Source organism: Sungkyunkwania multivorans, assembly GCF_042675645.1.
In the GTDB taxonomy this organism is placed as follows: domain Bacteria; phylum Bacteroidota; class Bacteroidia; order Flavobacteriales; family Flavobacteriaceae; genus Sungkyunkwania; species Sungkyunkwania multivorans.
Genome location: NZ_JBHTJH010000017.1, coordinates 115,344 through 230,686, shown reverse-complemented (window position 1 = coordinate 230,686; position 115,343 = coordinate 115,344). Strand labels below are relative to the sequence as shown.

Sequence of the window (115,343 nt, the reverse complement as noted above, 5' to 3'; positions counted from 1 at the left end):
CCTGCGCAGACAGGAAGCTATTTTTAATTAATAATTTTCACTGATCGATCAACTGATGATGCTGAATTACTCTTTTGGAGGGCCAGCATCTTCATTATTCCATTCAACGGAGGAATGGTCATATTTCGCCACTTGCACCAACACATTTTCGATAGTTGGTTTGTTTGCAACAATATACCTTTTGGTATGTTTTTTTATTTCATCGGCGGTCGTGTTTCCAATGCAGAATGCAATACTTTCACCCAACTGATTTTTCTCGTGAAAGCTCTCAACTCCACTCGGACTGAAAAATAGGATGCCATCAAATCTTCCTTCGATAATTCTTGAATCGATTACGGTATGATACACGATCTTTTCCTTAAAATTTATCCCATTCCTTTTCAAGGCATTGGGCAGCTCCGCTCTCCTAAGATTTCCACAAAAGAAACAAAATGACTCATTTTTATAGTTTTTAACGATAATATTCGCCAAATCAGCGGCATTTTGCGCCTTTCCTTCAATCTTTAGGTCATTTTCTAGCAAAAGTGCCTCCGTTTTATCGCCCACACAAAAAACCTTCTCGCCCAGGCTCGAAATAAGACTTTTATTTGTTAAAACTGCTTTTACTGCATTCTGACTAGTAAAGATCGGATGTCGGCCTTCACAAGCTTCGGTATCTTCAATTATGACATCCTTAATCTTTATCGCATCATATTCCACAAAGGCGATTCCTGCATTGAGCAGTAGCTCTTTCTGAGCCAGTGTCAGCTTTTTTGTAGAGAGGATGCGTTTGCTCCCTCTCCCTTGGGAGAGGGTTGGGATGAGAGGCTTTTGTGCATCTTCTTTTTCAACGCTATGCTTGTTTCTTTTTCGACTTTCCAACGATCTCAATCGCTGTTCTCTATATTCCTTTTGTTCGTCAACCGCATTTCTGATCTCATTATAAATAAGATCGATATTATCAAAGACATTATTATTTCTGAAACGAAGGATTTTATACCCTAGATTCCTTAATAAAGAATCTCGTGCGTGATCTTTTTGTTCCTGCTCTTTGGTTTCATGATATTTTCCATCAAGCTCTATAACGATACCATATTCTTCGCAGAAGAAATCAACGACATACTCTTTGATCGGATGCTGTCTTCTAAATTTCAAACCTTCAAACTTCCGATCGCGAAGTAGTCCCCAAAGGCCTTTTTCCGCCTTGGTTTGCTGTTGTCTAAGCAATCTTGCTATTTGAGTTTTGAATTTCATAGCGCTCTCCCTGACCCTCTCCCACGGGAGAGGGAACTTTCATGTGTTTATTTCGGCTTTTATCCTCTTCATCAATTCACTACCGCCATCATTCAAGACCTCTTCGGCACAGACGCCTCCAAAGCGTTCAGCTTTTGACAATGAAATTGTTTTTTCTATCGCTATGCGTTCTTTCCCGTCCAAGGAAAATAGCACCCCTCTAAAATGAACTTGGCCATTTTCGATCTGGGCCAAGGCACCGATCGGAGCAGTACAACCACCTTCGAGCTTCCTTAAAAAATCACGCTCTATTTTGGTACAAAGCTCGGTTTCGCTATGGTTCAACTTTGAAAGGGCCTCTCTGCAGAAATGATCATTCTCCATGGCGACGACCAGCATGGCTCCTTGGGCGGGTGCTGGTATCATCCAGTCGAGAACGCTATGATCTTTAGGCTTAAGACCAATACGTTCCAAGCCAGCATTTGCAAAGATCGCACCATTCCATTCGCTATCCTCGAGTTTTTTCAACCTCGTATTTACGTTGCCACGTAAATCGACCACCTTGTGTTCGGGATAGCGGTGAAGCCATTGTGCTTTTCGTCGCAGGCTTCCTGTGGCGATGGTCCCTTTGCTAGTCAAGAATTTCAAATCCCCTTTGTGAACCAGGATATCTTGTACATCGGCTCGTTCTAAAATTGCCGCCTGCACCATTCCTTTTGGCAGGGCCGTTGGCACATCTTTCATACTGTGAACGGCAATGTCAATGTCACCATTGATCATGGCGATATCTAATGTCTTTGTAAAAATTCCTGTGATACCCAATTCGTAAAGCGGCTTGTCCAATACCAGATCGCCCGTAGATTTCACTGGCATCAACTCGGTTTTGAAGCCAAGCGATCTTAGCTTATGACTCACAGTATTTGCCTGCCAGAGTGCCAATTCACTATCGCGCGTGCCAATACGAATTACCTTACTCATTTAGTCGTTGATTTCTAGGTGGAAAACCTTTTTGATAAGTGCCAAACTATCGTCCGAAGCTGTCTTGTCCGTCTTGAGATGGTTGGCGAATTGTGTAGTGATCTTTTGGATGATACGATTGCTAATGATCTCAGCATGTTCGTCATTAAAATCTTCTAGCTTTTTACGTTGGAAGCTAAGCTCGGCATCTTTGATAGAGCGAAGTTTTTGCTTGAGTGCTTTGATAGTAGGAGCAAATTTTCTCGTCTCAAGCCAGTCGGTGAAATCCTTCTGCACTTCTTGGATGATCACTTCGGCGCTAGGGACAAAGGTCTTTCTCCTTTCCAATGTCTCATCGGTAATTTGAGAAAGATGGTCCAAATGCAACAATTGAACATTTTCTAAGTCGGTGACATTGTCATCCACATTCTTTGGAATCGACAGGTCAAGAATGAGCAGCGGTTTATTGTTGTGTATAAGCGCCTTGGTCACGGTAGGATGTAAGGCGCCCGTAGCAACGATCAGCACATCCGTCTTGCGGATCTCTGCTTGTAATTCGGCATAGTCCTTTACAACAAGATTGAATTTGCCTGCAACTTTTTCAGCCTTGTCCTTAGTACGATTGATAAGCGTAATATGTTCATTTTGGGTATGCTTGACCAGATTTTCACAGGTATTTCTGCCAATTTTACCAGTTCCAAAGAGCAAGATGTTCTTGTTTGATATGTCAGCTACATTTTTCAGGATATATTGAACGGAGGCAAAGGAAACTGAAGTAGCCCCAGACGACAATTCTGTTTCATTCTTTATGCGCTTGCTCGCTTGAATCACTGCATTGACCAATCGCTCTAAAAAAGGGTTGAGCAGTCCAATCTTTTTGGACTTGGCAAAGTCTTTTTTAAGCTGAGCGATGATCTCAAAATCACCCAAGATCTGACTATCCAGTCCCGTCCCAACTCTGAACATATGTCCTATGGCATCATAGTTCTTGTACACATAGCCCACTTTCTGAAACTCTTCGACCGTTCCTTGAGAGTTGCCGCAAAGCAATTGAATCAATTGAAAAGGATGTTGTGCAAAACCATAGATCTCTGTTCTGTTGCAAGTCGAGGTCACTGCGATACCATCGATACCCGAAGATTTGGCCTGCTCTAATAAATTCGCCTTGCCAGCTTCGTCCAAACTAAAACGACCTCGAATTTCAGCATCAGCCTTTAAATAGCTGATTCCTATGGTATAAAATGAATTATGTCTAGAAATGTGGTATTGCTCCATGTTTAGGATCATCCTAATTTGTGAACAAAAATAACTTGGGGTGTACGAAAAAAATAACGCTGGAAGAACTATAAATGTCGTCATAGGTAATATTGGACTTTTTTCGACACTTTTCCACATAAAACCTTTAAATTTGCATTAAACAGGGTATTCTTCACTTTTCTGTTTAGAATTATTCTAAATAAAAAATTGATATTTATCATGAATTTTACTGAAAAAAATATCGATAGCGGTTCAATCGATGAGATTCAAATTGAGGATGGCTTCTTTTTATTGAAGCTTAAAAATGATGGTCATGACCTGCAGCAATTTGAGCGTGAGATAGATAGTTCATTCATACAGTTTCACTTTTGTCTAAAAGGAGATTCTATTTTTATCTTCAACAACGGGAATTATACCCTTCCAGTGAAGGAGGAGACTTCATTATTGTTGTACAACCCTCAACAAAACCTACCCTTGAATCTGAAACTTTCACCCAAGACCTGGTTGCTTTCCGTGATCATCTCCATCAAAAAGTTTCATTCGCTTTTCTCAGACGATGCTAACCATATTCATTTTATCAGCGAGGAAAACAAAGATAAAAAGTACTATACCGATGGCCACATAACTCCGGCCATAGCGGTGGTTTTGAGTCAAATTCTAAGTAATAATCTTCACCCTTCCATAAAAAAGCTCTATCTAAAGGGGAAGTTGTATGAGTTGATAGGTCTCTACTTTAATATCAATGAAGATGCCGATATAGCGCAGTGCCCCTTCCTGGTCGATGAAGAAAACGTTCGTAAGATCCGAAAGGCAAAGGAAATCGTCTTAGAGCGAATGTCCGAACCTCCAAGCTTACAAGCACTTTCTGAAGAGATCGGCTTGAGTTTGAAAAAGTTAAAGGAAGGTTTTAAGCAGGTGTATGGAGATACTGTTTTTGGCTTTCTTTTAGATCATAAGATGGAAGTAGCGAGAAAGATGTTAGAGAGCGGGCAACACAATGTAAATGAAGTTGGGTTAAAAGTCGGCTATAGTACATCGAGTCACTTTATAGCGGCATTTAAAAAGAAATATGGGACAACCCCAAAGAAATATTTAATGTCGTTATCTTCGTAAAAAATTGCAAATAGGATCGTTAAGGTCTCAATCACCTTTGAAAAAGTAGCATACAAGATGAAAGGAGTTTTATTGGTTAATCTGGGTTCGCCAGATAGTACAGACTCGAAAGATGTAAAGCGGTATCTAGGCGAATTCTTGATGGACGAACGTGTGATCGACGCGCCATATTGGTTGCGAACATTTATTGTCAAGGGAATCATCTTAAATACACGTCCGAAGAAATCTGCAGCCGCCTACAAGAAAATATGGTGGGAAGAAGGGTCGCCATTGATCGTGCTGTCCGAAAGACTTCAAGCGAAAGTTCAGAAGCAAGTGGAAGTTCCCATTGCGCTGGCCATGCGATATGGAAAACCATCCATAAGATCGGGCATGCAGGAATTATACGACAAAGGAGTCAAAGATGTGTTGATCATCCCTCTGTATCCTCAATATGCGATGGCTACGACCGAGACGATTTTAGTACTGGCCGAAGAACTTCGTAAATCGTTCTTTCCAGATATGACCCTCACCAACGTACCGGCATTCTATAACCATAAAGATTATATACGAGTGCTCGCCAACTCGATCAAGCAATCGCTAGAAGGAAAGGACTATGAACATCTGTTGTTCTCCTACCATGGCGTTCCTGAACGTCATATTCGAAAATCTGATATCACCAAGTCACATTGCAAAATTGATGGAAGCTGTTGTAAAACGCCTTCTCCAGCTCACGAGTTTTGCTATCGTCATCAATGTTATGAGACGACCAGGCAAGTGGCCGAAGTCCTAAATTTCGAAGAAGGCACCTATTCTACGTCTTTTCAGTCGAGACTGGGTGTAGATCCTTGGTTACAACCTTATACCGACCGTACCATTGATAAGTTTGGTTTAGAAGGGATGAAAAAATTGGCCATCGTTACTCCTGCCTTCGTAAGTGATTGCTTAGAAACGCTAGAAGAGATCGCCATGGAAGGAGAAGAGATCTTTCATGAAGCTGGAGGAGAGGAATTTCATGTAGTTCCATGTATCAATGATCGTGATGACTGGGCCGAAGTTCTTGGCCGTTGGATCAATGAATGGGTGGCCAAAGAAAGCGTTATGGCGTAATGGCAAAGGTCTCTTCAGAAGCCTTGGGCAATGAAAGCATCGGAAGCTTATTGATAAAGCAGGCTGTGCCAGCATCGATTGGCATTTTGGTCATGTCCTTGAACATTCTCATCGATTCAATTTTTGTCGGAAATTGGATCGGACCTATTGCAATTGCTGCCATCAACGTAGTACTACCTGTTTCATTCTTCATCGCTGCTCTGGGAATGTCCATAGGTATTGGAGGTTCTTCGATCATTTCTAGAGCATTGGGCTCGAACAACAAGGAAAGAGCGCTCCGCACCTTTGGAAATCAGATCACATTGACCTTGCTATTCACCGTATCCCTCGTCGTTATAGGACTTTGGTTTGTAGATGATATTATACCTATGTTCGGTGGAAAGGGCGATATCTTCGAGCCTGCAAAAATTTATTATACGATCGTACTTTACGGAGTTCCGATTTTAGCTTATGCTATGATGGGAAATACAGTGATCAGGGCCGAAGGAAAGCCTATGTTCGCCATGATCGCTATGATCATTCCTACGGTAGGCAATCTTTTAATGGATTTCGTCTTTATTTACATCTTTGATTGGGGGATGTATGGCGCGGCTTGGGCCACCACAGGATCTTACTTTCTGTGTACGGCCTTTATCTTTTGGTTCTTTAGCTCAAAGAATTCTGAGCTCAAATTGAATCTCCGTCACTTATGGTTGAAGATGGATATCATTTCTGAGATCGGATCGCTTGGAGGTGTCACATTAGCAAGGCAAGCCGTGGTAAGCATCACCTATTTATTGATGAACAATATCCTCTTTGATCTTGGGGGTGAAGCGTTGGTCGCGGTTTATGCTATTATCGGAAGAATGCTCATGTTCGCCTTGTTCCCCGTTTTTGGTGTCACACAGGGCTTTTTGCCCATTGCAGGATATAATTACGGGGCAAAGAAATATCCCAGAGTGAGGGAAAGCATCAATACGGCGATCAAGTATGCTTCCTTGATCGCGACAATGGTCTTCATAGGGCTGATGATATTTCCGGCCGAAATTGCAGACCTATTCTTAAGCAATCGGGCGGATCTTCCAGATAAGGAGATCATGCTTAATGCTTTTGTATTGAATAAAACGCCCACTGCCATGCGCTGGGTCTTTTTGGCAACCCCTATCATTGCCATACAGCTGATAGGCGCGGCCTATTTTCAAGCGATAGGGAAAGCTGTCCCAGCATTGTTACTCACCTTGTCACGCCAGGGATTCTTCTTTATTCCGTTGATATTGATACTACCAAAGTTTTATGGGGAATTAGGGGTTTGGATCTCTTTTCCCATTGCAGATATTTTGGCGACGATCGTTACAGCTTTCTATCTAAATAGAGAAGTGGTGGCGACCCTTGTAAAACCCTTAGAAAAACAAACCTCCCCTTAAGTTCGATACGAACCATGGAGAGGTCTAAAATATAGATTAACCAAAAATCTATTAAAGTGTTACTGGACCGTGATATCAAAGGTAGCCGTGATATCGGTCTCCCCTCCAGCACCAGCAAGGGTACCGTCATTGGGCTTGTTAGGTTCGTGACGCAATACGATCTGTAACGTACCGCTACTTGCCGCTCCAGTGGTCAATGTAAAAGCAACGCCCACAGGATTGTTTCCTGTGTTTGGCGGATAGTCAGACTCCATATCTGCGTAGTCGATCGTTGCATTGAGAGCACCACTCGGCACAAAGATAAATTGGTGCTCTGCCGCTTCGGTCTTTACTTCTTCTGTGATATCGTCTACAGGATTTTCGGTCTCATTCAAAACCACCATTTCCCCATCATAGGTAGTGTTGGCGGCTAGATCACCGCTTACCGTCACAACAGGAGGATTGGGCCCGTCGCCATCGAGGTCCTGAGTTTGCAGGGTGATTCCGGTTAAACTTCCTTGAGGTGTAAGTGTGGCTCTCATTGTGGTGATTACCTCTTCCTCATTGACCTGGCCTGGGGTGTCATCATCAGAACAAGAGATAAACCCTAAAGAAGCGGCTAAGAATGCAGTTAAATAAAATCTTTTCAATTTCATGGTTAAAAATGTTTGTTGTTAATAATTGTATTTGATTCTTAATTGAAAGTTTCTACCCAATTCATCAGCAAAATAACGTTGACGATTCAGGTAATCACGGTAGTTAGTATTTAAGAGATTATTGATAGCGAACCCTACCGAAAGGTCCGCCTTATTGTGGATGCTGAAATCCATACCAGTGTCTAGATTCAGCACATGATAGGCACCTGGAGGGGTATTTATTTCAAGAAGAACATCGGTTTGTTGCTCGGGTGAAAAAACGATGATATCGTCTGGATGTTCGTTCTGCTCCGTCACAAAGATACTTTCGAGTGAAGCATTGAAATTGTGCCACTCTTTCTTAACGAAGGAAAGCTTATTTCTAAAGCGTGGTGCTGGCATGTTGATCAGTGCAATATCTTGAGAAATGTCCGTCCCTTTGACTAAAGAGAAATGGTGGTCCGTCCTCCAATTTTTACTCCAGTTGAAGTATGCCGAGGCATCGACACCCAATAATCGTGCATCCGTCTGTCTATATTCCCACACAGGAAAAGCGCCGCGGATAGTAAATTCCACACCAGTAGGTTCCAACAAAATAAAATCTGTGATGCTGTTGAGATATGGGGAGATGGCCCATCCTAAGTTCTCGGAGGATTGTTCTAGTGATAAGGATACTTTATGCGAAGTTTCCTGACCGATCCGAAGATCACCCAATTCGATCCGTGCGGCAGAATGGTGGAGACCATCGCTGAATAGTTCTGCCGGATTCGGAGCACGTTGCGCCAAGCTATAATTGAAACGAAGCTCTTTGCCATCGTTAAAGTTATATTGAAACCCTGTAGTTCCTGAAAGATTGTGATAATCAAAAACAGGATTCGTCAAGAGTTGTGAACCTCGATCATCGATGACCAGGTCGGCAAAATCGACATCATATCCGCGCTCTTCCCAACGCGAGGTACGGTAGAACTTTTGAGCATCGACCTTATTAAAATCGTAACGCACCCCTGCATCGAAGATCCAATTATCCTTGAAGTATTTTCCAGTAAGAAATAGCCCTGCATCGTTCTTTACATAATCCGGGATCAAACGGCGAACTCCCGTTTCGGGGTTGGCAAAATTATCTTGAAAGCGATACATCGCTCCAACTTCTATCTTATAGTTTTCTTGAGTGTCAAAGGCAAAATCGGCAGCGACCGTATGCGTCTGTAGCAACAGGTCGATCGCTGGCTTGTCTCTATCATCTCCTACTCGAACATCAAATTCGAATCGTTGGTTGCTTTGATAGTCATATTGAAAATTCAATTTTCCCCAATTCTCAAAACGCTTATAGTAATTACCGCGTACCAAATGGTGGGTCACTTCTTGTCGTGGGACGCCGATGTCATAGGTAAAGTCTCTAATGATCAGGGGTCGATCGCTATTGATGGCTCTGATCAAATCATCAACGTTTCCAATGTGCGAGGCAGCAAGCACACCGATGCTTGAGTCGAAATATGAGTAATCGATATCCCAACCCGAAAAGAAGCCTTTTTTCCCAATACTGAGTGAAGCCCCCAATTGTTCAAGGCCTGTATTAGAAAGGACATAATCGGGTGCTTGGTTATCGCCAAAACGTTTGTAGGATGCTTGTCCGGCAATAAACCATCCATTCTTGTAGGATTTCGTAAGAGAAGTTGACAAGCTTCCGCCACGGCCATTGGTCATCCCAACCAAGCTGGTGCTTCCAAAAAGGGAGTCTTTTCTGAGTATTTTCGCTGGTTCTATGATAATGGTACCTCCTATGGCGTCTCCGCCATACTTTAAAGCAGCAGCACCTTTAACAACGGTTACTTCTCCAGCGGAATTGATATCGATATTTGGTGCATGTTCGTCGCCCCACTCCATGTCTTGCATTCGTACTCCATGATTAAGGATCAATACCCGACTTCCTGTCAATCCTTGAATAGTTGGTTTTACAATATTGGCTCCAGTATTCAAGGACGTCACCCCCGGAATTTCCTTTAGTGCGTCTCCAAGGGTGGCAGCGCCATATTTTTCAATAACGGCACCACTCAAACTGGCCTCCTGCGCGGAAGAGGTCTTTTTTTCCGCCCGCCCTATCAAAGTGACCTCATGGAGTTCTTCCACATGATGCTCCAAGGTGATTCGCTTAAACGTGTTTCCCTCTACCTTCACACGAAGGGTTTTTGGATCACATTCAATATGGGACACTATAAACATGTAGTTGCCATCACATAGATTGGATGCTACGAACCGTCCTTGCTTGTCAGTAACATATTCACCTACATTTTCTATATAGACAATCGCACTTTCGAGAGGTGTCTTATCGTGAAAATCGATGACCTCTCCGCTTACGGTACTGGTACATTCTTGCGCAAATACGCTGTAATTGGTTGCTACCAAGAGCAACACTACAATAATTTTTTTCATTTTTAAATTAATAGGGGTGCTTGTAAAAGCATTAGAACCGAGGCCCAAAAAAGGCCACGATAGGACTAAACAGTATTATCCCTTAGATGGCGGGGGTCTGTTGTGAAGTGAATAGTGGATTTCCTTTTTGAGGAAGACCTTCTCAGCAATGAGAATGGGTTGCTGAAAGTAAATTTTCTGTACAATCTCGGAGGGGGCATTAGCGACTTCAACATCCGAGAACTCCGTTTGCATGTTGGTGATCGCATCTTCACACAATGAACACTCGATATGAGAATCTTCAGATAGCTCATGTGTATATACATGAAAAGCGGATACCTTCACACTAATTAGCGCAAAGAATAACAAAAATAACGAGATATGTCTCCAGTTTTGTTGCACGATCTACAAACGTAAATAAAAGATAATTCATAATTTGTTAAAACTGTCTTAATTTGATGATCTTCAATCTAGATTGTTGCTTTATCCGTATTTTTAAGACGGCTAATTCAAAACCATACATTACCATGTTTCATTCTACTTTTCGGACAAGCATAATAGTTGTTCTTTTTTTATGTCAATTTCAAGCTGAAGCACAGCGAAAAAATTCAACTTCAGACGCTGTTTTTCCAACGGAACTCTATTCTTCACTAGAGTATCGTTTAATCGGTCCTTTTCGTGGAGGAAGATCGGCAGCAGTCACAGGAGTTGCGGGGAAACCCAATCTGTTCTATTTTGGAGCCACAGGTGGAGGTGTTTGGAAAACGACCGATGGCGGACGTAGTTGGGAAAATATTTCAGATGGTTTTTTCGGGGGCAGTATCGGTTCGGTAAAGGTGGCTCCCAGTGATGAGAACGTGATCTATGCAGGTGGAGGAGAAAAGACCGTTAGGGGAAATGTGTCATCGGGTTATGGTGTTTGGAAAAGTGAAGATGCAGGAAAAACATGGAAAACGATGGGCCTCAATAATTCTCGACACATCCCTAGAATAGCAGTTCACCCAACAAACCACAATATTGTCTATGCCGCAGTGCTTGGTAATATTTATAAGCCTACGGCAGATCGCGGAATATACAAGAGCATCGATGGGGGGAAAACATGGAAGAAAACGCTCTTTGCGAATGACCAGGCGGGTGCTGTTGATCTGATCATTGACCCTACCAACCCAAGAATCCTCTATGCAGCCACTTGGCGAGTACAACGAACACCCTATAGTTTAAGCAGTGGTGGAGAAGGTTCTGCCCTTTGGAAAAGTACTGATAGTGGCGAAACCTGGACCGAGATCTCAACCAATGCAGGTTTTCCAGAAGGCACCTTGGGAATCATTGGTGTCACCGTTTCTCCAGTGAATGGTGACCGCGTTTGGGCCATCGTTGAGAACGAAAAGAATGGAGGGGTTTATCGCTCGGAAGATGGAGGAAAAACATGGAAACAAACCAATAGCGAACGTAGTCTTCGTCAACGAGCATGGTATTACACACGTATTTATGCGGACCCCAAAGATGAAGATGTTGTTTACGTGGTAAATGTTAACTATCATAAATCGAAGGATGGAGGAAAGACCTTTTCATCATTCAGAGCGCCTCATGGAGATCATCATGATCTATGGATCGCCCCAGAGAATCCCAAACGAATGATCATTGGTGATGACGGTGGGGCACAGATCACCTATGATGGAGGAGCAACTTGGAGTACCTATCACAATCAACCTACCTCACAGTTTTATCGGGTAACGACAGATAATCATTTTCCCTATAGGATCTATGCAGCACAGCAAGATAATTCAACAATCAGGATTTCACATAGAAGTGACGGTTCTAGAATTGGTGAGGATGATTGGGAGTCTACTGCTGGAGGAGAATCCGCGCACATTGCAGTGGATCCTAAGAATAATGATATCGTATATGGTGGTAGCTATGGCGGATTTCTCACTCGGGTCAATCATAAGACAGGAACCGTTCGCGCCATCAATGTGTGGCCAGACAATCCCATGGGGCATGGCGCCGAAGGCATGAAATATCGTTTTCAATGGAATTTTCCCATTATTTTTAGTAAGCATGATCCTAACAAACTGTACACCTTCTCACAACACGTACATGTGACAGATAATGAAGGCCAAAGCTGGAAGATCATCAGCCCAGACCTTACCAGAAACGATCCTGAACGTCAGCGTTCTTCCGGAGGCCCCATCACCCAAGACAATACCGGAGTCGAATACTATTGTACCATTTTTGCCGCTGCCGAGAGTCCTTTGCAAGAAGGTTTACTTTGGGTGGGCAGCGATGATGGGCTCGTACACCTTACCAAAGACGGTGGAAATAATTGGGAGAATGTAACTCCAAAGGGAGCACCAAAATGGTTGATGATCAACAGCATTGAACCCTCGCCTTTTGATGCAGGAACCTGCTACGTCGCTGGAACACTGTATAAAACGGGTGATTTTTCACCATATCTTTACAAAACGACGGACTATGGCAAGAGCTGGAAAAAAATAACGAACGGTATAGATAATGAGCATTTTACACGAGTACTGCGGGCCGACCCAAAACAGAAGGGCCTGCTGTATGCTGGGACGGAAACAGGTATGTATATTTCATTCAATGACGGAGTGACGTGGGAAAAATTCCAATTGAACCTTCCCACCGTCCCAATCACCGATCTTGCGCTGAAAGATGACAACCTCATCGTCGCCACTCAAGGGAGAAGCCTATGGATCATCGATGACCTTACCGTGTTACGCCAACTTTCGAGTGATATGAAAAATAAAGCTGCGGTACTTTTTAAACCGAAAGATAGTTATCGCACCAAAGGAAGCGGTGGAAGCGAATCTAAAACTGCTGGTACCAATCATCCCAACGGAGTGATCACTCATTTCTATCTCAAAGATCTTGATGAGAAAAAAGATACGATCTCTTTGAGCTATATGAAAGGTAATGATACGATCAAGACCTTTAGCAACCACTCTAAGGACCATAAGCTTACGAAGCTACAGAAAGGAGGAAATACCTTTGTTTGGGATATGCGTTACAAAGGCGCTGAACGCCTCAAAGGAATGATCCTATGGTGGGCAAGTCTCAGCGGAGCAAAAGCCGTTCCCGGAGACTATGCGGTGATCCTCAATGTAAATGGGGAGAGCCAGAGACAAAATTTCAAGATCTTAAAAGATGAACGTTCGGAATCTGATCTGGCAGGGATGCAACGGCAATTCGAATTCGTAAAAGGTGTCAATGAGACCATTGATAAGGCGCATAAAAGCATCAAGAAGATACGGAAGGTCAATGAGCAATTGGATGCCTTTAGCAAGCAATATAAAGATGACGATCGAGTGAAGCAGTTGGTAGAAAAGGCAAAAGAGATGAAAGTACAATTGACCGAGGTCGAGGAAGCACTTTACCAAACCAAGAATCGCAGTCGTCAAGACCCATTGAATTTTCCGATTCGTCTGACCAATAAACTTGGGCATTTGAACAGTCTGGTCACGCTCGATGATTTTCCACCTACAGCACAAGATATTGCAGTAAAGAACCAATTGACCAAAGAAATAGAGGCTGCGCTCACAAAATTTGACAAGGTCTTAACAGATGAGGTGGCAAAATTCAACCAAGAATTTAACAAGTTGCAATTGCAGTACTTGTTTGTAGAAAAATAATTAATTTTTGAAGACTGAACTACATTGGGAGAATATTATAACTATATAAAATCGTTACACCTCATCTTTGTGATCACCTGGTTTGCCGGCTTGTTCTATATCCCACGACTTTTTATGTATCATATTGAGGCCTCGCAAAAGCCATCTCCAGAAAAGGAGATCTTAACGAAGCAGCTTAAGTTGATGACCAAACGGCTATGGTTTATCATCACTTGGCCTTCGGCCATATTATCGACCCTCTTTGCCATATGGCTGCTTCTTATGATACCGGCGTGGCTTCAACAGGGATGGATGCATATCAAATTGGGCTTCGTTGTAGTGCTTTTTCTTTACCACTGGAGGACACATCAGATATTCAAGCAGCTTCAGAATGATGACGTTCGCTATTCGTCGAACTACATGCGAATCTATAACGAGGTCTCTACCATTATCCTTTTTGCTGTCGTGTTTTTAGTGATTCTTAAGAATTCGATCAATTGGATATTTGGTGTGGTCGGAATTGTCGTATTGGCCATATTATTAATGTTAGGTATCAAGCTCTATAAACGAATTCGAGATAAAAATCCTGAGGTTTAATTGAGGTTGAAACCATTACCAAAGCGATATGATAAGATGATACCATGTGTATTATTTATAGGAGCATTGCGTGTCGCGGAATTATAATGATAGACAAAGCGAAAGTTTTCCCAAAAATAAAAACCACCGAAAAAGTTAAAGGATGCATTGGTGCGATAACCACAGCCGAGATCGATCTTGTTCAAGTAGCTAATGCCCATATTTAGATCAGCTTGAAAAATACCGTTTTCGAACTTTGTCAAAAAGTTGGGTTTGAAGATCATCTCTTTGAAGCGATTCAAGTAAAACTTATAACCCATGTACCCATAGACTGGGGTAGTGATATTAAGCACCTTATCTGAGGCCAATGCATCGCCTAAAATATTTGGCACAGATAGGCCTACTGCAAATGGCCCGTGGTTAAATAAGAATCCGACCCCCAAAGATGGAATCATGATATTTATGTTTTCGGCAAAGTTTTGGTCGCCTTCGATATTTAAAGACAGAAGGTCCTCTTGATACGAAATAACACCAGCAGTGATTCCGAATGAAATTACATTGCGATCGTATATCTGCCAATTAGGGCGTCTGTTTTCCTCAAAGAAGATCTTATACGAATACGCAGCAAAAACATTGGCCACGGTGGTCACGCCAATTTTATCATGGATAATCCCTCCTCCCAGAGCCATTTTTTCGTTGTAAAGTGGAGCATTCAGCGTAAAGGAGCTGGTCTGCGGCGCTCCATCAAATGAGCCTAAAAGACCAATGCTGCTAAGATTGGCTTCTGCTTCGCTTTGTAAGCCCGCATAAGCGGAATTTATAATGAAGGGATTGTAATTATACTCGGCAAAAACAGGATTCTGTTGTGCGATCAATCGCAAGAATGCTCCGAAAATCAATGTTGTATAGAGGCAAATTTTCCGTACCATGCAAATTATCTTTTTAAAACAAGAAAACCTTGTGTTTTTTTATAGGGATGCGCACCTTCAAAGCTCAAATTGAAGAAATAGGTGCCCTCGGGTAATTGTTTTCCATCCGCAATGGCTCGATTGGCCTCCCCTCTAAAAGCTCTTGAGCTATTATTGTATCCTCTAACCTCAAAAACGAGGTCACCCCATCGGTTAAAAATAGAAACGATATTATCGGGATAGTTTTCAATCCCTACGATCTCCCAATATTCGTTGATCCCGTCACCATCGGGTGAGAAACCATACTTGGTCTCGTCCACAAAACTGGTATCAAAAAAAGTAGTGAAGCTTTCTTCGACACAGCCTATTGCATCTCCAATAAAATTATACGGTACGATATTCACGTAAATGATGCTGTTCTCAGGTAGATCTGCAGTCAAGTCATAGAATGTGGTATTGCCAACATCAAGATCATCTAGGATATTGTTTCCTCCTGAGAAAGTGCCCACTGTAAGTCGGTAACCCTCGGCATTTGCAATCTCATTCCAAATGAGGTCTACATCTAAGGCAACATCGACCGCTCCATTCGTAGGATTGATCAATGAGGTGCACTGAGGAATTACCGGAATGATTTCTGTGGTAAAGCTTTCTTCTATACAACTAACCGCGTCTCCAGCAGCGTTAAAAGGAATAATAGTTATAAAGATCCTCATGTTCTCTGGGAGGTCGGTTGGTGGGTCGTAGGTAGTTATATTTCCTACATTCTCATTGTCTAGGAGATCATTCCCTCCAGAAGAGGTTCCTATCGTTAAACGATAACCATCAGCATTCGCCGTTGCATTCCAGGATATATTGCTATCAATGGAAACATTTATAGCGCCATCAAGAGGATCAGTAAGCGAGGTGCATTCGGGTACGGTCTCTCCTGTCGTAAACTGATCATCACCACAAACGGTGCCATCTCCAAGAGCATTGATTGCCGTGATGGTAACGAATATTCGGGTGTTCGCCGGCAGGTCGTTCGGTGGGTCAAAAGTTGTTACGTTGCCTACGTCTGTTAGTGGTAAAAGGTCTTGTGCTCCGGTTGAGGTTCCAATACTAATAGTGTAGCTAACAGCATAGTTTGCCGCATTCCATGTGAGATTGGTGTTCACTGGAACATTCATAGCATCAAAAGCAGGAACGATAAGGTTGGAGCAACTCGCAGCTGGGGTTTCGGTGGTAAAAGATTCTTCCAAACAACCCGTGGCATCACCAATTGCATTGTACGGAATAATGGTCACAAAGATGGTTGAGCTAGCTGGAAGGTCTGTTGGTAAATCATAAGTTGTGACGTTACCCACATCAAAGCTATCAAGTATATCATTCCCGCCCGAAGTGGTACCTACGGTGACAAGATATCCTGTAGCATTGGCAACGGAATTCCAGCTCAAGTTAGCACCTAGTGCAACATCGGTCGCATTATTTGTTGGTGCAGCTAAGCTTGTACATTCGGGCGCTCTTGGTAATATTTCTGTGGTAAAAAGTGCCTCTGAACAACCCGTGGCATCGCCATCTGCATTATAAGGCACGATGGTCACATAGATGGTCGCATCTTCAGGCAGGTCGGTGGGTAGATCATAGGTAGAAACATTGCCCACGTCAAAATTATCAAGTATATCATTCCCACCAGAAGCAGTTCCGATAGTTATTCGATATCCGGTAGCTTCGGCAATGGGGGTCCAGCTCAGATTGGTAGCAACATCAACATCAGTTGCGCCATTTAAAGGTAAAGTTAGCGACGTACAAACAGGAGGGATCACTTCGGTGGTAAAGATTTCTTCAGCGCATCCCGTAGCATCGCCATTTATGTTGTATGGAATGATTGTAACATAGATCGTTGAGTTAGAAGGCAGGTCTGCGGGTAAGTTATAAAGAGTTACATTACCCACGTCCAAATTGTTAAGGATGTCATTTCCACCCGAGGTCGTACCTACGGTAAGTCTATACCCATCTGCATTGCTGATAGCATTCCAATTAAGATCTGCAGTAATTGCAATATCTGATGCGCCGTTAGCAGGAGCTGACAATGAGGTACACACTGGTGGGTCATCAGCGGTTGAATTACCCGTTCTGAAGCTTTCTTCATTACAGCCAATGGCATCGCCAACTTCATTATATGGAATTATGGTAACATAGTATGTTCTATTCTCTAAAAGGGCTGTCGAAAAGTCATAGAAGGTAACATTGCCTACATCTACATTGTTAATAATTTCAATACCTCCCGAGGTTGTACCCACGATAAGGAGGTAACCTGTAGCCCCATCAACGGCGCTCCAACTCAGATTGGTATCGATGTTTACATTCGTAGCTCCATCTAAAGGACTTGTCAATCCGGTACAAACTGGTGGCGTAGGAATGATTTCTGTAGTGAAAAGCTCTTCCGCGCAGCCAGTGGCGTTACCTTCACTATTATATGGAATGATGGTCACAAAGATCTGCGAGTCCTCTGGTAGGTCCACCGCTAAGTCGTATGTCGTTACGTTACCAACATCGAAGCTGTCCAAGATATCATTTGCGCCAGAAGCGGTTCCTAAGGTAATGCGATATCCGTCTGCATTAGCAATAGGGTTCCAACTTAAATCTGTAGAGATGGCTACATCTATAGCATCATTGATAGGGGAACTAAGACTTGTACAATCTGGCACTGTCGGGGTGCTGTTAGAGGTAATGGTAAAACTCTCTTGGGCACAGGCGGAGGCATCCCCTTCATTATTAAATGGAATAAGGGTTACATATACTGTCTCACCACCTAGAAAGTCTGTGGCGAATTGGTAAGAAGTGTCAAACACTTCTTCATTATCAACCAATAAAATATTCCCAGGGTCGACCCGAACCGTTAATCGGTAGCCTCTTGCATACAAGGTCTCTTCCCAAGTGAGATTGGTATTTACTGGGACATCGGTTGCTCCGTTTGTAGGGGATACTAATTGCGTGCACACAGGAATGGGACAATCCAAGATGTCACCAACAAAGCTCCATCCAAAATTATCTATCATTGATTGCCGTTCTTCCAAGGCATCGCAATAAGGTAGGGTAAGTGCGCCCATTGTGATTCCTGGAGTTAGTGTAAGGTCTGACCAGGCGATCAAAGTATTGTCATAATTTTCTCTGGAAAGCGAGGTGTTATCCAACATATTGGTCATGTTCGTCACCCTGCTTACATCCCAATCACCAAGATATTGGTCGAGTGTTGTCGCGTTGCTGAACATCGATCGCATGCTTACCAATCCGATATCCCAACGGTCCATAGCTTGATCGTAAGCAGTGGCATTCGAGAACATGCGGTTCATATTCTCCACTCCGGCTACTCGCCAGCTGTTGACGCTTTGATTGAAGGAAGCTGCCTCTCTGAACATGTCTTCCATAGTAATTACCCTGCGCACATTCCAACTATCAATGGTACCATTAAAGGCTCTAGCATTATAGAACATTTGCCTCATGGTCGTCACCGAAGCCACATTCCAAGAATCCATAGACTGGTTGTAGGAGAAAGCATCTTTGAACATTGCTTCCATAGTGGTAACAAAAGAGACGTCCCAGCTATCGAGGTTTTGGTTGAAGGTATTGGCCCCGTTGAACATTTCGGCCATGTTCAGGGCTTCACCAGTATCCCAAGTATTTAAAGGTTGATTAAAGGCTGCCGCCTCTTTGAACATCGCTTCGAACAGCGTTACGGAAGCCACGTCCCACGTTCCAATCGCTTGGTCAAAAGCACTTGCCCCTTCGAACATGGACCCCATCAAGGTCACAGAACTTACATCCCAATCGCTGAGCGGTTGGTTGAATACGGAAGCATTCTCAAACATGGAGATCATAGTTGCAACGGCACTTACATTCCAAGTATTTAAAGGCTGATCAAAGGCTCCTGCACCGCGAAACATATAAGACATATCTACCACAGAGTTCACATCCCAATTATTGAGGGGTTGGTTGAAGACGTCAGCAAAACTAAACATACCGCGCATGTTGGTCACGTTAGTTACGTTCCAACTATTAATATTCTGATCAAAACTGTCTGCATTGCTAAACATTTCAGACATGTTGGTCACATTGGAAACATTCCATTGATCCAATGGTTGATTGAATGACCTCGCACCCTCGAACATTTCCTGTGTCGTGTTGACGGCTCCAACATTCCAAGTATTTAAAGGCTGATCAAAGTTCACGCAGCGCCTGAACATTTCAGACATATCGGTCACACTAGACACATCCCAACTGTCTAGCGCTTGGTTGAACACCATATCTGTCACAAAACCACTGAACATTTCGGCCATGTTGGTCACGTTGCTCACATTCCAGTTGTTCAGAGGTTGATCAAAAGCTACAGCACGTTCGAACATATCTGCCATGTTCGTCACATTACTTACGTTCCAATTATTCAAAGGTTGGTTAAAGACCGTCGCCTGTTCGAACATTCGCGACATATTGGTCACATTGCTCACATTCCAATTACCAATGGGCTGGTCGAATTTCCTCGCGGCGAGAAACATCCCGCTCATATTGGTCACATTACTCACATTCCAATTATCCAATGGTTGGTTGAATTCAACGGCGCCAATAAACATTCGCGACATATTCGTAACGTTGCTCACGTCCCAAGAACTAATATCCGAGTTGAAAAGGACGGCGGAGCCAAACATATCGGACATATCCGTTACTTGCGATAAATCGGGGATATCAGTAGCATTGTAGACCATATTCTCGCAATAATAGAAGGTTCGCCTCATGCTGTCCCATTGTTGCGTTCCCCATTGGTCCATAGAGATCAATTTGTTATTGTCTCTATTTGAGGAACCATAGTAGTGTCCTGGATAGTCTCCGATGATTGCTATGGTATAGATTCCAGGATTAAGATAAGTATGTGTAATGTTATCTGTAACATTGTTATTATACTGATTATCACCCCAATCCACTGAAAAATCATACGAATAATTATTTGGAAACCCATTGTTGAGTTCAAGTCTCAATTGATTAGCTGGCGTAGAATTGCTATCTAAGATTCTCGTATCGATAGTAATAATAAAGGCATCCGGGCTATTTTGCCATGAAGCTACCACCGTAAAACTGATCTCTTCACAATCTGTAGCTGGACCTTCACCGTTGTAGGGTACCACTGTGGCATATACGACGTCACCGGGCAGGAGATCACTTGTAAAATCAATACCTACCACATTACCTTGATCTTCATTGTCTAAAATCGTAATGATGCTTCCACCTCTATCCACACGCACTGTAGCGCGATACCCTGTTGCATTGGGAGCCGGATTCCAGCGAAGATCAAAATTGGCCGGCACATTGGTCTCTCCGTCCATTGGTGAAATAAAGGAAGTACAGGTCACAAATGAACAATTGATAGAATCTCCGGTGATATTCCAGCCACTATTGTCTATGAGGTCTTGCCGTGCATTTCGACCGTCACAATAGGTCAAGTTATTTGCTCCTAGATTGATGTTGGGCTGAACGGTCTGGGCAGCCCAACCAATTAGGGTACTATCGTAGTTTTCTTGCGATAGTCCGGCACTATTCAGCATCTCAGTCATGTTGGTGACGTTGCCGATAGACCAGCCGCCTAGATCTTGATCAAAAGAGGTGGCGTTTGCAAACATCCCATTCATGTTGGTGACGAGACTCACATCCCAATTGTTAAGCGCTTGGTTGAACAGCGAGGCGTTTCTGAACATGTCCCTCATATTGGTAACCCCTGCAATATTCCATGTGTTAAGCTGTTGGTTGAATTGAGCACCTCTAAACATGGCCTCCATTGCGGTCACACCGCTCACATCCCAAGAATCCAAAGGTTGATCAAAAGAAGAGAATTGGAACATTCGAGACATATTGGTGACGTTGCTTATATTCCAACTTGTCAACGGCTGGTCAAAGGAAGTTCTGTTGAAGTTCGAAGAGCCTGAAAACATGCCGTTTATATCGATAACCGAAGATACATTCCAGTTGTTCAAAGGCTGGTTGAAAGGAACACAATCACGAAACATATTACTCATGTTGGTGACATTGCTTACATCCCAGCTATTTAATGGTTGATTGAAGATCATGGCGACAAAGAAACCATCGAACATTCCTCGCATATCGGTGACATTACTTACGTCCCACTGATCTAAGGGCTGGTTGAATCGTGTGGCTCTGAGAAACATTTGCGACATGTCGGTCACCGAAGAGACATTCCAATTGTTAATGTTTTGGTTGAAGTCGCTATATTGGGAGAACATACCAGACATATCGGTCACGTTGCTTACATCCCAATTATCGAGCGGAAGATCAAAGTCTGTGCCTTGGAACATATTTGACATATCCGTTACGTTACTCACATTCCAGTTGTTGAGCGGCTGGTTGAACCGGCTAGCACTACTGAACATACCTTCCATAGTGGTCACCTGACTCACATCCCAATTGTTTATATTTTGATTGAACGAATTTGCCGAGCTGAACATATAGCTCATATCGGTTACAGAAGCTGTATTCCAATTGTCAAGAGGTTCATTGAATCTGTTGGCACTCCTAAAGGTTTCGGCCATGGTCGTCACCGAAATGGTATTCCACCGGTCCAGAGGTCTATTGAACATGTCGGTATTAAAGAACATTCCTGAGATGTCGGTAATGCCACTAACATCCCAATCATTTACAATACCGTTAAAGGTGACACATTCCTTGAACATGTTGCGCAGACTGCTCACTTGGGAAAGGTCAGGACTTCCAATAGCATCAAAGTTGAGGTTCTCGCAACCATGAAAAGCATCTTCCATCGTTTCCCATTGGATATTTCCCCAGGATAAGATCTCTAAGATTTTCAGACGATCCCCGGTATCGTTGAAATAAATCGCGGGAAAATTTCCACTGATCGAAACAGTATAGGTGCCAGCTGTGGCATAGGTATGCGTGATGTCACCTGTAACACTAGTATCCGAATTACCATCTCCCCAATCTATCGAATAGCTGTATGTATATGAAGGATTTGTGGGAATTGTAATTTGATTGTTACCCGAGATTCCATCTTGGGTGGTATCCCATATGCTAGAAAACGAATCTTGCGCAAAACAAAACAACGAGAGACTTGAGAAAAGAAAAAAGAGCAATATTTTTTTTGACATGGGGACGAAACCTTTGTTTAGTGAAACACAATGATAACATCATTTTAACTAAAAAAGGTTTCAAACTATAACTTGAAACCTTTTTTAAGAAATCGTGTCTTAAAAACTCAAGGTATCTCGATATTCTGCTGGGGTCTTTTTCTCTAGTAACTTAAAAGCCCTGTAAAGTGAAGTTTTGCTCTTGAAACCTGCTTCATATCCGATGGCAACGATCTTGGTATTGCTATTCTTGGAATCTTTTATCAATCTTTTTACCTCCTCAACGCGGTAACGATTCACAAATGCATTGAAGTTCTCTTTAAAGTTTTGATTGAGCACTTCGGATAATTGATGCAAGGTCAGATCGAGCTCTTTTGCCAAATCAGACTGTTTAAGTTCAGGGTTAAGAAATGGCTTCTTCAGACGCATGAAGCTTTCAATCTGTTCGCTGATCACCGTTCTTTCTTGTTCAGCGATGCGTGGACCATTAGATGGTTTATGCTCTGATTTTAAATCAGGTTCATCCGCTGCTATGGACGGGTCCTGGTCAGCTTCTTCAATCTTTTTTCTCATGTTAATAACCTCACTGACTCCTTTTTTTCGATATTTTCTAACGAGAATGAAGACAAGGAGGGCGGCGGTCAAACCGCTCAGCAATAGAATGTAGGTGGTCTTTTTTTGATTTCTTTTGGCAAGTTTTACGAGCGAAATATTCTGATGAGACAAGAGCGCCTCCTTTTGCGCCAATTCTTGATCAAATTGAACTTTCTGGGCCCTGTTCATTTGTGAAGTTAATTCCTCCTTTAATTGGAGATAGTTTTTTTGATACCCTAAGGCTTCTTCATAGTTCTCAAGTCTCCTAAAAATCTCTGCCTTATATTGATTTATTAAAATCTCGGTCCTGAAGAGTTGATTTCCACGAGCGATCGATTGGGCACTATCCAAATTAGCCAGAGCTAGGTCATATGTTTCTAGTCCCATCAAAGCATAACTTTTTCTCAGATACCCCGACACATATTGCTGTGATGGCACCTGTTCCTTGGGTTTTTGGAGTGCCTCATCGGCATATTCGAGGGCTTTGTGATATTTTTCCTGCTCTGCATAAACTTCCGAAAGATTACAAAGGGCCACGTGTTCCTCGTACATCATGGCATTCTCACGAGATAGACTACGGACATATTCAAATTTCAAAATTGCATTCTCATATTCGTCATTGGCAAGATAGGCCATACCGTAACCGTTGACGATCGATAGTTTCATATTAATAGGGCCATTCGCGCTATCGACTATTGTCATGGCCTTTTCAAAACTAGCCAGTGACTTTTTATTTTCTTCAAGATTTAAATAAAGGTTGGCTAGATTGATATGAATGATCGCCTGATTCTTATAATCGTTGTTCAACGATTCACTTAGCGTATTCGCAGTAAGATAGTTTTTTAAGGACTTTTCATATTCACCCTTCTGCCGGTAGTAAATGCCCAAATTGGTGAGACCTTTAATTTTTGGAACGATCCAATTGTGCTTCTCTGCAATAGTTAAAATTTCTTCAGTATGAAATTTAAATGCCTCTAAGTCTCCTGCTTTAAACTCATTTGTGCTAAGGAGTATCAGGGAGTCCATTTTTCTCTGTGAACGAAGTGAGTCATTCAAGGTCTCATTGGAAAGTTGCGAATATGAGGCACCGATCAGACCATTAAAGAGTAATAAGCTGAGACCTGTATTTTTGATATTTTTTAATATCAATGCCATATTCATCAGCGCTTAAAGGTATTGCAAACTTCTTATAACTTGAAACTTTTGGTGTGATATTTGCTATATTTAGTGCACAAATTTTACCCAATGATATACAATCGGCTATCGCTGCGTTCTCGGATTTTCTTCTATATGATTCTATTGGTGGTGGTGGCCTCTATTCTAATTGCGGCGGTGACCATCTATCAGTACAGAGAGCAAAGCAAAGATTATCACAAGCAGCGGTTAGAGCGGAAAGAAAGTCAAGTGGTCGCGAGTGTGGAGAATGTGCTCGATCGAACTACCTATGAAGTAAAGACCGCTAACTTACCCCTCATTTTTAAGGATGAGATATATGCGATCTCAGCGATCCAAAAGGTAGATTTCAATATCTATGACCTTCAAGGAAATTTGATGAAAAGTTCGGAAACCAGCCTACAACCAGACGCTGTGGACTTGGCCTTGGATAGCGCCATTTTGAAGGCACTTTCCGACAGTACGGAAAAGCGCTATGTAATGCGAGAGAACATGGAGGAAGGACGCTACCGCTCCAGTTTTATCTATTTGACAGATCCAAAGAGCAAGCCTTTGGGAATTCTCAATATAAGATATCAAGAAGACGACTCTTTTAGTGAGATGGAACTTAGAGAATTTCTTGGACGACTCGGAATTGCCTACTTGATCATGTTTATGGTAGCCATCGCCTTTGCTTATTTCGTCTCTAAGTATATTACACGCTCGCTACAGCAGATCGGTGATAAGTTAGACCAAACTCGATTGAACCAACGTAACGAGAAGATCATCCTAGGAAAGGCAAGTGAAGAGATAGGAAGTTTGGTAGAAGCATACAATAGTATGGTCGACGAGCTTGAGAAAAGTGCGGCCAAATTGGCAAAAAGTGAACGCGAACAGGCTTGGCGAGAAATGGCGAAACAAGTGGCACACGAAATAAAGAACCCGTTGACGCCAATGCGGTTAAGTGTCCAGAGCTTTCAACGAAAGTTCGACCCTTTAGATCCTGAGGTGCATCAAAAAGTAGATGAGTATAGCAAGACACTGATTCAACAGATAGACACTATGAGCAATATTGCATCTGCTTTTTCAAACTTTGCCGAAATGCCTGCGCAACAAGACGAAGAATTGGATGTCGTAGAAGTGACAAAATTGGCCTTGGATATCTTCAACGAAGATTATATCGATTTCTCTTCAGAAAAAGCGGAGGTCATCGCCAGCTTTGATCGCACACAACTAATACGTGTAATTACCAATTTGGTGAAGAATGCCATCCAGTCAATTCCTGCTGATAAAAAGCCGAAAATCGAGGTGAAGGTGGTCGAAAATAATGGAACCGTTTCGATTTCGGTAGCGGATAACGGTGTCGGCATCACGGAAGAAAATATGGCAAAGATATATGAGCCAAAATTCACTACTAAATCCAGTGGGATGGGTCTTGGCTTAGGAATGGTAAAAAATATTGTAGAAACCTATAGCGGAAGTATTAACTTTACATCTCAGGAAAACGAGGGAACTACATTTATAGTTTCTTTCCCCAAAAAATAGCAAAAATGAACTACGAGAATATCCTTATTAGCATCGAGAATGGTATCGCTATCATCACCATCAATAGACCTAAAAAGTTAAATGCTCTTAACAAGGCGACCATCGAAGAATTACATGTGGCCTTAAAGACCTTAGAGGGTGATGCGGAAGTGAAGGTGATCATTATTACTGGGAGCGGTGAAAAGGCCTTTGTGGCTGGAGCAGATATTTCCGAGTTTGCCCATTTCTCTGAAGCAGAAGGAGGAAGATTGGCAGCAAAGGGTCAAGAATTGCTCTTTGATCTGGTTGAAAATCTCGGAACACCGGTGATCGCAGCCATTAATGGTTTCGCGCTTGGTGGAGGATTGGAATTGGCCATGGCATGTCATTTTAGAGTAGCTAGTGATAACGCGCGAATGGGATTGCCAGAAACTTCACTGGGAGTGATTCCTGGCTACGGTGGCACTCAGCGATTGGCACAACTGGTAGGTAAGGGTCGTGCGATGGAAATGATCATGACAGCTGGTATGATAGGCACCGAAAAGGCATTCGCCTTTGGACTCATCAACCACATGGTAGCGCAAGAGGAACTATTGCCCTTCTGTAAGAAAATAGCAACGAAGATCACCAACAACTCTCCTGTAGCTATTGCAAAGGCCATTCAGGCAGTCAATGCCGGATTTAAAGAAGGTATCGACGGCTATAAAACGGAGATTAAAGCTTTCGGTGAATGTTTTGGAACAGAAGATTTTAAAGAGGGCACTTCGGCGTTCTTAGAAAAAAGAAAGGCTTCTTTTCCGGGGAAATAAGCTGTTCCCGTTAAGAGCTCCTTACGTTTGCTATATCCATCCAGCGCCTAAAGCGATGGAAATGAGTATCAACATGATCGCAACGGTGATCTGCAAGAATTTTAAGGTTACCTTTTTCAATAATTTATTTCCAATATAGGCACCGGCGATAGCCGATAGCGTAGCGCAAATCACCAAAGTGAGATTGTCGGTGAGTCCAGAGCTGGCAAACCGCGAGGCATAAACACTTAATCGCGTGAAATCCACAAAGGTAGATACTACCACAGCCGTTCCTATGAACACTTCTTTCGAAAGCCCAGCTTTGATCAGAAAGGCAGTCCTCAACGCGCCTTGATTACCAGAAAGTCCACCAAAAAAACCGCTTAAAGCACCTCCCAATGGCAACTTATCCTCTCCAAACTGTAAGTCTCGGAAATAGGGTATGAGATCCATGCTTGCGAAAATGATCAAGAGAATAGAAATGATAAATTTTACTGGATACACTTCAAAAGTCCTATCAAAAATCATGTAAGAGAACAATGGCTTGGCATCGGGGATATGAAGTAGAACCCAAGCCCCGAAAAAGGCTGCGATGACCGCGGGGATTCCAAATTTCAATAACACCTTTCGATTGGCATTTCTACCTACGAGGATGATCTTAAATAGGTTATTCAAAAAATGAACGACTCCGGTCAAAGCGATCGCCAATTCGACAGGAAAGAAGATCATAAAAACGGGAGTAAGGATAGTGCCTAGCCCAAAACCAGAAAAGAAGGTAAGGATAGCTACGAGAAAGGCAACGAGGGAGATAATGACTATTTCCATAGGAGGAGGCTATCAGGTTGTTTCGTTAGTGGGAGATTTTCCATTATTGGTCTTAATTTGAAGTCCTTTAATATATTGTACATTTAGATACTTATTCTTCACTATTGACTATTTCACCTCCCAGCCGTCTCTATAGTCTCTTGTCACCCATTCGTTGGCCTTTTCGTAATTGGTCACCTTCATGTTTTTACCATCCCACAGTAGTTTGCGTCTTCCGGGGTAGTCGTAAGGCGCCCAGCTGGTCGGTGTTTTACCTTCCTTCAATACCTTATATTGGAATGCCTTGATCGCCAGATTGCCCATCAACACGGCCTCGGTCAAAGGGCCAGCGTAAGAAAAAGGAGAAGAGGTGGTTCCGTTGTTCAAACAGGCCTGGACAAATTCATTGGCATGTTTGTTATCGCCACCTTGCACCCTTTTGATCGATGGTTTGGGCGGTTGAAATAGGGTGTTCAATTCAGAGGGCAGCAATCTGGGATTTCTAGAATAGGTTCCGGTTACCATCATGCCACGGTCACCATAAAATAGGCTTCCCCCATTCCAATCTCCCAAAAGCTCATCGTCTTTCAATTCGTCTGGAAGATCTGGCATGATACCACCATCATACCAATTGAGTGCCACCTGCCCATGTTTTTTACTATCAAACTTCAAACGAACGATGGATGAGGGTGGACAAACTTTATCATAGTTTGCCTCGATAAAATCACCAGCCCAAACCGTGGTGCAACTCGCTTCCGCCTCTGTAGGATAGCCTAACTCTAACACGTTAAAAGGGGTTTCCATAATATGACATCCCATATCGCCTAAAGCTCCAGTACCAAAATCCCAAAAACCCCGCCACTTAAATGGCAGATAAGCACTATTGTATGGACGCATCGCGGCTGGTCCCAACCAAAGATCCCAGTCCAATGTTTTTGGAATTTTCTCTTTGTCCGTAATATTTTTAAGGCCTTGTGGCCATACCGGTCTATTGGTCCAAGAATCTACTCTGTATACTTTCCCTATGGCACCAGCTTCGATCCACTCTTTGGCTTGCCGAATGCCGTCTCCCGATGCGCCTTGATTTCCCATTTGAGTAGTAATGCCGTGTTCTTCGGCCACTTTGGTCATCAATCGGGCCTCGTAGATATTGTGAGTCAGCGGCTTTTCAACATAGGCATGTTTTTTTGCGCGCATAAAAGGAAGTGATATGATGGCATGCGTATGATCGGGCGTTGCCACTGTAAAGGCATCGATCTCTTTCACATGATTATCATATACTTTTCTATAGTCGGTGTACTTTTTAGCTTTAGGGTATTTTTCGAACGATTGTTTTGCACGACTATCGTCCACATCGCAGAGTGCCACGAACTTCACCTTACCGGTTTCAAAAAGCTCTCTTACGACACCTCCGCCTCGACCACCAACACCAATGGCGGCCATATAAAGGGTGTCACTGGGTGCGATGTGCCTTCCACCTAGCACAAAACTGGGAACTATAGTGAACGCACTACTTGCAATAGCGGTTTTTTTTATAAAGGAGCGACGCTTCATATCGTTAAGGGATTGGTTGGTAGTTCCTTAAAGGTCTAAAATTATTTTCACTTAATCAATTCGTACAAGTGTTCTCATTACTTTCCATAGTTTCAATCGCTTTAACGCTAAAAATTCAGGATTCTTTTTTATAGAAAATACCTTTATTCCATATGAATAACGATAAAGATTTTTTGAAAGGAAGGGGAGCTCAGAGCAAGGTGCACAATCGATTTTTTGAACACCAGCATGAGGTGCTAGACGATTTTTTGGAGTATTGTCTAAAGGAAGGAGAGCAAGCAGATAAGAACAAGACATTGTATATCGATGTCTTTCCTAAGACCATTGTGAACAAAGTAACCAGTCCAGATGTTGGGATGATGTATTCCATGAATCCATATCAAGGCTGTGAGCACGGTTGCATCTACTGTTATGCAAGGAATTCTCATGAATATTGGGGATATGGCCCAGGACTCGATTTTGAACGAAGGATCTTGGTAAAGAAAGACGCCCCAAAACTGCTAGAAGCCAAGTTGAAGCATAAAAGTTGGAAGGCGCAGACCATCGTAATGTCAGGAAATACCGATTGCTATCAACCCGCTGAGAAAAAGTTTGAGATCACCCGTAAATGTTTGGAGGTTTTTCTAAAGTATAAACATCCCGTAGGGATCATCACAAAGAATGCGTTGATACAAAGAGATTTAGACATTTTAAGAGCGTTGGGAAAGGATAATTTAATTGCGGTAAATATCTCGATCACTTCCCTTTCAGAAAAGACCAGAAGAATATTGGAGCCTAGGACGGCAACGATCAAAAGACGGCTTCAGACGGTAAAAATGCTTTCAGAAAATGGAATACCAGTGAATGCCATGCTCGCGCCCATTATTCCTGGCATTAATAGCCATGAAATTCTTTCTTTGGCGAAGGCTGTCTCGGAACGCGGTGCTAGCTCTTGTGCCTTTACTGTAGTGAGATTGAACGGGTCCATTGGGAAGATATTTTCAGAATGGATAAAAGCTACGATGCCCGATAGAGCAGAGAAGGTGCTCAATCAGATAGCAGCATGCCATGGAGGAAGTTTAAATGATAGTCGGTTTGGACTAAGAAATAGAGGGGAAGGGAAGATTGCTGAACAGATCCATCAACTGATGGCTTTAGCCCAGAAAAAGTTTTTCTCAGATAAAGGGCGAACCTCGCTCAATACATCGCTGCATGAAGTATATAAAGGTGGTCAGATGAAATTATTCTAGCGTTGACAAGCAATGGTTATCACTTGGATTGGTATTGGGTCTAAAGGCTAAAGCCGCCCAATTGCTTGAAAGAGCGATCACACTTACCAACAACGAGGTAGAGAAGAAGCATCTTCAAAAGAAGCTCAAAGCATTTTCTCAAAAATGATCTTGGTTTCCCCTTTACGACCGATTTCTGTACCTATGATGTCAAAACCGTTTTTTAGATTAAAGATCATCATGGGTTTGAATTCGTTCTTCGATTTGGTTCGAACACGAGTATAGCCTAGATCTTTTATTGCCTCATGCTGAATTATGGCTAGTTTTCTGGCAATTCCTTTTCTTCGGAAGTTTTTTTCTATCCCTCCGACCCAACTGTAAAAAGTGGTCCTATCTAATTCATATCCTATTTTGAAACCGATAAGTTGATCTTTATGATACGCAAGCACCGAAAGAAGGCGAGACTTGTCTCGAAGCCTTTCAATGAATCTTTTATCATCAGAAACATCGAAAATGTGTGAATAGAGCGGCAGTATTTCAGCTAGACATCTATCCTTTGGGAAATCTAAATGAATTTGATAATCATATTTTTCCATTCCATTCATCGTAAAATTGCGATAAATAGTGTTGCATGAACTGGTGGCGTTTTTCGGCCAAACGTTTTCCAGTTTTGGTGTTCATCATATCTTTCAACAAAAGCAATTTCTCATAAAAATGATTGATCGTTGGGGCATCACTTTTTTTATATTCTTCTTTGCTCATGTTGAGATTAGGAGCGATCTCAGGGTCGTACAAGGCCCTATTCTTAAAGCCACCATAGTTAAAGCAACGGGCAATGCCAATGGCCCCGATCGCATCGAGGCGGTCTGCGTCTTGCACCACTGCTAATTCAGAAGAAGAAAAGGAAGTTTCCCCTTGCAATGAATTTTTGAAGGAGATATGTTTGATGATGTTTTCCACATGTAAAATATCGGCCGAATCTACATTTTGCTTGATGAGAAAAGATCTTGCAACAGCAGGGCCTAAGGTCTCATCCCCATCATTGAACTTGCTATCGGCGATATCGTGAAGCAGTGCGCCTAAAGCCACCACAAAATCATCCACATCTTCACTTTTAGAGATCAGCAAGGCGTTCTTGTATACACGTTCTATATGAAACCAGTCGTGGCCTCCTTCAGCATCTTTAAGGGTTTGTTTTACAAACGCGATGGTGTTTTCGATAATATGTTCTTCGTTCGTTGTCACGCTTAAAATTTTAGAGTCTCCTCTCGAGGGGAGATTTAGAGGGGTGTTTTTACTATCCCGCCAACAATATCACTTTCTACCTTTTGCAGAACCTCACCGACCGTAAGATCTTTCACAGCAAATGGTTCATGTACCTGGTATTTGATATGTGCGCCAATGCCCATTGGAAATTTACCATATTGTAAGGTTTTCCATGAATTATTTATGGAAATAGGCACGATCAATGCACTCGGCATCTCCTCGATCAATACTTTCAGTCCGGCAGTCTTAAATTTTTTAGGATGGCCGTCCCTACTTCTGGTACCTTCTGGAAAAATGACCACCGATCTGGTATTTTCCTCGGCATATTTACCCAATTTTCTAATAGCGCTGATCGCCTGTTCAGGGTTCTTGCGATCGATCAATGCGCCGCCGCCATATTTCAAGTTGAAAGAAATACTTGGAATACCACTGCCTAATTCTTTTTTGCTGATAAACTTTCCGTGATGTTTACGCATATACCAAATGATGGGAGGGATATCATACATGCTCTGATGGTTGGAGACAATGATACACGGGCTGTCTGTGGGAATTTGATGCGGATTATTAAAGGTGAATCGAGTGCCCAAGATGTTTAGGCAACGCATCAAGAACCAATTGAGAATATCTACACTTTTTTTATGCGCCTGATACCCAAAAACCCGCAAGCAGAACCATTGTATTGGATGAAAGATCAATAAGGTGATTCCGAAGACGATAAAATAAAGGATGGTCAAAGGATAAGCGAGTAGTTTTCTCATACTTCAAAAGTAAAAAAGAAAAACCACGCTTAACGTGGTTTTCAAATCAAAATCTTAACAGAAATGTTACTTCCCTCTCCAGTTGGAGACGGGTTGGCCTGCCTGCCGGTAGGCAGGAGTGAGGCTAACAAAATTCGTTATAGGCTTCTCTCAGATTATCTGCGATCAGTTCTGCAGGTCGTCCTTCAATATGATGACGCTCTAACATATGTACCAATTCTCCGTCTTTGAACAAGGCCATGCTGGGAGATGATGGCGGAAATGGTACCATATAACCACGAGCGGTATCTACAGCTTCTTTGTCGACACCCGCAAATACCGTCACAATATTATCTGGTTTCTTGGTATTGTCTAAGGATTGGATGGCTCCCGGTCTGGCATTGGCGGCGGCGCATCCGCATACAGAGTTCACAACGACTAGCGTAGTGCCTTCTTTTTTTATGGCGTTCTCCACCTCGGTTGAGGTATGTAATTCTTCAAAACCAACGGCAGTTAAATGTTCGCGCATGGGTTTTACTAATTCTGCTGGGTACATAAAATTATTCTTTTAGTCATTTCCGAATAGTCGAAAATCTTTTTGATTTCAAATAAATTATTTTCACAAAGATAACGAAAATCTTCACCTCGATAACGAGTCGGGAACATACGAGTTAGTTATCACACGATCAGCAAAAATTATTAAGGAAAGATGATGTGTTAAATCAATGTCAAAAATTGTTACGTAAGGGTGCTCCATTCAACTAACCGATCAAAACATAGTATCTTTGGCACAGATTGTAAACACATCATTACGAATGTTAAAATGGCTTTTTGTCTTCGCAATCATCTATTTGCTGAGACGTTTGTTTAGCGGAGGCACCCCAATTTTTCAACAGACCACACGTTCAGGTGGACGTTCAAGGGTTACCTTGGCAGATTTTGAGCTCAACCTCTTGTCACTGGCATCTTTGGTGATCAAAGCAGACGGCAACGTCAGTCAGCGCGAGCTGGATTATGTGCGTCAGTATTTTGTGTCAGCCTATGGAAAAGAACGAGCCAATGCCGTCTTCAGAACCTTCAATGATGTAGTGAAGAGCAGAGAAGTTTCAGCACCTCGAATCGGGATGTTATTCCGATCCAGAGCGAGTTATGAGGTACGCTTGCAGATCGTTCATTTCTTGTTTGGCATCGCTCAAGCAGATGGAGCTGTTTCAACTGCAGAAGTCAACAGAATACGAGAGATCGCAGGTTACATGCAGATTGGACATCGCGATTTTGAAAGCTTGAAGGCCATGTTCTTCAAAGATGCAGATACAGCTTACAGAATTCTCGAGATAGATAAGACGGCGACAGATTCTGAAATTAAGAAGGCCTATCGAACGATGGCCAAGAAATATCATCCCGATAAGGTACAGCATTTGGGAGAGGCCCACAAAAAAGGCGCTGAAGAGAAGTTCAGGAAGGTTCAGGAGGCCTATGAACAGCTTCAAAAGGAGCGCGGGTTTTGATCGGTCGGCCGTCACAATAAGGTATCAACATAAAAAAACGTTAAGTTTGAAACACTATAAAAAATCTTTCTGATGAGTAATTTCCTAAACGATCTATTCCACAACTTTAAGCTTGGCTTTTTCCATGTATATAGCCTCGGAGCTTTGGATCATATTTTGTTTGTGGTTGTACTTTGTGTGCCCTTTCTTCTTAGGGATTGGAAACGGGTACTCGTATTGGTGTCCACTTTTACACTAGGGCATTTCATATCATTATTGTTGGGAGTCTATAATGTGGTCAACGGTAGTTTTGAATTGATCGAATTTCTGATTCCTTTGACCATTTTGGTCGTAGCAGGATTCAATATTTTTTCTGCAGGAAGGGAAGACAAGAACAAAAAATTAGGCATTGTGTTCTTTAGTACTCTTTTCTTTGGAGTCATTCATGGCTTGGCATATTACAACGAGTTGAAAGTGGATTTTATTGACGATGACAACAAATTCTTAAAGGCCTTTGAGATCTCTATCGGAGTAGAAGTGGCGCAGCTGCTTTTTGCCGGCATCACTCTTATTTTTGCTTGGGTCTTTCAAACCTTCTGTCGTTTGAACAAACGCGATTGGGTGATCGTGGTGTCATCCATCGTTGTCGGAGTGATCATCCCAATGTTGATCGAGAACTATCCTTATTAGCGGGATTTTCACTAAAAATTAACTCCTAGCAGGTTGTTCGTCAACTATAAAGCTGTTATATTCGTATCATACAGTAAGGGCAACGGATCACGTTGCTTTTTTTGACGATTATTCAGAAACACCTTTTATGTCTGAAAAGAAACAAGAGAAGTACGACAAGGCGTACTTGCGCATGGCCCGCGAATGGGGCAAATTGTCATATTGTGAACGAAAAAAAGTCGGAGCGATCATCGTTAAGGACCGTATGATTATCTCAGACGGTTATAACGGAACGCCAACGGGCTTTGAAAATTTTTGTGAGGATGAGGAGGGGTATACCAAATGGTATGTTCTTCATGCGGAGGCCAATGCCATTCTGAAGGTAGCATCCTCTACGCAATCCTGTAATGGAGCCACTTTATATATCACCTTGTCGCCTTGCAAGGAATGCAGTAAACTGGTTCATCAGGCAGGAATACAGCGTGTGGTCTATTTGGAAGCCTATAAAGATGATTCTGGCTTGCAATTTTTGAAAAAAGCTGGCGTTGAATTAAAACATATTTCTCTACTTGATTAGCATCGTGCTGTAACATTTTCCTTGCGATGTTCACTAATAAAAAGAACACCGTTTGTCTGTGCTGGTTAAGGGTGATTATCGAAAAAGAAAGAAATTAATCTAATGAAAAAGAAATACCTTCCATTGATCATTGGTGCAGCGGCGGCGGTCGGTATACTCGTTGGAGGAAAGCTTAACTTCACGGACTCTCCCGAACCTATCTTTTCTTCAAACTCTAAAAAGGACAAGCTAAACAGGCTCATCGACTACATCGAATATGAATATGTGGACGAGGTGGATACAGATAGTATTGTAGATGTTACCGTAAATGACATCTTGGATAAATTGGACCCACATTCCGTTTATATACCACCCGAAGATGCACAACGAGTGGCCGAAAACATGCAGGGAGATTTCGTAGGCGTCGGAATTAGCTTCTATATGCGCAATGATTCTATCGCGGTGATCAGCGCTCTGGAGGGCGGCCCGAGTCTCAAAGCTGGTATCAAACCTGGGGATCGCGTACTTATAGCTGACAATGACACCTTGTACGGGAAAGGCCTCAGCAACGAACGTATCATTAAAAGACTTAAGGGTGCTGCCAACACTCCGGTGAGTTTAAAGGTGTATAGAAAAGGAGAAGCTTCCTTGCTTAATTTCAATATCAATCGCGCTAGCGTGCCGATCAAAAGTGTGGACGCCGCCTATATGCTTACGGATAATCTCGGATACATAAAGATCGATCGTTTTGCCGAAACTACCTTCAAGGAATTTAAAAAGGCACTTGACAACCTTATAGCACAAGGGGCAGACCAATTGGCATTGGACCTAAGGGACAATCCGGGCGGTTATCTCGGAATTGCAGAGGAGATCGCTGATGAATTTTTGGAAGATGAAAAGTTGATCTTATTCACTAAGAACAAAAAAGGAAAGATCGATAAGACCTATGCCACGGAAAGAGGAGATTTTGAAGATGGTCACGTATATGTGATCATCAATGAGCGTTCTGCCTCTGCCAGCGAGATCATCGCCGGGGCACTGCAGGATAACGATAAAGGAACCATCGTAGGAAGAAGAAGTTTTGGTAAAGGATTGGTGCAGCGAGAGATGGCCTTGGGTGATGGCTCGTCCGTACGATTGACCATTTCTAGATATTACACCCCAACGGGACGCTCCATTCAGCGGCCCTATGAAAATGGAAACAAGGATTATTATAAGGAGATCTACAGTCGCTATCACAACGGAGAGATGAAAAGTGCCGATAGCATCAAAGTTGCGGACTCCTTGAAATTTACCACGCCAAAAGGGAAGATCGTCTATGGTGGTGGTGGAATTATACCAGATGTCTTTGTGCCCGCTAGAAATACACTCGAGGAAGAAGGACTGGAGTTCTTATTGCGATCGGCTTTCTTAAACAACTTTGTCTTTGACTATTTGGATCGGGATCGCAAGCGATATGATGGCCTTACAGAGGACGAATTTGTGAATATGGTAGATATCGAAGAATCGAACTTCGAGGAGTTCAAATTGTTGGCGCAACGCCAAAATATCAATATCGCCTTTGGTGCTTATCGTATTAAGATAAAGCAGTTTATCAAAGCTATCATAGCACAGCAATTGTATGGCACTAATGCCTATGAACGTATCCTTAACAAGGGGGATCGCATGGTAGAAAAGGTTATTGAGTTGAGTAAGGAAAAAGCTCTACTCGAGCAGGAAATGGTGGATTAACACTATTTTGGAAGGATTTCAATAAAAAAAGAGTCAACACATAGAGTCGACTCTGAATAGCGTTTTTTACACATGAATATGATAAATAATTTATTGAAGTATATAAAAAGTTTTTATCTGCGGTAAATAGATCGCCCTTGCCTCACAAATTTCCGCGCAATTATCATCGTCGTTGTCGTTCAGGCAATCACCTATTAAGCTTCCGCAGCTAAACTTCCCATTGCATTCTTCGGACCAAAGCTCATTTCCGTCAGAACCGTAGCAGGTAACAATCCATCTATTATCCGAAAGTCTTTCTGAAAATGATTTGTCGGGAATTACAAAAAAGTCCGGCTCTTTCTGTTCAATACTTACATTGTTGAGAAGATTTTCATCGTTATTCCACTTGAAACTTAGATAGAAGACATGGTCACTATTCTTCAATTCAGTATTATCCAAATTAACGAACAGACGCTCTAAGGTCAATGCACCATCTTGAGAAATTCTGGTGAGATCATCTTTAGTGTTTGAACAGCTAAAGCAAAGTACCGTCATGAGAGTAATGAAGATTGTTTGTAAAGTTTTCATAATAGCGGTTTTTATTAGATTGAAATTAGTTTTTAAATCGATCTAATGTAAGTATATAAAACAGTAAATCAAACACTTAGGTGTCTTCATTTATAAATCGGCAGCTATTTTTTAGCGCTTTTGTATAACAATGGTAAGCGGTTTTCAAGTGTGGCCGATAAAATCATCTTCGATTCATTTAAAGGAAGTAGAAGAGACGATGCATTTGTAAGCGCATCAGCCATGACAACATCAGTAACTTAACCTAGGATATTTTATCATGTACCTTGGCATGTTTCCCATCATTCCATAATGTAAGGATGTCGGTTGCCACCTGTGCTCCGCTTCCTGCAGCAATGGCAAATTGGCTGCGCCAACCAGCAAGGGTCCCAGCAACAAAGATACCTTTGGCAACTACATGATCCTCATTCTTTAACCAAATGCGGTCTTTAGCGATCGCCGCCCGTGGATGTGCCGCCACATATTGCTCCAAGCCTTTGATGTTGAATAAATTGGTATAGCCCAAAGCTATGACGATCAGTTTAGCCTTGTGGTCGCTTTTATTGGTCCGAACGGTAAAGTTGCCAACTTCACCAGTAACCGCTATCACTTTTTCCTTTTCGATCTGTTCTACCTGTGGATAGCGCTCGGCCAGTTGCCGTCTTCCTTGCTCAAGGACCTCAGGTCCTGTTGTACCAGGCCGCAGGCCTAAGACATTATTAAAAAGTGCTGAAGACAAATGTGAGGCCTTTTGATGCATTACAATTCCGACCTTCTTGTCTTTGGCATATTCCTTCTCTTTAGCCGAACCCAGCACCAATGCGCATTGCATTCCTGCGGCGCCACCTCCTATGATCAATGCATCATACATTACTTTCGGCCTTTGATCTTTTGCTGAATTTTCTTAGATGTATTCAAGATCAGCAGTAACAAGATTCCGCACAAAGCGGCAACGATGCTGATGACTGCGACCAAACTCTCACCTTCAAGCGGCGCCTCAAAATCGATTTTTGTAGCATTAAAAGCGATCAGAGCCAGTCCGAAGATGATCAATATATACGTGAATATTTTCATAATATGTCTTTACTTTTAAATGAATAGCTCTTGAATATTGGAGGTAAAGAGTTTTACGGCAATGGCCAAAAGAATAACTCCAAAGACCTTCTCTATAATGGCTATTCCGTTGGCCCCTAAAAAGCGCTGCAATCTCGAGGATGTCTTCAATACGATAAATACGATCAATACATTCACCACAATGGCAACGATGATATTGGCAGTACTATATTCTGCTTTTAGCGATAGTAGAGTTGTGAGTGACCCTGGACCCGCAATCATCGGAAACGCGATGGGAAATACTGTCGCGGTCTTTTTAAGGCCTTTCTTTTCTTTGAAAAGCGTAACCCCAAGAATCATTTCTATTGCGATAAAAAATAAGATAAATGCTCCTGCCACTGCAAACTCATTAACGTTGATTCCGATAAGTTTTAGGATGCTCGCACCTATAAATAGAAAGACGATCATTACGATGGCCGCGATGACCGAGGCACGTCCACTGCTTATATGGCCAGATTTTTCTCTAAGCGATATGATGATCGGAATACTTCCGATAATGTCGATCACAGCAAAAAGGACCATGGTTGCTGTAGCGATCTCTTTAAAGTTCAGTTCCATAGGGCGGTATTTTGTGATTGCAAAATTAGACAATTAAAGTTTTGGCTTCCGAAAAAAAAAGCATCGAATTCATGTGCGTTTTCAATGAGGTCAATTTATGCAATAGAGTTACCTTTGCGGCATGTTTCAATTAGGTAAGACCATCGTTTCGGAAGATATCATCGACAAGGAATTTGTCTGCAATCTCAGTGCTTGCAAAGGTGCATGCTGTGTAGAAGGGGCCGCAGGTGCACCTTTGGAAGAAGAGGAGACTGCCATCCTTAAAGAGATATACCCCAAGGTGAAACCTTTTTTAAGGAAGGAAGGGATTCAGGCCATAGAAAAAGATGGTGTTTTTGTGAAGGGACATGATGGGGATTGGGAAACGACCTTGGTAGAAGGAGAGGAATGTGCCTATGTGACCTTTGACGATAAAGGGATTGCTAAATGCGGTATCGAAGAGGCCTATAATGCAGGCGAGGTTCCTTGGAAAAAGCCCATCTCTTGTCACCTATATCCCGTAAGAATCCAACAATATTCACAATTTGCCGCGGTCAACTACCACAAGTGGCAGATCTGTGATGATGCCTGTACTTTAGGAAAAGAATTGCAGGTCCCGGTATATAAATTTGTGAAGGAAGCTTTGATACGAAAATTCGGCGAGGATTGGTATTCCGAATTGGAAAAGATCGCCGAAGAGCATAAAGGTTGATTCTTATTTTGAAGCTTATTGTTCTCGGTTTCGCAGAATCCTAGTGTTTATCGCTGTTGACAAGATGCCGCCCTTGCTTAAGCCCTATTAACACTGAGTTTCTGAATTTTAGCCAAAAACCATAATTGTAGGAAAAAACCGAGATCTTGTTAAAAAGTCAAGCTGTTTGTGAATAAGTATGACTTTCAAAATCCCTTACAATTTTGAATCTTTGTTAGTCCCAAATAACCTCAACGTATTTTTCATTAATTTCAAAAAAATCGCACAAAAATGTCAGCCGCAGTCGAACCAATTTTGCAAGAAAATAAAGACAGATTCGTAATCTTTCCAATCCAGCATCACGATATTTGGGAATGGTATAAAAAATCGGAGGCAAGTTTTTGGACCGCTGAAGAGATCGACCTTCATCAAGATCTCACCGACTGGAATAACAAGCTTAATGACGACGAGCGCTACTTTATAAAACACATCTTGGCATTCTTTGCCGCTTCAGATGGTATCGTAAATGAAAATCTGGCAGAGAACTTTGTAAATGAGGTTCAATACTCCGAAGCAAAATTCTTTTACGGCTTTCAGATCATGATGGAAAATATCCATAGTGAGACCTATTCATTATTGATCGACACCTATGTGAAGGATGACAAGGAAAAAGACACCCTATTCAAAGCGATAGAAAACTTTCCCGCGATCAAGAAGAAGGCCGACTGGGCATTGAAATGGATCGAGTCGCCGAGTTTCGCGGAACGGTTGATCGCCTTTGCTGCGGTAGAAGGAATTTTCTTTTCGGGAGCATTCTGTTCGATCTTTTGGCTAAAGAAAAGAGGTTTGATGCCAGGATTGACCTTCTCCAATGAATTAATTTCTAGAGACGAAGGAGTCCACTGTGACTTTGCTGTGCATCTACACAACAAACATTTGGTAAATAAAGTGCCTAAAGAGCGTATCCGCGCTATTTTGGTAGATGCCTTAAATATCGAAAGAGAGTTCATCACCGAATCATTGCCTGCAAGTTTGATTGGGATGAATTCAACTCTAATGACTCAATACTTGGAGTTCGTGACCGACCGTCTTTTGGTAGAGTTAGGTTGTGAAAAAGAATACAACTCTACCAATCCTTTCGATTTTATGGATATGATCTCACTTCAAGGAAAGACCAATTTCTTTGAGAAACGGGTTTCTGAATATCAGAAGGCCGGTGTGCTCAACAAAGACAACGAAGCACAAAAGATCAGCTTTGATGCTGATTTCTAAAATGCCATTTGACCGGTAACCAACCAAACAGCCACCAAGGCTGTCATTAAAAAAATTCATAGCGGTTTTTTCTTTGATACAAAGAAGATACCTAGGGACATTTTATCATAACATTACAAAACAAACTAATCACTGTAGCGCATGTATGTATTAAAAAGAGACGGCAGAAAAGAGCCCGTGATGTTCGACAAGATCACGGCGCGAGTAAAAAAACTTTGCTATGAGCTCAATGACCTCGTGGACCCCGTAAAGGTGGCGATGCGAGTTATCGAGGGCTTATACGACGGAGTTACCACCTCCGAACTGGACAACCTGGCAGCAGAGATCGCAGCGACCATGACCACCACGCATCCCGACTATGCAAAGTTGGCAGCAAGAATTTCGGTATCCAACCTTCACAAGAATACAAAGAAGTCTTTTTCTGAGGTGATGACCGACCTTTATAAATATGTGAATCCGCGCACAGGAAAGAAAGCACCTTTATTGTCTGACGAGGTGTATGAGGTCATTCAAGAGAATAAGGAAAAACTAGACTCTGCCATTATATACAATCGTGACTTTGGGTATGACTACTTCGGCTTCAAAACATTGGAGCGTTCCTATCTTTTGAAGTTGAATGGCAAGATCGCCGAGCGTCCACAACATATGTTGATGCGTGTTTCGGTAGGGATCCATTTGAACGATCTAGATGCGGCCATCGAGACCTACGAGTTGATGTCCAAGCGCTATTTCACGCATGCAACGCCAACTCTGTTCAATTCGGGAACGCCAAAGCCGCAGATGTCATCATGTTTCTTATTGACCATGAAAGATGATAGCATCGATGGGATCTATGATACCTTAAAGCAGACAGCCAAGATCTCCCAATCCGCAGGAGGTATTGGGCTTTCTATTCATAACATCCGCGCTACAGGATCGTATATCGCTGGTACCAATGGGACTTCTAACGGAATCGTTCCCATGCTAAGAGTATTCAACGATACCGCTCGGTATGTAGACCAGGGAGGAGGAAAACGTAAAGGTTCGTTCGCCATTTATGTAGAAACATGGCATGCCGATATCTTCGATTTCTTAGATCTAAAGAAGAACCATGGAAAAGAGGAAATGCGTGCGCGCGACCTGTTCTATGCAATGTGGATCTCCGACTTGTTCATGGAGCGCGTTCAGGAAGACGGACAATGGACGTTGATGTGTCCAAACGAATGTCCAGGACTCTATGATACCTATGGGGAAGAGTTTGAAAAGTTATACACCAAGTATGAAGCCGAAGGTAAGGGGCGCAAAACGATCAAGGCAAGAGAGCTTTGGGAGAAAATACTAGAGTCGCAGATCGAGACAGGTACTCCATACATGCTATACAAAGATGCGGCCAACCGCAAGAGCAACCAGAAAAATCTTGGAACTATCCGTTCTTCTAATCTGTGTACGGAGATCTTAGAATATACTTCGCCAGATGAGGTAGCGGTCTGTAATTTGGCATCTATTGCCTTGCCGATGTTCGTAAAAGATGGTGGTTTTGACCATGAAGAGTTGTTCAAGGTCACAAAACGCGTCACAAAAAACTTGAACCGCGTCATCGATCGCAACTACTATCCGGTAAAAGAGGCCGAGAATTCTAACATGCGTCATCGTCCGGTAGGACTAGGGGTGCAAGGATTGGCTGATACCTTTATCAAGCTGCGTATGCCGTTTACGAGCGAAGAAGCTCAGAAACTGAATCAGGATATCTTCGAGACCTTGTACTTTGCCGCTGTTACGGCATCCATGGAGGAAGCGAAAGTTGATGGCCCTTATTCCACTTTCAAGGGATCGCCGATTTCCGAAGGGCAATTCCAGCATAACCTGTGGAATATCAAAGACGAAGAGTTGAGTGGACGCTGGGATTGGGGAAAACTCCGAAAAGAAGTGAAGAAACACGGTGTTAGAAATTCGCTGTTGGTTGCACCAATGCCAACTGCTTCTACCTCTCAGATCTTAGGGAACAACGAATGTTTTGAACCGTATACTTCCAATATCTACACGCGTCGTGTATTGTCTGGAGAGTTTATCGTAGTAAACAAACATCTACTTGAAGATCTAGTGAACCTCGGTCTTTGGAACGAGGAATTGAAACAAGAATTGATGCGCGCCAATGGGTCTATCCAGCATATCGATGCCATACCACAGGACATCAAGGAATTGTACAAGACCGTTTGGGAGTTGAGCATGAAGGATATCATCGATATGTCTCGCCATAGAGGATACTTTATCGATCAGTCGCAATCATTGAACTTGTTTATGGAAGGTGCCAACTTTGCCAAGTTGACCTCTATGCATTTCTATGCATGGAAATCCGGACTGAAGACAGGAATGTACTACCTGAGAACGAAGTCTGCGGTAGATGCGATCAAATTTACCTTAGATAATAAGAAGAAAGCTGCACCAGTGGAGATCGAAGCCTCGGCCTTGGCGGCGGGAGAAAAACCAACGCCAGTAGCAGTAGAGCCTTTAACGCCACAGGAGTTAAAGGAAATGCTCGCAAAAAGTCAAGAGAGTGAAGATGACGATTGCCTGATGTGCGGTTCATAGCCAAATTTAGTTACCATAGCCTAAAAGGGAAGTCTTCTGTAATTAGAAGCTTCCCTTTATTGATGTTTACCACGACTTACATTTATTATATTTGGACGAATAGATATCACCCGCATGAATAAAACATTTACAGTTACAGAAGACCTTTACGCTTCTAAAGGAAAACGATTTGCAAATTATTTTACAGACCTCATAATCTTTTATATAGTTTTTATAGGAGGTGCCCTTATCTATGGAATGATATACGTCTCGATGGGCGGAGATGATGTTGAAGAACAACTAATGGCACTCGAAAATGCAAACCCATTGGTCGATAGACTGATCACGCTTTTGATATATGGAACGTATTATTTTATAGCTGAAAGTCTTTTGGGTGGAAGAACTATAGGGAAGTATCTCACCAAAACCGTAACCGTCGACATCAATGGTAATAAACCGACCATAGGTCATACCTTGAAACGTTCGCTTTCTAGAATGGTTCCATTTGAGCAATTCTCATTTTTTGGAGAGCTAGGAAGAGGATGGCACGATCAATGGTCAGACACTTATGTGGTAGATGTTGAAAAATTAGAAGCAAAAAATAATGCTTACAACGAGCTTGATCAGATCGGAAAGCCAGAAGAATAAGAATAGTCAAATGAACTGGGAACAATTACTTTCTTTAAAGAGATACGGCGATACGCACAAACGCTTGCGTAAGGAGCAGGATGAGACCCGGCTAGGCTTTGAGGTTGATTACGACCGTATCATCTTCTCACAGGCCTTCCGAAGCCTGCAAGACAAGACACAGGTGATCCCGATGTCCAAGACCGATTTTGTGCATACCAGACTTACCCATAGTTTGGAAGTTTCAGTCGTAGGCCGAAGTCTTGGCAGGATGGTGGGAAAACGCCTCTTGGAGAAACATCCACATTTAAAGGAAGTTCACGGATATCAGTTCAATGATTTTGGTGCTATCGTGGCCACAGCCGCATTGGCGCATGATATTGGCAACCCACCATTTGGACATAGCGGTGAGCGTGCCATTGGCGAATACTTTAAAACGGGGAATGGAAAGCAATTCAAATCGCAGTTGACCGAAAAGGAGTATCAAGATCTGTGTGATTTTGAAGGCAACGCCAATGGTTTCAAAATACTTACCGAAACGAGAAAAGGAGTGGAGGGCTCTCTACGACTCAGCTATGCCACTTTGGGAACTTTTATGAAATATCCCAAGGAATCACTTCCAAAGAAACCTACCAAACATATTGCTGATAAGAAATTTGGCTTCTTCCAATCGGATAAAGATTTTTTTGAAGAGGTGGCCATCGAGCTTGGCTTGCTTCAAACCAGAAAAGGAAAAGATATCAGCTTCTCCCGACACCCACTGACATTTTTGGTAGAAGCGGCCGATGATATTTGCTATACCATCATCGACTTTGAGGATGGTATCAACCTTGGACTTATCGAAGAGGACTTTGCCTTGGAATATCTGATAAAACTGGTGAAGAATACTATCAATACCGATAAGTATAATGCCTTACAGACAACAGAAGACCGATTGAGTTATCTCAGGGCCTTATCGATCAGCACACTCATATGGGATGCGGCCGATGTTTTCCTAAAAAATGAGGAGGCCATTCTAGAAGGAACCTTTGACCGTGCTTTGCTAGATAAAAGCAACTATAAGGCGCAGATAGAAGACATTATTAAGCTAAGTGTCGAAAAAGTGTACCGTTCTTCCGAAGTGATCGAGAAGGAGATCAAAGGCTATCGAATTATAAGCGATCTATTGGACACATTTTGCACCGCGGTGACCAACAGCGTCCAAAATGTTCAGACCAATTATGACAAGTTGATCCTTACGCTGCTTCCTTCAAGATTTATTGCAACCACCTCATGCTATCAACAGCTATTGCAAGTGGCCTGCTTTGTTGCGAGTCTCTCAGATGGGAAGGCCTTGGATCTTCATCAAAAAATCAAGGGCGTGTAACGGTACCCTTTCAATATTTTGATGATTTCTCAAAATTTTAAGTGGTTGACCTATGAAATCGATCAGTCTACAACATTTTTTTTGCTATTCTTTAACTAAAAGCTAGCTTCGGCATGGAATTTTAGTACCCCTAACATAACCTATTTATGAAAAAACGATTACTAGGCTATGGCCTCCTAGCAACCTTGGCTACAACAGCTATCCTTTCTGTACTGCAATATAACAACAACGCTGACTCGGATTCCGACATCATCGCTCTAAGAACAAAACACCATAACTTTTTAGAGAATAGCCCTTTTAAAGAAACTAAAAAGCTATCAAAGAAAGAACGAAAGGCAGCAGGTCTCCCTCCTAATAAATTTTATGAGAGAGAATGGGAATTGACCATGAATCCTGCCACAGGGAAGCCAGAGCCCAATAAAGTACTCGAGTTACAAAGGCAACTACAAGAGAATAGGTCACTGGGCAGAATGCCAGGAGATGCAGTAGATAATCAATGGGAGAATAGAGGTCCGAACAATGTAGGAGGTCGAACTAGAGCTTTGCTTTTTGACCCTAATGATGCAACCAATAGAAGAGTCTTTGCTGCAGGAGTGAGTGGAGGCCTTTGGGTAGATAACGATATTACAAACGATGGCGGATGGACACAGGTGGCAGGAGTTCCCGGAAATCTGAACGTTTCCTGCATTACCGTCGACCCAAGAGATTCTAATACCTGGTATCTTGGTACAGGAGAGCAATACACTTTTGGAGCTGCCGTGGGCAACGGCGTTTACAAAACGACCGATGGTGGAACCACTTGGAGCAACGTGCCCGTACAACTGGCTGGGCCAGGCTCCTTTGACTTTAGTGCAAGTAACTCATTCTTGGCGGGCATTTTTTATATCAATGATATTATCGCTTGGGATAACGGCACGTCTACAGAAGTTTTCATCGGAGTCGGAGCACACGTATATGGAGATGCTGCAAGTCCAACAGATTGGTTGGGGCTACAAAGTGCCGGGTTGTATAGAACGACCAATGGCGGCACCAACTGGTCACGTATCGAATCGCCCAATATGGAATTTACCTTTAGCGGCGCCAGCTACTACTATATTCCCAATGATCTAGAGATCGGTTCGGACAACAAGCTTTGGATGGGGACAATCAGAACTCCAGGTATCGGCGGAACTATTGGGACTGCTGGCTATTCTGGAGGACGAGTTTACAGCTCAACAAATGGTGCAATTTGGACCGAAGCAGCCGCCTCGCCCTTAACAGATGCAAATCGCGTGGAGATCGAGCCGTCAACAACAAGCCCTAACAAGCTTTATGCTTTGGTACAAGGAAATGCCTCCCCAGTGCACATATACGCAACACTCGACGGGTTTGCAACGGCTCCTACCGAGCTCGCACTTCCTAACGATGCAGATAATGGTATTCCAGCAGACGATTTTACTAGAGGTCAGGCATTTTATGACCTGGTCATTGAAGCGGACCCTAACAACGATAACATCATCTATGTTGGTGGAATCGATCTTTTCCGATCAACGCAAGGACCTAATACAAATCTTACCAACGAATGGGAACAGATATCAAAGTGGTCTAACAATAACAATTTGGCGGGATTAAACTGTTCACTAGTACACGCTGATCAGCATGCCATGGCTTTCAGACCTGGGAATAGCAATCAGGCGATCTTTGGCAATGATGGAGGGGTATATTATGCTTCCAGTCTTTCGACAGCAGAAAATGCCAATGTCATTGGCGACAGAAATACAGGATATATAACCACGCAATTCTATTATGGTGGTATTGGACCAAGCGCTAGTACAGAGTATCTTTTGGCGGGAGCACAGGACAATGGATCGCAGTTTATCAACGGAGCCTCGGCTGGGATCAATAGCAGTCTCGAAGTAACAGGTGGAGATGGTGCCTACAGCACCATTGATAAGGACGGCAATTATATGATCACCTCGTATGTCTATAACGTACATTATTATAGAAGGCTTCCATATACGGGTGCTGGGTATACGATTCAGAATAATCAAAGTGAAGGTGATTTTATCAATCAGGCTGGATTGGATCATAATCTGAATATTATGTACGCCAATGGTACTTTCGAGACTACCTACAGAATTAATAGATATACCTTAGGAAATAACTCAGCGACCAAAGCGCAATTGACAAACGCCCTCTTAGATGCGGCACCAACGGCTTTTGAAGTATCGCCATATACAACAGCAAGTTCTACACTTTTGGTAGGGACTTCCAATGGAAAGCTTCTAAGACTCACCAATGCCGAGGGCACTCCCAATTGGACCAATATCACTGGTGGTAGCTTTCTTGGAAGTATTTCTGACATCGAATTTGGAACGAACGAAAACGAAATTTTTGTAACCTTCCATAATTATGGAGTAACCAATGTTTGGTATACTTCCAATGGAGGAACCACTTGGTCTAGTAAAGAGGGCGACCTACCAGATATGCCAGTAAAGGCCATTCTACAAAATCCTTTCCATAGCAATGAAGTGATCATCGGAACAGAATTAGGTGTCTGGGCGACTTCCAATTTTGATTCCGCCAGCCCTAACTGGGTACAATCATACAACGGGATGAGCGATGTGAAAGTGATGGATCTCGACCTCAGAGCTTCGGATAACGCCGTGCTCGCGACCACTTTTGGTAGAGGGATGTTTACAGGTCAATTCCTTCAAAATACATCTCCAGATTTCACCCTAACAGATGTGGCAGGGGATCAAGCGGCTTGCAATACCTCGGGCACTACAGCGACCTTCGAGTTTACCTATACCGTTTTGAATGGATTTAGTGAAACCACAACCTTTAGTGCTACAGGATTACCGGCAGGAGCGACCATCAATTTCACTCCAAGCTCAACGAGCACTACACAAAATATTACAGCGGTCGTTTCAAATTTAGATGGAACAACAGCAGGTGCATATCCTATTCAAATTACAGGCACGGCCTCTTCAATTACCAAGAATCTGAACGTAAACCTTCAGGTTTTGGATTCAAACTTTGGCGCATTGACCCTAAGCGCACCAGCAGATGGCGCCACAAATGTCTTTATTGCACCAACGGTATCATGGGTGGCAGATGCTAATGCAGAGAGCTATGATGTAGAGATCGCCTCCGACCCGACCTTTGATACCATTGTTGAAACTGGAAGCAATACAATAAATAGTTACACGACCGTTGCTGCACTTCAGGCTGACACCACCTATTACTGGCGTGTGACACCAAATAATAGCTGTGGCATCGGTACTGTATCCTCAGCCTTTAGTTTTACTACCGAAACACCTTCATATTGTGCATCTACCTTCTCACAGGCCGTGGATACAGATGAGTATATCGATGGCGTAACGTTTGGAACGATCAACAATCAAGGAACGGGAACTACCAACGGCGTCGGATATACAGATTTTACCAACTTGTCCACTGACGTGAATAAAGGTGATGTGTATACCTTGACAGTGACTGTTTTTGCGAATTATAATGAATATGCCACCGTTTGGTTCGATTGGAATAGAGACTATCAATTTACCCCAGATGAGCGAACGGATATCGGATTCTATGCAGACGCGAATGGAAATGTAACACGTTCCGTGGATATTACGATTCCAACAAATGCAGTGACGGGTGCTACACGTATGAGAGTCACAGAGCAATACAATGAGAATGTAGGAGGTCCTTGTACTGCAGACCATAACAACAACTATGGTGAGACGGAAGACTATACCATCAATATTTTACCAGAGACCATTTCACTGCAAACAAAGGCCTTTCTACAAGGCGCGATGATCTCTTCGGTAGATAATAATATGACAGATACATTGCGCGCAAATGGTTTGATTCCGACCACTTCTCCCTATGCAGATGGGGCAACCTGCAATTCCTCCGTGTTTAGTGTAACGGGGAATGATGCGATCGTGGATTGGGTCTGGGTTGAATTAAGAAGTGCCACTGATAGAGAAATACTCGTTGATGGTGTTTCGGCTTTGATCCAAAGAGATGGTGATATCGTCGCCACCGACGGAACTTCTATACTGAACTTTACACAGCCTGCCGGAAATTACTATCTGGTCATCTCACACAGAACACATTTGAATATATCCAGCACAAATACTCACGCCTTGTCCAAAACAGCGAATCTGATCGATCTATCTGCTGGGACCGCAGCTGTAATAGGAGGGTCAAATGCGGTTGCCGACCTTGGAAACGGATCTTTTGCCATGTTCGCGGGAGACCAAGATATCAATGGGCAGATACAGAATACCGACGTTTCTAGCATACGTCCACAACTGGGAACGGCAGGTTATAGCAACTCAGACCTGGATATGAACGGACAGGTGCAACTTACGGACATCAATAATGTCTTGAGACCCAACATAGGAAAAGGACAGCAATTTTAATACACTGAAAAGTGAGATCTAGAAGAACCTTGGTCATCAGGCCAAGGTTTTTTGTTTTTTGATCGTCTTTGCGATGGCCTCAGGAGAAATGCCAGCTATGGCTTGCAATTCTTCAATGGTACCATGTTCAATAAAGTTATCAGGAATTCCTAGCATTTCAATCGGAAGCTGGCAGTCATTCGTCAATGCATATTCTAGAATGGCACTCCCAAAACCACCTTTTACGGCCCCGTCTTCAATCGTAATAATTCTTTTATAGTTCGAAAATATATGATGCAAAAGTGATTCGTCCAACGGTTTTATAAAACGCATATCATAATGTGCGATGCTGGACGGGTCTTCCAACGACGCAATGGCTTTTTCCACATTCTTGGCGATTGCCCCAACGCTTAAGATCGCCAGATCATCACCTTTTTTCAACTGCACACCTGTCCCGATCTCAATTTTGGTAAACGGTTGCCGCCAGTCTAAAGTGACTCCTCTTCCTCTTGGATAACGAATAGCGATCGGATGGTCCAGTCCAAGTTGAGCGGTATACATGATATCTCTGAGCTCGACCTCATTCCTTGGAGCGAAAATAATGATATTGGGAATACATCTTAAATACGCAAGATCAAAAACACCGTGATGTGTCGCTCCATCTTGTCCAACAAGTCCTGCTCTGTCCAAGCAGAAGATCACTGGAAGGTCTTGCAATGCCACATCGTGGATCACTTGGTCATAAGCACGTTGTAGAAACGTAGAATAAATATTACAGAAAGGAATCAATCCTTGCGTTGCCATTCCGGCCGCCAGCGTTACTGCGTGTTGCTCTGCAATGCCGACATCGAAAGCACGATCGGGAATAGATTCCATCATAAACTTCAAGGAACTACCTGTTGGCATCGCGGGTGTAATGCCGACAATTTTATCATTGGTCGTGGCCAATTCGACAATGGTATGGCCAAAGACATCTTGGAATTTTGGTGGAAGATGTTCCGTATTTTTAGCTTGAAGATCCCCGGTGATCTTGTCAAATTTGCCAGGTGCATGATAGCGTACTTGATCCTCTTCAGCCTTTTTAAGACCTTTTCCCTTTGTAGTGATAATATGAAGAAGTCTTGGCCCTTTCATCTCCTTAAGGCGTCTTAATGCTTTAATGACAGCAAATAGGTCGTGTCCATCGATAGGGCCCGAATAATCAAAATTCAATGCTTCGATAATGTTGTCCTGTTTTGGTTTTTGGCCGATGGTCGCTTTGGTGAGATACTGTTTTAAGGCGCCGACGCTGGGGTCAATGCCTATTGCATTATCATTAAGGACAACAAGGAGATTGGCGTCGGTAACGCCGGCATGATTAAGCCCTTCAAAGGCCATTCCGCTGGCGATCGAGGCATCGCCGACGACAGCAATATGTTGTTTTTGGAGCTCTCCCTTTAATTGAGAGGCAATGGCCATTCCCAACGCTGCAGAAATGGCGGTGCTGCTATGCCCAACACCAAATGTGTCATATTCGCTTTCATCCCTTTTTGGAAAACCACTGAGGCCATTTAGTTGACGGTTGGTGTGAAAGGTATCCTTTCGGCCCGTTAGTATTTTATGGCCATAAGCTTGATGGCCAACGTCCCAAACCAGTAGGTCACTGGGAGTGTCAAAAACATAATGAAGCGCAATGGTAAGTTCGACAACTCCAAGGCTTGCTCCCAAATGCCCCTCTTTTACGGATACCACATCAATAATGAAATTGCGCAGTTCCGTTGCCAGTGCCGGCAACTTTTCCTTTGGAAGTTGTCGAAGGTCGTGAGGGCGCTTAATTGTATCGAGCAAATTTTTTGACATACGTACAAAGGTACATCTTGAAATTGTATTTTTACAGAAAACCAATCGCGTCATATATGGAGTCGCCTTTCACAGATGAATACTTTATGAAAAAAGCCTTACAGGAGGCGCAGGAGGCCTTTGAAAAAGGTGAAATTCCTGTGGGTGCGGTGGTCGTGATCAACGAGCGTATCATAGCGAGGGCCCACAATCTCACAGAATTGCTCAATGATGTTACGGCGCATGCAGAAATGCAAGCGATCACCTCGGCCGCTAACTTTCTAGGCGGGAAATACCTTCATCATTGTACCATGTATGTTACCTTAGAACCTTGTCAAATGTGTGCTGGCGCATTGTATTGGAGTCAAATTTCTAAAATTGTTTATGGAGCAATCGATGATCAACGCGGTTGCACGGTTATGGGAACCAAATTACACCCCAAGACCGAGATGATAGGTGGTGTGTTGGAAGAAGAATGTGGGCGATTGTTAAAGCGCTTTTTTATAGAAAAAAGGAATTTGAACTAGGATGAAAAAATATCTATTGGTACTTGTATCTTTTTTGATGCTTGCATGTTTCAATGATGTCGAAGGGAAATTATGCCAGAAATGGGATATTGTAGAACAGGGGAGATTGCCAAAAGCACCCAAAATGCCCATATCGTTAAAGTGGGGCTATTACCATTTCCAAAGAGATTATTCATTTATTCATAAAGGTGCGTTTGGATCTAAAACTAAAGGAGATTGGTATGTTGATGGCCACAATTTGACCATGACGCTAGCAGGTGAGACAAAGGTTTTCACTATCAAAGAGATCGGCCAAGAAAAATTAGAACTTACCACAGAAGACTTTTATATCTCTTTGAGAAAATCCAAATAGGGTACCTCGAGTCTACTTGTCAAATACTCTTTAAACTACACGAGTTTGAAGTTAGAAAACAAAAACGCCTCCTATTTCAGGAGGCGTGTGGTTGGTCAAATACAAAAATAAAATATTATCTACTCTTGCCTAGCTGATCACTTGCACTTGTGCAGCAACCACGCCTTTGCGGCCTTCTTCTTCTACATATTCTACTTTGTCACCGTCTTTAAGCTCTACTCCGTTCAACGCAGTTACGTGTACGAAGATGTCTTTCCCGGTTTCGTCATTGGTAATGAATCCGTAACCTTTGGATTCATTGAAAAATTTAACTGTACCTGTCATTTTAACTGAAATGTAATTAATAAAACGGCAATTTACGTTTTATATTAATGCAAAATGTTAGCTGAAGTTTTTTTCTTAGTAAAATTATTGATTATCAGATTTTTCGGGGCCTTTATTTCTCATTTTATCAAGATTTTCTTGCGTAAGCATGTAATCTTTCAAGTTTTTATCCTTCCAGCGATGGTATATAAATAAGGGCATAAGAATGAAGGAAAAGAATAAAACGGATACCCCGATGATCTTTTGTCCATCAGCAAAGCTTTCGGGTTGTGATTTGATATAGAATCCAACTGCCACTCCAAGGAGAAAGAGCACGAATAAGATGCGGATAAGATATTTCATAGTATTTTTTTAAAACTAAGACCCAAGACCCAAGAATCAGCTCGTAAAATTAATCAATTTACGTCGATAGGCGGTGAGTAGCTTTGATTTAGAGACGAAGCCTGCGTATTTTCCGTCTTTGATCACAGGAAGATTCCATGCACCACTGTCCTGAAACTTTTGCATCACTGCTTTCATGTCGTCTTGCTCATAAAAAATAAGGTCTGGAGGTTCGTTCATCAATTCCTCTACATAGACATTTTCATAGAGAGAGATGTCAAACATAATGCCTCTAATGTCGTCAAGCAATAGGACGCCCTGTAATTCATTATTTTCGTTGACTACAGGAAATAGGTTTCTCGACGATTTTGCCACGCCCTCATGGAGCATTTCGCCTAAGGTCATATTTGGGTTGAGTGCAACAAAGTTGTCCTCGATCACAGAATCCAATTTCATGATCGTTAATACGGTATGGTCCTTATCATGGGTAAGTAATTCCCCTTTCTCGGCAAGCTCTCGAGTATAGATGGTATAATCGAGCGTATTCTTTGTGATCAGGAATGAGATTGCCGAGCTCAGCATCAGTGGAACAAATAGTTCGTAACCGCCAGTGATCTCTGCGATCAAGAAGATAGCGGTCAACGGGGCATGGATTACCCCAGATATCAGTCCGGCCATCCCGACCAGAGTAAAGTTGATCTCTGATACATTGAATCCGAGGCCAATATTATTGATCACCTTGGCCACCACATTTCCAAGCGCGCTACCCATTACCAGCGTAGGGATAAAGATCCCGCCCGATCCGCCCGCAGCAAAAGTTGCGGTCATCGCTACGGCCTTGAAGATTGTGATACCAATGAGCAGGGCAATGACCACCCAGATATTATCGACAAAGCGATCAAAGGGGTTAGTTCCGATTGCGGTAAGATGGTCTCCCTTGAGGAGGTTGTTTATAAAACTAAAGCCTTCACCGTAGAGCGGTGGAATGAAATACAACATGATACCGATGCCAATACCTCCAATAAGCAGTCGCTTTAGTGGGTGTTTCCAGCGTTCAAAGTACTTCATGATGGCAAAGTACATTTTGGTGAAATATATCGAGGCGATACCAGTTCCTACTCCAAGAACAACATAGAACAACGTATCGTTGATCATAAACTTCTCCTGCAGTTGAAAATTGAAAAGCACATCATCGCCCAAAAAAAAGTAAGACGTGATCAAAGCAGAAACGGATGATAGTAATAGTGGTATAAGAGAGGCAAAGGTCAGGTCCAGACTAAAGACTTCAATGGCAAAAATAATGCCTGCTATAGGAGATTTAAAGACTGAGGATAAAGCAGCAGCCGAAGCACATCCAATAAAGAGCACGCGCGTCTTTGCCTCAAGATGTAAGAGTCGACTTAATGTTGAGCTCATGGCTGATCCAGCGGCAACCGCTGGGCCAAGCAATCCCACCGACCCTCCAAAACCAACTGTTAAAGGAGCAGTTGCCAAAGGAAGATAGATCTTCCCAGTCCCCATGATTCCGGCTCTTTTGGCCAAGGAACGCAAGATGGATGGAATGGCGTGCTCCACCTTTTTCCGTTTGAAGAAATAGGTGAGTACGAGATATACCAAAAAAAGACCGATGGTGGGCGTAACAAAGTAGATCGAGTTCTTAGAAAGGCTGACCAAACCTTCTAGGACCAATCCGATGTAGAAGGTGACATTCTTCATTGCCACTGCCAATAAACCCGTCAAAAGACCGATCAGCAAACTCAACATGTATATGAATGCTTTTGGGGAGATATGCTTGTATCTCCAGATCAGGAATCTAGCAAGGATAGATTTGTTAGTAGCTGGCATTGTCGGAATTTACTAATTTAAAGTAACTTATCTATTATGTTGCTAATAAGAAGGCATAAATAACAAAGCCGATTCCCAAGAAGAGAAGCAAAGAAACTACCAAAAGGCCAATTTGCAATAGTCGCTTTTTGTTCATAGAATTCATTAAAAATATGATGAAGCAAGCCTCTGAAATCTAAAAAATCAGTTTTAGCTTAAATTCAACTTCAAATTCAATTCGTCAAGTTGTTCTTCGTCTATCGGTGCCGGTGCGTCGATCATTACATCTCGGCCGCTGTTATTTTTAGGAAATGCGATGAAGTCTCTGATCGTTTCCTGTCCCCCAAGAATTGCTACCAGACGGTCAAAACCAAAGGCGAGACCGCCATGTGGGGGTGCGCCATATTGGAAAGCATCCATTAAAAATCCAAACTGCGCCTTGGCTTCTTCTGGGGTAAATCCAAGATAATCGAACATCAATGCCTGCGTTTCCTTATCGTGAATACGGATCGATCCTCCGCCAATTTCATTTCCGTTGAGAACAAGATCATAGGCATTGGCCTTTACCTCGCCTGGATTGGTGGCCAAAAGTTCGATCTGCCCTGGCTTTGGGGATGTGAAAGGATGGTGCATTGCATGATACCGTTCGGTATCTTCGTCCCACTCCAATAACGGGAAGTCGATTACCCAAAGTGGTGCGAATTCGCCTGGTTTCCTCAATCCGAGACGTTCGGCCATTTCCATTCGCAAGGCACTTAGCTGTGCTCGGACCTTATGGGTTTCCCCTGAAAGCACACATATGAGATCACCAGCTTTTGCACCTGTGACCTCGGCCCATTTTGCCAGATCATCTTGGTCATAGAATTTGTCGACCGAAGATTTAAAGCTTCCATCCTCATTGCAACGTACATAGACCATTCCTAATGCGCCGACTTGTGGGCGTTTTACCCAATCGATCAACTTGTCGATCTCTTTTCGTGTGTATGAATTAGCTCCTGGTATTGCAATACCGACCACAAGCGCTGCTGTATTGAACACTTTAAAATCTTTGTTTTGCGCCACCTCGTTCAATTCACCAAATTGCATCCCGAAGCGGATGTCAGGCTTATCGTTTCCATAGAGACGCATCGCATCGTCGTAAAGCATTCTTGGAAATGCTCCAACCTCTACGCCTTTGAGCTCTTTTAGGAGATGGCGTGTCATTCCCTCGAAGGCATTCAAAATATCCTCTTGCTCCACAAAGGCCATTTCGCAGTCGATCTGGGTAAATTCTGGTTGTCGGTCGGCCCTAAGATCCTCATCTCTGAAACACTTTACGATCTGAAAGTATTTGTCCATGCCACCAACCATCAACAATTGCTTGAAGGTCTGCGGTGACTGCGGAAGGGCGTAGAATTGCCCTTCGTTCATTCGGGAGGGAACAACAAAGTCTCGCGCCCCTTCTGGAGTGGATTTTATAAGATACGGGGTCTCCACCTCGACAAAGCCTTCTTTAGACAGGTAATTTCTTACTTCCATGGCCACTTTATGACGAAACATCAAGCTTTCCTTTACCGGGTTACGTCTAATGTCCAAGTAACGGTATTTCATTCGGATATCTTCTCCACCATCCGTCTCATCTTCGATGGTGAAAGGAGGTAGCAAGGCCTCGTTAAGTATTGTTAGGCCCGTTACCAGAATTTCAATATCACCCGTTGGCATGTTAGAATTCTTTGACTCGCGTTCGATGACATTTCCCTTTATTTGGATTACAAATTCTCTGCCCAGTTGTTTTGCCTTGTCCATGATGTCTCGAGGAGTGCGCTCTTCGTCAAAGATGAGCTGCGTGATCCCATAGCGGTCTCGAAGGTCCACCCAGATCATAAAACCCTTGTCTCTAGATCGTTGTACCCATCCCGCTAGGGTTACTTCGGAATTGATATTTGAGGCTCTTAGCTCTCCACAAGTATGACTTCTGTACATGGTATAAACTTTGAAAGCGCAAATTTAAGAAGTAAAGATGGGACGCAATAACGAAAGCCAGATAATGTTCGGCCTAGGTCTAGCATTTTTTAATTACAAAGTGATTTACCAAACGGAGCATATAATTTCAATATGACAAATAATTAATAAATTTTTTATGAAATATTTGATAGAAACGTTAAAAAGCTGAAATTTGTCATATAACCAATAAACAAACTGCTCTTATGAAATCAACTCTATGTATTAGAAGCATGCTATTCTGCATAGCTTTATTTCCTCTTTTTGCTTTTGGACAAACAATTAATGGTACTGTTACTGATGCTAGTAATGGTGACCCATTGCCAGGAGCTAATGTGGTCGTAAAAGGAACGTCTCAGGGGACGACTACAGATTTTGATGGTAATTTTCAGTTGGAGGTTGAAAGTCTTCCCGTAACCATTGTTGTTTCTTCGGTAGGTTTTAAGGCTACGGAACTACAGGTTAGTTCCTCCCAACCGGTATCTATTGCCTTACAGGAAGGACTAGCTTTAGATGAAATAGTCATCGTAGGTAACCGAGCCAAACCAAGAACTGTACTAGAATCTCCTGTGCCAATAGATAACATTGGTTTGCAAGAACTTCGAATTAGCGCGCAGCCAGAAGTAGACAAGATGATCGCATATCGCGTTCCTTCTTACAATTCTACACAGCAGACGATCTCTGATGCGACGGCGCATTTTGACCCTTCAGAATTAAGAAATCTGGGGCCCAGTAGAACCTTGGTCTTGGTCAACGGTAAGCGAAAGAATCAAAGTGCCTTGGTCTATGTGAACGAAACTCCTGGTAGAGGAGAAGTGGGTGTAGATATGAAAAGCATACCCGCCTCTGCTATCGAGCGAGTTGAGGTACTCCGTGATGGAGCAGCGGCTCAGTATGGCTCGGATGCCATTGCTGGGGTGATCAACATCATTCTAAAGAAAAATACAGACCAGACGCAGATCAATCTCAATACTGGTGTAACCACGGAAGGAGATGGCTTTACCTATAGTGGTGATATCAATACGGGAATTGGTTTCGATAATGGTGGATACTTCAATGTCACCGCAGAATATTACCATCAAGATTATACGGATCGTGCAGGAGAACCTGGAAATGATCTATTGTTTGGAAATATTTTTGGAGACCAATCCTTGATCGATGGCACCAATCCATGGATCCAGGATAATCCAGATCTTGGGATGATCGTTGGGCAGCCAGAATATGACAAATTTGGACTTTCTTTCAATTCTGGGATTCCATATTGTGACAATGATGCAGAGTTCTATGTCTTCGGAAGTCTGCAACAAAGAGACGGAAAAAGTTTCGCCCTCTATCGAGCACCGTATTGGGTACAAGACCCATTTAATCTATTGCATGCACCTGGAACAGAATACCAAGGATTTCAGCCCACCTTTGAAACAGCTATCATAGATAATACCATTTCTGTCGGAAATCGATGGAAGATGTTTGGAGATTGGAATTTCGATATTAGCTATACCTTCGGTAGAAATGCGGTCGATTATACGATAGGAAATACCATCAATGTTGGACTAGGCGCAAATAGCCCCACTAGTTTTGACCCAGGAGGCTACCGTTTTAGCAATGACATAGGAAACATCGATATCTCTAAAGTCTTTGGCGATGTAAGTTTGACATTAGGTTCCGAGATCAGAAGAGAGCGTTTTGTTACTAGAGAAGGGGAGGCTGCTTCCTACATTACCGGTGGCGCGCAATCATTTCCAGGCTTGCGTCCTGAGAATGCGGTGAACGAAGATAGAAATAACTTAGGGGCTTATCTAGGATTGGATTGGGATGCCTCTGAGGAGATACTCATCAATGGAGCTATACGATATGAAGATTATAGCGACTTCGGCAGCAATGTTTCTTGGAAGGTTAGCGGAAGATATCTATTGGCCGATGAAAAAGGAGCGATCCGAGCTTCGGTAAATACAGGATTTAGAGCACCATCGTTGCATCAGATCTATTTGAGCAATATTCAAACGCTGCAATTGGCCGATGGCTCTATCGGACAGCAGGGAACATTTAACAATGCAGATCCTGTGATCATAGATCCTGTTAATGGTTTAGGGGTTCCTAGACTAGATGCTGAAGAGTCCTTCAACATCGCTGGAGGATTTACCTACCGCTTTCAGCCTAATTTCTCGGTAGCTATAGATTACTACAATATAAAAGTTGATGATCGCGTCCTACTTACAAATCCACTAGGTTTTGACGGTGACGACACTACTACCAATGCCGTCGAACAAGTGCTGCTAGATAACGGCATCGGAAATGTCACCTTTTTTGTGAATGCAGTAGATACCAAAACGCAAGGTGTTGATGTGGTGGCCAACTATTCAGGATTGGAAGTCGGGGAAGGGAAGTTAAATGTCAACGTCGCCTTCAACTGGAATAAGACAGATATTGATGGTACGATCAATGTACCGCAGAAGATCTTTGATGCAGGATATACCGATATCTTCAATAGGGAGGAGCAATCGAGAATTACCACGGCCAGACCTAATATCAAAGGGCTTATTGGGCTTGAATACTATATAGGAAAATTCAGTGCCTTTTTGAACAACACCTATTTTGGTGAAGTTACCTGGAGACATCCAACAACACCTGCTAACGACCAGACCTTTGCTGGTAAAGTACTGACCGACCTGACCTTGACCTATGATTTTGCAGACTGGATCACCCTAAGGGTCTCTGGTAACAACATCTTAAATGTATATCCCGATGAGATCAATACGTTTGGTGATTTCGGTACGGATCTTGGAGGAAGATTCCGCTATCCTTGGGAGGTAAATCAATTTGGGTTCAATGGTGCCATGATCAATGGAGGCCTGACCTTTACCTTTTAGAATTAAATTACGAACCAATTAAATAGACCATAGTATGAATTTTTTGATAACACTTCTTATTGGTGCAGTGGCCGGATGGCTTGGCAGCATATTATTTAAGGGTAGTGGCCTCGGCCTTTTATGGAATATTGTTGTGGGTATCCTTGGAGGATATGTAGGATACTGGCTCTTGGGAGTTTTAGGTGTCAGCTTAGGTACAGGATGGGTCGGCGTGATTCTGACAAGTGCCATTGGCGCTTTTGTGATCTTATTTCTGATCAACCTTATCCTGAAAAAGAAATGACCACGCTTTCAATAAAAGAAAGCCCTTGCCAATTGGCAAGGGCTTTTTCTTTAAGCTGCAGTTTTGATCTGCACCTCTTCTTCTTCAATCTGTTTGCCTTTTCCAAGCCATCTGCGCACTCTTTTTTTCATTTTATAGATCACATAGAAAAGTACCGGGACGATGATCAAAGTAAGGAAGGTGGCAATGATCAATCCGTAGATCACGGTCCATGCCAGTGGTCCCCAAAAGATCACGTTGTCCCCACCCATATATATCTGAGGGTCAAATTCCGAGAAAAATGAGAAGAAATTGATGTTCAACCCAATGGCTAAGGGAATCAAGCCTAGAACTGTAGTGATTGCCGTAAGAATTACAGGACGCAGACGGGCCTTTCCACCTTGGACAATAACATCCTTTACGTCTTCATTACTTAGCATTTCGTCTTCTTCTAATCCCAGCTCCAAACTTTTTCGGTCGATCAGCAATTGTGTATAGTCGAGGAGGACCACTCCGTTATTCACGACAATTCCAGCCAAGGAGATGATTCCCATCATGGTCATCATGATCACGAACGAAGCACCGGTGATCAGAATCCCTCCAAATACTCCGATAAAACTCAAGAAAATGGCGATCATGATGATCGTGGGTTTGGAGATAGAGCTAAACTGAAACACCAACAATAACATGATCAATCCTAGACCACTAAAGAAGGCACCCATTAGGAAGGCCATTTGTTTGTTCTGCTCTTCGATCTGTCCGGTATAGTCTATTTCGATGCCAGCCTTTTCAAATTCTTTATTCAGATTGCCCATCTCGGCTTGAATTTGTGATACGATGGCCGCCGCATCGGTATAGCCAGGAGCCAGACCAGAATATACGGTCACTACCCGCTTTGTCTGTCGGTGTTTGATAGCACTGAATGACGAAGTATTCTTTTGAACGGCCACGGCTGAAACAGGCACTTCTTTTAATTGGCCTGTCGCTTGATCCCTGAAAATGATATTTTGATCGAACAGCGCATTTTTGTCATATCTGAGGTCTTGTTTAAATCGGACATTGATGTCATAATCGTCACCACCTTCTTTATAGATGCCAGCTTTTTCACCAAAGAGTGAATTTCGAAGCTGTCGACCGACTTGCCCAGCAGAAACACCTAATTCCCCTGCCTTTTGCCGATCCACGGTTACCTGCATCGCTGGTTTTCCTTTATTCACATCGATCTTTAATTCATCGATTCCAGCGATATTCTTCGAGTTGATGAAGTTACGCATTTGTTCCGCAGCTTGGATAAGCTCATCATAGTCTTCACCCTTCAATTCTATATTAATTGGGTAACCTACAGGCGGACCTACCGGATCTTTCTCTACCGAGATAGCCACGCCTGGATAGATGCCTTTCAGGGCTTCTTGTACTTTTTTACGTAGCACTTCAGAATCCTTTCCGTTACGATATTTATACTCTCGCATAGTAGCCGTGATCTTCCCCCTATGTGGCATTTCGGCATTGCTACCACCATCGGTAAAAGGATTTCCCGCACCCTCACCCACTTGGGACACGGCCGACTCTACCAAGAAATTGTAATCATCCCCTTCAATATATTCTTTGTCATTGACCACTGCATAAACTCTATTCTCTATAGATTTGGTGATCTCGTTGGTCTTGGCGATATCCGTACCTTGGGGATACTCGATATAGACGATGATCTGGTTGGGCTTGTTGTCTGGAAAGAACTCCACACTTGTTCGCTGGCTTCCGATGGAAGCTCCAAAAGCACCAAAGATGATGAATAATAGTAAAAATGTACCAACGATGAATAGTGCAGGCCTCCAACTGTATAAAGCAAACCTAAGGAAACGCTTGTAGCTATTTTCGAGCCATTTCAGTATTTTTCTTTGAAAGTAGGTCGCAGCCCTTTTCAGTATAAATCTATAGACCCAAAACATGATCGCCGTAAAGATCATCAAGGTTCCCAAACCTCTAATGGGTCCACCCACGATGAGAATAAAGATGCCCAATCCTCCCAAAATGACACTAAGCCTAATCAGTTGCTTTACCGTAAGTTCTCTGTCTCTTACTTCCATGAATTGTGATACTAGCATCGAATTGATAAAGATGGCCACAAACAGCGAGGAACCCAGTACGACAGAAAGTGTGATCGGGAAATAGATCATAAACTGTCCCATAACTCCTGGCCATAGGCCTAAAGGTACAAATGCAGCAACGGTGGTGGCTGTAGAGATAATGATAGGAAAGGCGATCTCCCCGATCCCTTTTTTGGCCGCTTCAATACGACTCATTCCTTCCTCTTCCATAAGTCGATAGACATTTTCTACTACCACGATCCCATTATCGACCAACATTCCCAGTCCCATGATCAATGCAAAGAGGATCATCGTGTTCATGGTGTATCCCAACAAGGAAAGGATCATAAAGGACATAAACATGGACATCGGAATTGCAAATCCAACGAATAGTGCATTTCTAAATCCTAAGAAGAACATCAATACACCGACCACCAATGCGATACCAAAGATGATGTTGTTCACTAGGTCATCTACCTGGTTGATCGTCTTGGCCGATTGGTCATTGGCGATGGTGATCTCTAAGTCCTGCGGATAGTAATTGGCGGTGGCATCATCAACAATCTTATTGATCTGTTCGGCGGCTTCCACCATATTCTTTCCCGAACGTTTCTTCACGTCGAGCATCACTACGTTATTTCCAAACTCGCGCGCAAATGTGGTCTTTTCCTTTTCCTTGAAGGAAACTTTGGCAATATCTCTCAGATATACCGCACCATCTTGCGACTTTACCACAAAATTATCGAGTTCCTGAGGGTCTTCAACCTCACCAAGGATCCTGATCGTTCTCCGCTGTCCGCTGGTAATGAGGTTTCCGGCAGACATGGTGGTATTTCCATTTCGGATAGCATTAAGGATGTCATCAAAATTCACCTTGGCCGCCATCATTTTGTAGACGTCCACGGCAACTTCAACTTCTTTTTCCTGCGCACCGCGAATATCTACCTGTTTGATCTCTGGTAGGTCCTCAATTTTATCTTCAAGATATTCTCCAAATTCTTTGAGCTTGTCAACGGGATAATCGCCTTTGATATTGATGTTGAGTATTGGTTGCTCTTCAGAAATATTAAGGTCGAACACATTGGGCTCCACCTTGGCATTTTGAAAGATGGGCCAATCCGGGCTGGCCTTTTCAGAATCTACTTCGTCCTTTACCTTTTGCTTGGCCTGCTCTACACTGATATTCTCATCAAATTCCACGGTGATAATACCGTAGTCTTCCTGGGAAGTGGATAAGACCTCTACTACATTGCTTACATTCTTTAACCGATCCTCAAGGGGGTCGACGATCAATCGCTCTATATCCTCGGCGGTATTTCCCGGAAAAGGGGTGCTGATGTATATTTTGGTCTCTTTGATTTCAGGAAAACTCTCTCTCGGCAGACTAAAGTAAGCCCACAGACCAACCGTCAAAAAGATAGCGATCATCACATAGATGGTGGTGGGATTATCTATGGCCCAGGAGGAAAGTCGGAACTCCTTATTTACTTTTTTCTCTCTAGCACTCATGGTTGGTTATTTTTTGTTGATCACTTCTACTTTTTGCCCATTCTTAACACTTCGGGCACCTTCTTTAATGATATTATCGCCATCGGCAATCCCATTGAGTACTTCGACAAGATCCCCCTGCGTCTTACCGGTCTCAATGATCGTTCTTTTGGCATCAGCCAAGTTCTTTTCGTCTTTGTCAGAGGCCACATAGGCATACTGTTCGCCTTCGGCATTTTCAGAGATAACACTTTGCGGGATAAGGATGGCCTTTGGATTGGTATAGTCATTGATCCTTACCTTGGCCGTGAGATTGGGTTTGATGCTTCCGCCATTATTCGGCACGGGCACCTCTATTTTAAAGGAGCGGTTACTTGGGTTGATATAGCTGGCCACTTGTCGTACTTTGGTAGCTATGGTTTTGCCAAGTACAGGGAAGAAGACTTCCACATCTTTTCCTTCAGTGACGTTTGGCAAATGCTTTTCCGGGACGTCGACTTCGATATACATGTCCTTCAAATTCACGATCCTAAAAATGGTCATTCCTGAACCTGGAGCGACCACCGTTCCCTCTTCAACGATCACATCATCAATCGTTCCGCTAAAAGGTGCGGTAATGATGGTTTTAGAGAGTTGTTCCTTAAGTTGTCTAAGGCTATTTTTCTGGGCTTCAAAGGTGGTCTTAGCTTGAAGATACTGGATCTCACTACCGATTTTTTGCTCCCAAAGTCGTTTTTGACGCTCATAGGTCGTCCTTGCCAGCTCGGTTTGAACCTCGGCCGCTGCGACACTCTGCGACATTCCGCCATCATCGATTTTCGCAAGCACCTGTCCTTTTCTCACCTTATCTCCTTGCTTTACATACATTTTTAGTAGGGTTCCAGCCATTTCTGGGTAGATCAAGACATTCTGTTTGGTCTGAACATTTCCTTGGAGTTCTAAGTAGTGCTTAAAGGTGTCTTCTTTAGCCTCAAAAGTAGTGACCAACGGAACGTTTTTAAAGCCCTCCAGATTTCGTATTGCACTTTCTACCTTTTCAAGATCAGCTCTAAGTGCGAGTTGTTCATTGCTAAGCTCTTGTTGTTTGGCTCTGATCACTTCCAGATCGCCACTTGCGATTATTTCGTCAATGCTCTTTTCTTTACCATCTCCGCAGGAAATAAGGGCCAATGCACTTAGAGTTATGAGATATATTTTTTTCATTTCGATTGAGTTTATATTGATTGATGTTGGTTAATATGTATTAAGTAAGGTTTCCAATTCGGTCTTTTTGTTGATGACATTGACCATGGCTTGGAGATATTCCTGTTGTATCGTGTACAGCTGGGTCTGCGCCTGTCTTAGTTCAAAACTAGAACCGATGCCTTCAAAGAACTTGGTTTGATTCTTCTTTTCGATACGCTCGGCCAAGGCCAAATTCTCCTTGGCGGTCTCATATTGTTCTACGGTAAATTGATACTCGCTTTTTAATTGTTCCAGTTCTAATTGTAATCGTTGTTCGGTTTCGGTAAAGTCTGTCTTGGCTTGCTCAAATGCGATTCTGGCCCTTTGCGTTTTAGCCGATCTTTGCAAGGAGCTAAATATGGGAATGTTGAGGTTGATCCCTATAAGAGCCGATCCAAACCAGCGATTGCCCTCATTGAAAAAAGTAAAGTCCTTGTCGGCAAATGATTGATAGCCGCCATTGAGGAATGCTGAGAGCGATGGAAGCGCCTGACTCTTCTCGTATTTGAGTTGTAATTCTCTTGTGCGCTCGGTATTCTTCGCGATCTTTAGATCGATATTGTTCTCAATGCCCTCATCGGTATTCAGGAGCCCAAGCACAATGTTTTCTTTGACCAAGGACTCTAAATTGTCATTCAGCTGCAACTTGTCGCTTATAGAGGCACCGATGGTGATCTTTAGAAGATTATAGGCGATTTCTCTAAAACGAATGGCATTGTTCAACACACTCTCCACATTGGCCAAAGTGATGGTTAGTTGTTCTACGCTTTCTTCTTCCCCAAGACCATTCTCAAAGATCTTGGTGGTCTCATCAAGATTTTTTTGAAGGGTAACTCTGTTTCTTTCAGAGATCTTCACACTCTCTTCGGCCAGCAGCACATTACCATAGGCGGCGATAACTGCCTTCCTTACCTCTTGATCTGTTTTCTCTTTGGCATTTTCAGAAATTTCTAAAAAGACCTTCGCCGATTGTAAGCCGACCAGATAGGAGCCATCAAAGATCAGCTGGCTCAGGGTAGCGGAAGCATTGATACTCTGCTTGGCACCAAAAACCACTGGAATCAAGCCGTCTGCCGGTTCAGGACTTCCGGTTCTGGTCAAACCAAAGAAGTCCTCAACTGTTTGAATGGTTGATTCTCTGTTATCAAAGGCACTTGCAGGAAGCAATGAGACGGGTTGTTTCAGGAAATTTTGATATTCGACAGCACCATTGATCTGTGGAAGGCCGATGGCGGTGGTCTCCCATTTTTGTTTTTTCGCGGCTTCGATATCTCTATCGGCGTTGATTACGCTCCTGTTGTTCTCTAAAGCGAATTCGATCGCCTGCTCCAAGCTAAAGGTGTATGATCGTTCTTGTGCAATGCCTATATTGGTCAATAAGATAAACAGTGCGATGATTGGTAGGTTTCGCATTGGTTCTATGATTGATTAGTATTAATAAAATCGTTTAATATTCGTAATCCTTTCTCGGTGGTGATGGCCCTTAAGTGATACTCTAAATACGTATCCATAAGGCTATTCATGTTATGTTTTCCTGTTGGAAATAGTTCGGTATCCTTTATTCCAGACATCCCGTTAAAGTACATGCGCGAAACAAAGTCGACATCGAGGTTGGCCCTAAAGATGCCTTGAGCGATTCCTTCTTTTAGATTCTCTACGATGTTTTCGTGCATCACCTCGAACTGCTTCCACTTTAAGCGATCGTGGATCTTTGGATAATATTTTTTCAATTGATATTGTGGAGAAGATTTTTCGTTCTTCAAGTGTTCCATCACAAATCGTTTGATGTGATATAGCTCCTCAATGGGGTTGGAAGCTGTTTCACAAATATGGTCTATCCCTGTGCAAATGGTATCGAATAAATAAAAGGTACTCGCCTCTACAAGCTCCGTTTTGTTGTCATAATGTTGATAGATGGTCTTTTTTGAGATTCCGATCTCGCTGGCGAGGTCATCCATGGTGACACTTTTAAATCCCAGATTTAGAAATAGTTCGGTAGCTTTATGTAAAATTTTTTCCTTCATAAGAGATGCCAAAAGTAGGCATGGAAACTTTAAAAACAAAAATAGTTTCCATGGTTTTACATTTTTTTAACATAATGGTCCTGATCAGCAAAAATGATGATCTGAGTAAAAAAATGAGCTTACCAATGTTTTAAAGGCGAAAGCGCAAAGCTAGATTGGACAATATTTTGCTACGATCTTTCGAAACTGTATTTTAGCCTGAAAATAGCTATTCTTCATGTTGGCATTGGATCAATATCGCGACGCGATTCTTCAGCATCTACAAGAGCAAAAGGTTAAGAAAGAACCTATAAACCTCTATGGACCCATCGATTATATCCTGCAGTTAGGAGGGAAACGACTTCGCCCTATTCTTACATTGATGACAGCAGATATTTTTGGGGGTGACCATAAAGAAGCTTTAGATGCTGCTTTGGCCGTTGAGGTATTTCACAATTTCTCTTTGGTACATGATGACATTATGGATGATGCTCCTTTAAGAAGAGGAAAGGAGACCGTTCATGAGAAGTGGGATATCAACACTGGTATTTTGTCTGGAGACGCCATGTTGATCTTGGCCTATCAATTGTTTGAATCATACGAACCTGAAATCTTTCAAAAGCTGGCAAAACTCTTTAGTAAAACGGCGATAGAGGTTTGCGAGGGACAACAGTATGATGTTGATTTCGAAACGCGAGATGACGTTACTATCGATGAATATTTGAAGATGATCGAATACAAAACGGCGGTTTTGGTGGCGGCAGCGATGAAAATGGGTGCGATTATTGCCAATGCAAGGGAAGAGGAAGCACAGAAGGTGTATGATTTTGGTCTAAACCTCGGTTTGGCATTTCAGTTAAAGGATGACTATTTAGATGCTTTTGGTGACCCAAAGACCTTTGGCAAACAAGTGGGCGGAGACATTATTGAGAATAAGAAAACCTATCTTTATTTGAAGGCACTTGCACTTTCTGACACCAAAGAACGCGAGCAGTTAGCACACCTCTTTTCGGTACAACCTATCGATCCTTCAGAGAAGATAAGTACTACCAAGGAAATGTTTGAGAGTAGCGGAGCAGCAAGGGCCACTCTTAACGAGATTGAAAGTTACACTTCCAAGGCTTTTTCCATACTTGAAAAACTCAATATAGAGGAGAAAGGAAAACAATCCTTCAGGGCGTTCGGTGAAATGCTGATGAATCGAACTATTTAAAGAGTCTTTTGAATAGTGCTCTTTCGAAGCCTTTACCCACGAGTGAAAACATAACACTCAGATCTTCGATAAAATTGCTTTGTTCGTCCAAAAACCGAAAGATCTTTTTGGGACTTCTTTTTTTGAACATTTCGGAAAACAGCGATGCTCCACGAGCATTATCTCTATAGAGCACGTCGATGAAAAGCAGGTCGTAATACCAAAATTTGTTGCGTTTGTGAAATTGATCCAAGGGCTTGCCTTTTTTCAAGAATTCGATCACTTCCTTCGTCTTTCTCGAGGTTTTCAAAAAAGTAAATCCAGTACTAGCTTTGGTCCAGCCACCAGCGGTTCCGATATGAAGTAAATTCTTTGTATTACCTTCTTCAAATGGGAAGCAACTCATTGGAATGTTGCCATCCTCCTTCGCCGTGATCTCATATTCCTTTATTCCGAGCTCTTGGATGTAGGCAAGTATACCTGCTTCATACTCATTTTTTGGCAATAGATCTGCAGAGAACAATGTATATTCTAAAAGCGCTTCATTTTCAGAAATAGGTAACACATACATAAATCGGGTGTTTCCTTTTTGCGGTATCGAAAAGTCCATAAATGTTACCGTTTCGGCATCAAATACGGGTTTTGGCGTTTTTATGAACCATCCTATGAAGTGCTGCTGCAACAAAGGATATTTTTCTTGTTGTTGTAATTTATGAGGTCTAAAGAGGCTGTTAAAAACATGTCTTGCAGTGTAGGTCGCGTGGGTCGTCTCGACTGTAACACCATCATTATTATCTACGAATTCTTTTACTTCCTCTATCTTAAACGTAATATTACGATGACCTTCAATCGATTTTAGAATGAATGTATAGAAGTCAATTCCTCGTAGCATCTTATAGCGATAGGGGTCTAGGTCAAACGTCTTTTTGAAAGAAGCACTTCCAAAGAAAGCCAAATCCCACTGATTATACAGCAGCGCATCCCATTCCCCTTTGCCTTCTTCCCAATAGCACCAAGTACGGTCATTGGTGTTTTTGGGGTCTTTATCCAAAAGTAAGATGTGTTTATTGTCAAAAAACGGATCGTTCGCCATTCTGTATGCCAGCAAAAGTCCCGATGCCCCAGCTCCACAAATAATATAGTCGTACGTTTCAACCATCAATCGACATAAGGTTGTAAGAAGCTCGTAATAATTGGAATTCTCCGTTCTTCAGGCAAATAATTCTGGTCCTTTACAATTGCAACTACCTCGATGCCAACATGAATGCCGTAGATATTGTTAGAATTATTGATGCCGATAAAGACTGGATTGGCATTCGCCTTTTTTACGTTGATGATCCCAGATTTGTAGTTTTCTCTAGAACTAGTGATATCGTATTCAAAATCTTCCTTTTCTTTAAAAAGTTTAGCGTTGCTTTCGTCTAGTAGATAGACGTCGCAAATATTGGCACTTGGAGGAGGAGCGATGGTCGTTACAGCTTGCTTCAATGAATTCTCATTATCGACATACTTTGTCAATTCTGAGGCAAGATTGAACGTATTGCGTGTGTTTTTCACTTCGTTCTCATCTCTCGAAGCGGTGAGCACGTAATACCACTCCACCGTATTTTGGGGAAGATTGATCGGTAATAGCACCCGATTTTTCCCTCCTTTGACCACGGCGTTCGAACGACTGTTCAAAAAGAATTTATCGCTTTGTACGGTTTGTGGCAGTAAGTTCTCAACTTTTCTTAGCATGGTCGTTTGATACCCATAGGTGGTATCGCTTGCCGGTCTGAATTGTACTTTTTTCAAGGCCTCTTTTGAGGTGAATTGTAACGAGGCGTCAATTTTTATAGCAGCATCTCGATCATTTTTTATGGTGACCTTATAAAATTGTGTGTCGATAAAATTGAATTGCTCTTCCACGACCTTAAAATTGCTTTCAGCAAAAATGATCTTATCGGGATACGCCATCACTTCTATTGAAGAAATACGCTGTCTTTTTCCAGCCTTGATATCGACGGTGAGCATGTCACCATTTTGCGTGTGGAACCAATATGTCTTTTGAGAATTGGGTTCGAAAACACCCTTAAATGCTACCTGCTTGGTCTGGCTAAAGGCATTCAGATTTAAAATACTAAAGAGTAGGAGCAAATGATTTCTCATCCGATTAAATTTTTGTGCTTCTAAAATATGACAAAAATTTTCGCGTATTGCGAAAACAATGACGATAATTTAAGCCATCGACGAAAATCACCTGTAAAAATAGGGAATCGTGAATAGGAAAATTATGCGGCGATCACCTCTTTCTCCACTGCGATATAATGGGTTGTTGTATCGTTATGGTCCTTTAATGGATAGATCTTCACCTCGCATAAATAGCGATCACCATTTTTTCGATAATTAGTGATCCTTTCTGAAAATTGACGTTCTTCCATGATGTTTTTGCGAATGTTGTCCTTAGAAAGCTTTGAAGTTTGTGGCCCTTGTAAGAAATGTGGTGTCCGGCCAAGAGCGTAGGTGCTGGAGTAGCCTGTCATTTTTGAAAATCCAGGATTCACCCACTGAATCCTTTGCGAGGCATCTGTAACAACCAACGCCAAATAATCTTGGTCCAACAATTCTTCAAATTTTACACTCCAAGAATATTGATCTCCTAGCTTATCCAATTGATCAATATCCTGTTGTCTTTTTTTGATAAAGGGAATTTCAGTTAGGTATTTTGAAAATATATCCCAGCATTGTATAGGCGAAATGATTCTTCTTTGGTTCCTTTTCATAATTATCGATCTTAAAACTTCATATTTCGGAAAAAGTTAAACAAAATAGCGCTTTTTCCTTTAAATTTTAAGATAGCGGAATTTTGAAAAGAACGGTCATTTATGAGCCAAAAATCTGAAAATAGACCCTAAAAGACCATTTTCTGGCAGTTTTATGATAAATATGAAGCGATATCAGGAATTTTTTGTTTAACGTCTGAAGAGGGCAGTTGCTCCTTATCATTGAAGCCGATCTAGCAATCGCAACATCTTTTTTGGTCTGATAAAACTGTCGTACTGGAAGATGATCTCAAAGTTCGAATTCAAGACCGAAAGGGTAGGATAGGCTATTTGACCATCGATTTCTCCCAAGTGCCATGCCAAATCGTGCAGCCCACTGTTTGGTCCATTTGGGACATAATCAAAGGTGCGGTTTTGGAACCTTACTGGCGCTCTACTTTCGGCATCAAAAGATACAAAGTAGAAGTTTTCATTAAGTTGTCGAATGACTTCCGTATTGCTAAAAGTACTTTTCTGCATCGCCTTACAATACTTGCACCAATCCGTATGAATAAAGACGATCATTGTTTTGGGCGCGCTCACCATAAGTTCTTCAACTTCTTCGAAAGAATACGTCTTCAATTGCGCCTTTGTATGGAGCCCAATAAGAATAAGTAACAAGGTTAGAAGGAATTTTCTTTCCATTTTTTCAGTTTAAACGGTATCGCAGTCCAATAAAGCCACGAACACCTTGGTTGGGCGCAAATACATACGAAGGGTCAAAGGTGAGGGCGTATGGGTTGTCTGCGGTAGGGATCGCGTCCCCATTCGCATCAAATTGAACATTTTCATCAAATGGATCGTTCGCTCTTGCAATGATGAACGGGTTTCCTTTATTTGGAGTCCAATTTAATAAATTCTTTACACCTCCATAAAGTTCAATATCCTTTAATCCATCGAAGGTAAATTGAATGTTTTGGATGCTCCAGGTGGGCGAGTATTCTTGCCTGGGGTCTAAATCGCCGAGCAGCGGCAGTCGCATAGGGCCATAGATATTACCGGTATAATCAGCGGTCAAATTCCATGATGGTATCTTATACGATGCCGACCAAGTTCCTGTGAACCGCTCGGTGAGGATTTGCTGTTTGGTGATATTGTTCTCGGTATTGGTAACATCCATCAAAGTGGCACCAACCAAAAGTTTTAAACCATTTGGAAGGCTTACATCGATATTGGTACTTATCCCTTTTGTTATGGCTTTGCCATCGAGATTCCCATAGCGGATCTCGTTAGGGTCGCTGTCGTAATCTGGTAGGATCAGATTGTTAAAATAGGTATACCAAGCAGAAGCGTCGATTCCGATAAAAGTGCCATTGCCGGTATATATTTTCTTCAAGAAATTCAGATTGATGTTATAGGAACGCTCTGGAGCCAATTCTTCCTCGATGATCACGTCTCGCGACCCGGTCAATGCGGCATGTTCTTCGGTAAAGAGATTGACCACTCGAAAACCGGTTCCCGCATTCAATCTTAAAATATCCACATCGGTGATGCTCCATTTATAGGCCAGACGAGGTGTGAAGATATTTCCGTGCCTTCTGTCATGGTCATAACGTGCACCAAGCAGAAGTTTATGTTGTTCTGCAAGTGTTACCTCATCCTGCACAAATAGGCTGGGAATCCAAAGCTCGTCTGGACTATTCAAACCATTTTGGGCAGTTGCTGGGGTATTATCGTCGTAATAGTTATATCGAATCGCTGAGCCTAGCAAAAGATCATGCCCTTTTAGGGACTTGTCCCATATTAATTGCCCAAAACCAATACGCTGCTGGGCAACATAAGGGATATTCCCATATACCGAATTTTGATCATGGTCTGTATACGAAAAGTTGAGTAGCATCTTTTCTTTTATTGGTAATTGATAGCTTCCCAGTAGCTCAAAACGTGTGGTGTAAATACTTTCACCATAGATCTCATCTCCGCCTCGGAATTCTGGGGTCCATTGCAATTCGCCACCCCAACGATCTTCATAAAAAAATCGGCCAGCCATTGAAAATAGGCGATTATGGTTCCTTTTGAAATTTACTTTCGAAAACAAGGAGATACGATCTTGTTGGGTCACATCTGTGAAGTTGTCATTGTTGTTATCGACGGGATTGTTGTAATTAAAATAATTGGCACCGAAGAGAAGTGTCGAGCGCTCTCCGAGACGAGCCTTAAAGCCTAGGTCCGCATTATACTCACCCCAAGAGGTGCTAAAGCCATCTGCAAATACCAAAGGCGCGTTTTCTGGTTTCTTGGTGATGATGTTTATAAGTCCTCCCACCGCTTCACTACCATATAAAGATGAGGCAGGACCCTTCACAATTTCTACGCGTTCAAGTAGCGAATTAGGTATTCCCGATAGACCATAAACTGTAGAAAGCCCGCTTACAATGGGCATACCATCGATAAGAACTAAGGTGTATGGGCCTTCAAGGCCGTTAATGTGGATATCGCCGGTGTTACAAACATTACAATTTAACTGAGGGCGAACACCATTGACATTCTGCAGCGCATCAAAGATATTTGGGGTGGGATTTTTAATGAAAAATGAGGGTTTGTATACTTCAACAGGAACTGGGCTCTCTAAGCGACTTACTGCTTTTAATGTTCCCGAGACCACAACCTCATCCAGGCTTGAATTTTCTACCAACTGAAAATCGATGTTCAGGGATTCATTATTGATGTCAATTTTTTTCTTTGCGATTTGAAATCCGGTATAAGAGGCTACAATGGTATAAGTGCCGGTCTCCACTTTTGAAATTTCAAAGACGCCATCAAAGTTGGTCGTGGTTCCCTTTTTGGTTCCTTCCAAATAAACGTTAACATACGGTAAAGGACCATTCGAGGTGCTTACAGTACCGCTGATGGTGTTCTGCCCTAATAATGATAATGGCAGGAGAACTAAACCAATAAGAAATATTAATCGAAAGATCATCTTCAATATTTTTGCAAATATAATCTAATTTTTAGTCTTATCTAAAAATGAAATTATCAATTATTAATTCTTATTTTTGTTAAAAGCAATTTTCAATGACCTTATCTGAAGAAAATTATTTGAAAGCTATATTTCATCTTTCCAAAGACTTTGATTCTGGTGTTTCTACTAATGCCATCGCGGAGAAAATCGAAGCGAAGGCATCCTCTGTTACAGATATGCTAAAAAAGCTTTCGGAGAAAAAATTGGTGGACTATCAAAAATACCAAGGAGTAAGCCTTACAGGGAAGGGGCGCAAAATTGCCACCAACATCATAAGAAAACATCGCCTCTGGGAAGTATTTCTAGTAGAGAAGCTCGGTTTTACTTGGGATGAAGTACACGATGTGGCCGAGCAATTAGAGCATATCAAATCCGAAAAGCTGGTCGACGAATTAGATAACTTCCTCGGAAACCCAACCATAGATCCTCATGGCGATCCAATACCTGATAAAGAAGGCAACCTAGCAGCAACTCACAACACCTTATTGTCTGAGCTAAAGACCGGTGAAAAATGTGTATGCATTGGAGTGAAGGATAGCTCTTCAGAGTTCTTAAAGTATTTAGATAAGAATGACATTTCTTTGGGACGAAAAATAAGAGTGTTGAATAAGGAGACCTTCGACGGTTCAATGCGGATACGAATGAAGAAGAATGAATTCACGATTTCGCAGCAGATCGCATCTAACCTTTATGTGAAAAAGCAATAATATATGGATCAAATACTTACTTTTTTTGAAAATACAGACCCGATTCTGGGAGCTTTTTATGCCACTTCCTTTACATGGATCGTTACAGCACTGGGCGCTTCTTTGGTGTTTTTCTTTAAAGGGATGAACCGGGCGGTTTTAGATGGTATGCTGGGTTTTACTGGAGGTGTCATGGTCGCAGCAAGTTTTTGGAGCTTGTTGGCCCCAGGGATTGAGATGAGCCCTGGCGAAGGTTTCGTAAAGGTGATTCCAGCCGCGGTTGGATTCGCCTTGGGGGCAATTTTTCTATATGGTTTGGATAAAATATTACCCCACTTGCATATCAACTTTAAAGAAGATGAAAAAGAAGGGATAAAAACACCTTGGCGCAGAACGACGCTTTTGGTATTGGCGATCACCCTGCACAATATCCCAGAAGGATTGGCGGTTGGGGTGCTTTTTGGAGGAGTTGCAGCTGGAATTCCCGAAGCAACCATTGGTGGTGCTGTTGCATTGGCCCTAGGAATTGGCATTCAAAATTTTCCCGAAGGAATTGCCGTTTCCATGCCATTGAGACGTCATGGGGTTAGCAGGCGAAAGAGTTTTTGGTATGGACAAATGTCTGCTATTGTAGAACCCATAGCCGGCGTTGTGGGCGCTTTGGCTGTTACGTTCTTTACACCAATACTGCCATATGCACTTGCTTTTGCTGCGGGAGCGATGATCTTTGTGGTGGTTGAAGAGGTGATTCCCGAAACGCAACGTGATAAATATACCGATATAGCAACCCTTGGATTTATCGGAGGGTTCATCGTGATGATGACCTTGGATGTTGCCTTAGGGTAGTTTTTATCTTTTAATAGCATTAGAAAATGGCTATCTTGAAGCTTTAATTCAGATAGCCTTTTTTTATGAGACCAATACAACTCCTTTCTCTCTTTCTTTTTTCATGCATCTTATGTGCTCAAGAAAAAAAAGAAACGCTCCAAGATCTTGATATCTTTCAACTGGAATTTGCTTCCGATCCGCAAATTTCACCTAATGGGAAGCAAGTGGTGTATCGCCGGAACGGCTTTGACATTATGAAAGATGTTTCCAAAAGAAGCTTATGGGTCATCAATACCGATGGCAGCGAACATCGAAAGTTAACCTCCAGAGAGGTAAATGAGGGTGAGGCAAGATGGTCACCTTCAGGTGATCGAATCGCATTCACAAGCGCGACCGATGAGGGAAATGAAATTTATATGTATTGGGTCGCTACCGGTCAAATAGCACGTATTTCACAATTAGAAGCTTCACCGAGTTCCCTTGCATGGTCGCCAGATGGAAGTCAGTTGGCCTTTTCTATGAAAGTTGCTTCCAAACCACCAGTGATCATCAAGGCACCAAAAAAACCAAAAGGAGCGAAATGGGCGGATGTACCAAGAATAACCGATCGCTTAAAGCACGAGGCCGATGGCGCTGGTTATATCAAGCCAGGATACGATCATATTTTTGTTATTCCATCAGATGGTGGGTCTCCTAGACAGATTACTTCAGGAGATTTTAATCACAAGGGAAAATTGTCTTGGTCTCCTGATGGAAAAACCATTTTCTTTTCCGCCAATAGGGTACCAGACTGGGAGTATCGATTCAGAAATAGTGAGATCTACAAAGTGGATGTAGCTTCTGGCAAGATAGAAACCCTGACTTCACAAGACGGACCCGACTATGATCCCGTTGTCTCACCAGACGGAAACAAGATTGCCTTCCTTGGATTTGCCGATAAGGTCCAAGCTTATCAATTGCGAAAACTTCATATCATGAATTCCGATGGAAGTGGGAGAAGGACCATTTCGAACTCATTGGATAGAAGTATTGGCAATCCTATTTGGGATGCCGATGGTAAAGGATTGTATGTAAGTTACGACGATAAAGGAAATACCAAGATCGCGCATATTTCTTTATCGGGAAAAGTGACCAAGCTAGCGGACAATTTAGGAGGGACATCATTAGGACGTCCCTATGCTGGTGGTTCTTTTTCTGTGAACAATAATGGAGAATTTGCATTTACCCAATCACGACCATCATATCCAGCAGAGGTAGCCGTGTTCAGCAAAAAGCAAAAACGACCTCGGTCGATCACTTCTTTGAACGATGATATCTTAAAGTATCGCGAATTGGGAAAGGTAGAAGAGGTATGGTACAAATCTTCGATAGATGGAAGAGACATCCAAGGTTGGATCGTAAAGCCTCCTTTTTATGATGCTTCTAAGAAATATCCACTACTGATTGAGAATCATGGAGGACCAATTCTTAATTACGGCGATCGGTTTTCGGCAGAGATCCAACTCTATGCTGCTGCGGGTTATTTGGTATTTTATCCTAATCCTAGGGGAAGTACAAGCTATGGTGAAGAATTTGGAAATCTATTGTTCAATAATTATCCTGGCGAAGATTATAATGATGTGATGGATGGGGTAGACCACCTTCTAGAAAGAGGGCTGATCGATAAGGACAATTTGTACGTGACAGGAGGAAGTGCTGGTGGCATTATGACAGCATGGATCATTGGGAAGACCAACCGTTTTAAAGCAGCGGTTGTTGCTAAACCCGTAATGAATTGGATAAGCAAGACCCTGGTTGCGGATAATTACTATGGCTATGCCAATAGCCGATATCCAGGTCAGCCCTGGGAGAATTTTGAAGGGTATTGGAAGTTCTCGCCCATCTCCTTGGTTGGAAATGTAGAGACCCCTACGATGGTGATGGTTGGGATGAACGACCTTCGCACGCCACCAAGTGAGGCTAAACAGCTCTACCATGCCTTAAAGCTCAGAAAGATCGAGACCGTTCTGGTGGAGATTCCCGGGGCTTCTCATGGCATTGCAAGACGTCCAAGCCAGTTGATCACCAAGGTAGCGCATACCTTGGCTTGGTTTGAAAAGTATCGAAATAATTAATAGTAAACGTTAAAATACTGCCCAAAAGCATTTTAATACAATAAATTTTTAAATGGCTGCGTTTATAATTACAAATGGGGCATAGAGCCCCATTTTTTATTAGACCCCAAACCTAATTATAATGAAACGTAGTCTTTTTATTTTATGGCTCGTCTTCATCACACAACCACTATGCATAAAAGCACAGAATACTGTGGATATCGACGGTCGCCTACAGCCTTTACTTCAAGAGTTTTTCAAGCAATGTGATAAGTACGGCATTGAATACAATTCTAAGCTTTTTCAACTTGAAAAAATAGACATTGTATCCGATCTACCAACTCAGGAAACTGCGATGATACTCGGAAAAGTGAAACGGGATGCCACGGGTAAAGCCCAAAGTATTCTTATCAATTGGGTCGCCATGCTCGACCCCGAAATACTCAAAGTGGTGGCATTTCATGAATTTGCACATCACTTCCTGGATTATAAACACAGCTGCGGTGATTGCAACGAGATCATGGCAGAGGTAAATATTAGTTATTTTGATATCGCTAGAGATTGGGAAAATCAGGTGGCCCATTTATTCTTAAGCTCTCCTGCTTATCAAAAGAAAAGGAATACGCTAATGGCGAGCACATATCTGAATGGCAGTATTCCTTGATAGATAGGATAGAAGATTTGTCAGTTCGAGTGATACTATCCCAACTTTTTAGGATAGGATCGTATCGAGAACTCATTGAAGAACGTCTCGATACCTGTCTGCCGACAGACAGGTATTTTCTTTTCGCTTTACATCAAAGAAAAAACTCCACGCCCATTTCGAATGGTACGTTCGGGCGGAGAAGTAACGAAGACAAGTGTTTTATACATCTGAATCCAACTTATATTTTTTGTCCAGGTTTCAAATCCTGAGTAAACTTTGGCAGTTTGTCTTGGCCATCTTGCCAAAGTGAGTAACTCAATACTATCGAAAAGTTTGATGATAAGTGAAGCTGCAGGCGATGTTAGAGTTTCAATATACGTCAATGACACCCGCACCCGCTATTGCCACAGGCTTTAGCGGTCTTATTTTTCCTCTTTACCAAAAAGGCGGGTTTCCAAATGAACTTGGAAATCAAAAACCCTATTGCGATCGCAAAGGTTATAAAGACGAGTATGTTTTGAAGAATTTCCATCTTTGATGTCTGTATTGCAAAAGTACAGATAATTACATTATTTTAAGAGTTGATAGGAGATCAACGCCACGACATAGGCGATGGCGCTCATAGCAACCAGTTGCAGCAATGGCCATTTCCAGCTGTTGGTCTCTTTCTTAACGATGGCCAACGTACTCATGCATTGCATTGCAAAGGCATAGAATAGCAAGAGTGATATTCCCGAGGCCAAATTGAAAAGCTTTTTACCATCCGCTCGGACTTCGGCACCCATACGGTTTTTGATCGTCTCTTCCTCATCGCTCCCCACACTATAGATCGTTGCCAGCGTTCCCACGAACACCTCGCGCGCGGCGAATGAACTTACCAATGCGATGCCAATTTTCCAATCATAGCCCAATGGTTCAATGGCCGGTTCGATGGTTTTACCAATGATGCCAATAAAAGAATGTTCTAGTTTATATGATGCGATCTTATTTTCCAATTCAGTCTCATTGAGACCAACATCCTGATATTGTTGGGCAATGATAGCATCGGCCTTATTGAAATCATCACCAGGACCGTACGACGCTAATACCCATAAGACTATGGAGATCGCTAAGATGATCCTTCCTGCCTCAAAGACAAAGCTCTTTGTTTTTTCGATGACTGTGATGGCCACATTTTTGAACAGCGGCAGCTTATAGTTTGGCATCTCGACCACGAAGAAACTGCGACTTTTGATCTTTAGGGTTTTATTAAGTACCCAGGCAGAAAGTATCGCTACCAAAAAACCGAGTAGATAGAGTCCCATCAGTGTAAGCCCCTGAATATTCATTCCCAAGAAACGTTGATTGGGAATGACGAGCGCGATGATGATCAAATAAACCGGAAGTCGCGCAGAACAGGTGGTGAAAGGGGTAACGAGTATGGTGATCAGTCGCTCTTTCCAGTTTTCGATATTCCTGGTCGCCATTACTGCTGGAATGGCGCATGCTGTCCCTGAGATCAATGGGACCACACTTTTTCCGCTCAATCCAAAGCGCCTCATTCCTCGATCCATAAGGAACACCACACGACTCATATACCCAGTTTCTTCTAAAACCGATATAAAAAGAAACAGAAAGGCGATCTGAGGGATAAAGATGACAATGCCACCAAGTCCGGCGATGATGCCTTCGGCCAAAAGATCGGTGAATACACCAGCAGGTAAAGTTCTTTTTACCCAATCCCCAAGCGAAGCAAAACTTTCATCAATGAAATCCATCGGATAGGTACTCCAATCAAAGATTGCTTGAAAAATGGTGAGAAGGATCAGGAAGAAGATGACATACCCCCAAAATTTATGGGTTAGAATGCTGTCCAATCGACTTCGCAGGTCTTTGGCAGCATTGATATCGACCCGATAACCTTCTTTAATGGTCTCATTGATAAATTGATATCGTTTTATGGTTTCTCTTTGCTGAAGCCGTTTCAGGTATGATTTAGACTTGGTCTGAAAGTCCGTTGCATCTTCTATTCTTTTTCTGTTGACATTGGCAAAATTGACATCTTGTGTGATCACCAACCACAACTTATAAAGGTCTTGCTTTGGAAAAGCCTTCCGTAAACCATCAAAATATTCGGGGTCGATCTCTGAAGCGTTAAGGCAAGGTTTCGTGGAGAGATGTTTATAGTCAGCGATCAATTCTTTGAGTTGGACAATGCCCGTACCTTTTCTTGTGCTAACGAGCGCTATCTTGGTTTGTAGCCGCTCTTCGAGCATTGAAATGTCTAAGGATATCCCCTTTCGCTGCATTCTGTCTGCCATATTAATGGTGAGAATGGTAGGAATGCCTAAGTCTTTGATCTGCGTAAAGAGCAGGAGGTTACGCTTTAGATTCTCCACATCGGTCACCACAATGGCCACATCGGGATAGTCCTTGTCCTCTTTGTTCAAAAGAAGTTCAATGACCACGTTTTCATCCATCGAGGAGGCATTTAAGCTATAAGTTCCGGGGAGATCGATGATATGCGCCTTAACGCCTCTTGGGAGTTTGCAAACGCCTTGTTTCTTTTCTACAGTGATGCCAGGGTAATTGCCTACCTTTTGATTGAGCCCAGTAAGACTATTGAAGACCGAGGTTTTTCCAGTGTTCGGGTTTCCGATAAGGGCGACATTGATCTGCTTGCTCATTCGCTACATTTTTTCAATCTCAATCAATTGAGCAGTATCCTTGCGTATGGCGAGGTGACAATCGTTGATGATAAGATACAAAGGATCGTTAAAGGGAGCTACCTGTACCAATTGGACCTTATTGCCTGGTAAACAGCCCATCTCTAATAATTTCAATGGAATTAGATCAGATGAAATGTCTTTGATAATGCCCTCTTCCCCTAACTGTAGATCTGAAATCGTCAAGCGTATCTTTATTTAGATTCATTTTAATTAAGAGCAAAAGTAGGGTAAAAAAGTCAATGCGCAAATAACAAAGTATGTTAAGTTTTCCTCGATAATCGAGATTCAAACCTGACTGCCTGTCCCTTGCATGAGACTTTGGAAGGCAGGCCGTGCGGCAGGTTGCTCCAAGGCCTTTACGCCTTCATGTAGCCATTTTGGCGGACGAAGGCCTCGAAATCAAAGATGTTTTTTAATATATGCCTTGTGGGCTTGCCCTGGAGTTAGATTACTCTTCATATTCGGTTTTCAAGATCTGGATGTCCTCAAGTAATTTTTCGATCGCTACTTTATCTGTACCATCATAAAATCCTCTGATGCGACCCTCTTTATCAATGAGCATAAAATTCTCTGTATGGATCATGTCATAAGGCCCTCCATCACCAGTGGTTTTGACGGCAAGATAGGATTTCCTTGCCAGCTCATATATCTGCTTCTTGTCACCGGTAACAAGGTTCCATTTTTTATCGATAACTCCTTTTTGATCGGCGTAGCGTTTTAATTGTGGGACAGAATCGATCTCAGGTGTGACCGAATGAGAGAGGAGCTTCACCTCATCATCTTCCAAAATATTCATTTGAACATCATACATATTATCCGTCATCACTGGACAGATGGTGGCGCATGTGGTAAAAAAGAAATCGGCTACATAGATCTTGCCTTGATAATCTTGTTGCGTGATGGTCTTCCCATTTTGGTTGATAAGTTCGAAATCGGCGATCTTATGATAGTTTCTCACATGCTGAATGGTGCTATCGACCAATTCAAAATTCACATCGGCCGGCTGATAGATCGGAAGGCGTTTTTCGGGTTTTAAAGCGCTATAAAACAATGAAATAATTCCTATAGAGATGATTAGAAGTACCATCCCAAAGAACTTATATTTTGCAAAAAAAGATCTCATAATGAGCTATTTGGGTGCAGTTTTTTAGACGATTATAACAAAAAATGAATCATTTACAACAAAGGTAGTCGTTTGATACTTAAAATTCCCTATATTAGAAGTCCCAAATTTTTAGAATGAAAAGAATTAACCTACTCTTCTTTTCATTTGTGCTATGTGTAGGGTCCGCCCAAAACATCCAACAGATAGTTACAAATGAGGCTAAAGCGGCGGCTGCAAAGATGACCTTTGTTGGCAAGCAAAGCACTGACAACTATGATATTAGGCATCATAAGCTTGAGATCGCTGTAGACCCTTCAGTATATTTCATAAAAGGTAAAGTTACCACCACCTTTGTCGCGAAAGAAGCGATGAAGACCATTACCTTTGATGCGAGCAAAGAACTTCAAATACTATCGGCGTCTATCGATGATCGGTCGCTAGCGTTTATTCAGAACGAACAAGATGAAGTAGTCGTCGATCTTCCACAGACCTTTTTAACAGGGACCGAGGCAACCATTACCATCACATATCAAGGTAAGCCTTCTACAAAAGAAGATGCTTTTACCATCACTACGCATGGGCCCGACAAAGTGCCTGTACTCTACACACTATCGGAACCCTATGGGTCTAAAGATTGGTGGCCTTGCAAACAAGATCTAAATGACAAGGCAGACGCTATAGAGGTGGTCATCACCACTCCATCGTTCTTCAAACCGAAAAAAGGGAAGAAAAGATCCTATGTGGCCGTTTCCAACGGACTCGAAACCTGTGTCACGGACAATGGGATAACAAAGACGACAACCTATAAACACAATTATCCGATTCCTTCTTATTTGGTGGCCATTGCGGTAACAGATTATGAAGTGTACAAGCAAACGGTTGAAGGAACGGACGGTACCTTCGATATCGTCAATTATGTATATCCAGAATCCATGAACACCGCAAAAAAGCATACCGAGGTTACCAAAGACATCATGTATGTCTTCCAAGATCTTTTTGGAGAATATCCGTTTGCAGATGAAAAGTATGGCCATGCCGAGTTTAGCTGGGGTGGTGGTATGGAACACACGACCGTTTCTTTTATAGGCAATTATAGTAGAATGCTTATAGCACACGAATTAGCACACCAGTGGTTTGGCAATAAAGTTACTTGCGGAAGCTGGAAAGATATATGGTTGAATGAAGGATTTGCTACCTATCTCACCGGAATGGTAGAAGAAAAGTTGGATGGTAAGCGAGATTTTAACAATTGGAAGCAGGGAAAGGTAAGTACCATCACCCGAAGCGGATTTGGAAGCATCTACGTGGACGAATCTAATCTGGATAATATAGATAGGATCTTTAGCTCAAGACTTACCTATGACAAGGCCTCGATGGTGTTGCACATGCTACGTCAGCACTTGGGAGATAAGGACTTTTTTCAAGGGGTACGAAATTATCTGAACGACGAAAAGCTTGCATACAGCTACGCCAATACGGAAGATTTTATCAGACACATGGAAGTTCAAAGCAATCGAGATCTGTCGGAATTCTTCAATGATTGGATATACGGTGAAGGTTTTCCAAGTTTTAAGCTGGACTGGCATGCAGATGCGAATGGCGAATTGCAGGTGGTGCTTTCTCAGCAGACCACGGCACCTCACTCTGTCGATTTCTTTGAGGCCGAAGTGCCAGTGCGATTATATTCGGCAAATGGAAATTATGAGGATATCATTCTAAAGCACGCGATCAATGATCAGCTATTTTTAGTGAATGCTGGTTTTGATGTGGTGAAGATAGAGATCGACCCAAATTTCGACATCATTTCTAGAGATAACACCGTAAGAAGAGCGCTAGATTCGGATGCTGATATCATCGCTCAAGCAATCAATTCTCCCACCAGAGTTTACACAGATATTGCTTTGGCAAAAGCGAGAAGAGCTACATTGGTTTCAGCGGGAGGCGAATAATAGCGCTGGATTCATAAATGTTTATTAAATATAAGGCAGATAATACTGCTTCTTTTCCAAAAGTAAGGTGAAAACCTTACTTTTGTTCGTTTTAGAAATTGAAAATGACGCTATGAGTGCAACAGAGATATTCATTATTGTAATACAATTCCTTTTAAGTCTTTCGCTTTTGATCATCCTCCATGAAGCTGGGCATTTTATCCCAGCGCGATTCTTTGGAATTCGCGTGGAGAAGTTCTTTCTTTTCTTCGATGTTAAATTTGCACTCTTTAAAAAGAAAATTGGAGACACCGTCTATGGAGTAGGTTGGCTTCCGCTGGGAGGATATGTAAAGATATCGGGAATGATCGATGAGAGTATGGACACCGAGCAGTTGAAGCAACCTGCGCAGCCATGGGAATTTCGATCGAAACCGGCATGGCAGCGATTGATCATCATGCTTGGAGGCGTTTTTGTAAACTTTGTATTGGCCTGGATCATTTATGTCGGAATGTCTTTTGCGTATGGGGAGAAGTATCTTGCTGCCGAGGACATTGGCGATGCTATGGCCGTCACTGAATTCATGACCGAAAAAACAGGGCTTCGAAGTGGTGATATGGTGCTTTCGGTGGATGGAGAGAGCTTTGACACCTTTTCCGAAATGGCTGAAAACATCTTCTTTGCAGAGAAGGTAGAAGTACTAAGAAATGGTACAAAGATCACCTTGGACCTTCCATCGGATTTTATGGGTCAGCTGGTTGAGGAGAATAGAAGACCGATTGGTCTCAGAAACCCCATGGTAGTCGGAGAAGTCGCCGAAGATTCGCCAAATGCTGGAAAAGAATTGCAGCCCAATGATATCATCATAGGCTTGGATGGAAATTCGATGAAGTATTTTGATCAGGTGTCGGCTTACCTGGATGCGAATAAAGGAGAGACAATGACAGCTACGGTTCTAAGGGATGGCAAGGAAAAGGATATTACCGTTTATACCACTATCGAAGGGAAGCTGGGAGTCGTACTAAGCGGGCTCTCCCAAGTGGATCTAGAGAAGCTAGGATATTTAAAGCTCTCTAAGAAAGAATATGGTCTGGTCGAATCTTTCGGTGCTGGGACGGATCGTTTTTTCGACCGTTTTGCTTCTTTTGGAAAGCAATTGAAAGCACTGGTAACGCCAAGTACGGGAGCCTATAAAGGACTCGGGAGTTTCATTTCAATCGCAAAAATTTTTCCAACTACATGGAACTGGGAAGCTTTTTGGAACATCACAGCCTTTCTTTCTATTATGTTAGGGGTTCTAAACTTATTGCCAATTCCTGCGTTGGATGGAGGCCATGCGATGTTCTTGTTGTATGAAATGATCTTAGGTAAAAAGCCTAGCGACAAATTCTTGGAATATGCCCAGATGGTTGGGTTTCTTTTACTGATCACACTGTTCGTTTTTGCCTTTGGCAACGATATTTATCGTAATTTTATGAAGTAGTCAAAAAAAGATATTTTTTGTTTGGCTTAACTAAAAAAACGCATATATTTGCACCCGCCTACTCGAAAAAATTTGATATTTAATGGTGTAGGGTAGGTTAAAAATAGGGAGTGATCCTTGTTTCAAGAGACGTTCAAAGGCAATCGGGAAGCCGATAATTTCCCAATTCGATATAAAAGTTCTAAATGAACATTCCTCCTTAGCTCAGTTGGTTAGAGCATCTGACTGTTAATCAGAGGGTCCTTGGTTCGAGCCCAAGAGGGGGAGCGGAAGCGACGACAAGCCAATCACAGAAGTGATTGGCTTTTTTCGTTGAGAAAACTTGGGCAAGACGCCTGTCCCGAGCTAGGCGAGGGGAGCAAAAAAGCAAAAGAGCTGCACGAGAGTGTGGCTCTTTTTATTCCCACATTACATTGCTTAAGACGATCGTCTAAAAGATCTAGAGTAGAACTCATTCTTTACAATGGGATCAAAGCCTTTTGTAAAATGAACAGAGAAAATGGTTATTGAACTTGAAGCTGACTACTTTTCTGCAATATAGATCTAATATCAGGCTTACATCTTTTTTGGAATAATGTACTCATGAAAAACCTGCAAGAAGTTCGGTATTTCATTAGCCATGCAAAAACGAATATTCAATAGAAGTATAAATTATTGACTATCTTTAATCATATCGAGGATATCCTAAAATCACAGGTTTTTTAAAAGAACCAAAGCCCACCCAATGATAGTGAGAAAGGCTTAGGAGCACCCCCCATTTAGAAACAAAGGTTCGATGCTCCTTATTGAGTATTTTCAAAGATTTTTGCGGCAATTTTCTAATCAGCTAAATTGAGAACATGAGATTGTACATCAAATATATGGTAAGTCAACGCTGCAAAATATTGGTAAAGGAAGAACTGAAAAAATTAAACATAGACCATACCGCCTTAGATCTTGGAATGGTCGAAATCCCAGAGGAAATTCCCACAGGGAAAAGAACTCTGTTAGGAAAGAACCTATTTAAATCTGGCCTAGAATTGCTAGACGATGCTAAGAGCATCTTAATTGAGCGAATAAAGACTGCAATCATAGAAATGATTCATCATACCGATGAAATTCCGAAAACTAATTATTCCGATTATCTGAGCAAAAAATTAGGATACGACTACACGTATTTGTCGAACACATTTTCTGAAGTGAAAGGAATCACTGTACAACACTACATCATCAAACATAAAATTGAGAAGGTAAAAGAATTACTGCTATATGATGAACTTAACCTTACTGAGATCGCTCATAAGCTTCACTATAGCAGCCCATCTCATCTTTCAAATCAATTCAAGAAAGTCACAGGTCTCCCTCCTTCTTTTTATAAAAAACTAAAGAAGAAACGACTGCAAAATCTTGAGAACCTGTGATATATGCAAGCTTTTAGAATATTTATGTAGTTGTTGCTCCAGATTTATTTTGCACCTTATCATGAGTATTATGACTAGTAATTGTTTTCAAAATAAGTGATATTCATGGATATATTCGAGAAGAACAAACAGGCAAAAAGGGTCTTTGAAATTCTAGCAAGGCTCTTTGCACCAATCCGTAAAAATTTTAGATCAAATAGTGAAGAAGAAAGAGGATTTAGCAAAAGCTTAGTGCTAGGGTTGATTCGAATTGAAAATGATTGTCGGTAGTATTAAATGTTGTGATAGCGCAACCGCTCAAGAGCACATTCAATTTACCTTGTTGATCAGCATTTTTAAATTGCTATGTATTCCGAAAAAAGAGGAGACCTTGAAAGACACTACTCTTTTATTGGAATATATGAGTGAATGAAAACACCTTTCCACAGCTGCCATTTCAATATTTCTGATTCTCACCAGCGGGTGGCGGCCAAAAAGTATGAATAGAAAATGTACACTCCATTTTTCAATTGAGGCAATGTTAGGAGTAATAATTTCATTGAGAATAAAAATCTAACACAAAAATATCATGTCAAAAGAAAAAGAAGGAAAGCAAAAATCAGGAAAAACACCTCCCTCAAGAACCCCTAAAGAAAAAAAGGCGGCCAAAAGGGCAAAACGAGACGAGAAAAATAATAGAGCAGAATAAAAGAAATAATTAACCATACCCAAAAACCATGGATAAAGCTGAATTTGAGGAATCCATGACATTTAATTTGGAGAATGTATTGGACTATAGCACAAATGCCATCGTGGTGAAAAACATAATGGTCGGGAACCACGGTGTTATTCAGGCTTTTGTATTTGATTATGGGAAGGTCCAAGCCTATGATCAATCTCCTTTTTCTCGATTTATTTATATTATTGAGGGTAAAGCAGAAATTGTTATCAATGAAAATTCAACCTTTATGCAAAAGGGAGATTCCATTATTGTGCCAGGCCATGCCGCCAGCTCTATTGAGGCAAATCATAAATTTAAAATGATCTGCATGACTTTGAGAGGTGAATGAAGCACTCTCTTTAGAAATAAAAAAGAGGGCTTTTACCCTCTTTGTAATATTCTGACCTTTATGAAAATCGTATTAATTTTAAGGAGGTATATCTTCGATGATTTTTCCAACTCTCATGACGGGTTGTTGGCCTGTCAATACTAATATTGTTATCTTGAGGTACTTTTTTTATCTGCTTCATTATCGCTGCTTTATTTACTTCTCGTGATGGGCGCAATAAACGCCCTTTAGTACACATTTATATGTGTGCAAAGATAGTCGAAACATTCCATCATTGGCTAAGTTTAACACCACGCTAAGACAGATAAAATAATGGATATAGAGGATTTTATAGCTAACGTATTTGAAGTAGCTCACGTACCCATAATATTGGTCTAAAGTCCTTTTGCCGAATAAGCATCATCTGCTCTTAAAACGTCTTGCAGGAGCTTAGAACATCACTTAGTCTAAAATTATCCTCCCCTTGAGACAAATATTGCAAAGTTCCCTGTTCTCGGTTAAATACCTTAAAGTCTAAAGCTTTAAGGCAAATCGCATCCATATTCTCTCTTAACAAAGTGTGATTTATGTAAGATTGGGTTGATACTATGCAACATTTGGGAAAAAGGAAATCCCATCTTTGTAAATAAACGAAACGATTATGGAAAATACCCCCCTAAACGAGATAAAGAATGTATTGAAAAAAGGCCAACGTAGAAATTTGTTCATCATTACTATAGTAGTGATCCTCTTGTTTGCATTTAAACCATGGGTTCAGATCGGTGCCGGTGAACGTGGCGTTGTTCAGAATTTCGGTGCCGTACAAGAAACAGTGCTGAATGAAGGTATTCACTTCAAAATACCAATAGTACAAACAGTCGTTCTAATGGACGTAAAGATCCAAAAGGCGATGACAGACGCTGCATCTTCGTCCTCAGACCTCCAGGATGTGGATTTATCGGTAGCCCTTAATTATCACATTATACCTGACAAGGCAAATTTGGTGTATCAGACCATTGGTGTGGAATTTAAGGAGCGTATCATTGACCCCGCGATTCAAGAAGTAATGAAAGCGGTGTCAGCGAGGTATACGGCCGAGGAATTGATCACCAAAAGACCGGCCGTAAGCACTGAAATGCAACAAGCGCTTACATCGCGGTTGCTGGCGTCCAACATTTCGGTTGACGCTTTTTCAATTATCTCATTTAGCTTTTCTCAAACCTTTACCGATGCCATTGAGGCAAAGCAAACCGCCGAGCAAAATGCATTAAAGGCAAAAAGGGACCTCGACAGGATTAGGGTGGAAGCAGAACAGACCATTGCTGCGGCAACAGCCGAAGCGGAGGCGCTACGATTGCAAAAAATGAATATTTCACCCGACCTTATCGAACTAAGAAAGATAGAAGCGAACCTCAAGGCGATAGAAAAATGGAATGGGATCTTACCTCAGGTAACAGGTGCTGGTGCAGTTCCATTTATTGGTGTGGGCGATGCGATCAAAAACAAATAAGACGAATACCTCGGAGTTTGAATTTATGATGGTCCATAATTAGTAGGTTAGCTCTGGTCTAAATCGTGGGTGTCACCAGCAGTAGGCATAAAAAACATTCTTAATGCTTCCAATTTAAACAACGAAATGAGCTCACAAGAAAAGGGACAGGACAAAAACAAAAGCCACCTTTAAAAGGATGGCTTTTTCATTGATGCGGAAATGAGGGTTTTTTAAGCCAATTCCACATGGATCGCATTCATTCCCTTTTGGCCTTGTTTCATCATAAATTTTACATCATCGTTCTCACGGATCTCGTCGATAAGGCCACTTTGGTGTACAAAGATATCTTCATCAGAATCTGCGGGCTTTATAAAACCAAACCCTTTGGCACTATTGAAGAATTTTACTGTTCCTTTTTTCATTGCTTTCGATCTCTTGTTTGCTATTTTATTCAATGTTCGTTTTATAATATTCATGTTCTTAAGTTTATTGTTTTTAGATTCCAACTTTTATCTCACAGGAATAGGCTGCATTTTGCCCAACTTTCGTAAAACTCCAATATGGGCCATGATGGCGGCAGCAAATGTCCGTTTTGTATGATAGGGCATGCCGTATTCCTTGGCAGTATCGGCGACGATACCTGATATTCTTTTATAATGTATGTGACAAATATTGGGTAACAAATGATGTTCTATTTGATAATTCAACCCACCTATAAGCCAAGAGAAAAACTTGCTTTTTGGCGCAAAATTCGTTGTTGTGGCCAATTGGTGCGCAAACCAGTCACCTTCGACAATTCCATCTTTATCGGGAAGAGGAAATTCAGTACTGGGCATGATATGTGCCACTTGAAATATGATGCTGATCAGTAAACCTGTTACAAAGTGCATACTAATGAAGGCCAAGATGATCATCCATGGTGCCAACGGTACCATTATCAAGGGTAATATTAAGGCATATGAATAATATAGTAGCTTCCAACTGGCCATCTTTATCAATTCATCTCTGAATTGATTTTTCTTGTTCAAGAACCCCATTTTTCTGTAGCGGAAAAGCCTGAGAAAGTCCTTGGCAGTAACCCAAGAAACTGTAGAAAGACCATAAAAGAACCACACGTACAAGTGTTGAAACCTATGGATGCTATTTTTTTTTGCATGCGGTGAAAAGCGAAGGAAAAAAGGAGCGTTTATATCATCATCTGCCCCTTCTATATTGGTATAGGAATGGTGCAGTACGTTATGCTGGATCTTCCAAACATTCGCATTTGCACCTATCAAATTCATTGTATAGCCAAGATACTTATTCACTTTTCGATTTTTGGAGTACGAACCATGATTGGCATCGTGCATGATGCCCATACCGATTCCGGCCATTCCAATTCCACTGATTATGTATAAGGCGAAAAGGAGCCAAGGAACGGTGACAACACCAATATTAATTAGAACCAATGGCACAAAAAAGACCGTTAGCATAACGATGGTCTTGCTGATCATGCTCTTGTTTGCATGCTTGCTAATATTGTTTGTTTTGAAATAATTGTTTACCCTGTTCCTCAGTATTTTTGAGAAATCAGAGTTTGCTCGTTTTGAAAATTTTGGTTTTTTAACGTCGCTAATCGTGGTTTGATCTTTTTTCCACATTTGATATAAGAGATAATGATAAGCTCAATTGTCGTGACATCTTGAATAATTAATGGATCGTAGGGACTATGATAAATTATGTCCTAACAAGTCCCAATAACCTCACATTGGGCTTAAAAATGTTACTTGATAATGAATTTAAAAGGGAGAGAGCTGAAAATGAATCGAGAATCTGATAAGACTAAATAAATCTGGGCTTTCTTAACTTTAACTTTTGCGAATATACTGCTAGTTTGAAGAGTATTTTCCAAATTTCGTGTTAAATATTGATAATAAGCATCTTACGAATGATATGTTCTATTGGTGTAAGCGCCAACACATATCGATCAGAATTAAAATTTGTTTCATACATCACAAAATAAAAAGGGATCTGATAAATAAAAGGAATAAAACAGTTTGATTCCAACTTAAATCCTTTCCTTTACGACATATCAAGGATTATCGATGACAATTGCGTTGATCACTAAATAAAAAAGATAGCCCATTCCTTTATCCGTTTCCAATTCTCAAGGCCCGCTTCTTAGTTATTTTTTACTTGGGCCAATATCCACGTTTCAAAGACCGTCAAGGCCAAAGTCCAAAGCATAGTTTTTCGCGGAACATCCATTTTGATATAAAAGGACAATACACTTTTCAACAATTCACCCCGAGGTGCCCAGATTAAAGAAACATCATAAATAAGATACAATATGTTAATAATTAAGATACTACCTGGCGAGAACATAGAAAGAGCCTTAAAAAAGTATAGGAATAAGGTACGGAAGACCCAACAGTTGAAACGTATTAAAGAGAACCGAGAATTTATCAAAAAGTCTAGGGAGAAGCGAGAGGGTTTGGAAAAGGCGATATATCGAAATGAATATTTCAGAAAGAATGAGGAATGACTTTATGTATCAACACTTGAACCTTGTCGCCATAGTCGATAATGACAAAATACCCTATAAAAGTATCCGGCAGATAATCAGAGAGATAGCGAAATATGAAAAGCCGAACGCTACGAGGCTTTCATTGGTAAAAAAACAAACACGATGAGGTCTCTGTCAATACCGAAACAGCTCACAAAAATTGAGAGCCCCTCGCTTTCAAGATATCTGAGTGAGATAAGCCGGATCCCGATGATCACGGAAGAGGAGGAGGTCGATCTGGCGGAACGAATTAGAAACGGGGATGAACAAGCAAAGGAAAAGTTGGTAATTTCCAATTTACGATTTGTCATATCCGTTGCCAAACAATACCAGTCCAGAGGACTTAATCTTCATGATCTAATTAATGAAGGAAATCTTGGATTGGTCAAAGCGGCAACAAAATTTGATGAGAAACGAGGATTCAAATTCATTTCCTTTGCGGTTTGGTGGATACGTCAAGGAATAATGCGGGCACTTACCGAAAAATCAAGGATGGTTAGATTGCCCTCGAACAAAATAAATGCGATGAGGAAGATGAACAACGCCTCTTCCGATTTTGAACAGATCTACCAAAGAAGGCCTACCGCGGAAGAAATGGCAGAATTGATCGATTTCTCATTGTCAGAGATTCAATTTTGCCTAAGTCATTCTTCATGGCCCATTTCGATGGATGAACCCCTGAAAGTTGGGGATGGAGAGGTGAACTTACACGAAAGAATACAATCCAAAGATCTTGGTAGTCCAGAAGAAAAACTGATCGAACAATCGTTGAAAATGGACTTGGATAGTATCTTTGATGTTTTGTCCTACCGTGAGGCCTACATCATCAAAATGTACTTCGGTATTGGAACAAATAATTCCCTCGCATTAGATCAAATCGCGCATCATCTAGATCTTACCACAGAAAGGGTACGACAAATAAAAATAAAAGCTTTGGACCGTTTAAGGAACTGTTCCAAAATGGAATTTCTAAAAGTATATTTGGAATAAGCACCTTTTTCCAAAAGGTCAGATCGGTCAGGTGCCAAAAGGAGCGCAAGGCAAGCTTGGTCACGATAAAGAGAATATCATTTAAGTCATGGCGAAAAACTGACAAAGTCGCTAATCTATGTTTTTTCTAATGTAAAGGGTGCCCAGGATCAAAATAGTATTTCAGCGGTTCATTATGTAAGATCATTTCTATATAAGTTGGTCGTGAAGCAAAATGGATATCCTGTGATCTTTAATGTTTTAACGTGATAGTGACAAATCTGATTTATTGGTGTCTAAGAATTAGATATAAATTAGATGCTATGAAAAAATTAGAAGTCGATTTTAGCTACCTATCCAACGAAATGATCAAAGCCATCGCAATGATATATAAAGATGGTTTTAAAGAAAGCGATGTGATAAGTTTTAAAGAGGTGCATGAGGAACTGGGTGATCGGGTTCGCTTTGTATTGAACGACACCGTATTTTTCGTCAAAACAGAACAGATCGAGAATATTATCAGTGGGGTATATGATGATAACTTTTTCCCTCCAAAAAACGAAAATGGCAATTGTGACGCAGAATTTTGTTAAAATAGGTGACCTAGAAATTAAATCGGTGTCATAAGAATATACTTTATCTAGACATAATAATTGGTGAGTTGATTGATGAAACAGTACCATATTGATAAATGTGGGATGTTTGAAGCCAGAATTGAGATTCTGGCTTTTTCTTTAAAAAATGTTATTCTATAGCGCCTAGCTCTCATTGATCTTGGCCTCTCGGAAGCGATAAATTTTAACCGAGTTTAAAAGAAGGCGCCCGTCATTTGACGGGCGCCTTCTTTTTTAGGAAGTCTTAAAAATTTGCATTTAGCGATGAGATCTCATCAAAAGATGTATTATAATAGGCTGTATTATCCCCATCGAAGATGCATTCAAGTATGTCATCAATACGTTCCTATCTTTTCGGCAAAAGTTTAAAGCTTCGTCAATGAAATAATTGTCCGCTCGCTTGTCAACATCTCTTCGTCATCCTCGTCCACAACATTTTCTGTGATGTATTCGATCTGAAACTTTTTTCCAACCAGCTTTTTATCGCTCAGATCATACATTCCTTTTAGCAAGGGAGATACTTTTTCAAAGCTGATAGTGTTTTCTTCTCCATTCTCATCTTCATGGGTGAACACAAATGCACCATCCTCAACACCTGTGTACGTGCCAATGATCCTCGTTGCGACTTCTTCGACGACCTCATCTTCTTCATCCTCTTCCTCTTCTTGCGCTACTGCGGTATAATTGCAAAACAAGAAAGCGACTAGAAAGAGGGGCAATAATTTTAATGTTTTCATTTTTATGAGTTTAAAGGTTCTTATTCATCTTGTTCAACAGGGGTTTCATCCTTGTTGAAACTATAATTGAGACACGCAAAATATGATGAGGTCACACTATGGACCACCATTTTTTCAACTAATGACAAAACCGGTCTGCAAGTGGCACAGACTTGATGTCCAAATATTTCTTATGCGTAAATTTTAGAGGAGGGTCTGAAGGAGTCTGTTTGAAGCTTCCATCATTTTCGTCTTATTCAATTATTGATTAAAATGATAATTCGTCAAGATAGATTGCATTTCGATCTCGCCATTTTCGATTTGTAGGGCAGTTCTCCAGACATCTTCGCGTATAAGCGACCTTAACGGTTGATTTACCTTAGAAAAATTACCGAAGGCGGATCTAAGTTGTGCATCCCAGACTTTGTGATACTTCAACAAATCATTAGGATAGACTGTCTTTCGCTTGGTGCCTTCATCGATACCTCTAAATGGTCTATCTATATTGAGATAGCCGTAGTCATCGGTAAGTTGCTCTCCAGGATGAATATCTCTTACCGCCAGTTCAAAATTGTAGGCCGTGGTGAGGCAATTGGATCTAAAGCTATGATTCACAAACCTGGCATTATCCCAGCATAGGACCAAATTACCTTGGTTGTTCTTATAAGCATAGGTATCTAAAATATCTTTATAAATGGGCTCCAGCTCATCGAATTCAGCGGGGGTAAATTCGCGATCAAACTTATCAAGGACCCAAGTGATGGTTCCTTTCGGGATAAAATCGGTTGCGATGACTCCATAGCCTATCTCTTCACCTATATATTTGATTTCTGTATGTGGATGTATCATTATTAGTTACTAATATGCTTTAGATCTAAATTTTCTTGCGAGCTTCATGACTGAATTTGCCCATATTTATTTCTTCTTAAGCTCAAAAAGGTCGGTCCTTCTGTCCTTAAGATTTTTTACTGCGCCGAATTGATGCAATTCCCGAAGTAGGTCAATATCTACATCTGCAATGAGGATCATCTCTGTATTTGGGGTTGCCTCTGCTTTTATCCCGTTAGTTGGAAACGAAAAATCGCAAGGGGTGAATACCATGGATTGCGCGAATTGAATATCCATATTCTCTACGTTTGGTAAATTCCCAACACTTCCTGCGATGGCAACATAGCATTCATTTTCTATGGCACGAGCCTGCGAGCAGTTACGCACCCGAGAATATCCATTTTGGGTATCCGTTAAAAAGGGGACGAACAAAATATCCATACCCTCATCGGCCAATAGTCTGCTCAATTCTGGAAATTCGGAATCATAGCAGATGAGCACGCCGATCTTGCCACAATCGGTGTCAAATGCCTTGATCTGTCTTCCTCCCTGCATTCCCCATACTTTGGCCTCGTCTGGGGTGACATGCAATTTTTCATAGCGGTCGATCGTACCATCTCTTCTGCACAGATACCCAACATTGTATAGACGACCATCTCGTATTTCGGGCATACTCCCAGAAATGATGTTTATATTATAGGTAATAGAAAATTCAGAGAATTTGTTAACAATGGCCTCGGTATGCTTGGCGAGTTCTCTGATGGCCTCTGGAGTGCTCAAATGATTGTCCTTGGCCATAAGAGGAGCGTTGAAAAACTCTGGGAACAATGCAAAGTCTGAACGATATCCGGCAAGGGCATCAACGAAATATTCAGCCTGATTAAGGAGCTCTTCCAAATTTTTATAAGGTCGCATCTGCCATTGGATCAAACCAAGGCGAACCACCCTCTTTTTGATAGCTGCCTTTTTTGAAGGCTTTTTGTAGTAGATATTATCCCACTCCATGAGTATCGCGTACTCCCCAGAGGCCTCATCGCCTTCCAAATATCCTTTCAACACTCTTATGGGATGGAAGTCATTGGCAATTTGAAAGTTTAAGACAGGGTCTTGTATTTCTTTTCTCCTTACTTTGGCAATATATTCTTTGGGGGATATCGTATCCGCATACTTGTGATAATTGGGGATTCTACCACCGAAGACGATTCCTCTCAAATTTAGTTTTTCGGCAATTTCCTTTCGATAGTCATAAAGCCTTCGTCCTAGTCGCAACCCTCGGAACTCTGGTTTGATAAAGACATCTATTCCATAAAGAACATCACCATCATCCGTATGGGTCTTGAAGGTATAATTGCCGGTGATATCATTATATGTATGATCATCATCAAAGCTGTCATAGTCTACAATGATCGAAAGTGCACATCCGGCCAACTGATCGTTGATCTTTATAACTACCTGCCCCTCTGGGAATTTTTCGATAAGGGATTGAATATGATGCTCTTTCCAATATGACCCCGGCATATTGGTATAGGCCGATATCATGGCAGTTTTAAGTTCTTGATAATCATTTAAGTCGAGGAACTTGAGCTCTATGTTTTCGATGTCCTTTGTTTTCATATATCAATGGCTAATGATTTTTTGAATGCTAAAAATAGTTCCTTTTCACTATTTGTGTCTAGAGTGACTAAAGGTAACTGTTTCTGTCGTTAATAAATGTGTTTCATGGCCAAGTCCAAGTTGCAACTTTCTTTTTTAGTTGGCCGCCTTACTGAACTGATCGCAGTACATCGCAACCGCACTGCAATCCTCCTTATCCATATATTCCAATGCTTGATACCAAGGAATCCATAAAACGCGTTTAAACTTTTCTGGTTCCAGCAGTGTGATCTTCTTCAGAGGTCTTGTTGCAACAAAATAATGCTTATAGACCTCCGTTTTTTCTTTGGTAATATTCTTTCTGGAAACAAAGTAAGACAGCTCATCTTTTTTTAGAAGTACCCCGATCTCTTCGTCCACCTCCCGTATCAAAGAATGGAAGTCTGTTTCTTTCTTCTTTTGAATGCCTCCGGGCAAGGAAAGTTCTTTTTTAAAACCTGCCTTTTGTAATACTAAGATCTTCTCCTCTTTGAAGGCAAGGAGACGACATTTATGAATCGTTTTTTTAAGCTTCATAGTATAATAGATCGTTGGGATGATAATAAAGGTCTTGAATAGGGTCTATGTAATTCATTTTTCTTATTTCTCATGGCAATTCAGTGCAAATAAAATGGTCATGACCAGTTACTATTATTTAAGATTGCATGGGTTCATGTAAGTTTTGATATCGCCCCCAATCCCGAGGCATCACTTGGATATAAAATTCCTTTTTTCAACTTGAATATTCCTTTGAATGGATCATTCAAAATATCTAAATGACCATCGAGATCGGCATAGCGGACATTTTTTCGGGAAAGCGCAAAATGTAATCCTGCAGCAATTCCTAAGCTGCACTCGTCAATACAGCCAACCATGGCTTCCAAGCCAGCACTTTGAGCGACCGAATTAATGTGCATCGCTTCTCTGATACCGCCCACCTTCATGATCTTGATATTTACCATATCGATATACCCTCCCTGAGCAAGTCTAAAGGTGTCTTTTACATTTTTGATGCTCTCATCGGCCATGATAGGGATATCAGTTCCATCGGTCACCTTTCCAATATGATTGTCCAATCCGACCTTGGTAGGTTGCTCGAAGAATTCGACTCCTACTTTTTTTGTGCGCTCGTAGAACGCAATGGCCTCCTCTGGAGAATACCCTTGGTTACCATCAAAACGCAGTTCTATTGTAGGGAAATTTTTCCGTAAGCAAACCATTTTTTCGATGTCTTCCTCAAGAGACAATCCTCCTTTCAGTTTTATGATGGAAAAGCCTAGTGTTATAAACTCGGCTGCCGTTTTCAACGTTTCCGCTAGAGGCAAAATTCCAATGGTAATGCTAGTTGCAATACGATGTCGATAACCACCCAGAAACTGGTAAAGCGGGGTGTCTAATTTACGTGCCACAAGATCCAATATGGCCATGTCTACCATGGCTAGAACTGACGAATTTCTTTTTAACAACGGTTTTAGATCAGCAAGAATTTCTGAGGACATCATCGGATTTTTCCCTTTAAGAAAGGGAAGCACGATATTCTTTATTTCTTGTTCTGCCTGCTGTGGTGTCTCACCGGTCACAATTTGGTCTGGGGCGGCGCAGCCATAGCCTACAAAGCCTTTGTCAGTTTCTATTTTCAGAATAAAGTTTACCGTTTTAGAGACTGTTTCGTAGGCAATGGTGTAAGGTTCGGATAGCCTTAGATCTAGACGTTCGTATGAGACATGTGTGATTTTCATTCGTTGTTATTTTTTATGCCGCTTCAATATCTTTTTTGATAGAGGTCGTCTAGCGGGGTGTTTTTTATAGACTCTACAAAAGCCGCCATATTTCGTATCATCACTTCCCACATTTTCTTTCCTTTTTCTGCAGTGGCTTTTGTGGCATCACCCATGATACCACTTTCAGAGATCTTGTTGGTGCGCACGTACCAGCTCACGCTGCGTTCATCATCAAAATCCAAAAAGGTACTGCCAAAGGATAGGGTCTCATTTACCGCTTTGTCCATTTGTACCATTTCGGGGCGCAACGCAAGGCTCGTACTGGTCTCTATTTCGCCGGCATGGGCATCGTTTGGGGTATCGATCAGATTCAGCAGATCGACATCACTTGTTTCACCAGTGTCCACACAGACGAAGATCTTGGCATCTCTATTGATCATTTGAGCAGCATAGCTCAGTGTAGGAGCATTGTCTCCATGACCATTGAGGATGATTATTTTTTTAATACCATTTTTTGCAAGACTCATTCCTAGGTCATACACGAATTTGGAAAGCGCTTCGTTGGTAACACTCAAGGTACCCTTAAAATCTTCATGGTGATAACTCACTCCAAACGGAATTGGGGGCAATACCAAAGGCCTTGGTGCTTTGCAGGCTTCTGCTACCCGATGAGCCATATAATTGGCATCATAATAATCGATATCTACAGGAAGGTGTGGCCCGTGTTGTTCAATGGCGCCACAAGGTAAGATCACAGTATCAACGGTTTTCAAGTAGGCTTCCAATTCGGGCCAGGTTTTTTGTTCCCAGAGGAAGTCCACTTTCTTATAGGATTGTTTCATTGTCTTTGTTTAAAAAATATGGCATCTCTAATTCAGCCTTTGTTAATGTGTAAGATTCCCATTTGCGATCCAATAGCTTTACCATTCCGTCACAGTATTGGTCATAAATATTCATAAGCGGTTCGCGTATTTGTTTTGGTAGATCGGATAGCGTGCTTCGTTCGCGGTCAAAGCGAAGCATAGAGATCTCCCTGTGTTCTTTGGCGAGTTTCTTGGTATATTCATTTTTTTCAATGATCCCTTTGCTTACAAGCAAATGATATAGTTGCGCTGCATCTGTGCCTATTTGTTTAACGCTTCGTGTTGCCAAGGTATCCAAAGCTTTTTGAATTTGATGTTCGCTATATCCGCAGCGCTTTGGGTCTTCATCGAGTGCGCAAAGCATTCCGACAATTCGCCTACACTTTTCACAATTCCCGCAAGGAAGCATCTTACCATCTTTCTCGTGTGCTGCATGACACGATACCTGCAACTTTTGTAACTCGGGATATCGTTTTACCAGTATTTTTAGAATTGACAATTCTGAAAGGCTGCGCAGTAGAGAGAATTGGTAGATGTCCCATCCCTTCTTTTCATAATATCGAGTAAGGGCATTATCAAAATACTTACTCTGATCGTACAAAGCATTATAATGAGTGATGCCTTTATAATTGCTTCGCACCGTGGTATCATATTCATTGCCGATCAAAATATTGCCAATCCCTCGTTTTCGCGCTACAGGTAGCACCCCGAATAAAAATACCGCTACGGTCCACAAACGTATTGGATAGATATCGGCTCGTATGTTTTGAAAATTTTCCTTAATAAACGGCATTTGCTTCACCATCCAATTAAAAATGCGATCGCTATTGCACCAAGGTTTAACCGTATTAGGTTCGTTGTCCCGAAAGTAGTGATGCGCGTTAATAGCTGTAAACCAATGACGCCCACTTTCGTTTATAAAAACAGGGTGTGGTACTCCCAATTCCTTTATGATACCATAAGATAGCAGGCTATCTTTACCTCCGCTGCTTAGGATGGCATAGTGCTCCTTACTTGTGATCGCCGCATCCTTTGTTAATTTCAAGTGGTCGAATTGAGAATTTACAAACTCAATGTTAGCGGCGGTATAGCGTGCTAATTTCTCAAATTGAAGATCATCATATGGCGGCTTAAGGAACTCATTCTGGGAAAAAAACTTGTTCACCAGAATTTCTCGCGAAGTATTCTCCATCATTTCCTTGATGAAACGCTTATCTATCTCATCATATAGACCGTCAAATTCTATAGTTTCGAGGAACAGCCCATAATTGATGGCCACTTGGGCTACCATCATCGATGCAAGATTTACGTTCTGGGCGTTATTCTTATCAAAAAATATGCTATGGTAGGAATAGATGAGTTCTTTTGTAACGATGCTCTCATCTTTTTTAATGAGAGTGTAAGTTGCCTTCACACGCTTTGGTTCTACCGTTAGCGCATGTATCTTTAGGGTCTTGAAAACTACCAAGCCACGAATACCGGTCATTATAATTTGGTTTTTAACAATTGAACCAATTCAGTAGCGCCGTACTTCAAGACATCAAAGGCAGGTAGCCCGGTTTCTTGTGTGATCGCTTCGCAGGCTGGGATGATCTCCTCCTCCTGCATTCCTTCGTGATTTACGGTAATGGCAATCACCTTTTTGCCTGAAATGATCTCAATAGCATTGATCTGTTCTTGAAGAGAGTGCAACTTATAGCCCGGAAAACCGTCGTATTCTACGCGCGTAGGCGCGTGCTGTAAGATCACATAGTCTGGACGGCCTGCTGCTAGAATTTCGAAACCGCCAGGATATGCAGGGTTCATTAAACTCCCTTGCCCCTCGATGACGATCACATCGGGTTTTTCATTTTTATAGGCGCTGACCACGGCATGTTCGATCTCTCCAGAAACAAAATCATTGATACAGCTATCCATGATCATGGAGTATTTAGCTCCTTGCATCCAAGCAGTCTGTCCAGTTCCTATCATCTCCGCTTTTAGACCCAGCTTTCTGAAAGCATGGACCAATAACCACGCGGTGGTACGTTTCCCAATGGCAGAATCAGTACCCAATACCGCCAGTTTAAGGCAGTCGACCTTTTCGATCTCTCCTGTAAAAAAATGTAATTTTTCTCTTGGAGGCGTTTTTCGCACATCACGTATGCGACACTGATTTTCTTCGGCCAATTTAACGAGCCCTTTGTCATTTGATAGAAAATCATGGAGACCACTATCGAGATTCCAACCCATATCTAGCGCTTTTTGTAGGGTGGCTTTTGCATGTGCCGGAAGTCTTCCTCCATCGGGTGCTAGTCCAATGACCAATGTTCTGGGCAACATTCCCATATCCGTGAGTTCCCTCACGGCACTTTCAATACTTCTAAAAATGAAAATGCCATTCTTTTTACCGTCTAATACCTTGCCAGCGTCTTGACCAGCATAGGAACTATCGATCACTCCCACGATTTGATATCGTTCGGTAAATCGAACGAGTCCATGTGCCGTTTTTCCATTAGGGGTATTGAATGCACCCTCACAGTATACCAAGGCTTTTCCGTCTATTGAATTCTTCATGATTGATTTTAAATGTTTAATATTTGGCCGTTAAGACGGCAACAAAGCGATCGGGTTCAAAGTTTTGTTCTTCGTCCAGTGTTAGAAGCCCAATGAGTCCGGCCGTTGAGGCAGGGAGGATTTTCATACCCTCTTTCTTAAGCAGAAAAGATGACATTTCCCTCAATTTTTTGTCACTCACATGGAAGGCTTCACCACCCGACTCTCGTATGGCATAAAGGGCCTCGTTACCATCAAAGCTATGCCAGTTGATCAAGGGTTCGTTATAGAGTGTTTCCTTAATGACCCTGGGATCCAAGTCCACGCATTCCTCAGATCCAGCCTTGAAAGAACTGATGATCGGATTTTTTCTACTCGATGATGCGGCGATCATTTTAGGGATTCTTGAGGTCTTGCCACGCTTATACAAGGTAACAAAACCACGGTAAATACCAGCGAACAAGGTTCCGTTCGAAACTGGAGCCGCACAGTACTTTGGTGCATCACCGATGTCTTCGAATATCTCATAGGCAATTTGAGCATAGGCCGTGATCTGCAATGGGGTATTTGCCCCACCAGGGTTGGCATCATACCAGTCGTATTGAAGTGCATAGTCGGTGCTCGACCTCACCACATTTTCATAGCTCCCTTCGAGCCGAATGATTTCTGCACCTAACGATTCCATTTCTTTAATTCTTTCGGTATGGTAGCTCGATGGAATGAAAATTTTACATTGCAAGCCTGCGAGGTTTGCAGCAAGCGCAACAGCGACACCATAATTTCCACAGGTTGCTAGTGCTATGGTATCGAAGTCTCGTCGCAGAGCGTCGTAGACTTGTGCAAATGCAATGCGGTCCTTTTGCGTGCCGGTAGGATTGTCACCTTCATATTTGATATAAAGTTGGCGGATATCGAACTCACGTTCGATGGCTTTCGCTCTGAACAACGCAGTGTCTCCCACTTCTATGTTGGTAATGTCCTCAAAACTCTCCAAACGGTCTATGAGCGACTTGCTTTTATCCTTTACAAAATCACTCAGGCGCTTGGTCTCTGAGGATACTTTAATTTCGGCAGATCTTACTCCGTCTCGTAGTATCATAGTATTCATTGAAGGACGTTAATTCGTCCTAGCATTGAGACACCTGAAATATTCGTAGGTCACTTTTTATTTTTTAGATAAAATTTAATGGGCAAAGGCATCTGCTGCCATCGTTTTCTATAGCTTGTTTCCAACGGTGGGAGCATCATTGAATATGAGCACTTCTTTAAGGTCTTTTACCAAATAGCTTGGAATAAACCAAAAAATTTTGAAGAAGGAATTGACCAGGTTATTTATGAATTTTAAAAAGAGCGCTCATCATCTCCTTATAGTTCTTTTTAAATGAGGTCGACATCTCCATTAGTAATCTAGCTTTTGCCACTTCATGCATTACGTCGTCCTTCAGACTCTCTGGGACCTCCGGGTAGGGGCGCCCAATATCTTTAAAAGGATTGTGTTTTCCCATGGGCTAAACAATAATTAGAGATTACTCCTTTAAGACACAAAATTTGGAAGAAGGTCACCGCGGCGTATGGCTATTTTTGTCTTTATTGCTAGTGATGCTCGGCGTATTGCGATTTTCGTCTTCCTCATTTCTCAAAACGATCTCTTCTATTTCTTGAAGGATACCTTTCTTTAGATCTTTTGGGAGCGACTTTTCGGATTGTATTTGTTTAAAGGGATTGTTCTTACTCATTGCCCTGTAATTTTTGGTGCACTTTCACAAGTTTTATCTTTGCTCTCTTAAGGCGCATCTTTACCGCACTTTCATTGACATTTAGCAGCAACTGAATATCTTTTATAGAAATATCGTCTTGGTATTTTAGTAACAAGAGTGCTTTGTCGGCTGGCTCTATGAGGTCTAGCGCCTTCTCTAGATTTTTTGCCTTTAAATCGAAAAGTTCCTCTTCGTCAATGTCGTCCAATTGAGCTAAGTGGCCGTCATTCTTATTTAGTCGTTCCCAGCGTTCACCAAGTTTCTTGGCACTGTCTCTTTTTTTATAGTTGACCAAAAAATTATACGTGAAACTAAATAACCAAGTAGAAAACTTTGCTTCTCCTCTGAAAGAATCCAATTTTGTAAAAAGCTTCAAAAACACATCTTGGGTCAAATCTTGAGCTTCATCGGTATCTTGTGCGAAGCTGTAACATTTGCTATAAATTCTTTCACTATAGCGATCATATAATTTACCAAAGAGCGCCGGATTTTTCGATGCCAATATCTGCTTAACAAGTTCTTCATCCGACATAGCCCCCAGTTCTTTATCGATGCTACCGAAAGAACTACTAAACAAAACTACATATGGGTTTTTTATTGAACTCAACTTGTACAGAATTGGTTGAACGTATAAAGGTAAAAAATAGTGACTCACAATCAAAAGCTGTGTCTAATTAATAAAACAATTAAATACCGATGTTATGTCCATTTCAGAAATATATGAGTCTGGTACCCAAAAGAACAACCTGGCCCATTTTGTAGCTATGGCAGGCTTGGCTGCGGTTGATGGTAAGATCAATGAGCAGGAGCATAGGGTCTTGTCCAAATTCGCCGATAAATTGAATATCAGTGAAGAACAGTTCAATAAAATAATCGACCATCCGCAGGACTTCAACTTTAGTTCCCCCAACACCAAGGAGGAACGCCTAGAATATCTGTTCAATCTTTTCAAGGTCGTTTTTGCCGATCATGACATCGATGATCAAGAGGTGAGTCTCGTAAGGCGCTATGCGATAGGTTTGGGTTGTACAACGGATATGGCCAACCAGATCATCAAAAAATCTATTAGGATCTTTAGAGGTGACATCGATTTTGAGGACTATAGGTACCTTCTGGAAAAGATCTAAGATGATCGATGTTACTCAGCAATTGATAGAACCTAAAATATAGGGGATAGGTCACCTTCATCTACAAAGAGAAGAGCAGCTATTGAACAATCATTTAAAAAATATGGACAAGTCAAAAGCCAAAATCAAAAATGATTGGGCCGGTGAACCATGTCCATATTCTAGAAAATATAATTAGGGTCGCTACATCCTAGAATCGGTATCCTCAAAATTACCAGAGGTCTGTATACTAGACCCATCCTCGTTGAACATGATCGCGGCAGAACGTGCTCCAGTTTCGAGATCGATGTCGAGAATGACGCGATATATAGTGACCTCCTTGAGCGCTATGCTAGAACCGGGTTCTGCACTTATCTCATACTTAGTTGGTGGCATATCAGACATAAAATCCAGATATCCTTTGATACCTAATGGATGTAGAGTGATATCTAGAGGTGTTCCGTTAATTGAGTTCAAGGTGGCGATACCCATGTTCTTCTCAAAGTTCCAAATATAGCTGAATTCACAGACGGGATTTTCCAACACCGCGGTTCCTTTGAATTGTTTGGTCAATGCTACGCTGAAAGTAGCTTTTGATGGGACATTTGTTGATTTAGACATTACAAATTGATTTAAGTTAATGATATGATCTTCAAGCGCAAATGTAGCAGATGAATGCACGAGATCTTAACGTAGAAATACGCGAAAATGAGAATGGGGGAAATTTCGGTGACAAATAGAGACGACACATTAAAAGGAGCCCCAGGTAAATAGGTTTCGAGTACAGCAAAAAGGATTGCTATTAGGATAGGTCAAAAACCTGTTAGGACAGGAGTGAAATCAATAAAGAGTATTCTAAATTCTAAACGCTCAGAGTAATGTTCTTTATCAAACCAATTATAAAGACTAAGGTCAATAAGAGTTTCTACAAGTATATATTTGGATATTTCTTTATTTCTCTTTCACAACTGTGTATATCTTTACCGAATGCTGTTTTCCTTTAAGGACTACCGAGTCAATCTCTTCGCAAAAAAAATAATCGACGATGTTATGATATGTATTTTCACACACCAATATTGGAACATCGTATTTCTTGGTCTCACTTTCTAATCTTGCTGCAATATTTACTGGATCGCCAATAACAGTATATTCAAACCTTTTTTCTGAACCAATGTTTCCTGAGATAACATTACCGGTACTAATGCCAACTCCAATATTTAGTTTGGCCGCGATATTTTTGTTCTCATTAAGATTATCTAACATTTTAAACATATTTAACGCACATCTAACTGCATTAACAGAGTCGCTACTATTGGTATACGGAACTCCAAATACAGCCATAATTGCATCACCAATGAATTTATCTAAAATGCCATTATGGGTATGTATGGCGTTGACCATTACATCAAAATATTTATTCAATAGATCAACGATCTGAGTGGCACCTAACTCTTCGGTAAGTTTTGTAAAGTTTCTGATGTCAGAGAATAGAATAGTACATTTTCTATTTTTACTTTGCATGATAGATAGGTCATCCTTATTGATGACCTCATTTACAATATGATGGGGGATATAACGACTTAGGTTAGCGCGTATTCGCTTTTCTCTTGTAACATCCTGAAAAACATTGATGGCACCAACAATCTTACCATTTGAATCTTGCATTGGTAATGTGCTGAGGTTTGCTATAATATTTTTTTGTTTTTCGGTCTCATATGAAATCCCATATTCATAATGCCGTTTCCCTGTTCGCATGGTATCGCCACCATATTTTAGGATAGAAAACAACTTTTTATCGAGAACATCAATCTTTTTGTTGACAATGTTTTCATGTTGGCTTAAATCAAACATCTTACAGAAGGTGGTATTAACTGTTTGTATGTTATTAGATTTGTCTACAGTTAAAATACCATTGTCTAGATTTTCAATGAGAATATTGAGGTAATTCTTCATCCCATTGATTTGACTGAAAAGTTGAGCATTCTCAATGGCAATCCTTATCTGGCTGGCAAAACCTTCAAGAATAAAAAGATCCTCTTCTTTGAAAACTCCCTCAGTTTTATTAATGACTTGAACAACGCCCAAAACTTCATTCTGTACATCGAAGATCGGAACGCATAAAATGGATTTCGTGACATATCCAGTCTTTTTATCTATAGAACTGTCAAAAGAAGGATGTGAATGTGCGTCATTAATGATACTCGATGTTTTGTTTTTCGCTACGAGGCTAACGATTCCCTTTTTGGTTCGGATGATCTCTGATTTAAGGCCTTTGGCATATTTTGTCCACAATTCACCAGTTTCTTTGTCTAGAAAGAATAACGAACTTCTATCGGCATTTGTGATCTTTGCTGCTTTAGACATAATCAGAGGGATCAGATTGTCTAGGTCCAGTTCTGAAGAAACCGTTCCGAAGACGTCCAATAATACCGAAAAATTGTTTTTTACCTCTTCACTAGTAAAGTACAATTGTGCGTTTTTTATAATCAATGAGATGGTGGCTGCAAAACTGTTGAGAACTATGATGTCATGTTCCGTAAATATACCTTTTCGTTTATTAAGACATTGTATTACACCAATGGTCTTACCTAATTGATTATCGACAGGGATGCATATAATTGATCGGGTTTTAAAGTTCAATTGCGAGTCATAAGAGTTGTCAAATAGCGGGGAATTTTGCGCATCATTTTCGATAATAGGCGTTCTTCTCATTGCCACCGACCCCGCGATTCCCTTTCCAATGGGAATAGAGAATATGGGGTTTTCTATCTCTTGTGCAGCGATACTATCTAAAGTAGCGGTTTTATTGTTTAGAAGAAAAAAAGAGCTTCTCTCAACATCTAATGCTGTGGAGATATGTTCTAAAACGATATTCACTTCATGCAGCAGCCTTTCATTCTTCATTGACACTTATAGTTTTGTTGTACTTTTCAATTTACGCTCATAATTATTCGTGTGGTAGGACCATAACTTTTTTGGACCATCGACGGACGCCATTTCTAATAGGTCGAATGCGCAAAGTGTTAGTAAGCGGTCAGTAATTTTATCCGGAAATGACCGGGCATTGCATTTTTCGTCAAATTTTGCAACATTGATCGTTGCTTTTTTAATAATAACTTTTAGGATGTCAAATGCTTCATTAGAAAGGGGAGGATCTCCCAAATAATTTTCTAATCGTGCACCAGACCTATATTTCGGATAATTCTCTAAACCAATGAAGCTTAAGAACCAGTTTGGGTCAAATCTTCCGCATACTTTGCTTATTCCTGCATAATCTGCAATTAATTCGTCATGCATATTATTGGCCATACTTCCAAAATACCGTTGTGTGAAGAAATGTGCACACTCGTGTTCTAGTCTTATGGTCAATGAACATGTTTTCCATTTCTGAGGTGATAGTTGAAGAGCATGAGCGTTGAGCCCACTATAATCTTTTTTACTCAAAACAATAAGCTTATCCTGATATAGCGAGGTGTTTGGGATAATGTATTTCGAAAACGCTCTATTCCAATTTCCAAAAGGGTTTTTTCCTATCCATTTCTTTCTCAGGCAATGTATTCTACTCCAGTTACTCAAGCCACTGATCATTGCTGCTCCCATAGATTTTGGAATAGTCATTGGTTCGTTCTTACAAGAGAGTGCTCTAACAATTGAGACAAAATCTTCATCATTTGTGACAATAAGCACGGGGATTTTTCCTGCTATGCTTCGATGAATTTTTAGGGTTAGTGCATTAGGATTCTCTAACTTAAGTCCAGATGCAGAGGGCATATTTCTGGTACATTTTCCCCTAAGCGTGGCATCTTTATACGCCTGTGTTTGACTAATATCTTTGAGAATGGGGAATCGAAATTGAATAAGATGAGATTTTAAAGTCTCATACACACCTATTTGCTTAGATTGATTGTAGTAGTTCATCCAAGTTGAGACATACGGCTCATCTGGAAGGGGTTCTCTATATGAATGGACTGAATGCCATCTGCTAGAAAATGTGTTCTTAGTGTATGACGATAGTTCATTTATGACTTTAGCATCATCGGTTAAGCCATTGATGATATCGTATTTTGAAAAGTCGCTGATCATCGTTTTTTTGATTATGCCATCTGTCTTTTTGCCAGTCTAGAAAAGAGACCATCGTCTTGTTTCATTAGCTCTTCATAAGTTCCGGATTGAACAATAGACCCATTATCCATGACATAGATCTTATCTGCATTGATGATGGTACTTAATCGATGGGCGATGACTATTCTAGTTGCTTGTAAATTGTCTAGGCTTTTAGACACAATATTTTGAGTATGATTATCTAAAGCACTTGTGGCCTCGTCCATATATAATAACCTGGGCTTATGTGCGATGGCACGTGCGATCATTAACCGTTGACGCTGCCCTCCGGAGAAGGTGCCGCCGCCTTCGCTTACTACTGTGTGCATTTCCATAGGCATTTGTTTGATGTCTTCCTCTAACCCCGCCATTCTAGCAGCTTCCCAAGCATCTTCTAAGGTAAGTTCAGAATTACCAACAATGTTTTTATAGATGCTACCAGACATTAATGCGCCATTTTGAAGTACAACTCCGATTTGTCTCCTTACCAGATCTTTATTCATAGAATCAAAGGAATTTCCATCATAGTACACAGAACCAGCTTCCGGTTCTTCAAAACCGAGTAAGATTCTCATCACCGTAGATTTTCCAGAACCTGATGGCCCTATAAAAGCGACCATCTCTCCGGGATTGATTTTTAGAGAAAGATCTTTTAAGACCAATGGCTGGTCTTCGTTATATCTAAAGGAAATCGAATTAAGTTCGATTCCTCCACTTAATTCTCCAGGATCGAGACTATTTTCACTGGATTCTGGTGTTTCCTCCAGAATGGGTTTCACCCTTTCATAGAGTGTAATTATGTTTAATGAAGAGATCAACGACATGCTCATTCTCAACGAATCGTTGAGGAATTGGTTGAATGCACTAATAAAAGCCATAAACGCGCCAACAGAAATAAGTCCGGTTTCCGCCGAGGTTGCGGAGGTGACGGTATAATAGATAAATGAAAAGAAGAATACTTTGGTCATTAATGGATAAGAACCATTAAAGACCTCGATATAATTCTGATAACTACCAGACCTAAAGGCCAATTTCTTCAGTTTAGAAAACTTACTGGCCCAAAGTGTAAATATACGTTTCTCTGCTCCCGTGATTCTAATTTTAGTGATTCCAGAGAGAAACTCAAATAGAAAGCCTTGGATATTACCTTGCTCATCAGAAATATCTCGATCATATTTTAATTTTAACCAACCGATACCAGCTATAAATAGAATAGCTATGACGGCGAGTCCAACACCGATCCATGCCAAACTGGTGTCGTAATAAAAGAGAAGCCCTAAGTTGACGACTGAAAAGGCACCACTAAGCATAGCTGTCATTACTGTATTAGACAAAATTTGTCGTATCACGTTTACACTAAGCGCCCTGTTGGTAAGGTCTCCAGCTGAATACCTCTTATAAAAGGATACCGGTAAGCGCAGTAAATGATCCATTAGACCGCCCTGTAAGTTGATGTTCGATTTAGTTTCGACTCGCAGTTGCAACACACCTTGCACCAATTGCAAAAGTGCAGTAATGAATGCTATGATGAGCATTATAACAAAGACTTCGAATAACATTCCTCTATCCGCTGTCGGTATTACATCATCAAACATGACTCCAGAAAGAATCGGCACTAATAATCCTAATAGACTTCCAGCAAAAGCAGCAAGGACAAGATATTTTGAATCTCTTTTGATTCCTTTGATCGTAAAATTCCAAATTTTTCGAATAGTATTCATTTTCCCATCGAAAGCAAAGAAAAACATGTAGGCCACAGGTTCCAACGTGTCTGCCAGCTCTTTAGTTACAGTGCGTCCTTCAGCCACACTTATATTTTTGTAATCATAAGAGGTCCCGTTTTTTTGAATTAAGGCAACTGGTTCTCTCCCTTCTTTTGTAAAGGCAAGGACATGCCCATTTTCTTCTTTCCACCATGTCCCCCGAAGGATTACCTTTCGTATACGAACATTGGACGCCTGTCCTATGGCAAATAGTTGGTTTGTAAGACTGTTCTCATAGGACTCCATAAACGTTGGGGCTTCGAACCGAAATCCGACGGTATCACCTATGATCTGACATGTCGCCAATAGAGAATTGCTGCGCCTTGTGTGAGTAATAGATGGAAGTTTAGAACTCTTTCTGAAATTATCTCTGGAAACGATGCCACCCAAGTCATAAAGTATGGAGCTTAATTTTTGTCCATCGCTTTTTATCTTGTCATCTAAGCGTTTGTTCTCAGCGCTTTTTTGATAATTCTTATCTTCGATGATTCTTGAATAAAAATGCTCTTGGATATTATTTAATGAGAGCATAAAATAGATCTCCTCCTTAAGGACCTCTCTTGTGTCCAGAACCTCGACCTTTGTGTCTTTTTCCAGTGCTCTCATATATAAATGATTGCATATCGCAAAGGGATAGGGGTAGTCTGACGTTATATTTTGGATTTGCGTATCACCATATTTCGAAATACTCCCCTCTGTTATTCGACACCATTGTACTCCTTTAAATGGATATGCAATGTCATCTTTTTTAAAAGTGACACTGGTTTTTTCATCCAATGAGGTGTATAGGCGAGGAATGTTCCCAGGGTGAAGCCTTTGAGAAAGTGTTGTGATCCAATTATTGATATGGAATTGTAAAAATATATGATCTATATGGATCAGTTTGTTTTTGTTCAACTCGATTATTTTGGCATCGGAACTTGTTGCCAACAATTTTATACCTTCTTCTAAAGGTGCTGTTAATAAACTAAACAGAAGGGCACCCTTTTTTACTCGACAAAGATGGTGCAATCTACTTTTATAGCTTCCATCTATGGATACTTCGACATAGAAAACATCAACCTCTCCATTGATGACCATCCAAAATTTTTCATGGGAATCTAAGATTATCGATTTGTTGGCCCCTAGATGTATTTTTTTTTGATCTGACATATCCTCGTTCTATTTAGCGCTTATCAAATCGGCATAAAGCCCATTTTTCTCCATAAGTTCAGTATGTGAACCACGTTCTACTATCTTTCCAAACTTTAGGACAATGATCTCATCACAATCCTTAATGGTACTTAAGCGATGGGCAACGATAAGACATGTACACCCTCTTCGTTTTATATTGTCCATCACTAATTTTTCTGATTTTGGGTCTAATGCACTTGTCGCCTCATCCATAATTAGAATGGAAGGATTGAGGGTAAGTGCTCTTGCTATTTCGAGCCGTTGACGCTGCCCTCCACTAAAATTCGCGCCTCGTTCTGTTACTTCACCTTCATAGGCATTGGCCCTAGATGCAATGGTATCGTGTATCTCGGCATCGCGAGCAGAAAGGATGACTAGGCTTTCTGGTACTTGATCATTCCAAAATGAGATATTTTCTTGAATGGTACCATTGAACATTAATACTTCTTGATCGATAACGGCTACAGATTCATTAATTACATGTCGTGGAATATCTTTTCGCGATACATCGTCAAATAGGATGTCTCCTTCCCAAGGCTCATAAAGTCCTGCGACCAAACGAGCAATGGTTGACTTACCACTTCCTGATCCGCCAACCAGCGCAACTCTACTTCCAGGCTTTATTCGTAAATTAAAATCTGCGATAAGGGCAGGCATCACTTTACTATATCCAAACGAAAGATTCTTTATCTCTAGGTGACCATTTAGTTTATCTGTGATAATCGGATTTTCCTGATTGCTATCTTTAGAAATGTTGTTATGTCTTGAAAAATTTTCATTGATGTTGAGTCGGGAATTATTGGTTTCTTGCTGCTGGAACTCATCGGATGTCTCATAGTTCAATACATCATCTATTCGCCCCATATCTCCCTCTGTCTCTTGAAGCAGACTCCCAACAGTGACCAATTGATTAACTGGTCCCATAAAATTGTTCATCAGATATAAAAAGGCCACCAGCATCCCTAAGGTCATCTGACCATCCATCACTCTCATGGCACCAACTCCCAAAATAATACTGGTGTTCAAGGACATCAGCAAAGGGGGTATGATATTTAACTTTGTGGTTAGCCAACCCAGTTCTTGTTGTGCATTGATTACTTTGGCCAAGTATCCCGACCAGTTCATGAAAAAGTCATTTTCCCTACCTGAAGCCTTTAAGGTTTCGATCATACTTATTCCGGATGTCGTGGTGCCAAGTAGTTTCCCATTTTCGTTGATCAAACGACGATTCCCATCTTTTCGTGCCCTAGAAACAAACCGTAATGCCAATACATTGATTGCAGCCATGACAACACCTATTGATGTTAATAAAGGGTCATACGAAAGCATTAAAAGCGCGTAAAAAATAACCACAATGGCATTAAGTGCCGCGTTTGCCAGTTCGCCACTCAAAAGCTGTGCTACTTTATCATTTAGACTCACCCTGCTTCCAATTTCGCCACTATGACGTTGTGTGAAGAAGGAGATAGGTAGATGAAAAACATGCCATAAGAATTTACTTGATGTTGCCAGAGCTAGCTTAGTTTCTAGGCGTAATAAATAATATTGCTGAATATAGATGGTTGCAGCATTGATAAGTAATATACCACCCATTATAAGCAGTAGAGGCATCACGAAACCCGTTACCTGATTTACCAGGTATTTATCAATGAAAACCTGCGTAAATGAAGGAATTACCAGCCCAGGAATCACGAGAAAAAGACTAGCCAATACAATGAATACTACGCTAAGTTGAGAACTGGAGATCCTTGTAGCCAATGATGGGATAAGTCCTTTTTTCTCATTCCCCCTTTGAAACTTTTCATTAGGTTCAAATGTCATTACAACTCCTGTAAAGGCATCATCGAATTCTTGATGGCTCACATAGTACCTGCCTTGAGCTGGGTCACTTAGATAGACTCTGTCTTTCGTAAAGCCTTCTATGACCAAAAAATGATTAAAGTTCCAAAAAATGATTGCAGGCATTTTTACTTCCTTAAGCTTCTCAATGGACTTGGCATATCCCTTGGCGTCTAGACCATATTCTCTTGCAGCCCTTAGGATATTTGTAGCCTTTAGCCCGTCTCGTGAGACACCACAGGAGACACGGAGCTTTTCTAAAGGAACAAACTTCCCAAAATAGCCTAACATGATGCTTAATGCTGCAGCCCCGCATTCAACTCCTTCCATTTGAAGTACTGTAGGAGTTTTTACTGGTCTATTCTTTTGATGTATTTTAAGGATGTTTGCTATCATTTTGTCGTTTATATATGTTAGTAGAGGTCAAAGAATTTTCGTAAAGCGGGGATGACAATGGTGATAGGCGCCTCTGATTTGACTGTAATTTTTCCGATACAAGAGGTGCCTTCATTGATAAATACTTTAGGACCTTGTGCTGATGTCCATCGGAATCCACTGTAGGCTTCATTATCTTTTTCAAATTTGACATGCACTTCGAAAGGAGCGCCCATCCCGATGAATCCCTGAACTATTTGATCGTTCTTTACAGAGGTCATCATTCCTTTTTGTGTGATGGGAAAATCAGAAACGTAGGTCACCTTTGCCTTCATGAAGCCAAAATCCTGAGGTTGGACCGTAGATGGCGCCACCAGTGCTTCCATGCCCACTTTGATCTTTTTACCATCCTGCGAAGGAATGTAGAGTACCCCGCGCAGATTATCTGCAGCATCGTTTTGGTTTTTCAGCTTGAATAATGGAGTGCCTTGACCTACGATGATTCCGGTATCGGTAAGTACTTCAACAACCTCGCCGTCATAAGGAGAAGTGATATTGGATTGAATATCAAAACGCTCTATCAATTGCTCCAGCGCCCTTTCGGCTTTTGCAATACGCTGCTGCAAAAGAGTTCTTTTCTGATCTGAATCGAAGTCAAGGTTTAGCTTTTGTGAAGAGGTCTGGGCCATCTGTGCCTTCAGACTTTCTATTTGATTTTGGGCATTCTCAATTTGCTGTTCGGTATTTACTACTTGTACAGTTGTGATCAACCCTTTTGCCTGCAGATCCTTTTCGGTTTTTAGCTGATTGTTTAGAAACGTTAGTGCTTTTTGTTGGGTCTTGATTTGTAATTGGATACTGTTGCGTTGCTGAGAAAGAAATTCACTTTGTAGCTTGCTTTCTTGTGACCCAAACGACGTTAGTTGGGCCAATTCAAATTGGCGTTCGGACAAAAGAGCCCTGGCTTCTTCAATCTGTTGCGACAATTGTGGTTGTTCTATAGTTGCTATGACATCACCGCTTTCTACGATATCACCAATAGTAACTTTTAGATCGATCAATTGACCTTGAGCGGTGGAGACGACCTCATGAATCTCCCCCCCTAGAAGAACCCCAACCACATTGAGTTTGGTTTTTACATGTCCCCAAAATGACCATGCGATAGCGGTCGTTAAAATAATAGCTATGGTTGTGAGTCCAATCCAAGACCTTGGCCCTGTTACTTTTATCAGTTGGTCTAATTTCTCGGGTGTCGAGAGTTTTTCTAATGCAGCTTTTCTAAAAAATGTAGGAGGCATATCTTTATTTTGTTTAATTTTTTATTTTGGAATAGTGTAAAAAATGGATCGGTCAATTTTCTTTGGGATGGTATTTTGATCTGTTTTAATGAGCGTTCCAGTCTCAAAGCGAAGGTTGAGAATTGCCAGGGCAAACTCTTGTTGTGCTCTCAAATACTCTAAATGCGCAAAGGTTAACCGCTCTTGGAATAAGATCAGATTTAACAAAGTGGTAAGTCCATTTTGAAATTTTGTTTGTTCATTATCAAATACTTGTTGGTAATAGGCCAATGTCTGAGTCGCTTTCTCTAGGACCTGTACACTATTGTTTAAGTTGTTGTATGCCTGACTTACATTTATATCTATGTTTCGGATAAGGTTATCGTACGCAATATTTTGATTTGATAGCGCAATTTTACTCAACGCTAAATCTGCTTTAGCACGGTTGTTGTTCACTGGAAATGAGAACGTAAGCCCTAAAACGATAGTGTTGTTTCGTCCTTGCCTGTTTCCAAGTGCATTGAATACTTGCTCCAACCCTCCATTTGTTGCTGCGCCGCCGTAGGTTAAAGAACCCGTAATATCCAATCGTGGTAGAACACCATTTTTTGAAGCATGTACTTGAAGGACTAAACCTTCTTTTGTATTGGCA

The 115,343-nt window shown here is 41.7% G+C and carries 91 protein-coding genes and 1 tRNA gene (1 of these 92 only partly in view); 37 read left to right on the top strand and 55 right to left on the bottom strand.

Translation table 11 applies throughout. From position 1 onward, the window contains the following. Positions 1-66: 66 nt before the first annotated feature. The 3 genes from ACFQ1M_RS12530 to hemA are packed head-to-tail and all read right to left on the bottom strand — an operon-like array spanning position 67 to position 3,444. On the bottom strand, positions 67-1,233 hold the full coding sequence (locus ACFQ1M_RS12530; protein WP_386408714.1) for a DUF559 domain-containing protein: 1,167 nt from the start codon (positions 1,231-1,233) through the stop codon (positions 67-69). A gap of 39 nt (positions 1,234-1,272) precedes the next feature. After that, positions 1,273-2,190, bottom strand: a complete 918-nt coding sequence (gene hemC, locus ACFQ1M_RS12525) for a hydroxymethylbilane synthase (protein ID WP_386408712.1) — start codon at positions 2,188-2,190, stop codon at positions 1,273-1,275. After that, entirely contained in the window at positions 2,191-3,444 is a 1,254-nt protein-coding gene (gene hemA, locus ACFQ1M_RS12520; RefSeq protein ID WP_386408710.1) for a glutamyl-tRNA reductase, read from the bottom strand. It abuts the gene before it with no gap. 201 nt (positions 3,445-3,645) lie between these two features. Here hemA and ACFQ1M_RS12515 point away from each other — a divergent pair, with 201 nt between their 5' ends. Genes ACFQ1M_RS12515 through ACFQ1M_RS12505 form a run of 3 tightly spaced genes read left to right on the top strand, consistent with a single transcriptional unit; the run spans position 3,646 to position 7,031 of the window. Then, complete coding sequence (locus ACFQ1M_RS12515) at positions 3,646-4,539, top strand: helix-turn-helix transcriptional regulator (RefSeq protein ID WP_386408708.1); 894 nt, start codon at positions 3,646-3,648, stop codon at positions 4,537-4,539. 57 nt (positions 4,540-4,596) lie between these two features. Beyond that, positions 4,597-5,628 carry a ferrochelatase gene (gene hemH / locus ACFQ1M_RS12510; RefSeq protein ID WP_386408706.1) on the top strand — a complete coding sequence of 344 codons (1,032 nt, stop codon included), beginning with the start codon at positions 4,597-4,599 and terminating at the stop codon, positions 5,626-5,628. Beyond that, a complete protein-coding gene (locus ACFQ1M_RS12505) occupies positions 5,628-7,031 on the top strand; it encodes an MATE family efflux transporter (protein ID WP_386410854.1) in 1,404 nt (467 codons plus the stop codon). The genes hemH and ACFQ1M_RS12505 overlap by 1 nt, the downstream gene beginning before the upstream one ends. Positions 7,032-7,090: 59 nt before the next feature. Here ACFQ1M_RS12505 and ACFQ1M_RS12500 read toward each other — a convergent pair whose 3' ends face one another. Both ACFQ1M_RS12500 and ACFQ1M_RS12495 read right to left on the bottom strand, forming a co-directional pair. Beyond that, complete coding sequence (locus ACFQ1M_RS12500) at positions 7,091-7,666, bottom strand: type 1 periplasmic binding fold superfamily protein (protein ID WP_386408704.1); 576 nt, start codon at positions 7,664-7,666, stop codon at positions 7,091-7,093. 18 nt (positions 7,667-7,684) lie between these two features. Beyond that, a complete protein-coding gene (locus ACFQ1M_RS12495) occupies positions 7,685-10,075 on the bottom strand; it encodes a TonB-dependent receptor (RefSeq protein ID WP_386408702.1) in 2,391 nt (796 codons plus the stop codon). A 506-nt stretch (positions 10,076-10,581) separates the two neighbouring features. Between ACFQ1M_RS12495 and ACFQ1M_RS12490 the strand changes: the two genes are divergently transcribed. Beyond that, positions 10,582-13,704 (top strand): WD40/YVTN/BNR-like repeat-containing protein, encoded by a 3,123-nt coding sequence (locus ACFQ1M_RS12490; RefSeq protein ID WP_386408700.1) that lies wholly within the window; start codon positions 10,582-10,584, stop codon positions 13,702-13,704. A gap of 24 nt (positions 13,705-13,728) precedes the next feature. Next, on the top strand, positions 13,729-14,280 hold the full coding sequence (locus tag ACFQ1M_RS12485; RefSeq protein WP_386408698.1) for a CopD family protein: 552 nt from the start codon (positions 13,729-13,731) through the stop codon (positions 14,278-14,280). Here the strand turns inward: ACFQ1M_RS12485 and ACFQ1M_RS12480 are convergent. The 3 genes from ACFQ1M_RS12480 to ACFQ1M_RS12470 all read right to left on the bottom strand — a co-directional run bounded on the left by ACFQ1M_RS12480 (position 14,277) and on the right by ACFQ1M_RS12470 (position 24,040). Further along, positions 14,277-15,188: a PorP/SprF family type IX secretion system membrane protein gene (locus ACFQ1M_RS12480; RefSeq protein ID WP_386408696.1), complete on the bottom strand. Its 912-nt coding sequence runs from the start codon at positions 15,186-15,188 to the stop codon at positions 14,277-14,279. The genes ACFQ1M_RS12485 and ACFQ1M_RS12480 overlap by 4 nt on opposite strands. A 5-nt stretch (positions 15,189-15,193) precedes the next feature. Beyond that, positions 15,194-22,312, bottom strand: coding sequence for a BspA family leucine-rich repeat surface protein (locus ACFQ1M_RS12475; protein ID WP_386408694.1), 7,119 nt, complete (start codon positions 22,310-22,312; stop codon positions 15,194-15,196). Between the two features lie 99 nt (positions 22,313-22,411). Beyond that, positions 22,412-24,040 carry a helix-turn-helix domain-containing protein gene (locus ACFQ1M_RS12470; protein WP_386408692.1) on the bottom strand — a complete coding sequence of 543 codons (1,629 nt, stop codon included), beginning with the start codon at positions 24,038-24,040 and terminating at the stop codon, positions 22,412-22,414. A 90-nt stretch (positions 24,041-24,130) separates the two neighbouring features. Between ACFQ1M_RS12470 and ACFQ1M_RS12465 the strand changes: the two genes are divergently transcribed. Both ACFQ1M_RS12465 and ACFQ1M_RS12460 read left to right on the top strand, forming a co-directional pair. After that, positions 24,131-25,582 (top strand): sensor histidine kinase, encoded by a 1,452-nt coding sequence (locus tag ACFQ1M_RS12465; protein WP_386408690.1) that lies wholly within the window; start codon positions 24,131-24,133, stop codon positions 25,580-25,582. Between the two features lie 5 nt (positions 25,583-25,587). Further along, the gene (locus ACFQ1M_RS12460) at positions 25,588-26,370 is read left to right on the top strand and encodes an enoyl-CoA hydratase/isomerase family protein (protein ID WP_386408688.1); all 783 of its coding nucleotides are present in this window, start codon (positions 25,588-25,590) and stop codon (positions 26,368-26,370) included. A gap of 30 nt (positions 26,371-26,400) precedes the next feature. On the opposite strand, the gene ACFQ1M_RS12455 is transcribed toward ACFQ1M_RS12460, so the two are convergent. Next, the gene (locus ACFQ1M_RS12455; protein WP_386408686.1) at positions 26,401-27,174 is read right to left on the bottom strand and encodes a sulfite exporter TauE/SafE family protein; all 774 of its coding nucleotides are present in this window, start codon (positions 27,172-27,174) and stop codon (positions 26,401-26,403) included. A gap of 108 nt (positions 27,175-27,282) precedes the next feature. Continuing rightward, positions 27,283-28,707 carry a Gfo/Idh/MocA family protein gene (locus ACFQ1M_RS12450; protein ID WP_386408684.1) on the bottom strand — a complete coding sequence of 475 codons (1,425 nt, stop codon included), beginning with the start codon at positions 28,705-28,707 and terminating at the stop codon, positions 27,283-27,285. Positions 28,708-28,859: 152 nt separating this feature from the next. Here ACFQ1M_RS12450 and ACFQ1M_RS12445 point away from each other — a divergent pair, with 152 nt between their 5' ends. After that, positions 28,860-29,936 carry a PA0069 family radical SAM protein gene (locus ACFQ1M_RS12445; RefSeq protein ID WP_386408682.1) on the top strand — a complete coding sequence of 359 codons (1,077 nt, stop codon included), beginning with the start codon at positions 28,860-28,862 and terminating at the stop codon, positions 29,934-29,936. Between the two features lie 125 nt (positions 29,937-30,061). On the opposite strand, the gene ACFQ1M_RS12440 is transcribed toward ACFQ1M_RS12445, so the two are convergent. From ACFQ1M_RS12440 to ACFQ1M_RS12425, 4 genes are all read right to left on the bottom strand, one after another. Beyond that, entirely contained in the window at positions 30,062-30,511 is a 450-nt protein-coding gene (locus ACFQ1M_RS12440) for a GNAT family N-acetyltransferase (protein ID WP_386408680.1), read from the bottom strand. Beyond that, on the bottom strand, positions 30,498-31,160 hold the full coding sequence (locus ACFQ1M_RS12435; RefSeq protein ID WP_386408678.1) for an HD domain-containing protein: 663 nt from the start codon (positions 31,158-31,160) through the stop codon (positions 30,498-30,500). The genes ACFQ1M_RS12440 and ACFQ1M_RS12435 overlap by 14 nt, the downstream gene beginning before the upstream one ends. Positions 31,161-31,195: 35 nt before the next feature. Further along, positions 31,196-31,939 carry a lysophospholipid acyltransferase family protein gene (locus ACFQ1M_RS12430; protein ID WP_386408676.1) on the bottom strand — a complete coding sequence of 248 codons (744 nt, stop codon included), beginning with the start codon at positions 31,937-31,939 and terminating at the stop codon, positions 31,196-31,198. Between the two features lie 124 nt (positions 31,940-32,063). Continuing rightward, positions 32,064-32,474 (bottom strand): BrxA/BrxB family bacilliredoxin, encoded by a 411-nt coding sequence (locus ACFQ1M_RS12425; RefSeq protein ID WP_386408675.1) that lies wholly within the window; start codon positions 32,472-32,474, stop codon positions 32,064-32,066. A 259-nt stretch (positions 32,475-32,733) separates the two neighbouring features. Between ACFQ1M_RS12425 and ACFQ1M_RS12420 the strand changes: the two genes are divergently transcribed. The 4 genes from ACFQ1M_RS12420 to ACFQ1M_RS12405 all read left to right on the top strand — a co-directional run bounded on the left by ACFQ1M_RS12420 (position 32,734) and on the right by ACFQ1M_RS12405 (position 36,361). Further along, positions 32,734-33,426, top strand: a complete 693-nt coding sequence (locus ACFQ1M_RS12420) for a TerB family tellurite resistance protein (RefSeq protein ID WP_386410851.1) — start codon at positions 32,734-32,736, stop codon at positions 33,424-33,426. A gap of 72 nt (positions 33,427-33,498) precedes the next feature. Further along, complete coding sequence (locus ACFQ1M_RS12415; protein ID WP_386408673.1) at positions 33,499-34,095, top strand: HupE/UreJ family protein; 597 nt, start codon at positions 33,499-33,501, stop codon at positions 34,093-34,095. A gap of 127 nt (positions 34,096-34,222) precedes the next feature. Beyond that, the gene (locus tag ACFQ1M_RS12410) at positions 34,223-34,651 is read left to right on the top strand and encodes a deoxycytidylate deaminase (protein ID WP_386408671.1); all 429 of its coding nucleotides are present in this window, start codon (positions 34,223-34,225) and stop codon (positions 34,649-34,651) included. A gap of 102 nt (positions 34,652-34,753) precedes the next feature. After that, positions 34,754-36,361, top strand: coding sequence for a S41 family peptidase (locus ACFQ1M_RS12405; protein WP_386408669.1), 1,608 nt, complete (start codon positions 34,754-34,756; stop codon positions 36,359-36,361). Positions 36,362-36,451: 90 nt separating this feature from the next. Here ACFQ1M_RS12405 and ACFQ1M_RS12400 read toward each other — a convergent pair whose 3' ends face one another. From ACFQ1M_RS12400 to ACFQ1M_RS12385, 4 genes are all read right to left on the bottom strand, one after another. Further along, positions 36,452-36,928, bottom strand: coding sequence for a hypothetical protein (locus ACFQ1M_RS12400; RefSeq protein WP_386408667.1), 477 nt, complete (start codon positions 36,926-36,928; stop codon positions 36,452-36,454). A 244-nt stretch (positions 36,929-37,172) separates the two neighbouring features. Further along, complete coding sequence (locus ACFQ1M_RS12395; RefSeq protein ID WP_386408665.1) at positions 37,173-37,778, bottom strand: FAD-dependent oxidoreductase; 606 nt, start codon at positions 37,776-37,778, stop codon at positions 37,173-37,175. After that, positions 37,778-37,981 carry a hypothetical protein gene (locus ACFQ1M_RS12390; protein ID WP_386408663.1) on the bottom strand — a complete coding sequence of 68 codons (204 nt, stop codon included), beginning with the start codon at positions 37,979-37,981 and terminating at the stop codon, positions 37,778-37,780. The genes ACFQ1M_RS12395 and ACFQ1M_RS12390 overlap by 1 nt, the downstream gene beginning before the upstream one ends. A 15-nt stretch (positions 37,982-37,996) precedes the next feature. Further along, entirely contained in the window at positions 37,997-38,578 is a 582-nt protein-coding gene (locus ACFQ1M_RS12385; protein WP_386408661.1) for a MarC family protein, read from the bottom strand. A 121-nt stretch (positions 38,579-38,699) separates the two neighbouring features. Here ACFQ1M_RS12385 and ACFQ1M_RS12380 point away from each other — a divergent pair, with 121 nt between their 5' ends. The 6 genes from ACFQ1M_RS12380 to ACFQ1M_RS12355 all read left to right on the top strand — a co-directional run bounded on the left by ACFQ1M_RS12380 (position 38,700) and on the right by ACFQ1M_RS12355 (position 49,472). Next, positions 38,700-39,269: a DUF3109 family protein gene (locus ACFQ1M_RS12380; RefSeq protein WP_386408660.1), complete on the top strand. Its 570-nt coding sequence runs from the start codon at positions 38,700-38,702 to the stop codon at positions 39,267-39,269. A 270-nt stretch (positions 39,270-39,539) separates the two neighbouring features. Continuing rightward, complete coding sequence (locus ACFQ1M_RS12375; protein WP_386408658.1) at positions 39,540-40,520, top strand: ribonucleotide-diphosphate reductase subunit beta; 981 nt, start codon at positions 39,540-39,542, stop codon at positions 40,518-40,520. Between the two features lie 141 nt (positions 40,521-40,661). After that, complete coding sequence (locus ACFQ1M_RS12370; RefSeq protein ID WP_386408656.1) at positions 40,662-43,088, top strand: ribonucleoside-diphosphate reductase subunit alpha; 2,427 nt, start codon at positions 40,662-40,664, stop codon at positions 43,086-43,088. 114 nt (positions 43,089-43,202) lie between these two features. Then, complete coding sequence (locus ACFQ1M_RS12365) at positions 43,203-43,715, top strand: RDD family protein (RefSeq protein WP_386408654.1); 513 nt, start codon at positions 43,203-43,205, stop codon at positions 43,713-43,715. A gap of 10 nt (positions 43,716-43,725) precedes the next feature. Beyond that, complete coding sequence (locus ACFQ1M_RS12360) at positions 43,726-45,060, top strand: deoxyguanosinetriphosphate triphosphohydrolase (RefSeq protein WP_386408652.1); 1,335 nt, start codon at positions 43,726-43,728, stop codon at positions 45,058-45,060. A gap of 146 nt (positions 45,061-45,206) precedes the next feature. Further along, a complete protein-coding gene (locus tag ACFQ1M_RS12355) occupies positions 45,207-49,472 on the top strand; it encodes a GEVED domain-containing protein (RefSeq protein WP_386408650.1) in 4,266 nt (1,421 codons plus the stop codon). Between the two features lie 36 nt (positions 49,473-49,508). Here the strand turns inward: ACFQ1M_RS12355 and ACFQ1M_RS12350 are convergent, their stop codons facing one another. Beyond that, complete coding sequence (locus ACFQ1M_RS12350) at positions 49,509-51,290, bottom strand: 1-deoxy-D-xylulose-5-phosphate synthase (protein WP_386408649.1); 1,782 nt, start codon at positions 51,288-51,290, stop codon at positions 49,509-49,511. A 56-nt stretch (positions 51,291-51,346) separates the two neighbouring features. Between ACFQ1M_RS12350 and ACFQ1M_RS12345 the strand changes: the two genes are divergently transcribed. Then, complete coding sequence (locus ACFQ1M_RS12345; protein ID WP_386408647.1) at positions 51,347-51,796, top strand: nucleoside deaminase; 450 nt, start codon at positions 51,347-51,349, stop codon at positions 51,794-51,796. A gap of 1 nt (position 51,797) precedes the next feature. Further along, the gene (locus tag ACFQ1M_RS12340; RefSeq protein WP_386408645.1) at positions 51,798-52,148 is read left to right on the top strand and encodes a hypothetical protein; all 351 of its coding nucleotides are present in this window, start codon (positions 51,798-51,800) and stop codon (positions 52,146-52,148) included. Between the two features lie 129 nt (positions 52,149-52,277). Here ACFQ1M_RS12340 and ACFQ1M_RS12335 read toward each other — a convergent pair whose 3' ends face one another. From ACFQ1M_RS12335 to aspS, 4 genes are all read right to left on the bottom strand, one after another. After that, positions 52,278-52,472 (bottom strand): cold-shock protein, encoded by a 195-nt coding sequence (locus ACFQ1M_RS12335; RefSeq protein ID WP_386408643.1) that lies wholly within the window; start codon positions 52,470-52,472, stop codon positions 52,278-52,280. An 84-nt stretch (positions 52,473-52,556) separates the two neighbouring features. Then, entirely contained in the window at positions 52,557-52,814 is a 258-nt protein-coding gene (locus ACFQ1M_RS12330) for a hypothetical protein (RefSeq protein ID WP_386408641.1), read from the bottom strand. 36 nt (positions 52,815-52,850) lie between these two features. Then, complete coding sequence (locus ACFQ1M_RS12325) at positions 52,851-54,638, bottom strand: chloride channel protein (RefSeq protein ID WP_386408639.1); 1,788 nt, start codon at positions 54,636-54,638, stop codon at positions 52,851-52,853. Between the two features lie 189 nt (positions 54,639-54,827). After that, positions 54,828-56,579 (bottom strand): aspartate--tRNA ligase, encoded by a 1,752-nt coding sequence (gene aspS, locus ACFQ1M_RS12320; protein ID WP_386408637.1) that lies wholly within the window; start codon positions 56,577-56,579, stop codon positions 54,828-54,830. Between the two features lie 224 nt (positions 56,580-56,803). On the opposite strand from aspS, the gene ACFQ1M_RS12315 reads away from it, so the two are divergent. Together ACFQ1M_RS12315 and ACFQ1M_RS12310 are read left to right on the top strand one after the other, a co-directional pair. Then, the gene (locus tag ACFQ1M_RS12315) at positions 56,804-59,464 is read left to right on the top strand and encodes a TonB-dependent receptor (protein WP_386408635.1); all 2,661 of its coding nucleotides are present in this window, start codon (positions 56,804-56,806) and stop codon (positions 59,462-59,464) included. Positions 59,465-59,498: 34 nt separating this feature from the next. Further along, positions 59,499-59,747: a GlsB/YeaQ/YmgE family stress response membrane protein gene (locus ACFQ1M_RS12310; RefSeq protein ID WP_386408633.1), complete on the top strand. Its 249-nt coding sequence runs from the start codon at positions 59,499-59,501 to the stop codon at positions 59,745-59,747. A gap of 50 nt (positions 59,748-59,797) precedes the next feature. Here ACFQ1M_RS12310 and ACFQ1M_RS12305 read toward each other — a convergent pair whose 3' ends face one another. Genes ACFQ1M_RS12305 through ACFQ1M_RS12290 form a run of 4 tightly spaced genes read right to left on the bottom strand, consistent with a single transcriptional unit; the run spans position 59,798 to position 66,546 of the window. Next, the gene (locus ACFQ1M_RS12305) at positions 59,798-63,319 is read right to left on the bottom strand and encodes an efflux RND transporter permease subunit (RefSeq protein ID WP_386408632.1); all 3,522 of its coding nucleotides are present in this window, start codon (positions 63,317-63,319) and stop codon (positions 59,798-59,800) included. 6 nt (positions 63,320-63,325) lie between these two features. Continuing rightward, on the bottom strand, positions 63,326-64,501 hold the full coding sequence (locus ACFQ1M_RS12300) for an efflux RND transporter periplasmic adaptor subunit (RefSeq protein ID WP_386408631.1): 1,176 nt from the start codon (positions 64,499-64,501) through the stop codon (positions 63,326-63,328). A 30-nt stretch (positions 64,502-64,531) separates the two neighbouring features. Next, complete coding sequence (locus ACFQ1M_RS12295) at positions 64,532-65,935, bottom strand: TolC family protein (protein WP_386408629.1); 1,404 nt, start codon at positions 65,933-65,935, stop codon at positions 64,532-64,534. A gap of 5 nt (positions 65,936-65,940) precedes the next feature. Next, positions 65,941-66,546 carry a TetR/AcrR family transcriptional regulator gene (locus ACFQ1M_RS12290; RefSeq protein WP_386408627.1) on the bottom strand — a complete coding sequence of 202 codons (606 nt, stop codon included), beginning with the start codon at positions 66,544-66,546 and terminating at the stop codon, positions 65,941-65,943. 217 nt (positions 66,547-66,763) lie between these two features. Between ACFQ1M_RS12290 and ACFQ1M_RS12285 the strand changes: the two genes are divergently transcribed. Further along, on the top strand, positions 66,764-67,738 hold the full coding sequence (locus ACFQ1M_RS12285; protein ID WP_386408625.1) for a polyprenyl synthetase family protein: 975 nt from the start codon (positions 66,764-66,766) through the stop codon (positions 67,736-67,738). On the opposite strand, the gene ACFQ1M_RS12280 is transcribed toward ACFQ1M_RS12285, so the two are convergent. The 5 genes from ACFQ1M_RS12280 to ACFQ1M_RS12260 form a co-directional block, all read right to left on the bottom strand. Next, positions 67,731-68,876 (bottom strand): lycopene cyclase family protein, encoded by a 1,146-nt coding sequence (locus ACFQ1M_RS12280; RefSeq protein WP_386408623.1) that lies wholly within the window; start codon positions 68,874-68,876, stop codon positions 67,731-67,733. The two genes, ACFQ1M_RS12285 and ACFQ1M_RS12280, sit on opposite strands and share 8 nt — an antisense overlap. Further along, on the bottom strand, positions 68,876-69,865 hold the full coding sequence (locus ACFQ1M_RS12275) for a hypothetical protein (protein ID WP_386408621.1): 990 nt from the start codon (positions 69,863-69,865) through the stop codon (positions 68,876-68,878). Before ACFQ1M_RS12275 ends, ACFQ1M_RS12280 begins: the two co-directional genes overlap by 1 nt. A 122-nt stretch (positions 69,866-69,987) precedes the next feature. Beyond that, positions 69,988-70,479 carry a PAS domain-containing protein gene (locus tag ACFQ1M_RS12270; protein ID WP_386408619.1) on the bottom strand — a complete coding sequence of 164 codons (492 nt, stop codon included), beginning with the start codon at positions 70,477-70,479 and terminating at the stop codon, positions 69,988-69,990. Positions 70,480-70,698: 219 nt separating this feature from the next. Then, positions 70,699-71,163: a thioredoxin family protein gene (locus ACFQ1M_RS12265; RefSeq protein ID WP_386408617.1), complete on the bottom strand. Its 465-nt coding sequence runs from the start codon at positions 71,161-71,163 to the stop codon at positions 70,699-70,701. 4 nt (positions 71,164-71,167) lie between these two features. Then, positions 71,168-73,438 carry a TonB-dependent receptor gene (locus tag ACFQ1M_RS12260; RefSeq protein WP_386408615.1) on the bottom strand — a complete coding sequence of 757 codons (2,271 nt, stop codon included), beginning with the start codon at positions 73,436-73,438 and terminating at the stop codon, positions 71,168-71,170. A 95-nt stretch (positions 73,439-73,533) separates the two neighbouring features. On the opposite strand from ACFQ1M_RS12260, the gene ACFQ1M_RS12255 reads away from it, so the two are divergent. The 4 genes from ACFQ1M_RS12255 (at position 73,534) to ACFQ1M_RS12240 (ending at position 77,751) form a co-directional block, all read left to right on the top strand. Further along, on the top strand, positions 73,534-74,187 hold the full coding sequence (locus tag ACFQ1M_RS12255; protein WP_386408613.1) for a metal-dependent transcriptional regulator: 654 nt from the start codon (positions 73,534-73,536) through the stop codon (positions 74,185-74,187). A gap of 3 nt (positions 74,188-74,190) precedes the next feature. Continuing rightward, positions 74,191-75,012: a ZIP family metal transporter gene (locus tag ACFQ1M_RS12250; RefSeq protein ID WP_386408611.1), complete on the top strand. Its 822-nt coding sequence runs from the start codon at positions 74,191-74,193 to the stop codon at positions 75,010-75,012. A gap of 65 nt (positions 75,013-75,077) precedes the next feature. Beyond that, a complete protein-coding gene (locus tag ACFQ1M_RS12245) occupies positions 75,078-77,108 on the top strand; it encodes a S9 family peptidase (RefSeq protein WP_386408609.1) in 2,031 nt (676 codons plus the stop codon). Positions 77,109-77,229: 121 nt separating this feature from the next. Beyond that, complete coding sequence (locus ACFQ1M_RS12240; RefSeq protein WP_386408607.1) at positions 77,230-77,751, top strand: hypothetical protein; 522 nt, start codon at positions 77,230-77,232, stop codon at positions 77,749-77,751. Positions 77,752-78,302: 551 nt separating this feature from the next. Here ACFQ1M_RS12240 and feoB read toward each other — a convergent pair. From feoB to ACFQ1M_RS12225, 3 genes are all read right to left on the bottom strand, one after another. Beyond that, complete coding sequence (gene feoB / locus ACFQ1M_RS12235) at positions 78,303-80,399, bottom strand: ferrous iron transport protein B (protein WP_386408605.1); 2,097 nt, start codon at positions 80,397-80,399, stop codon at positions 78,303-78,305. Positions 80,400-80,402: 3 nt separating this feature from the next. Then, entirely contained in the window at positions 80,403-80,630 is a 228-nt protein-coding gene (locus ACFQ1M_RS12230; RefSeq protein WP_386410849.1) for a FeoA family protein, read from the bottom strand. Positions 80,631-80,889: 259 nt separating this feature from the next. After that, complete coding sequence (locus tag ACFQ1M_RS12225; protein WP_386408603.1) at positions 80,890-81,564, bottom strand: SCO family protein; 675 nt, start codon at positions 81,562-81,564, stop codon at positions 80,890-80,892. A 116-nt stretch (positions 81,565-81,680) separates the two neighbouring features. Between ACFQ1M_RS12225 and ACFQ1M_RS12220 the strand changes: the two genes are divergently transcribed. The 6 genes from ACFQ1M_RS12220 (at position 81,681) to ACFQ1M_RS12195 (ending at position 88,895) form a co-directional block, all read left to right on the top strand. After that, a complete protein-coding gene (locus ACFQ1M_RS12220; protein ID WP_386408601.1) occupies positions 81,681-83,495 on the top strand; it encodes a M1 family metallopeptidase in 1,815 nt (604 codons plus the stop codon). Positions 83,496-83,607: 112 nt separating this feature from the next. Continuing rightward, a complete protein-coding gene (gene rseP / locus ACFQ1M_RS12215) occupies positions 83,608-84,957 on the top strand; it encodes an RIP metalloprotease RseP (RefSeq protein ID WP_386408599.1) in 1,350 nt (449 codons plus the stop codon). A gap of 193 nt (positions 84,958-85,150) precedes the next feature. Continuing rightward, positions 85,151-85,224, top strand: a tRNA-Asn gene (locus ACFQ1M_RS12210). A gap of 572 nt (positions 85,225-85,796) precedes the next feature. Next, on the top strand, positions 85,797-86,357 hold the full coding sequence (locus ACFQ1M_RS12205; protein ID WP_386408597.1) for a helix-turn-helix domain-containing protein: 561 nt from the start codon (positions 85,797-85,799) through the stop codon (positions 86,355-86,357). 716 nt (positions 86,358-87,073) lie between these two features. Beyond that, on the top strand, positions 87,074-87,406 hold the full coding sequence (locus tag ACFQ1M_RS12200; RefSeq protein WP_386408595.1) for a cupin domain-containing protein: 333 nt from the start codon (positions 87,074-87,076) through the stop codon (positions 87,404-87,406). 640 nt (positions 87,407-88,046) lie between these two features. Then, complete coding sequence (locus ACFQ1M_RS12195) at positions 88,047-88,895, top strand: prohibitin family protein (protein ID WP_386408593.1); 849 nt, start codon at positions 88,047-88,049, stop codon at positions 88,893-88,895. Between the two features lie 212 nt (positions 88,896-89,107). On the opposite strand, the gene ACFQ1M_RS12190 is transcribed toward ACFQ1M_RS12195, so the two are convergent. Both ACFQ1M_RS12190 and ACFQ1M_RS12185 read right to left on the bottom strand, forming a co-directional pair. Continuing rightward, a complete protein-coding gene (locus ACFQ1M_RS12190) occupies positions 89,108-89,353 on the bottom strand; it encodes a cold-shock protein (RefSeq protein ID WP_386408591.1) in 246 nt (81 codons plus the stop codon). A gap of 33 nt (positions 89,354-89,386) precedes the next feature. Then, positions 89,387-90,370: a fatty acid desaturase family protein gene (locus tag ACFQ1M_RS12185; RefSeq protein ID WP_386408589.1), complete on the bottom strand. Its 984-nt coding sequence runs from the start codon at positions 90,368-90,370 to the stop codon at positions 89,387-89,389. 836 nt (positions 90,371-91,206) lie between these two features. Between ACFQ1M_RS12185 and ACFQ1M_RS12180 the strand changes: the two genes are divergently transcribed. From ACFQ1M_RS12180 to ACFQ1M_RS12170, 3 genes are all read left to right on the top strand, one after another. Further along, the gene (locus ACFQ1M_RS12180) at positions 91,207-91,401 is read left to right on the top strand and encodes a small ribosomal subunit protein bS21 (protein WP_386408587.1); all 195 of its coding nucleotides are present in this window, start codon (positions 91,207-91,209) and stop codon (positions 91,399-91,401) included. Between the two features lie 144 nt (positions 91,402-91,545). Next, the gene (locus ACFQ1M_RS12175; RefSeq protein WP_386408585.1) at positions 91,546-92,412 is read left to right on the top strand and encodes a sigma-70 family RNA polymerase sigma factor; all 867 of its coding nucleotides are present in this window, start codon (positions 91,546-91,548) and stop codon (positions 92,410-92,412) included. Positions 92,413-92,714: 302 nt separating this feature from the next. Further along, positions 92,715-92,984 (top strand): hypothetical protein, encoded by a 270-nt coding sequence (locus tag ACFQ1M_RS12170; protein ID WP_386408583.1) that lies wholly within the window; start codon positions 92,715-92,717, stop codon positions 92,982-92,984. A gap of 386 nt (positions 92,985-93,370) precedes the next feature. Here the strand turns inward: ACFQ1M_RS12170 and ACFQ1M_RS12165 are convergent, their stop codons facing one another. From ACFQ1M_RS12165 to ACFQ1M_RS12115, 11 genes are all read right to left on the bottom strand, one after another. Next, a complete protein-coding gene (locus ACFQ1M_RS12165) occupies positions 93,371-93,742 on the bottom strand; it encodes a hypothetical protein (protein WP_386408581.1) in 372 nt (123 codons plus the stop codon). Between the two features lie 240 nt (positions 93,743-93,982). After that, positions 93,983-94,570, bottom strand: coding sequence for an SET domain-containing protein (locus ACFQ1M_RS12160; RefSeq protein ID WP_386408579.1), 588 nt, complete (start codon positions 94,568-94,570; stop codon positions 93,983-93,985). A 66-nt stretch (positions 94,571-94,636) separates the two neighbouring features. Next, the gene (locus ACFQ1M_RS12155; protein ID WP_386408577.1) at positions 94,637-96,163 is read right to left on the bottom strand and encodes a GNAT family N-acetyltransferase; all 1,527 of its coding nucleotides are present in this window, start codon (positions 96,161-96,163) and stop codon (positions 94,637-94,639) included. A gap of 135 nt (positions 96,164-96,298) precedes the next feature. Further along, positions 96,299-96,718, bottom strand: a complete 420-nt coding sequence (locus ACFQ1M_RS12150; protein WP_386408575.1) for an NUDIX hydrolase — start codon at positions 96,716-96,718, stop codon at positions 96,299-96,301. A 134-nt stretch (positions 96,719-96,852) separates the two neighbouring features. Further along, the gene (locus ACFQ1M_RS12145; RefSeq protein WP_386408573.1) at positions 96,853-97,920 is read right to left on the bottom strand and encodes a mandelate racemase/muconate lactonizing enzyme family protein; all 1,068 of its coding nucleotides are present in this window, start codon (positions 97,918-97,920) and stop codon (positions 96,853-96,855) included. A gap of 23 nt (positions 97,921-97,943) precedes the next feature. Continuing rightward, a complete protein-coding gene (locus ACFQ1M_RS12140) occupies positions 97,944-98,744 on the bottom strand; it encodes a creatininase family protein (RefSeq protein WP_386408571.1) in 801 nt (266 codons plus the stop codon). Further along, positions 98,728-100,251 (bottom strand): hypothetical protein, encoded by a 1,524-nt coding sequence (locus tag ACFQ1M_RS12135; RefSeq protein ID WP_386408569.1) that lies wholly within the window; start codon positions 100,249-100,251, stop codon positions 98,728-98,730. The genes ACFQ1M_RS12140 and ACFQ1M_RS12135 overlap by 17 nt, the downstream gene beginning before the upstream one ends. Beyond that, positions 100,251-101,321, bottom strand: a complete 1,071-nt coding sequence (locus tag ACFQ1M_RS12130; protein ID WP_386408567.1) for a DUF1611 domain-containing protein — start codon at positions 101,319-101,321, stop codon at positions 100,251-100,253. The genes ACFQ1M_RS12135 and ACFQ1M_RS12130 overlap by 1 nt, the downstream gene beginning before the upstream one ends. A gap of 16 nt (positions 101,322-101,337) precedes the next feature. Then, entirely contained in the window at positions 101,338-102,408 is a 1,071-nt protein-coding gene (locus tag ACFQ1M_RS12125; protein WP_386408565.1) for a pyridoxal-phosphate dependent enzyme, read from the bottom strand. A gap of 451 nt (positions 102,409-102,859) precedes the next feature. Continuing rightward, positions 102,860-103,036, bottom strand: a complete 177-nt coding sequence (locus ACFQ1M_RS12120) for a hypothetical protein (protein WP_386408563.1) — start codon at positions 103,034-103,036, stop codon at positions 102,860-102,862. After that, the gene (locus ACFQ1M_RS12115) at positions 103,029-103,664 is read right to left on the bottom strand and encodes an RNA polymerase sigma factor (protein ID WP_386408561.1); all 636 of its coding nucleotides are present in this window, start codon (positions 103,662-103,664) and stop codon (positions 103,029-103,031) included. The genes ACFQ1M_RS12120 and ACFQ1M_RS12115 overlap by 8 nt, the downstream gene beginning before the upstream one ends. A gap of 94 nt (positions 103,665-103,758) precedes the next feature. Between ACFQ1M_RS12115 and ACFQ1M_RS12110 the strand changes: the two genes are divergently transcribed. Next, positions 103,759-104,184, top strand: coding sequence for a tellurite resistance TerB family protein (locus ACFQ1M_RS12110; RefSeq protein ID WP_386408559.1), 426 nt, complete (start codon positions 103,759-103,761; stop codon positions 104,182-104,184). 183 nt (positions 104,185-104,367) lie between these two features. On the opposite strand, the gene ACFQ1M_RS12105 is transcribed toward ACFQ1M_RS12110, so the two are convergent. The 7 genes from ACFQ1M_RS12105 to ACFQ1M_RS12075 form a co-directional block, all read right to left on the bottom strand. Then, positions 104,368-104,784, bottom strand: coding sequence for a hypothetical protein (locus ACFQ1M_RS12105; RefSeq protein WP_386408557.1), 417 nt, complete (start codon positions 104,782-104,784; stop codon positions 104,368-104,370). A 330-nt stretch (positions 104,785-105,114) separates the two neighbouring features. Next, the gene (locus tag ACFQ1M_RS12100; RefSeq protein ID WP_386408555.1) at positions 105,115-107,067 is read right to left on the bottom strand and encodes a GAF domain-containing protein; all 1,953 of its coding nucleotides are present in this window, start codon (positions 107,065-107,067) and stop codon (positions 105,115-105,117) included. A gap of 6 nt (positions 107,068-107,073) precedes the next feature. Beyond that, entirely contained in the window at positions 107,074-108,246 is a 1,173-nt protein-coding gene (locus ACFQ1M_RS12095; protein WP_386408553.1) for a DUF7005 family protein, read from the bottom strand. 11 nt (positions 108,247-108,257) lie between these two features. Further along, entirely contained in the window at positions 108,258-111,179 is a 2,922-nt protein-coding gene (locus ACFQ1M_RS12090) for an NHLP bacteriocin export ABC transporter permease/ATPase subunit (RefSeq protein ID WP_386408551.1), read from the bottom strand. Between the two features lie 9 nt (positions 111,180-111,188). Further along, a complete protein-coding gene (locus ACFQ1M_RS12085) occupies positions 111,189-113,435 on the bottom strand; it encodes an NHLP family bacteriocin export ABC transporter peptidase/permease/ATPase subunit (protein ID WP_386408549.1) in 2,247 nt (748 codons plus the stop codon). A gap of 17 nt (positions 113,436-113,452) precedes the next feature. Beyond that, positions 113,453-114,712 (bottom strand): NHLP bacteriocin system secretion protein, encoded by a 1,260-nt coding sequence (locus ACFQ1M_RS12080; protein WP_386408547.1) that lies wholly within the window; start codon positions 114,710-114,712, stop codon positions 113,453-113,455. A 21-nt stretch (positions 114,713-114,733) separates the two neighbouring features. Beyond that, positions 114,734-115,343 carry the 3' portion of a TolC family protein gene (locus ACFQ1M_RS12075; RefSeq protein ID WP_386408545.1) on the bottom strand. The gene runs 968 nt beyond the window's last position, so the window shows 610 of its 1,578 coding nt (coding positions 969-1,578); its start codon lies beyond the right edge, outside the window; its stop codon occupies positions 114,734-114,736.

Coding starts and splice junctions, on each gene's coding strand:
- rseP (WP_386408599.1), top strand. CDS start 83,608: ATGAGTGCAACAGAGATATTCATTATTGTAATACAATTCCTTTTAAGT.
- ACFQ1M_RS12315 (WP_386408635.1), top strand. CDS start 56,804: ATGAAATCAACTCTATGTATTAGAAGCATGCTATTCTGCATAGCTTTA.
- ACFQ1M_RS12165 (WP_386408581.1), bottom strand. CDS start 93,742: ATGAAAACATTAAAATTATTGCCCCTCTTTCTAGTCGCTTTCTTGTTT.
- ACFQ1M_RS12345 (WP_386408647.1), top strand. CDS start 51,347: ATGGAGTCGCCTTTCACAGATGAATACTTTATGAAAAAAGCCTTACAG.
- ACFQ1M_RS12295 (WP_386408629.1), bottom strand. CDS start 65,935: ATGCGAAACCTACCAATCATCGCACTGTTTATCTTATTGACCAATATA.
- hemH (WP_386408706.1), top strand. CDS start 4,597: ATGAAAGGAGTTTTATTGGTTAATCTGGGTTCGCCAGATAGTACAGAC.
- ACFQ1M_RS12385 (WP_386408661.1), bottom strand. CDS start 38,578: ATGGAACTGAACTTTAAAGAGATCGCTACAGCAACCATGGTCCTTTTT.
- ACFQ1M_RS12355 (WP_386408650.1), top strand. CDS start 45,207: ATGAAAAAACGATTACTAGGCTATGGCCTCCTAGCAACCTTGGCTACA.
- ACFQ1M_RS12120 (WP_386408563.1), bottom strand. CDS start 103,036: ATGAGTAAGAACAATCCCTTTAAACAAATACAATCCGAAAAGTCGCTC.
- ACFQ1M_RS12085 (WP_386408549.1), bottom strand. CDS start 113,435: ATGATAGCAAACATCCTTAAAATACATCAAAAGAATAGACCAGTAAAA.
- hemC (WP_386408712.1), bottom strand. CDS start 2,190: ATGAGTAAGGTAATTCGTATTGGCACGCGCGATAGTGAATTGGCACTC.
- ACFQ1M_RS12240 (WP_386408607.1), top strand. CDS start 77,230: ATGAAACGTAGTCTTTTTATTTTATGGCTCGTCTTCATCACACAACCA.
- ACFQ1M_RS12375 (WP_386408658.1), top strand. CDS start 39,540: ATGTCAGCCGCAGTCGAACCAATTTTGCAAGAAAATAAAGACAGATTC.
- ACFQ1M_RS12205 (WP_386408597.1), top strand. CDS start 85,797: ATGAGATTGTACATCAAATATATGGTAAGTCAACGCTGCAAAATATTG.
- ACFQ1M_RS12450 (WP_386408684.1), bottom strand. CDS start 28,707: ATGAAGCGTCGCTCCTTTATAAAAAAAACCGCTATTGCAAGTAGTGCG.
- ACFQ1M_RS12135 (WP_386408569.1), bottom strand. CDS start 100,251: ATGACCGGTATTCGTGGCTTGGTAGTTTTCAAGACCCTAAAGATACAT.
- ACFQ1M_RS12390 (WP_386408663.1), bottom strand. CDS start 37,981: ATGAAAATATTCACGTATATATTGATCATCTTCGGACTGGCTCTGATC.
- ACFQ1M_RS12480 (WP_386408696.1), bottom strand. CDS start 15,188: ATGGTACGGAAAATTTGCCTCTATACAACATTGATTTTCGGAGCATTC.
- ACFQ1M_RS12145 (WP_386408573.1), bottom strand. CDS start 97,920: ATGAAAATCACACATGTCTCATACGAACGTCTAGATCTAAGGCTATCC.
- ACFQ1M_RS12130 (WP_386408567.1), bottom strand. CDS start 101,321: ATGAAGAATTCAATAGACGGAAAAGCCTTGGTATACTGTGAGGGTGCA.
- ACFQ1M_RS12095 (WP_386408553.1), bottom strand. CDS start 108,246: ATGATCAGCGACTTTTCAAAATACGATATCATCAATGGCTTAACCGAT.
- ACFQ1M_RS12360 (WP_386408652.1), top strand. CDS start 43,726: ATGAACTGGGAACAATTACTTTCTTTAAAGAGATACGGCGATACGCAC.
- ACFQ1M_RS12150 (WP_386408575.1), bottom strand. CDS start 96,718: ATGAAGCTTAAAAAAACGATTCATAAATGTCGTCTCCTTGCCTTCAAA.
- ACFQ1M_RS12475 (WP_386408694.1), bottom strand. CDS start 22,312: ATGTCAAAAAAAATATTGCTCTTTTTTCTTTTCTCAAGTCTCTCGTTG.
- ACFQ1M_RS12160 (WP_386408579.1), bottom strand. CDS start 94,570: ATGATACATCCACATACAGAAATCAAATATATAGGTGAAGAGATAGGC.
- ACFQ1M_RS12290 (WP_386408627.1), bottom strand. CDS start 66,546: ATGAAGGAAAAAATTTTACATAAAGCTACCGAACTATTTCTAAATCTG.
- hemA (WP_386408710.1), bottom strand. CDS start 3,444: ATGGAGCAATACCACATTTCTAGACATAATTCATTTTATACCATAGGA.
- ACFQ1M_RS12410 (WP_386408671.1), top strand. CDS start 34,223: ATGTCTGAAAAGAAACAAGAGAAGTACGACAAGGCGTACTTGCGCATG.
- ACFQ1M_RS12140 (WP_386408571.1), bottom strand. CDS start 98,744: ATGAAACAATCCTATAAGAAAGTGGACTTCCTCTGGGAACAAAAAACC.
- ACFQ1M_RS12400 (WP_386408667.1), bottom strand. CDS start 36,928: ATGAAAACTTTACAAACAATCTTCATTACTCTCATGACGGTACTTTGC.
- aspS (WP_386408637.1), bottom strand. CDS start 56,579: ATGTACAGAAGTCATACTTGTGGAGAGCTAAGAGCCTCAAATATCAAT.
- ACFQ1M_RS12090 (WP_386408551.1), bottom strand. CDS start 111,179: ATGTCAGATCAAAAAAAAATACATCTAGGGGCCAACAAATCGATAATC.
- ACFQ1M_RS12500 (WP_386408704.1), bottom strand. CDS start 7,666: ATGAAATTGAAAAGATTTTATTTAACTGCATTCTTAGCCGCTTCTTTA.
- ACFQ1M_RS12495 (WP_386408702.1), bottom strand. CDS start 10,075: ATGAAAAAAATTATTGTAGTGTTGCTCTTGGTAGCAACCAATTACAGC.
- ACFQ1M_RS12455 (WP_386408686.1), bottom strand. CDS start 27,174: ATGGAAATAGTCATTATCTCCCTCGTTGCCTTTCTCGTAGCTATCCTT.
- ACFQ1M_RS12530 (WP_386408714.1), bottom strand. CDS start 1,233: ATGAAATTCAAAACTCAAATAGCAAGATTGCTTAGACAACAGCAAACC.
- ACFQ1M_RS12155 (WP_386408577.1), bottom strand. CDS start 96,163: ATGAAAACAAAGGACATCGAAAACATAGAGCTCAAGTTCCTCGACTTA.
- ACFQ1M_RS12365 (WP_386408654.1), top strand. CDS start 43,203: ATGAATAAAACATTTACAGTTACAGAAGACCTTTACGCTTCTAAAGGA.
- ACFQ1M_RS12190 (WP_386408591.1), bottom strand. CDS start 89,353: ATGAATATTATAAAACGAACATTGAATAAAATAGCAAACAAGAGATCG.
- ACFQ1M_RS12340 (WP_386408645.1), top strand. CDS start 51,798: ATGAAAAAATATCTATTGGTACTTGTATCTTTTTTGATGCTTGCATGT.
- ACFQ1M_RS12260 (WP_386408615.1), bottom strand. CDS start 73,438: ATGATCTTTCGATTAATATTTCTTATTGGTTTAGTTCTCCTGCCATTA.
- ACFQ1M_RS12285 (WP_386408625.1), top strand. CDS start 66,764: ATGTTGGCATTGGATCAATATCGCGACGCGATTCTTCAGCATCTACAA.
- ACFQ1M_RS12465 (WP_386408690.1), top strand. CDS start 24,131: ATGATATACAATCGGCTATCGCTGCGTTCTCGGATTTTCTTCTATATG.
- ACFQ1M_RS12275 (WP_386408621.1), bottom strand. CDS start 69,865: ATGAGAAATCATTTGCTCCTACTCTTTAGTATTTTAAATCTGAATGCC.
- ACFQ1M_RS12195 (WP_386408593.1), top strand. CDS start 88,047: ATGGAAAATACCCCCCTAAACGAGATAAAGAATGTATTGAAAAAAGGC.
- ACFQ1M_RS12470 (WP_386408692.1), bottom strand. CDS start 24,040: ATGGCATTGATATTAAAAAATATCAAAAATACAGGTCTCAGCTTATTA.
- ACFQ1M_RS12245 (WP_386408609.1), top strand. CDS start 75,078: ATGAGACCAATACAACTCCTTTCTCTCTTTCTTTTTTCATGCATCTTA.
- ACFQ1M_RS12185 (WP_386408589.1), bottom strand. CDS start 90,370: ATGATCAGCAAGACCATCGTTATGCTAACGGTCTTTTTTGTGCCATTG.
- ACFQ1M_RS12350 (WP_386408649.1), bottom strand. CDS start 51,290: ATGTCAAAAAATTTGCTCGATACAATTAAGCGCCCTCACGACCTTCGA.
- ACFQ1M_RS12080 (WP_386408547.1), bottom strand. CDS start 114,712: ATGCCTCCTACATTTTTTAGAAAAGCTGCATTAGAAAAACTCTCGACA.
- ACFQ1M_RS12175 (WP_386408585.1), top strand. CDS start 91,546: ATGAGGTCTCTGTCAATACCGAAACAGCTCACAAAAATTGAGAGCCCC.
- ACFQ1M_RS12415 (WP_386408673.1), top strand. CDS start 33,499: ATGAGTAATTTCCTAAACGATCTATTCCACAACTTTAAGCTTGGCTTT.
- ACFQ1M_RS12200 (WP_386408595.1), top strand. CDS start 87,074: ATGGATAAAGCTGAATTTGAGGAATCCATGACATTTAATTTGGAGAAT.
- ACFQ1M_RS12100 (WP_386408555.1), bottom strand. CDS start 107,067: ATGAAGAATGAAAGGCTGCTGCATGAAGTGAATATCGTTTTAGAACAT.
- ACFQ1M_RS12430 (WP_386408676.1), bottom strand. CDS start 31,939: ATGAGAAAACTACTCGCTTATCCTTTGACCATCCTTTATTTTATCGTC.
- ACFQ1M_RS12325 (WP_386408639.1), bottom strand. CDS start 54,638: ATGCCAGCTACTAACAAATCTATCCTTGCTAGATTCCTGATCTGGAGA.
- ACFQ1M_RS12515 (WP_386408708.1), top strand. CDS start 3,646: ATGAATTTTACTGAAAAAAATATCGATAGCGGTTCAATCGATGAGATT.
- ACFQ1M_RS12380 (WP_386408660.1), top strand. CDS start 38,700: ATGTTTCAATTAGGTAAGACCATCGTTTCGGAAGATATCATCGACAAG.
- ACFQ1M_RS12335 (WP_386408643.1), bottom strand. CDS start 52,472: ATGACAGGTACAGTTAAATTTTTCAATGAATCCAAAGGTTACGGATTC.
- ACFQ1M_RS12300 (WP_386408631.1), bottom strand. CDS start 64,501: ATGAAAAAAATATATCTCATAACTCTAAGTGCATTGGCCCTTATTTCC.
- ACFQ1M_RS12460 (WP_386408688.1), top strand. CDS start 25,588: ATGAACTACGAGAATATCCTTATTAGCATCGAGAATGGTATCGCTATC.
- ACFQ1M_RS12505 (WP_386410854.1), top strand. CDS start 5,628: ATGGCAAAGGTCTCTTCAGAAGCCTTGGGCAATGAAAGCATCGGAAGC.
- feoB (WP_386408605.1), bottom strand. CDS start 80,399: ATGAGCAAGCAGATCAATGTCGCCCTTATCGGAAACCCGAACACTGGA.
- ACFQ1M_RS12440 (WP_386408680.1), bottom strand. CDS start 30,511: ATGGAAAAATATGATTATCAAATTCATTTAGATTTCCCAAAGGATAGA.
- ACFQ1M_RS12225 (WP_386408603.1), bottom strand. CDS start 81,564: ATGAGATCTTTTTTTGCAAAATATAAGTTCTTTGGGATGGTACTTCTA.
- ACFQ1M_RS12110 (WP_386408559.1), top strand. CDS start 103,759: ATGTCCATTTCAGAAATATATGAGTCTGGTACCCAAAAGAACAACCTG.
- ACFQ1M_RS12420 (WP_386410851.1), top strand. CDS start 32,734: ATGTTAAAATGGCTTTTTGTCTTCGCAATCATCTATTTGCTGAGACGT.
- ACFQ1M_RS12270 (WP_386408619.1), bottom strand. CDS start 70,479: ATGAAAAGGAACCAAAGAAGAATCATTTCGCCTATACAATGCTGGGAT.
- ACFQ1M_RS12255 (WP_386408613.1), top strand. CDS start 73,534: ATGACCTTATCTGAAGAAAATTATTTGAAAGCTATATTTCATCTTTCC.
- ACFQ1M_RS12125 (WP_386408565.1), bottom strand. CDS start 102,408: ATGAATACTATGATACTACGAGACGGAGTAAGATCTGCCGAAATTAAA.
- ACFQ1M_RS12170 (WP_386408583.1), top strand. CDS start 92,715: ATGAAAAAATTAGAAGTCGATTTTAGCTACCTATCCAACGAAATGATC.
- ACFQ1M_RS12310 (WP_386408633.1), top strand. CDS start 59,499: ATGAATTTTTTGATAACACTTCTTATTGGTGCAGTGGCCGGATGGCTT.
- ACFQ1M_RS12105 (WP_386408557.1), bottom strand. CDS start 104,784: ATGTCTAAATCAACAAATGTCCCATCAAAAGCTACTTTCAGCGTAGCA.
- ACFQ1M_RS12180 (WP_386408587.1), top strand. CDS start 91,207: ATGTTAATAATTAAGATACTACCTGGCGAGAACATAGAAAGAGCCTTA.
- ACFQ1M_RS12265 (WP_386408617.1), bottom strand. CDS start 71,163: ATGGAAAGAAAATTCCTTCTAACCTTGTTACTTATTCTTATTGGGCTC.
- ACFQ1M_RS12330 (WP_386408641.1), bottom strand. CDS start 52,814: ATGAAATATCTTATCCGCATCTTATTCGTGCTCTTTCTCCTTGGAGTG.
- ACFQ1M_RS12425 (WP_386408675.1), bottom strand. CDS start 32,474: ATGTACCCAGCAGAATTAGTAAAACCCATGCGCGAACATTTAACTGCC.
- ACFQ1M_RS12305 (WP_386408632.1), bottom strand. CDS start 63,319: ATGAGTGCTAGAGAGAAAAAAGTAAATAAGGAGTTCCGACTTTCCTCC.
- ACFQ1M_RS12250 (WP_386408611.1), top strand. CDS start 74,191: ATGGATCAAATACTTACTTTTTTTGAAAATACAGACCCGATTCTGGGA.
- ACFQ1M_RS12280 (WP_386408623.1), bottom strand. CDS start 68,876: ATGGTTGAAACGTACGACTATATTATTTGTGGAGCTGGGGCATCGGGA.
- ACFQ1M_RS12445 (WP_386408682.1), top strand. CDS start 28,860: ATGAATAACGATAAAGATTTTTTGAAAGGAAGGGGAGCTCAGAGCAAG.
- ACFQ1M_RS12395 (WP_386408665.1), bottom strand. CDS start 37,778: ATGTATGATGCATTGATCATAGGAGGTGGCGCCGCAGGAATGCAATGC.
- ACFQ1M_RS12405 (WP_386408669.1), top strand. CDS start 34,754: ATGAAAAAGAAATACCTTCCATTGATCATTGGTGCAGCGGCGGCGGTC.
- ACFQ1M_RS12220 (WP_386408601.1), top strand. CDS start 81,681: ATGAAAAGAATTAACCTACTCTTCTTTTCATTTGTGCTATGTGTAGGG.
- ACFQ1M_RS12370 (WP_386408656.1), top strand. CDS start 40,662: ATGTATGTATTAAAAAGAGACGGCAGAAAAGAGCCCGTGATGTTCGAC.
- ACFQ1M_RS12490 (WP_386408700.1), top strand. CDS start 10,582: ATGTTTCATTCTACTTTTCGGACAAGCATAATAGTTGTTCTTTTTTTA.